Consider the following 107,695-nt stretch of genomic DNA (forward strand, 5'->3'; position numbering starts at 1 on the left):
ATACTACGCAAACAGCACCAATCCGTTATCTTTCCGGAAAGAAACGTTTCATTTCAACGTGTTATACAAATATGCTAAACCTTTAAATAGAAACGATCCAAAAAGGGGTTGAAATATAAAAATAAATTGTCTATAATGTCAGAGAGGGGATAGAATGAATGCTGAAAGGGTCGAAAAGGCAATCGAGAAAATAAGAGAAGGCCTCAATAAGGAAGGTGGAGACATTGAGGTTATAGAGATAAAGGATACAATTGTATATGTAAGGCTCAAGGGCCAGTGCAGCAGTTGCATAATGGCAGGGTTGACTATGAAAAACTGGGTGGAAAAGACACTGAAGGAAGAGGTTCCTGAAGTCACAGAGGTAAAAGCCCTCTGAATGTTTGAATGGATGCTAAAAAATGTTTAGGCAGCCTTTCAGAACTGGAATATTTACAGGCATTTACTTGCTGTTGACCTGTCTTGTCTCCTTACCCTCAATAGCAAGTGCCGGGGATATTGCCGAAGTCAGTGATATAAGGTACAATGTCAACGGCACGAACACCCGCATTGTTCTTGAATTTAACCGCCTTCCCGCTTATTCAGCTCACCGGCTCAAGGATCCTGACAGGATATATTTTGACCTTAAAAATGTAAAACTCTCACCTCAAACAATACCGCTTAAAAACCTGCAGAAGGGACTCCTGAAAAAAATCCGCATTGCCCAGTACAACAAGGATACGGTCAGGATTGTGCTTGAACTCAAGAAATTGAACGACTACAGGACCTTCACCCTTGAATCTCCGCCAAGGCTGGTTATTGATATCGGACAGGAGAGGAGCCCTTTTTACAGGGAAAAAAAGATAGTGGTGATAGACGCCGGGCATGGCGGTCACGACCCGGGGGCAACAGGTCCAAAAGGTTTGAAGGAAAAAGATGTAACCCTGGACACAGCCCGCAAACTCAAGAAGATACTTCAGGAGCGTTATAACCTTGAGGTCTACCTTACAAGGAACAGGGACGTATATATAGGGCTTGGGGAACGGACTGCTGTGGCTAACAAAAAGAAGGCAGACCTCTTTGTCTCCATCCATACCAATGCAAGTCTTAAAAGACGGGCAGGCGGGGTTGAGACCTATCTCCTGAACTGGACCAACGATACCGAGGCAATGAGGGTAGCTGCAAGGGAAAACGCCATCTCTCTGGAGAAGATGAAGAGGGCCAAAAGTGAACTGGGAACAATCCTTGCCTCCCTGGAAAGAGAGACCAAACGGGATGAATCACTGAGGCTGGCCCATTTTGTTCAGGACTCCCTGTTTAAAAGACTCACCAGGGGTTATCGCGGCATTGGAAACCTGGGGGTTAAACAGGCCCTCTTTTACGTGCTGGTGGATGCAGAGATGCCGTCTGTGCTTGTTGAGGTTGCATTCATAAGTAATCCCCGTGAAGAGCGTCTGCTTGGAAACGGGAAGTTCAGGAAGACCGCTGCCGAGGCAATTGCATCAGGAGTCTACAGATACATCCTCTCTCTCCCGGATGCACCAAAACTTGCAATGAAATAAGGCAATCTGCCACAATTGTAACTGATATTTCACTGCAGAACCCGCAAAGATACAAAGCAAACATTTCCGGGGGGTATGGCCACTTTGAGTGCATCAGCAAAGATATTACTGTATATCGCTTTCTCCATGTCTCTCTTTCTTGTGGAGGGCACTGCAACGGCCTTATGCCTGCTCTCATTGAGTCTTGTTATCCTCCTCTTTCCCGGCATGAGAGGAGGGATTGTACCGATAACCATCTTCCTGCTTACCACTTTTCTGGGCAATCTTTTCTTCTACCCAGGCAGGGTTTTAATGGAAATAGGGCCTTTAGACATAACGGCAGAGTCTTTAAGGATTGCACTGGTAAGGGCAGCAAGGGTTTCAGGTCTTATTGCAGGGGCTAAACTTCTGACATTAAAAACACCGATTGAAGAAATCCTCGGAGTCCTGAAGAGGTTTTTTATGCCCCTTGAACGGATACGGGTACCGGTAAACGAGTTTTTTGAAACAGCATCATTAACCCTGAGACTGCTTCCCGGTATCCGGGATAGAGCACTTGAGAGTTACAGGGAAGGCATGAACAATTCAACAAAAAATGGCTCTGTCCACAGAATCAGGCTTGTCGTAGCCTTAATGCTGCCCCTCATGATCAAAACAATACAGTCTCCTGCAGAACTTCTGCCCGATAAAGAAGAAACGCTGGACCCGGAGTTAAATGCGGTTAAGGGGGTCAGCCATGGGAACAAATAGGTTTTATGTCTTTACACTTATAACCCTGACATCTTTTCTCGGATACCTATGCTACCTGATCCTGAAGCCATTTCTGTCCTCTATTGCCTGGGCCATTGTGTTGAGTATCGTATTTTATCCTGTTTATGCATACCTGTGCAGACTTGTAAAATGGAAGGTACTTGCCTCAGTCATAACCATCTCAATCACCGTTATTATCATTCTGGGTCCCTTCTCATATCTGACAATAGCCCTTGCCAACGAATTAAGCAACTTTGCAGATTATATTAATAAAGAAGGAATCGGCAAGGTACAGGACTGGATAAACAGTCCACAGGCACTCTGGATACAGGAGAGGATAAAATCAACCCTTAACCTGGAAAAGATCGACCTTGCAGCCATTATCTCGGAAAATATCTCCAGGATGGGCAAGAACATCCTGGGGAATGTCACAAAGGGAGTCGCCAATATTGCCTCCGTCTTTATGAATTTCTTCTTAATGCTCTTTGCAATGTTCTTCATGCTTAGAGATGCCCCGGACTTTATAAAAAAATTCCACGACTACATGCCTTTTTCCGAACCGCAGAGGGACAGGCTTGAATCACAGATGAAAGATATGGTCATATCAACCATATATGGTGGAGTGGCTGTGGCCGTTGCCCAGGGGACCGTCGGCGGCATAACCTTCCTTATCCTGGGCATGAACTCCCCGATACTCCTGGGAACCGCTATCGGGCTTATGTCCTTTATACCCGGGGTCGGGACATTCTCCGTCTGGGGACCTGTGGTAATTTATTTCCTTATAAAAAAGGCATTTATAAAGGCCATTATTCTTTTATTTGTAGGCACCTTTATAATAAGCACCATTGATAATATATTGAAACCGATAATAATAAGCGGCAGGACAAGGATGCCGACACTGGTCATCTTCTTCAGCGTAATCGGCGGACTTAAGGTCTTCGGGCTGATAGGACTTGTGCTGGGGCCCCTGGTTATGGCAATGTTTATATCCGTATTTGAAATATTCAGAAATCTTGAAGGAGGTGTAAATGCTGAATCGTGAAGAGTTAAAGGATCTGTCGGAAATTCAGGGTAACGAAAACCATTATGTCAGTCTGTATCTGAATGTAAATCCCATCACAAACCCGAAGGGTGAATATGTCCTGCACCTCAAGAATATGATCAGGGAGGTCTCCGAAAATACCGAAAAGGGGATATACAGAAAGATAAAGACAGACCTTGAAAAGATCAGCGCCTATGTAACTTCCAACAAGCGGGAGTTCAGAAAGGGATTGGTGCTGCTGAGCTCTGAGGAGACGGGTTTCTGGAGGGAATACAATCTCCCGATCCCGGTTAAAAATCTTCTCATTGTCGACAATACACCTTACATAAAACCACTGCTTGATATTGTCGACAACAACCCCAGATACCTCATCCTGCTTGTTGAGAAGGATGAGGCAAGAATCTTTGTTGTCCACCTTGGCGAGATAGTGGAGTACGGAGAGATTAAGACCGAAGACGTGCCGGGAAAACATAAAAAAGGCGGCTGGTTTGCACTTGCCGAGCCCCACTATCAGCGTCACATAGATTATCATGTGGGGCTGCACCTTAAAGAAGTTATAAAAAAACTTGAATCATTTCTATCAGCAGAACGGATCGACCTGATTTTTATCGGAGGTTCGGAAGAAGCAGTTACCATGTTTAAGGATATGCTACCGGAAACTGTAAGGAACAGGATCAAGGGGCAGTTTACGGTTGAGATGTTTTTAAAGCCTGACGAGGTTCTGAAACGTGCAGAACCACTCCTTTCAGTCTATGAAGCCGCAAAGGAGAAAAAGATTGTGGATGAGCTGATAACACGTACCTTGAAGGGTAACCAGGCAGTGCTTGGCCTTGCAGATGTCATCGGCGCAGTAATGGAAGGCAGGGTCCATAAACTCGTATTTGTAAAGGACTATACAGATTCGGGCTTCAAGTGCGTAAACTGCGGCCTGCTCTCTGTCCAGAATATTTCCAAATGCCCGTACTGTGGCAGTGAAATGGAACCTATCGAATATATGGTTGAACTCGTTGTACAGAGGGCTGTTGAGCAGGGGGCAACGGTTGAGGTCCTGGCATATGAAACAGCCTCAATCAAAGAAAAAGGTAATATAGGGGCTATACTGCGATTTTAAACCTGCAGTAAAAACGGCAGTGTGTGCAGCCTGGCATAAAGAACTTTATAATTGTCTATCTACCCCTCCCTGCAAAGGGAGGGGTAAGGCTTATTAACACTTATGGCATACCGATTCCGTCGATTATGGAGTTACACTCAGGGCATTGACCATTTTTCATCGTTATTGCATTAAGTGAAAACCCGAACCGCTCTATAAGGAGCTTTCCACAGGAGGGGCAATATGTGCTCTCCCCTCCCTCTCCCGGCACATTCCCCTCATAGACGTATTTAAGCCCTGCCTCAAGCCCTATCTCCCTTGCCCTTCTCAATATACTCATGGGGGTCCTCGGCTGGTCAAGCAGTTTGTACGTCGGATAAAACTGGGTTACGTGCCAGGGAATAGCAGGGTCTACAGACCTTATAAAATCCGCCACCCATCTCAGAAACACTTCAGAATCGTTATATGCGGGGATAATAAGGGTTGTGACCTCAAGCCAGACTCCCAGTTCTTTCATGAGCTTTATGGTATCAAGGACGGGCTGCAGCCTTGCACCAACTACCTTTTTATAGAAATCGTCATCTCCCTTCAGATCGATATTATTTGCATCAAGATAAGGGGCAAACTCCCTTGCGGCCTCAGGGCTGGTATAGCCATTGCTAACAAAGACATTCTTTATGCCCCGCTCATGTGCAAGACGTGCACAATCATAGGCAAACTCCAGAAATATGGTCGGCTCTGTGTAAGTATAGGATATGCTCCTGCAGCCAGTCCTCTCAGCCTCATTCACCACATCCTCAGGCGTCATATCTTCACCCGCTATATCTGAATGGAGCTTCGGGTACTGTGATATCTCGTAGTTCTGACAATGAAGGCACCTGAAATTACACCCCACGGTAGCTATGGAATATGACCTTGAACCCGGATGGAAGTGAAAGAACGGTTTTTTCTCTATTGGATCTATATGCCGGGCAATTATCTTTCCATAAACGAGGCTGAAAAGGGTACCATCCCTGTTTTCCCTGACCGCACAGCGGCCGCGTTTACCGGGCTTAATTACACAGTAATGACAGCAGAGATGACATTTAACCTTTCCCTCATCCAGCCTTTCATAAAACATCGCCTCTTTCATAAAATAATGATACCACTTTATACGTCCTTCTGCAAGGGCCCTTTTGTCTATTCTCTTTTACAAATCAGCCTGCATAGGTTATTCTATAGCCATGGATGAAAAATGGGTCACATTACGCATTACATACGACCCGCTTGAAGCAGAGATGATCAAGGGTCTGCTTGAAAGCGGCGGTATATCCGTTGTCCTGAGGTCAGCAAAGGTCAGCCCCTACCCTGTAAATGTAGGACGAATGGGGGAGGTCACGATTCTGGTAAAGGAAGAGGATCAGGAGGCGGCGGAAAAGGCTCTAAACGAGGAATCTTATGAATAAAATACCATGGCTGAAATAAAACTGGAGAATGTAAATAAGGCATTTAAGGATACCGTTGTAATCAGGGATATGTATCTCACCATCGCCGAGGGAGAGTTTTTCACTTTTTTAGGGCCAAGCGGGTGCGGAAAATCAACGATACTCAATATGATTACAGGGCTTGAACCGGTAACCTCCGGCAGTATATATTTTGATAATACCCTCGTAAATGACCTTTCCCCCAAAGACAGGGATGTGGCAATGGTCTTTCAGAGCTATGCCCTCTATCCGCATATGACGGTATACGAAAACATTGCATTTCCGCTTAAAATGAAAAAAACAGATAAGAAGACAATCCGGAAAGAGGTAAAAAAGGTGGCCTCTATCCTCGGGCTTGAGGAGCTGCTGCACAGAAAGCCAAAAGAACTCTCAGGCGGCCAGAGGCAGAGGGTGGCCCTTGGAAGGGCGATTATAAGAAAGCCAAAGGTCTTTTTAATGGATGAACCCCTCTCAAACCTTGATGCAAGGCTGAGGATTGAGATGAGGGCAGAGCTCAAGAGGCTCCACCGGGAACTCAAGACAACGATAGTATATGTCACTCACGACCAGGCAGAGGCCATGGGTCTTTCCGAAAGGATAGCGGTCCTGCACATGGGAGAGATTCAGCAGTGTGCAACACCATTAGAGATATATACAAGACCGGCCAACACCTTTGTTGCCGGATTTATAGGAAGCCCGTCAATGAATTTCTTTGAGGCTGAGGTGCTCTCAAAAAAACCGCTGAGGGCGGGCTGTAACAACAGGGTTTTCGAACCTGAAGTCAGGACAATACCTGAGGCTGATACCATTTTACTCGGCATAAGGCCTGAGGATATAACTGTTTCTACTGAAGAGAAAACAGATACAGAGGCAATTGTCGAGCTTGTTGAACTTGAGAGTTCAATCGTCTGGATTGATATGAGATGGAAAGAGACAAGGCTGAAAGGAAAGGCATCAATTGATGAAAAAATCCCGGCAGGTGAAAGGGTTTATATAAAAATGCCTGTTGAAAAGATTCACGTCTTTGACATGGAGACAGGCAGGAGACTATAAGCCTGTTACCCCCCTCAATATTCTCCGCAATGACTGCAGCTCCGTAATCCCACCCTGTATGACTCTCCCTCCCTGTTAACCCATCTTACAACGCCATATTTTGGAACTTCAGGAGCTGAGCTTTTTATCCTGATCATATTTCCCTGCATTAAAGGATAATCTGTTATAAGCCCAACCCCCCCAGCAGATACATCTCTTACAATACCCGTAAGCTGTATGTTCTTTACAGCTGACTGTTTCTTCACGGTTATAGAGTATTCAACAGTAAGCTTCAGAGATACCCTGTCATGTCTTCGCTTGGTCAAAACATTCCCCCCAGCAGAAAAATACGAGTTGATACTAAATTACGATGGATTGTTAAAACCCTTGGAACCGATGGTTTTAACCAATAGTTTTAGCTGTAATATCGGTTGAGCTAATTGGAACATTAATTTACATTATAGCAGTAACTGAACAAAATATACAATGATTCTTCTGAAAAGGACAGGACGCGCCCTGTTTCCAGGACGTTACATCTCAGGCCAGCACTGAAAGAATCTCCTTTAAACTCTTCACCAACTCCGCTTTTGAACACCATGGTCCCTTTATAGAAAAACCTTCCTCATGAAGGTGCAATCTTCCCCTGCAGGCATTCTCGCAGCTCAGTATATCTTCAACCTTAACCGGTGTTTCGGGAGAGAACCGGACCTTTGCAGTCCCATCCGTAGAACTCACAGAGACAATTTTCAATCCCCTTGCCAGGACCTTAAGTTTTATCAGGTCAACCAGGGCAACTGCAGGCTCAGGAAGTACTCCAAACCGGTCCGTCATCTCTTCGCCGAGTGTATTGACTTCCTCATCTGAATGACAGATGCTGAGTCTTCGGTACATACTGAGTCTCAGACTTATATCTTTAATGTATTCCTCGGGAATGTAGGCACTCATGCCAAGGTCTATCGAAGGCTCAAACTCCTCCTCCACAGGCATGCCTTTAAGGGCTGCCACCTCCTGCTGAAGCATCTCCATGTACATCTCAAATCCCACGGCATGGATATGTCCTGACTGATCAGCGCCGAGGAGATTTCCCGCACCCCTTATTTCAAGGTCCTTCATGGCAAGCCTGAGCCCTGCTCCCAGATAGCTCAGTTCCTCTATTGCCTCAATTCTCCTCCTGGCATCTTCAGTGAGCCTGTCAGGCGGGGGCAGGAGGAAATATGCATAGGCCCTCTGATTACCCCTACCTACCCTGCCCTTCAGCTGGTAGAGGTCTGCAAGACCCATTCTGTCCGCCCTGTTGATGATTATCGTATTCGCCGACGGTATATCAATACCCGAACCGATTATGGCCGTTGCCAGCAAAAGGTCTATAGCCCCATCCATGAACCTTAGCATCACATCCTCCAGCTCCCGCCCGGCCATCTGTCCATGAGCAATGGCAAGCCTTGCCTGAGGAACAAGTCTTAAAAGATATTCTCCCATCCCGTAAATGTCCTTCACCCTGTTATGTACAAAAAAGACCTGCCCGCCTCTGTCAAGCTCACTCAGCACCGCCTTTTTTATCACGGATTCATTGAATGTGCTAATCATACTCTTAATCGCAAGTCTCTCCTCAGGAGGGGTCTCAATCATGCTCATCTCCCTGATACCTGAAAGTGACATCTCAAGGGTCCTTGGAATCGGGGTTGCACTCATTGAGAGACAATCAACACCTTTTTTCAGTTCCTTTATCCTCTCCTTATGGGTTACACCAAAGCGATGCTCCTCATCTATTATCAGGAGTCCGGGGTCATAGAACTGAACCTTTTTGCTCAAGAGCCCATGTGTGCCAATAATAATATCAATATCCCCGCGGCTCAAGGCCGCAAGGGTCTTCTTTGTCCCAGAGGCAGATTTAAAACGGCTCAGGAAATCAATCTTTAACGGGAATGCCGAGAACCTTGCCTGGAAATTCCTGAAATGCTGCTCACAGAGAATAGTGGTCGGGACAAGTACTGCAACCTGTTTTCCATCATAAACCGTCTTAAACGCTGCCCGCATTGCCATCTCTGTCTTACCATAGCCCACATCACCACACAGCAACCTGTCCATGGGCCGCGGGGATTCCATATCTCTCTTTATCTCTTCCCATGCCCTGATCTGATCCGCAGTCTCCTCAAAGGGGAAAAAGGCATCAAACTCCCTGTGGAGTTCCGTATCAGGGCTGAAGGAGTAGCCCTCGACTACCTCTCTCTGTGCATAAATGGATATGAGTTTACCGGCAAGCTCACGGACCTTTTTCCTCGCCCTCTCCTTTTTCTTCTTCCAGCGCCCCCCTCCAAGTCTGTCAAGATTGGGGATAACCCCTTCGGCAGCCCTGTACTTCTGAACAAGGCCGATATTCTGCAGGGGCAGATATAGCCTTGCACTATCTGCATACTCTATGACCATGGCCTCTCCCTTGTATGCAGAGGCATGAAGGGGTTCAAGTCCTGAAAACCTCCCCATACCGTGCTCACGGTGAACAACATAATCACCGGCCTTAAGGTCCTCTATAGTTTCAAGCAGTTTTTTAACTCTGGAAGCCTTGTGGGGTTTTAAGAGTGGTCTCCTTCCAAATATCTCTTTCTCTGTAAGGATTATCAGTCCTGGAATATGGAGTCCCCCGGAAAGCACACCAACAGTAATTGAATGCTTCCCGCTATAGCTTCCAATCTCCTCCACGGAAACCATCGGAGCAACCACTCCCCCATCCCCAAGCACCTCATTTATCCTCTTTGCCTGAGATTCAGAGGAGAGCACAAAGACAACCTTCTCCTCCAACCTCTTCAACATTCCGGCAAGCCCGTAGATATCCTTTCTCTCATTATGAAGGAGGCCAAGGCCGGAAAGAGAACTTGTCGATGCCTCTGTCTCACCCTCCATAGGCAGTGAATGGAGGGCAATAAAAGAGGGGTCAGGTCTCAACATTTGACACTTCTCCAAACTTGTGTTGAATGTTGAGACCTGACCCCTTACAGTCTCTGAAAAATAGCAAAAGGTCTCTCCATCAAAGGAGGAAATAAACGGACTCTCTTGTTTTTCAATTGCGGGCATAACTTCGGCCTCGTTAAGTTGGCTGTCGGAGCGCTGGGTATCGATCTCAAAGGTCTTTATATCATCCAGTTCATCTCCGAAGAATTCCAGCCTGATTGGTCTGTCCATATTTGATGGATAAAGATCGAAAACCCACCCCTTCTCACTGAACTCACCTTTTTCGGAAACAAGAGGCACCTGCCTGTAGCCAATTGATTGAAGCCTTTCAGCAAGCCCTTCCCTGCTGATTGTCATCCCTTTTTCAAGCTTTAAGATGGAGAGGGATAAGTCCTCAGGCCTCCACGTAGGAGAAAGGAATGCATCCATTGAACCAATAAACATCCTTCCCTTCTTAAGTCCCAGGATATTTCTAAGCCGTATACCTGTGGAATCGATATCTCCCTGCTCAGGCAGAAACACGGGGGTATCAGATGTGTCAGAACCATCAAGGATGTTTTGATAGAAAAACACGTCATCTCTCAGTGTCCCTGCCTCATTCTCTGTACCGGCAAACAAAATATGGTTGCAGTTCCTGTTTTGAAGGGCCATGAGGGCAACAAAAAGTGCCTTGGTTGAGTCCCTGAGATTGAAAACCTTAAAGGCAGGGGCAGATTGTGCTTCAGCCGTTTGCGGCAAAGCTTTAACAATATCTTTGAAGGAAGCAAGCAGAAGCGACTTCATGAAGCTTGACAGAACCTCTCAATAATCCGCTCAATTATACCCGTTGAGGAGATACCCTGTCTGTAAGGAAGGCTATGAACCTCTTTGACAAGGTCTGCACCAACAATATCCTCTACCTCCCAGTCCCCCCCCTTAACAAGCACATCGGGCATAATTAACTTTATAACCTCATACGGTGTATCCTCGGCAAATATGGTAACGTAACTCACCATCTCGAGGGCTGAGAGGACCTCGACCCGCTGCTCCTGAGGGACTATGGGCCTTTTGGTTTTTAATCTCCGGACGGAAGCATCAGAGTTCACACCGACTACAAGTACATCGCCCAGGGCTTTGGCCTCCCCAAGGTACTGAATATGGCCTGCATGGATCAGGTCAAAACAGCCATTTGTAAAGACAATCCTCTTGCCCTCTGACCGCAGCCTCTCCATCTCTTTTCCGACTTCACCTCTCTGGAGGACCTTTCTATTTTTCATCTATACGTAAAAGCCTCTCTTTTGCCCTTTCAAGTATCTCCCTGTCGCCTTTATATTTTACCATTTTCAATGCGTCGTCAAGAGGAAACCATGAAGCCTCATCAACCTCCCGGTCATGGTTATCCGTACTCCCGCCCATATACTCAATAAGATAATAATAGACTGTTTTATGATACTTTGTATTCTCATCCTTCAGGAAATACCAGTATGAGACAGTATCAAGGCTATCCACTATGCGTCCCCTCAGGCCTGTCTCTTCCTGCACCTCTCTCAGGGCAGTCACCTCCGGCTGTTCTCCCTTTTCAACCAGTCCTTTTGGAAGTGTCCATACCGAACCGTCCTTTACTGAAACAAGAACAACCTTTATTCCATCGCTGTCCCTTCTGAAAACAACCCCGCCGGCAGATACCTGTTTCTTTAGTAAGGCTGGCCTCATCTAAATGTTCCGGCAATCACAGGGTTGTTACGACCTTCTCACTGCCAAAACCTGAAGGACGGATTCAGGAAGTTTTATTGGCTTCATCTGCTCTGACACAGAGGCAAGTTTCACAAGACCGGAGACAAGCAGCTCACCTGTCTGCTTTCTCATTACCTGATGTGAAAATGTAATACTGGCCGCCCCCTTATCCGCTATATCAGTCTCGATCATTAGAATATCGCCGTATCTCCCCGGCTGACGGTAATGTGCCGAGGCATCAACAACAACAAAACAAATTCCCTTCTCCATCAGCTCCTTTAGAGAGACCCCTCTCTGCTCCAGGTATTCAGTCCTTGCACGTTCAAAGTATCTGAGGTAATTGGCATAATAAACTACCCCGCCACAATCCGTATCCTCATAATATACTTTAATCTCTATCCGGTCTTCTGTCACGGGGTACTGCTTCCCGTAAAGATTCTGACAAAGTCATTATAGAGTGCGAATGCCATAAGAAGCAGTAGAAGCGCAAGGCCTATCTTTTGAGTAACAGCAATTGTCCTTTCACTGAGGGGTTTTCCCTTAATCCCCTCTATCACAAACATGACGATGTGACCTCCATCAAGGATCGGAACCGGCAGGAGATTAAGGACACCAAGGTTTACACTCAACAATGCCATAAACATGAAATAGGTCAGGAGGCCTGCAGAGGCTGCCTTCCCCGATTCCTGCAAAATAGTCACAGGACCGCTTATGTTCTTTAGAGACACCTGTCTCGTTATCAACATTTTGATGGAGTCTACAACAAAAAATCCCATCTTATAAGTGGCTGTCACGCCCTTGACCGGAGCTTCAAGAACTGAATCACTCTGAATGGACTCAAAAAAACCTCCTCCGAGTTTTTTGACCCCGATTCTTCCTATAACTACCTTTTTCCCGCCAGGGTCTACTTCTTCAACAGACTGAGGAACAATTTTAAGGTCTAACAGTTTCCCATCCCTTTTTACAACAAAATCAAGTTTCTTCCCCGGGTTCTTGACAACAATATTCACCATATCAAACCAGGTATCAATCCTCTTGCTATCAATCTTCACTATTACATCCCCGGCTTTCAGGCCTGCCTCAGAAGCCGGATAACCCTCCTGCACCTCATCTATAACAGGCAGGATGTTGCTCAGTACAGGGACATTAACAGGAAGTCCTGTTGAAAGCACCGCGGTGAAGATTATATAGGTCAGGAATATATTAAACACAGGTCCGGCAAGAACGATCAGGATTCTTTTTGTAACACTTTGCTGATTAAAAGCCCTCGCCTTATCAGCCTCGTCAAGTTCCTCACCTGCTTCCTCGCCGAGCATCTTTACATAACCGCCGAGGGGAACGGCAGAGAGCATGTACTCTGTCTCACCTATCTGTTTGCCTATCACTTTTGGTCCAAAACCAAGTGAAAACTTCAGGACCTTTACACCTGAAAACTTGGCCACAAGAAAATGGCCGAGTTCATGCACAAAAATAAGAATTCCCAAAAGTATTATTGCTGATAGAATATTAGACCTCCTTTTATACGCTAATTGTTTAAGGAAACAAACAGAGACTGTTTATAAATTACGGTCATTTGTCATTCCGCAATCCTGAACGCATTCGGGAGTCGGGAATCCTTAGACTTGAAGCGTGATTCCTGACAAGACAAAATAACGGAAAAGACGACAAAGGTCCGAGTTTATCAACAGACACAAACTAATTCCCTGAACTTTCTTCTTGCCCATTCATCAGCCAACATAACTGTCTCTATATCCTTAAGCGATACCGGCTCGTGGGCATTGAGCACTTTTTCTATTATAACAGGTATCTGGTGGAAAGTTATACGACCTTCCATGAACGCCTCCACTGCCATTTCATTTGCTGCATTAAGAACCGCAGTGGTTGTACCTCCTGCATTCAAGGCCTCATAAGCATATCTGAGACAGGGAAATCTCTCAATGTCAGGTCTCTCAAAGGTAAGCGCCCCCAATTCATAGAGATGACAGGGTGCCAGAACCCCCTCAAGCCTCTCCGGATAAGAAAGGGCATAAGCGATCGGACCCTTCATATCAGGATGTGACATATGAGCAATAAGCGCTCCATCCAGAAACTCCACAAGTGAGTGCACAATGCTCTGAGGATGTATAATTACATCAATGTCATGTGAAGCAAAACCAAAGAGATAATGGGCCTCTATTACCTCAAGCCCCTTATTCATCAAAGTTGCAGAATCAATGGTAATCTTCTTTCCCATCTGCCAGGTGGGGTGATTAAGGGCTTCTTCGGGTTTTATCTCCCTGAGATCATCAGCCTTTCTTCCATGAAAGGGTCCACCGGAGGCCGTCAGAATCAGCCTCCTGATATCCGAACTGTTATACCCGTGCATGCATTGAAATATGGCACTATGTTCACTGTCAACCGGAATAAGCCTGGCCCCGTATTTTGCTACGGCCTCATTGACAAGTGGCCCGGCCATTACAAGGGTCTCCTTGTTGGCAAGGCCAACGGTCTTTCCCTCCATAATGGCTGATAATGTGGGTAACAGTCCTGCAGAACCCGAGATGGCTGAAAGCACAAAATCCGCCCCCGGATAAGCAGCAACTTCCTGTATCCCCTCGGGACCGGACAAAACCTCTCTAAATCCCGTATTTTCCCTTAGCCTGCCTGCCTCGGCATCATCCGCCACTGCCGCAACAAGAGGCCTGAATTCTTCGATCTGTCTTTGAAAGAGCTCAATATTGCGTCCTGCTGTAAGACCGACCACCCTGAACCTGTCCGGATATCTCCTTATAACCTCAAGGGTTGCAGTACCGATTGAACCTGTTGAACCAAGAATTGTTATATTTTTCATCTACCGGCTTTCAAGAATTAAAAGAGTAAGGAGTCATGGATTGATGGAGTATTGGGTCATGCATCACTCCATCAATCCATGACTCCGACACTCCGGTTTTAAATATCTTCTTATGAAACTACATATTTAACAACTAAATAAACCAGTGGGGTTACAAACAGCATCCCGTCTATCTTGTCAAGCACCCCACCATGTCCAGGAATTAAGGAGCTTGAATCCTTCACACCTGAATCACGCTTGAACATCGACTCCGTAAGGTCTCCAAGGACGGCAATACACCCTATGAGAAACCCTACTGCCAACACCTGATAGATAGTTATGCTGTCTATCAAGAGTATCTTTATCAGAACCCCTGCCAACACCCCTCCGGCCATTGAACCAACAGCGCCTTCAATAGTCTTCTTCGGACTTATAGATGGATAGAGTTTTCTCTTGCCAAAGTTTTTACCGATATAATAAGCAAAACTATCCGACGCCCATACTGTTGCGCCAATAAATATAATCCATTCAGGGCCTGCATCCCTCAGGGCAATCTGCAGACTGAGGATCAGGGGAATATAAGAAAACCCCACGACCACGGGTGCTATATCAGAAAGCGCCTGTTCCGGCCCAGCTTCCCTGTCAAATAGTCTGAAGAGGACCAGGACCAGGAAAGAAACTATCAACAGTAATCGAACCTCACCCCACCCGGTATAAACAGAATACAAAAAGAGTAGCCCCGCAAATATCCCCAAAAAGCTGAGCGATTTCTTTACTCTGTACATTGAATAAAACTCCAACTGTGCACCTGCTGAGATAAAGAACAGAAGACCAAGAAAAAAAACAGATGGCAGTTTCATTATATAAAGATATATTAAAGGCAGCAGAGCTAAGGCAACGATCTCTCTTTTTTTATTCATTATGATTCTGAAGGGGACATAATTCCCCCAAATCTCCTTTCTCTACGCTGATAATCCTGCATGGCACAAAGAAACTCCTCCCTGGTGAAATCAGGCCAGAGTGTCTCTGTAAAATATAATTCAGCGTAAGCGCCCTGCCACAGGAGAAAATTGCTGAGCCTTTTTTCTCCACTCGTTCTTATGATCAAATCAACTGCCGGCAACTCCGAGGTGTCAAGTAACGTCTCAAATTTTTCCTCGGTTATCTCCTCAGGCCTTACCCCCCCGGAAATAGCCTTTTTTACGGCCCTCAGTATTTCATCCCTTCCGCCATAGCTTAACGCAATAACAAGTGTCAAGCCTTTATTTGCAAATGTTCTTTCCTCTATCTCTGTAATGATTGCCTGTATCACGGCGGGCAGTTTTTCCCTGTCACCAATAACTCTGAATCTGATACCCTCCATTATTAAATCCTTCAACTCCTTGGTCAGATACAGCTGCAGCAACTCCATAAGTGTAGTCACCTCATCATCAGGTCTCTGCCAGTTCTCCAGAGAGAAAGCATAAAGGGTGAGCACATCTATCCCTACTTCCTGAGCAGCCTTGATTAACTCCTTTGTCCGCTCAGCCCCCTTTCTATGACCCTCCACTCTGGGCAGACCTCTCAACTGTGCCCACCTTCCGTTACCATCCATTATCACGCCTACATGTCCTGGGATATTTGTCTGCACAATCTACCTTCCCCTTATTGAATATATCTGAAGAATTGTCACCATCGGGTTTTTTCCTCTTAATATATTTCCGGCCTTTATCCCCAGCAGAGGTTTGCTCAAAACCGCCACCTTATCATCAAAAATTGAGTAGTCAAGTACTTTACCACTTATCTTGTCAACGAGTGTCGATCCATCCACAGTAGTACCGGAATATCTGTATCCACGCAACTGGGAGCTCTTATACCCCAGGGCCCTTCCTATCAGTGGATTTCGTTTTATCACTACAGCCTCGTTATTTCTTTTCACCATCCTGTCATTTAGATGCCAGACAACCCCGTCGGCATCTGTTAAAGGAGGCTCTGTTGTAAATTCTCTTACAAAACCTCCCATACTCTCAACACTACGCCAGACGGCATTGCCATTGCTATCTATCAGCTTAAGATGATTGTTATCATCCATTAACAGATAGACAGTCCTTCCTTCTTCATTCCTGAGTGTAACAAAATCGTAAATATTAAAACCTTCCAACCCCCTGTAAGCACCCTCCATCCTGAAACCATCCTGATGATTTATCAGGATTATGGGACCTGAATAACCTTCGGAGTTCGAATATTTCTGGTATAGAATTTTTCCATCCATTACCCTGATAAAGCCATCTGTTTTCCAAAGGGTTTCAAGTTTTTGATCATTCAGCTTATATATATAGGAGTTAACTGCTTCATGACCGGAAGATACCACGCTCAGGAAAATCTCGTCTTTTCCGTCTGTATCAATATCAAACACCTGCATCCGGATAACCGTCCCGGATGGATTCATTTTCAATCGATAGAGGACCTCCAGTTCGATGTCATAGTTGTAAACATATATTATTCCATCACCTGTGCTCACCACCAGATCAATCCTTCCGTCGCCATCAATGTCTCCGGCACTTATGATATCCGCTCCGTTGGGAAGGTCGTAACTTAAAAGCGGGGCATTCTGAACATCTGTAAGAAGCTCTGATCCAAACCTCAACTCACTAAAAAAAGCAGCGGGTATATATAGGGAGTCTTCCGAGAGAATCGCACCATCCGGCCATAACAGGGTTTGCTTCAGATTGATCTTCTCACCTGTGTTCGCGGAACCCAGGATGAGCACAAGGTCTGTCTTTTCTGAAGCAGCAACTTTGAGGAGTTTTTCGGCATCTAACTGTCCAACAGGAGCATCAACGATCTCGAACCTGCCGGTTGTCTTCAATCCCTTGTAGTATGCGTCACCAAGGTAATAATCAACAGATTCTTCCTGATAAAAAAGTAACTTCTTTTTTGAGGCCGATATTCTTGCAATGTCACCACTCTTTGCCTCTCCCTCTATTATTTTACAAGAGGCAACTGCTCCTTCCACCTGAAGGACCTCTATTGCCCCCACAGCTTCTTCAGCCCTCCCGATAGGCTCCTGAGTCACAGGATGATAAAAAAACCCTCCTCTTCTGAGCACCTTTAAGCGCATCCCTTCAGATAAACCGTCCTTGGTTCCCAGGCCAATCCTGACCACCCCGTCATCCACAGAGACAACCTCCCCTGACATGGGCTTAACAAACGAGACCGTCCTCTCTATAAGTGGAGTCAGGGGGGAATCTTCAGCATAGGCATTAAAAGAAACTGCCAATACAAAGAAGAAGCAACAGACAACATACATAATCGATGCTGTGCGTCCTGCATCAGTTATGCTTAAATTATCTATCCTTATATTAAATCTATCGATAGATATATACTTCCCCATCACCTCTCCATAGTTTTCTTGTTATTTTATTATTGAAGGATATATCCAATACATAAAACCCAGAGATTAAAGATATTAGACAATTGAATTATGAAATTGCATCACATGACACGATTATGCAGCAACTCAAAAATAAAGAACCTGTATCAATTAAAACCGGACATTTTCTGCCATAGTCGGCATCCAGCCAGATTTCTACACCGGATTAACTGAATGCTATTATAGCACACTTGACTAATATTGAGAGTATTTGTTAATCTTTATGCCAACAGCATTGGCTTAATATTGAGAAATGCAAGGAGCACAATATGCCTGAGAAAAAGAAACAAAACAAAAAAAATAAATCCGGTGCAACCACAACAGCAAAGAAAAAGAAATGCAAAAAGGCATCAACCGACAAGGAAGTCTCTGAAAGGCAAAGAAGGATTCTTGAGATAAAAAAGACATTGGTTCAACAAAAGGAGCTGTTGCTGCAGGAAGCGGGTTCTGCACTGAATGCACTCCCTGATGAGAATGCATTTCCTGATATGGGTGATCAGGCCACAGCAGAGATTGACAGAAATTTCATGCTCCGCCTCCGCGGACGTGAACAGAGGTTACTGAAAAAGATCGAGCTTGCCCTCGAAAGGATTGACAATGGCACCTACGGCGTCTGTGACATCTGCGGCTGCGAGATCGGGATAAGAAGGCTTGAGGTTCGGCCTGTAACAACAATGTGTATAGAATGCAAAACCGAACAGGAAGAAGAAGAGAAGGTTATAGAGCCCTGATTTTTAAATAAGCAAAGTTTCCTTCCTTAATAGTTCTATCTATTACTTACTATCCTAATGGTTTGGAGACTACTTACCTTTTACATATGTTACAAGAGACCTTATCTGAGACTCGGTCAGTGGACCACCAGCCTTCCAGGAAAATCCAGGCATCATTGTATCAGGAACCCCTTTTTCAATAGCTGCCAAAAGCCTCTTCTCCGGTAATTTCTTGAGTAAAGCAAGTGATGGAGCACTCTTACCTCGCATATGACACATTATACAGTCTGCCCTGAAAAGGTTTGCACCCAGTTGCCCTCTTCCTCTGTCAACATGGCACTTTCTGCAGGGAGAACGGAATATCTCCTTTATATCAAGGTTCTTTCCGTGAAAAGAGTCGATCACCTTTGCCTTCAGATTGAGTATAACAAGTGGCTTTACGGGATCATTCGTCCTGACCTGTACGGTCCTGGATATAAACCCCTTTTTCCTGTCAGTCCTTATGGTTACCTTTATCTCTCCCTGTTCACCAGGAGCGAGGCGGTCTGAACTGACCACCGTTGCAGTACACCCTCACGACGCTGTTACTTTCTCTATTACCAGTATATCCGTCCCGTCATTACTAAAGACAAAGGCATGCTCAAGAAGATCGCCCTGGCTCACATCTCCAAAGTCAAAGGTCTTGTCCTCAAACAATATGGAAGGCTCGGCAAAAACGCCCTGAACTGCTGAAAGCAAAGGGAAAAAAAGGATCAGGGAAACAAGAAAATATTTCATATATTAATCTTACTATAAAAAGACTGCTTTTTGCCATAGAATGCACTGGCCGCAAACAGAGAAAATCTGTAAGCGGTTCTTGACAAAAACAGCATATGATTGTAATATTAAATATGGAAAAAGATGATGATGTTGTAAATATCATTTCCAGGAAATTCTCTGACTTCTCCACCAAAATAGAACATCAAGGCAAACCATTTTATGTTATTACAGATTTACACGGAAGTGAACCTGTTACCATAAAAACCTCCATATATCTGGAAGGAGCCCACATAGAAACCTTAAAAATTACCACATCCGTAAAGGAAAAAAGTGAATTGTCTAATCTTATTGATAGTCAGCACCGCAGGGCAATAAAAAAGGTAACGGAAGAGGAAACAGCCAATAAGACACGAATAGCATATTTCAGGGAAATCAAACGGTTTGTTAAGAAGGGAGAGCTTTCCCGTGCAATGGATGCAACCAGGAAGGCCATTACAGAATTTCCCGAAGATCCCCTTTTGATCTCCTACCATGGATATCTGACTTCAACTGTTGATAATGACTACAATAAGGGTCTGGAAATCTGCAAGAAAGCGCTAAAAAGAGTGAAGGAATACGAAGACTCTGATACGGACTTTCCTTATCCTCTCTTTTATTTAAACCTTGGCAGGACATATGGCATGTCAAACCTGAAAAAAGATGCCATAGAAGCATTTCAGAAGGGCCTGTCCCATGATCCCAAAAACAAGGAACTTGCCTCCGAACTACAGTTTCTCGGAATGAGAAAGAAACCCATCTTCCCTACTCTTCCAAGGAGCAATCCCCTGAATAAATATCCGGGAATTATTCTCACAAAGCTGAAAATCAGGTAGCACCGAATAAAATCCTTGATAAAATACCTGCAATAATTTTAACTTAATCCTGTTATGTTAACACTTGCTATTGATACTTCCACTCCTGTAGGGGGGATTTCTCTCTTTGACGGTGACTCTGGTCTCAGGGGGGAGATACGTCTTGGAATAAAACGGACTCACTCCGAGCAGATCATGAAGAGCACTGACTTCCTGCTTAAACATTGCAGTACCGGATTCAATGAGATAGATTTTTATACAATCGCCATCGGGCCTGGCTCTTTCACAGGTCTGAGGGTTGGCCTCAGCACCGTCAAGGGCCTCTCATTTGCAACCAACAAACCCATTGTAGCCGTATCCACTCTTGAGGCCTTTACCGCCTCGTTTCCCTTTACAAAAAAATTGATCTGTCCCTTGCTTGATGCAAGGAGAAAGGAAGTCTACGGGGGACTGTTCAGATGGACCGAAACAGGGCTCTGGAAACTTGTACCCGAGGCTGCGCTTGACATAAAATCCATTTTAACCCTCATAAATGAAGAGACCGTCTTTACTGGGAGTGGCGCCGCACTTTATAAAGATGCTATTCTAAGTACCCTTGGAGAGAGGGCCCATTTCCCGGGGGAAAACCTTATGCACCCACTGCCGTCAGCCCTCTGTATTATCGGTCTGCAGAAGGCCGGGAAAGGAGAGTTCTCAGACCCTGTAAAACTGACTCCCACATACCTGAGGAAATCCGAGGTGGAAATTAAGATAAAGACCTGACTTCAGCCGCAGATAAACGCAGATATGCGCTGATTTTAGAAAATTATTTTATCCTGGTATCTTACAAGTAATCTGCAGTAATCTGCGGCTAAATTTTTTAATTAAACTCTGAAAAAAAGGAGAAGATAGATGAAGATAGGTATTATTGGACTTGCAAACTCGGGTAAGACTACGATCTTTAATGCACTTACCGGACAGAATATCCCCACCACGGTTTACCCGACTACAGAGGCACAACCCAATGTCGGTGTTGTGAAGGTGCCTGATGAGCGGGTGGAGAGACTAACAGAAATATACCAGCCAAAAAAGGTCACCCTTGCAACTGTTGAATACATAGATTACTTAGGAATAACAAAGGGATACCCTCAGCAGAACCGCAAGGTGCTGGACATGATAAAGGATGTGGATGCCGTGGTACACGTCATAAGGGCCTTTGAAGACGAATCAATAATCCATCCCACGGGAAATGTCGCCCCTTTGAGGGACGCCGAAACAGTTGAACTCGAACTGATATTTTCGGACCTCGAACTGGTGGAAAAACGGCTTGAGCGGATGGAGGAAGGTGCAAGAAAGGGAAAGAAGCAGGATGAAAATGAACGGGCCGTGCTCCTTAGATGCAAGGAAGTGCTTGAAGAAGAGATTCCCCTGAGGAGAGTTGCTTTTAACGAGGATGAACTCCTCTCTTTGAGGCACCTCCAGTTTATCTCCATAAAACCGGAAGTTATGCTTCTGAACCTGCATGAGGATGACATTGGCTCTGAAAAAGGCTCTGCCCTGGTGGAGCAGCTCCGGAAAAGGTTTGAGCTCCCTGTGGTAGCACTTTCAGGCAAAATAGAGATGGAGATAGCCCAGTTAGGTCAGGATGAGGCAAAAGAGTTCCTGAAAGACCTTGGAATAGAGGAACCCGCAATGGCCCGGCTTATCCGCATCTGTTATGACCACCTCGGCCTGATCTCATTTCATACTGTCGGCAAGGATGAGGTGAGGGCCTGGACAATCAAAAAAGGCACCACAGCCCAGAAGGCGGCAGGCAAAATCCATACTGATATTGAAAGGGGATTTATCAGGGCCGAAGTCATCTCTTTTAACGATTTCATCCAGTCAGGCTCAATGGCAGCTGCCAGAGAGAAGGGACTTGTAAGACTTGAAGGAAAGACCTATGAGGTCCAGGATGGGGATATTATTAATTTCAGGTTTAATGTATAAATGCACTCATCACCTCCTCCATTATCCTTTCAGGAAAGGCCTTGTATTTAGGTGACAGGTGCATGGGGATAACCTCTCTTACGCCTGCCCGGCTTGCTATCTCACCTGCCATCCGTGCAGTCAGATGGTTTCTCTGAAATGCCCGGTCTCTGTCCTCGTCCAGGAAATAGGCCTCAATATACAGGGTATGTGAGCCCTTGGCAAGCTCCACCACCCTCTCAATATTCTCCGCTGATGGCGAGATATCCATAACATAGGAGACCTTCTGCCCATCAGTGATCCTCACAATATCGCCAAGTTCATTCATTGAATATTTACGGCCTTCAATAACCGCAGAAAACCCTTTCTTCCCTTCCCTTATTGCAGCCTTGAAGTCGGAAAGCCACGGGCCAACCGGAAGCCCCCTTTCCAGGAGCACCGCCTTATCAATGTTTATGTGGACACTCTCCTCAATGCAGAAGCCAAGAACGGCAATGTCATGCCTGAGACAGATGGCTTTTACTGAAAAGAGCGGGTCGTTCAGTATGGTTTCAGAGCTTTCCGTAGTGCCTCTATCAAGTCTCTGAAAGCCACTTCTTGCGGAAAACTCTGTTACAGTAACCGAAGAGTCCGACACTTCATGGACAGAGAGACTGGCCGGATACTCTTCTATAAGGTTCCAGGTATAGCCCCTCAATTTACCCTCCACACACTCTGTTATTCCCTCCGGACCATACACCCTGAGGGGTCTCTCTCTCCTGAGTATTACCCTCAGTATCCGGTCAAACCCGGTAAAATGGTCGATATGGGTATGTGTCACAAAGACGTCTGTTATCTTGTGTATCTCCCCGGCTGACAGACGGCCTATATCTCCTGCATCAAACAATAATGCCCTCTTTTCCCTCAGTAGCCTGAGGTACACAACAGGGTCTTCAAAAGGGCCGTTAACCGTCCTGTGATGAAAGGTGGGCTTCATATGTATAATATAACTGATTCGTTCAACTTCAATCCCGTAAGCTCCAGCCCCATATATTGTCTTTATACAACCATTAGAGTTAAAATAATCAGATAAACCAAAAGATTTGCCGGAGACAAGATCATGAATGAAGGATATGAGAGGGAAATGTTTAATTTTAACAGGATAAAGAGGCTGCCTCCCTATGTCTTTGCCATTGTTAATGCCCTCAAGCATGAAGCAAGGTTACAGGGAGACGATATTATAGACCTTGGTATGGGAAATCCCGACCTGCCGGCTCCAAAACATATAGTTGACAAACTCTGTGAGGCATCAAGGAATCCCAAGAACCACAGGTATTCTGCATCAAAGGGGATAACCCAGCTGAGAATGGCAATATGTGAGTGGTACAAGAGGAGATTTGATGTAGATCTTGACCCTGAATCAGAGGCAGTCGTGACTATCGGGTCCAAGGAAGGCCTGAGCCACCTGGCCCTTGCCATAGTAGAGCCCGGGGATGTAGCACTCACACCAACCCCTGCCTATCCGATCCATCCATACAGTGTAATAATTGCAGGAGGAGAGGTAAGGAGTGTACCTATAGGGCCGGGAATAAATTTTCTTGAGGAACTTGAAAAGGCCTACAAGAATACGTGGCCAAGACCAAAACTCCTTATAATCAACTTCCCTCACAATCCGACCACAGAGGTGGTTGACATTGAATTCTTCAAATCCGTTGTTGATTTTGCAAAAGAGAACAAACTCATAGTGATCCATGACTTTGCCTATGCCGACCTTATCTTTGATAATTATAAGGCTTCAAGCTTTCTTCAGGTCCCCGGGGCCAGGGATGTTGGTGTCGAGTTTTTCTCCCTCACAAAGAGTTATTCCATGGCTGGCTGGAGGGTTGGTTTCTGTGTCGGCAACCGCAAACTTGTAGGCGCACTCATAAAGATGAAGAGCTACCTTGACTACGGGATGTTTCAACCTATTCAGATAGCAAGTATCGTTGCTCTGCGTGGCCCCCAGGACTGCGTGGAGGAGATAAGAAAGACCTATGAGAAGAGGAGAAACACTCTCTGCAGGGGACTGAACCGGATGGGCTGGGAAGTAAAGCCCCCGAAGGCCACAATGTTTGTCTGGACAAAGATACCGGAACCCTACGTCAAGATGGGCTCCCTTGAATTTTCAAAATTCGTACTTAAAGAGGCAAAGGTGGCCGTATCACCCGGCATAGGTTTTGGAGAGGGCGGGGATGAATACGTAAGGTTTGCCCTTGTTGAGAATGAACACCGTATAAGACAGGCTGTTAAAGGGATCAGGAGGTTATTCAAATAATGATAAATGTCGGGATTATCGGTTTTGGGACTGTGGGAACAGGCACAGCAAAAATACTGCTTGAAAACAAGGATGTCATAGAAGAGAAGACGGGCCTGCAGATAAACCTTCAGAGCATTGCCGACCTCGATATCAAAAGGGACCGGGGCGTAAAAATACCTGAAGGAATACTTACTCGTGAAATCTCCGATGTCATTGACAACCCTGATATCCATGTTGTGGTGGAACTTATCGGAGGAATTCAGCCTGCAAAGGATTTTATCCTCCGGGCATTGCGCAACGGCAAACACGTGGTGACTGCCAACAAGGCCCTCCTTGCTACAGAGGGGAGAGAAATATTTGAAGAGGCTGAAAAGAACTCTGTATCCGTAGGTCTTGAGGCGGCGGTTGCAGGCGGTATACCAATCATAAAGGTTCTTAAAGAAAGTCTTGTGGCCAACAGGATTCTTTCAATTTACGGCATCATAAACGGCACTTCCAACTATATACTCACAAAGATGACAGAGGATGGCATTGATTTTTCAGATGCACTCAAAGAGGCCCAGAGTCTGGGTTATGCAGAGACCGATCCAACCCTTGACATTGAAGGATTTGATACAGCTCACAAACTCACGATCATCTCCTCACTGGCCTTTGGCATTCCCCTCTCTTACGAGAAGATTCACATTGAAGGGATTACAAGACTCACGTTACAGGATATAGAGTTTGCCGGAGAATTAGGTTACAAGATAAAGCTTCTTGCGATTACAAAGTCTGTAAACGGAGAGGTTGAGCTCAGGGTGCATCCAACCATGATACCTGAAAAATACCTGATATCCAGGGTTGACGGCGTCCTGAATGCTGTTTACGTTATGGGAGATGCAGTTGGCGAAACCCTTTATTATGGCAGAGGGGCAGGAGATATGCCGACAGGCAGTGCTGTTGTGAGTGACATTGTGGACATAGCACGAGATATTAAGAACAAAGGTGTCTCCTCTCATGGTATTGAGTTTATCGGGAAAAGGAGTGACCTTAAAATAAAGGCTATAGGTGACATAGAATCCATGTACTATTTCAGGTTCACCGCCCTTGACCGTCCTGGTGTCCTCTCCAGGATATCCGGAATCCTCGGGGAGTATAATATAGGCATAGCTGCAGTTATACAGAAGGGCAGACGGGCCGGTGCAGCAGTTCCGCTTGTAGTGCTGACTCATAAGGCAAGGGAGCGTGATGTTCAGAAGGCCCTTCAGGAAATAGACAGGCTCGACGTCGTAGCCGACAGGACAGCCTTTATACGTGTTGAAGGCGAGGAAACAGAGGGATTAAACGATTGACGAAGGACGATTTAATCTGGTAATCTTCAATTCTTGAAGAGGAGGCAATTTATGGAAGAGATTAAGCCGGATAAGACCATTAACATAAAAGGCCTGGTCTGCCCTTATACCTTTGTAAAATCCAAACTCGCTATAGAGGATATGGAGGTTGGAGAGGTGCTTGAAATTATTCTCGACTATCCGGAGGCATCAAGAAGCATACCCAAGTCCATGGAAGACCACGGCCACAAGGTACTGAAGGTTGAAAAGATCAATGACACAGACTGGGTAATTGTTATAAGAAAGGAGAGGGAGTGATGGAACTTAACGACGAGCAGATACATCGTTACAGCAGACATATTATTTTACCTGAGGTTGGAGGCAAGGGACAGAAGAAACTGCTCTCGGCAAGGGTCATCCTGGTTGGCGCCGGGGGGCTCGGGTGTCCGGTGGGTTATTACCTTGCTGCAGCCGGTGTGGGGACTATAGGAATAATAGACAACGACACTATCGAACTGAGCAATCTGCAGCGCCAGATCGCCCACAATACAGAGCGTGTCGGCATGCATAAGACCGACTCGGCAAAGAAGACATTCGAGGCACTTAACCCGGACGTTAATGTGATTGCAATAAAGGAGAGAATTACAAAGGATAATATCCTTGACCTTATAAAGGATTATGATATTGTAGTAGACGGCAGTGACAACTTTCCCACAAGATACCTTGTAAACGACGCCTGTGTCCTCTCCGGCAAACCGTTGGTGAGTGGTGCAATCCTGAGATTTGAAGGCCAGGTAACTACAATCCTGCCTAAAGAGGGACACTGCTACAGGTGTCTGTTTGAGGAGCCACCTCCTCCGGGGCTTGTCCCGTCATGTCAGGAGGCAGGGGTTTTGGGGGCGCTTCCAGGTGTTATAGGCGGATTGCAGGCCATGGAGGTGCTGAAGCTGATACTCGGAAGGGGAGAGCCACTAAAAAACCGGCTACTCATCTACGATGCCTTAAAAACATCCTTCAGAAAGGTCAAGATACCCAAGAATCCTGCATGTCCTGTATGTGGAGAAAACCCTACAATTACAGAGCTTCATGATTATGAGGCTGAATACTGTCAGATGAGGTTTTAAAAAGGTCTGCTTTAGTCACAGAGGGGGAAACGGAGTGGACAGCATTGAAAGCGGTCCCGGAGTAGAGGGAGACAGAGTGCCTTCAAAAGTCTTTTTTGCACCTGCAAGGGTTACGAAGTGGAAATATGACGACAGTATGCCCGGAAAGCTTCAACGCCTCCTAAAAACCTTTAATCTGTCTGCAGTATTTGACAGAGACGAGTGGGTAGCAATAAAAACACACTTTGGTTCCCCGGGTGCTCACCGGATTGTCAGGCCTGTCTTTCTGAGCAGGGTCGTTGACGCAGTAAATGAAGTGGGGGCAAACCCCTTTGTCACAGACACGGTAAGGATCAGGGGACTTGAATACCTGAAGGTGGCAAATTCAAACGGAATAAACCATCTCTCGGTCGGAGCCCCTATAATACTTGCTGACGGACTCTTCGGCAATGACAATATCATATTGCCCGCAGGTGAAATTCTCGGCAGGATTGCCGTGGCCTCGGCAATACATGATGCAACGGCCATGGTGGTCTGCTCCCATGTAAAGGGACATATAAATGCCGGATATGCCGGGGCATTAAAGAATATGGCCATGGGTGGTGTAAGTTCCTCTCACAGAGAGTGCGGATGGAAATGCGGCAGGGGATCCATGCATACCATCGGAGAGGGAGAACTTACATGGGATATGGAACTCTGCAACTACTGCATGCAGTGTGTGGAGCTCTGTCCCCTTGAATTGATCGCATTCAAAGATAAAAAACTCAGGTGGGACAAGGAGCACTGCTGGAGATGCGGCCGTTGTGAAAGGGCTTGTCAGACAGGCGCCATCCACTTGCCGGGAGATGACGAAAGGTTCATGAAGTCCCTGGCAGAGGCTGCCATGGTTGTACTTAAAACCTTCAGGCCCGACAAGATAATCTACATAAACTTCCTCACAGAGATTCAGCCTGAATGTGACTGTATGCCGGCGGCTGATGTACCTGTTGTGCAGGATATCGGCATATTGTTAAGCAACGACATAGTTGCAATTGAACAGGCCTCCATTGACCTTGTTCTGAAAGAAAAACACCTGCCGTCCTCCATGGCTGAAGGAGTGGATGAAGAGGGCGATATATTTAAAGGGCTACACAGCAAGCCCTATGAGCTACAGGTATCGGAGGCTGAGCGTCTCGGCCTTGGCAGCAGACAATACGAGTTAGTCACTGTTTAATTAAGTAAGGCTCACCATCCTGTTAATCTGCAAAGAAAGGAAAAATACATGTTGATAGAAGAGCGGCTCAGGGAACTTGAAATCGAACTCCCTGAAGCACCCTCCCCCCTCGGCTCTTACACCCCTGCCCTGAAGACCGGAAATCTGCTCTTTCTCAGTGGAATATTACCCCTGAAAGACGGGACTCTGATTGCAGAGGGTATCGTTGGCAGGGATGTTGATATTGATACTGCCGGAGAGGCAGCACGCCGGATAGTGGTTAATGCCCTGTCAATCGTCAAGGAGACCTGCGGTCTCGAAAATATCAGCAGGTGCATCAGGCTGAACGGTTATGTTGCTTCAGGGACAGACTTCCATGAACAGCCCGCGGTACTGAATGCAGCCTCTGACCTTCTCAGGGAGATATTCGGGGAAAGGGGTATTCACACAAGAACAGCCGTAGGTGTTGCTGTCCTGCCGATGAATGCACCTGTAGAGATAGATTTTATTTTTGAGGTGAGACCAATAACAGACGGGCAAACAACAGACGGGCAATTACAAAAAAGGATAGGGCAACCACAGGGGGGTGCCCCTACCGGGATTGTGCAATGAAATACAATCCCGACATCCATCACCGCCGTTCCATTCGATTGAAAGGGTACGATTATTCACAGGCGGGATTATATTTCATAACCTTTTGCACACAAAACCGATTGTGTTTGTTCGGGGAGATTGAAAAAGGAGAAATGATTTTAAATGATGCGGGCATAATGATAAAAACCGTATGGCATGAAATACCGGAATATTATAATGAATTCAATGTTCATGAATTTATTGTTATGCCAAATCATGTTCATGGAATCATTCAAATCATATCCAATCCCGTAGGGGCTGGCCCCCGTGCCTGCCCTATCTGTTGCCACCCTATCTGTGCCTGTCCTACCCCTACCCGCCCTATCAATGAATTTCGACAAACAAACGGGCAATCAACAACGAATGGTCGACAGACAACGAATGGGCAACCACAGGGGGATGCCCCTACGATGTCGTTATCAGATATTATACATCGGGTTAAAACATTAACCACAAAACGGTATACGGACGGCGTTAAAAATAATGATTGGCCTCGGTTTAACAAAAAATTATGGCAACGCGATTATTACGAGCATATTATCCGTGATGAAAAATCATATTATCAGATATCAGAGTACATACAAACCAATTCTCTGAAGTGGCAGGATGACGAATATTATGCATAAAATCACGAAACCCGTAGGGGCCGGCCCCCGTGCCTGCCCTATGTCTTGCCCAACCCATGCCTGCCCTGACATTGATGAACATCAAGAACAGATGAACATCAAGAACAGCGGGCAACCACAGGGGGTTGCCCCTACATTATTATCCTGAATCATGCAAAAACCTTCGCCCATAGACAGTCAAACCTGATTTCTGCCATATCTGTTATAATATTGATTCCATGCCTAAACCTGTAATCGCAATAATCGGAAGGCCCAATGTGGGCAAATCCACACTATTTAACAGAATGACCCGCACACACAAGGCCATAGTTGAAGACATACCTGGTGTCACGAGGGACAGGATTTATGAGGAGGCCACTTATGACGAGAGGGAATTTATCGTCATAGATACCGGCGGCCTCTTCCCTGAGACAGATGAGGAAATTCTGATTCAGACCAGACAGCAGGCCATGTTTGCCGTAGAAGAGGCTGACCTTATAGTGTTACTCCTTGACGGCAAAGAAGGCCTTACAGAAGTGGACAGGCAGATTGTCAATATGATGAGACCTGTAAGAAAAAAGGTCCTCTATGTGGTCAACAAAATAGACGCACGCAACAGGGAGGACAGGCTATTTGACTTCTATTCCCTCGGGGTCGATGAACTGATTCCTTTATCAGCAGCTACTGGATACGGTTTTGCTGAATTCATGGAAAAAGTCCTTGAAAACCTGCCCGAAAAAGAGGCTACCGAAAAGGCCGCTGAGGGCCTGCCGGGAATTGCCATTGTGGGAAAACCGAATGTTGGAAAGTCCACCTTTGTTAACTCCATGCTTGGAAAGGAGCGAATGATTGTAAGTAGTGAACCAGGGACTACACGGGATTCCGTTGACAGTATCTGCAAATATTACGGAAAAGAATACGTCATCATTGATACAGCAGGACTACGCCGTAAATCAAAGATAGCAGACTACTCGCTGGAGAAATTCATGATTATCAGGGTGGTCAGGAGTATCGAAAGGGCTGATGTTGTACTCCTGCTCATAGACGCCCGCGAAGGTATATCAGAGCAGGACCAGAAGATAGCAGCATTGATCAGCAGATATGGAAAAGGACTTGTCCTGCTCTTTAACAAGTGGGACCTCATTGAAGACCCCGACAAGAGGTACAAGGAACTCCTGAGGGAGGTCCACTGGAAACTGCGCTTTGTTGAATATGCCCCTGTCCTGACAATATCCGGACTCTCACACAAGAGGATTACAAAGGTCTTTTCCATGGTTGATGAGATTATAAGCGAACGGAAAAAGCGTATATCCACCTCAGCCCTGAACAAATTCGTCTCGGAGATAGCCCAGTTACTCCCAACACATAAGGGTAAAAAGACAAAAATATTCTACATGACCCAGACAGACATCGAGCCACCGACTTTCGTCCTGTTTGTAAACTATCCCCAGGTCTTCAAACCGGAACATGTAAGGTTCATAGAAAGACTCATACGGCAGAAGTATACCTTTAAAGGTACCCCCGTAAGGGTCTTCATCCGTCAAAGGAGCAAATGAAATAAACCTTACCCTTTCCGCAGCAGTGAGATCTCAGAACAGCGCATAAATAAACGGTGCCATGGCTGAGCAAGGATTATATCCTTATACCTGGGTTCTCCATAAGAAGCCAGCCCCATTACCTTGTATTCACCGGAATTAATCTTGAAACCCGTGTAGTAAGTGAAGGCAGAATAAAAGAGGCCCGGCGACTATTGCTTGACATGGTCTCATATCAGGGGTTAACATAAAACATAGTCCATGATAGAACTTATAGGCAAAAACGTATTAGTAGAGGCAAACGGGATAACCTATACCGGCAAACTCGTAGAGATAAGCGAAACTGAGGTACACCTTGAGACAGAGCTTGGATGGGTGACACTTATGACGGAACATGTGGTTAATATCAGGGAGGCAGAAGAAGGGGAAGACTTGGAGGGAAAGGCTTGGAGTGATGGAGTTGCAGGCTTGGAGTGATGGAGTGGAGACCACTATCCCATGTTTTTTTCAATCGTCAATAATTCAATACTTCAATAGTCAACCTAAAGGTCCCCAAAAAGAAACTGCAAAAGTGCTGCTCCCACTATTGAGGCCGTCTCAGCCCTCAATATCCGTTTGCCAAGCCCCGCGCTGATAAATCCGGACTCTTTTGCTCCCTGAACCTCCTTATCAGTAAAACCACCCTCGGGCCCTACCATGTAATAGACAAAGGAGCTGGAAATTGAAGATGGCGGGTTGAAGCCTTTCTTCTCACTTTCAGAAAAGATAATCCTGAGTGATTCATCCTCCAGACTGTCAAACACATCCTTCATTTTGCAGACATCGTGAATCACCGGAACCAGCAGCCTTCCCGACTGTCTGGTCGCCTCTTCTGCCACTCTCTTCCAGTGTTCAAGCTTTCGGCTGAACCTGACCTGTGACCTCTCGGTCACCACAGGGAATATCTCTCTTACACCCAGCTCAGTCGCCTTCTGTATCACAAGGTCCATTCTGTCTCCTTTCAAAAGGCCCTGAATCAGCACAAGGTGCAACGGAGACTCTGTATCCATGGGGCATCTACCCAGGACCTCAAGCAGGATTTGTTTTTTTCCCATCTCCCGCACACAGGTCTTTAAAGCAAGCCCATGACCGTCCAGGACTATAACCTCATCATCCCTTGAGACCCTGAGTACATCCCTGAGGTATTTCAGGTTTTGATCTGTGACAGCCAAATCTCTGTCATCCGGGTTTATTGAAGGAAGGATTATACGAGGCATGACATACTATTTTGATTCGCGGCTAAGTGAAAAACTCCTTTAACTTCTCCATAAACCCACTCTGAACCTCATCACCGCTTAAACTTGCAAACTCTTCAAGGAGTTCCTTTTGTCTTTTGGTGAGTTTTTTCGGTACATCAATATAGATTCTGACTATCTGATTGCCCTTTGAGTAACCTCCGAGCTTTGGCACTCCACGCCCCTTAAGGACAAACTCCTTTCCCGAAGGTGTGTGCGGAGGGATTTTAATCTTCTCGTTACCATAAAGCGTTGGCACCTCAATCTCCGCCCCAAGGACTGCCTGTGTGAAACTAACGGGGACATCGCAATAAAGATTCAGCCCCTCCCGTTTAAAGAATTTATGAGGTTTAACGGTAATAACTATATAAAGATCACCTGATGGACCACCATTGGTGCCGGGTTCTCCTTCTCCTGACATCCTGAGCCGTGAACCTGTATCAACACCGGGAGGCACCTTGACAGACAAAACCCTGAACTTCCTGACCCTGCCGTCTCCACCGCATTCCGAACACGGAGTTGTGATGAACTGTCCAGTCCCTCCACACCTGCTGCACGTCCTTGTTACTGAAAAGAAACCCTGCTGAAACCTTCTCTGACCTGCTCCGTTACAATCAGGACATGTTACGGGACCATGCCCCGGCTTGGCACCGGAACCTCCGCAGACCCCGCAGATTTCCCAGCTCGGCAGCTTGAGTTCTTTTTCAACACCCCTGACAGCCTCCTCAAGGGCAAGAGTAAGGTCATATCTCAGGTCAGCGCCCTTGGTTGCCCTGGCCCTGCCCTGCCCTGCAAAAGTCCCGAAAAAATCCCCGAATATATCCTCAAATATATCCGAAAAATTTGAATTAAAGGGCCCAAAACCGGCACCACCGCCGCCCATTCCTTCAGCAGACCCAAAACGGTCATAATTAGAGCGCTTCTCGGGATCACTCAGGCAGGCATAGGCCTCATTGATCTCCTTAAACTTGTCTTCTGCATCCTTGTTTTCCGGATTCCTGTCAGGATGGTACTTCATTGCAAGCCTTCTAAAGGCCTTTTTCATCTCACCATCTGTAGCATCCCGGTTTACGCCCAGTATTCTGTAATAATCTTTCATATGTATTAATGTATGTTCAGGTATCGGGTTTTAGGTGACAGGTTCTAAACCTGCCACCTGTTATCCATTACCAGTACCTACGATTTGTCCTTATCAACGTCTTCAAACTCTGCCTCAACTACGTCTTCCTCAGCAGGCTTACTACCATCACTCTTTTCCTCAGAAGCGCCACCAGCCTCCTGCTGTGCCTGGGCACCCTTATAGAGGTGTTCTGCAAGCTTATAGGAAGACTGTGTCAGCCGCTCAATGGCCGCCTTTATCTCTGATGCATCAGTGCTTGTATCCTTGACTTTCCTGCAGTTTTCGAGGGCCTCTTCGATCTCCTTCCTCTCTTCCTCTGAAATCTTGTCCCCATAATCCTTCAAGGACTTTTCCACGCTGTAAACAAGATTATCCGCCTCATTTTTTGCCTCTGCAAGCGTTTTCTTCTTCCTGTCCTCCTCAGCATGTTCTTCAGCGTCACGGGCCATCTTTTTTATCTCTTCCTCAGTAAGACCACTTGATGCAGTTATCCTTATAGACTGCTCCTTGCCTGTACCAAGATCCTTGGCAGAGACATGAAGTATGCCGTTTGCATCAATGTCAAAGGTAACCTCGATTTGTGGCACCCCTCTTGGCGCTGGAGGAATTCCCACAAGCTCAAATACCCCAAGGACTTTATTATCTGCAGCCATCTCCCTTTCACCCTGGAAGATCTTTATGGTTACAGCCGGTTGATTATCGGTTGCAGTTGAAAATATCTGACTCTTCTTGGTGGGAATTGTGGTATTCCTCTCGATTATCTTTGTAAAAACCCCGCCAAGCGTCTCAATTCCAAGTGACAGGGGGATGACATCAAGGAGAAGTACTTCCTTGACCTCGCCTTTAAGTACAGCCGCCTGAATAGCCGCCCCTATTGCAACCGCCTCATCAGGGTTGATGGTCTTGTTCGGGTCCTTACCAAATATCTTTTTCACAACTTCCTGAACTTTTGGTGTTCTCGTCTGTCCACCAATGAGCAGGACCTCATCAATATCTTTCTCTGTCAGTTTTGCATCTTCAAGCGCCCTCTTGCATGGACCTGCCGTCCTTTCAATAAGATCTGAGACAAGCTGCTCGAATTTTGATTTGGTAAGCTTTATAACAAGGTGTTTGGGACCTGTTGCATCCGCGGTTATAAAGGGAAGGTTTATCTCTGTCTCCAAAGCAGTAGAGAGTTCTATCTTTGCCTTTTCAGCAGCCTCCTTCAGCCTCTGCAGTGCCATCCTGTCCTGCTTCAGGTCAATCCCCTGGTCCTTCCTGAACTCCTCTACCAGCCAGTCTATAATCCTGAGATCAAAATCGTCACCACCAAGAAATGTGTCCCCACTTGTAGAATGCACCTCAATAACACCCTCACCTATCTCAAGAATGGATATATCGAAAGTGCCTCCACCAAGGTCATATACAGCAACCTTTTCTTCTGCCTTTTTATCGAGCCCGTAAGCAAGGGCTGCTGCCGTAGGCTCGTTAATTATCCTCAGGACATTCAATCCTGCTATTTTCCCGGCATCCTTGGTCGCCTGTCTCTGACTGTCATCAAAGTAGGCAGGCACGGTTATAACGGCATCGTTAACAGGCTCGCCAAGATAGTCCTCTGCAGCCTGTTTCAGTTTTTGCAGGATCATTGCAGATATCTCCTGCGGAGAATATTTCTTGCCACGTGCCTCTACATGGGCATCCCCGTTAGAGGCCGGAACAATCTTATAAGGCAGCCTCTTCATGGCCTTCTTGACTATTTCGGAATCGTACTTCCTGCCCATAAGCCGCTTTATTGAGAATATCGTATTCTCGGGATTTGTAATGGACTGACGCTTTGCAATCTGACCAACCAGCCTTTCACCCTTTTCAGTAAAGGCAACTACCGAGGGTGTTGTACGGCTTCCCTCCTGGTTTGGTATCACTACAGGCTCACCACCCTGCATAACGGCCACAACTGAATTTGTTGTCCCAAGGTCTATTCCAATCGCTTTCCCCATAATATTTATTCCTCCTTCTTTATTTCTTCTGTTTATTCAGGTTGTTCATCGTAACGACTCTCATTCCCCGTAACATCATTACTCATCCTCGGGTTTGGTCTTCTTGGAGACTGCTACCAGAGCCGGTCTTATAGTCCTGTCCTTCAGCATATAGCCTTTCCTATACTCTTCGACTACAGTCTTGTCCTCAAGATCGCTTCTCTCTACCTGGCTCATCGCATGATGATAAGCCGGATCAAAAGGCTTTCCAACTGCCTCTATCTCGCTAATACCATACTTGTTCAATACCTTTCTGAACTCCTTTAGCGTCAGCTCAACACCCTGAATGAGACTTTCTGCAGAAACTTCCTTTTCAGCATGCTGTATGGCCATCTCAAGGTTGTCAAGCACTGTCAGCAGATCCTGAAGGAGTGGCTCAGTGCCGTATTTTAGCATTTCTTCCTTATCCTTCTGAACTCTCTTTTTATAGTTCTCAAATTCTGCGTAAAGTCTGAGGTATCTCTCCCTGCTTTCAGTCAACTCAGCCTCCAGCTCCTTTACCCTCTCTTCAGGCGGCTGCTCAACCGGCACCACCTCTTCAGGCCCCTCTTTTTTCTCCTCTACAGGGTGTTCTTCCTTTATTTCCAGATCCTTTATCTCTCTTTTTTCCATTCCTGATATCTCTCTTTTTTCCATTCCTGACCTCCTTCATCTAAAATTTCCGTTAGGAATCTTGCAGTTACATCCACAAGTGATATGGCGGAAGAGTAATCCATCCTTGTAGGCCCTATTATCCCAACGACTCCAGCAGGCTTATCCCCCTCTTTATATGTTGATGTAATGATGCTCAAGGTCTTCATCTCTTTAACTGTGTTTTCCGCACCGATTACAACCTGAACCCCCTCCGCATTGGCAAGACTGTCTATCAGTTTTATAACTGCATGTTTATCTTCTATCGTCCTTGATATCTCCTTTATCTTCTCTATGTCGGAAAACTCGGGCAGCTCCAATATCTCGGTGAGACCCGAGATAAAGACATTGGCCCCATAACAGGACATCACATCTCCGCAAAGGCTGAGGGCCTGCAATATAAGTGTATCGCATAGCTCCTTGTCCCTTACCATCTCTTCAAGGAGACGCTGCCGTATCTCTTTTATAGTATATCCCGAAAACTCTCTATTGAGATAACGGGCAATCTTGTTCAGGTCATTCCGTGAAAAAGAAAAGTTATTTTTAAGAATCTTATGTTTAATTATACCTTCATTGGTAAATAAAATTACAGCTATTCTGTCATCACTGTAAGAAATAAGTTCAATGCGCCTCAGGGTGCTGCCGTCCGGCCCTGGAGAGACTGCAATGCCAAGGTAGTGGGAGTGGATCGAGAGGGTCCTTGTTGTCTCGTCCAGCAGAGTATAAATATCTTCCCGTAAGTCTTCCAGCCTCCTGGTCAATGAGTCAATGAGGCCCTTGTGGCAACAGACATTTTCATCCATAAGATTCTCTACATAGAATCTGTAACCCTTGTCTGTAGGTACCCTGCCCGCTGATGTATGTGGCTGGCTCAGGAACCCCAGTTCCTCAAGGTCTGCCATTATATTTCTGATTGTGGCAGGAGAAAAATCAAATGCATACTTCCTGGTTACATACCTTGAACCAACAGGATCAGGGTTGTTTATATAACTATGTATAACAGCCCAGAGAACTTTTATGCTCCTCTCGTCAAGCATCCGGAGGACTCACCTCTATGAATGGAAATCTTATATTAAACATACGCAACCAGAGAAATTTCGTCTTGATGTAGGGATATGTATCTTTTAACCATAATCTGCTTCTTTGCAGCAATGCATCTCTTTAGCACTCATTAGCTTAGAGTGCTAATAATTTAACAATTATTTCGTATGCCTGTCAAGTGGGACAAAAATGAAGGAAAAAAGACAGATGCGGGTTTTTCTTTTTTCCTTTCGCTTGCCAACACCCCTGCCAAGCGGTTAAATTAAAACTGCATGATTGGCCGGAGATTAATCAAAAAAACAGAGGCACTGCTTGGAAAAGAAGAGGGAACTGTATATAAAGACCCCGGCGGCAGGGTTAATGTATGTCTTGTATATCCAAACACATACCACGTCGGCATGTCCAGCCTCGGGTTTCAGGGTATATACTCAATCCTTAACTCAAGGGATGACACAGTATGCGAAAGGGCATTTCTGCCTGATGAATCAGACCTGATAGAGTTTGAGCGTACAGGCTCCGAGCTCTTCTCACTCGAGTCAAAGAGGCCACTTAGCAGGTTTGATATCGTTGCCTTCTCTGTATCCTTTGAAAACGACTATCCATCCATCCCGCTGATGCTGAGACTTGCACGGATAGGAGCCTTCAGCTCAGGGCGCAAGGAGAGGGAGCCTTTACTCCTCCTTGGAGGGGTATGTGCGATGTTCAACCCGGAACCCCTTTCAGATTTTTTTGACCTCATATTCATAGGTGAGGCAGACGGCAGCCTTGACGAACTAATAGAGGAATATAAAGGATCTGAAGATAAAGGGTCATTTCTCAGGGCAATCTCTGAAAAAGAGGGTTTTTATGTCCCGGGAAGGTATGAGATCATATACTCTGATGACGGGAAGATAAAAGAAAGAAGAACTACAGGAGCCTTCCCCCGGACAATAAGGAAGAGGACGGAGAGGGTACTGAACGGCAGACTCAGGCCGGCCATCACCACACCGGAGACAGAGTTTTCAAACATGTATCTCATTGAGGCCATGAGGGGATGTGTCTGGAGTTGCAGGTTCTGCGTTGCCGGACATATATATAATCCTCCACGGCACAAGGACATAGGGATATTGAAACAGGAGATAGACCTTGCCATGGAGACTACAGGCAGGGTCGGGCTGATCGGGCCTTCACTAACCGACTATCGTTATGCAATAGAGGCCTTGCAGATAGAGGGGGTGGACTTCTCCATTACCTCCCTGCGGGCAACACCAAAGGCGGAAAAGCTCCTCTCCCTCATGAAAGGACACCGCAGCATATCAATAGCACCGGAAGCGGGCACCGAACGTTTAAGAAGAATAATCAACAAGAGGATCACTGAAGAGGATATCATGGAGACGGCAGAACTGATACTCCGGCATGATATTCAAACCCTCAGGCTCTATTTTATGATCGGTCTGCCATTTGAGACAGAGGAGGATATAAACGGGATAATCGATCTTGCCAAAAAGATCCGCTCACTAAACACGCGGGGCACCATAGTCCTGAGCACAAGCACCTTTGTTCCAAAACCTTTTACGCCCTTCCAATGGCATCCCATGACAGCGGAGAAGACGATCAAGGCCAGGCTGAAAATGATCAAGTCAGGCCTGAACATAAAGGGGATCAGGGTATTTCACGACGTTATAAAATACGCCTTTATGCAGGGTGTGTTTTCAAGGGGTGACCGGAGGCTCTCCAGGGTATTGCATGACATGAAAGAACACGGCAGGTGGAAAGAGTCGACCAGGAATGCCGGAGTGGACCCTGACTTTTATCTCTTCAGGGAGAGGATGTTTGAAGAGATACTGCCATGGGACTTTATTGATGCAGGCATTTCAAAGGAGGCACTGTGGGGGGAATATATGAAGGCACGGGAGTCAGCGGGCCTTCACTGAAGAGAGAATGGCCAGTCCCAGGATAAACAGGACAAGCACTGAAAGCACCGCAGGCCTCTGACTTCCTGCAGCAGATGAAATTATGCCAAAAAGCACCGGCCCGATTATCGCTGATGTCTTTCCTGCAAAGGCATAAACACCAAAATATTCCCCCTCCATACCCGGAGGTATGAACCCCGAAAAAAGGGCCCTTGACGCAGCCTGTACACTTCCAAGCCCCAGGCCGGCCATCGTGGCTATGCCCCAGAAGAATCGCTTGTCTTCCACAAGGTATGCACACACTGTAACTGCAATCCAGAGTAAAAGTGAGAGGACAACCACCTTCTTTGCCCCCCACCTGTCAGTGGGAGTTGAAAGGGCGATTGAGCCAATCATTGCAGTAACCTGCACAAGGAGATACAGAAAAACGAGTTCGGAACCAGTAAAGGCGAGTGTAACCGATGCATAAATACCTGAAAACACAATAATCGTATTAACTCCATCCTTATAGAGCCAGTAAGCAAGGAGGAATCTCCTCACTTTTTTAATTCGCAGAACATCTCTCAATAATCTCAGGGTCTTCCTTATCCCATCAAGTGCTGACTTTCGGGGTGACCCTGATGGCCTGTCCGGAGGCAGAAAATAAAATGCGGGCAAGGCAAAGAGGAGATAGAAAATCGATACCATTGGCCATGAAAAACGAATCACCCCACTTTTTATAAACAGCAGGGATATCAGGAGAGCAAGTACCGAACCCGCGTAACCAAGGCCAAACCCCCATCCCGAAACCCTTCCCTGGTGGTCTTTTGGCGCAATATCAGGCAGATAGGAGTTATAAAAGACGAGAGAACCTTCCATAGCAATATTTGCAATGATGATAAGCAAAAAGGCCTCAAAAACCATACCCTTTTCAATAAAGAACAAAAACGCAACAGCAATCACACAAACAAGGGAATAAGCCATTAGCAGACGTTTTCTCATGCCCGCATAATCAGATATACCACCAACAACAGGAGAAGTAAGAGCCACTATCAGCATACTGAGAGAGACCGCCCTTCCCCACCAGAGGTCACCCTCTGCCGGGGTTTCAGCAATCACCTTCACAAAATAGACCGGAAAGATTACTGCAGCAATCACCGCAGAATATGAGGAGTTGGCAAAGTCATAAAGACACCAGCTTAGTATCTGACGTTTGTTTTTCATGAACATGAAACTCAAGAAATTCTATCCACAGATTTCACGGATTTTCGCAGATTTTTCTTAAAACACTAATTTAAAGTACAATTCCCCGAGGCTTTCGGGGAATAACAGATAAAAAGTTAGATTTACGATAAATTAAAAGCCCTGAGAGCTGTCACCCTGAATTTATTTCAGGGTCTCGTTTTTGGAAGTTCTGAAATAATCTTGATCTTATTTTTAAATCTGTGAAAATCCGTGAAATCTGCGGATAAACAAGTCTTTGTTTATTTTCCGCTCAATTCATGAACAATATCAACAAGGGCCTTTGCCATATCAGGAGAGGTCTGGGGAAGTATGCCGTGTCCGAGATTGAATATATGCCCCCTTGCTGCACGGCCCTTCTTCAGTATATCCCCGGCCTTTGAACGCAGCACATCTTCTGAGGAAAATAAAGTACACGGGTCAATGTTGCCCTGAACAGAGACTTTTGAACCAAGACGCTTTATCGCCCTGCCTATATCAACCCTCCAGTCTATACCTATGACATCGGCACCGGATGTACGCGCCTGTTCAAGCAGCCCCCCGCAGTTATTGACAAAGTAGATTACAGGCACTCCAAGCGGTATGAGCGCCTTAATGGTTTCTTTCACATACGGTAATGAATATACTCTGTAATCATCCGGGGCAAGGGCACCTGCCCAGGAGTCAAAAACCTGCACTGCCTGTGCACCTGCCTTTATCTGTGACGAGAGATAGGCTATTGTAGTATCCGTTATCTTTTTCATCAGGGCATGGAAGGCCTCGGGCTCCCTGTACATCATGGTTTTGGTATTAATAAAGTTCTTTGATCCGCCGCCTTCGATCATGTATGTGGCAAGTGTGAAAGGGGCACCTGCAAAACCTATAAGAGGAACCTTCCTCCTCAATTCCTTCTTGAGTATCCTGATTGTCTCAAGGACAAAAGGGACACTCTCCTCAGGCACAGGCACCCTCAACCTCCCGACATCGTTCGCTTTTCTTACCGGATTACTCATGACAGGCCCCTTATTCTCATAAAACCTGAGCTTCATCCCCATGGCCTCAAGGGGAATCAGGATGTCGGAAAAGAGTATGGCAGCATCAACACCCAGCAGGTCCACGGGCTGAAGCGTCACCTCGGCAGCGAGTTCCGGGGTTTTGCAGAGTGTAAGAAAGTTCACCTTGGTCCTTACCCTCTGATACTGGGGCAGGTACCTGCCTGCCTGACGCATTATCCAGACAGGTGTATAATCCACATCTTCGCCACGACAGGCCCTGAGAAAAGTATCGTTCATAAAACCTCCATAAATTAATCAGCCGCAGATTTACGCAGATTAACACAGACACACAATTTCTATAAACAAAAAAACTGTTTTTTTGAATCCGTGAAGATCTGCGTAAATCTGCGGCTAAATCTTTATATTTATTTCTTTGTTACCCCCTCATTCTCTTAGGCATATAACCACAGAAGGGCTCTTCATCAAGGTAATCTCCGGAGACTGCGTACGCCCTTGCCCGGCATCCACCGCAGACATTTATATACTCACAGGAGCCGCAGCGGCCTTTATAGCTCTTAAAATCCCTCAGTTCCCTGAAGAGCTCGGAGTTCTCCCATACGTCCCTGAATGACTGTCTGAATATATTACCCGCCGGCAGGGGAAAGTAACTGCAGGGCAGTACATTGCCATCCACATCTATAAGGCATATAACCTGACCTGCAATGCAGCCCTTGGCACCACCGGTTGAAAACTTGAGGGACCTCCTCTCAAATCCTTCTCCATCCTCACGGGCCTTCTGCCGGACGATCCTGTAGTAATGGGGTGCACAGGTCGGACGTACGAGCATCTCCCGTTCATCCTTCTCCATCCGGTAATGCCACTGAAGTATCTCTTCGTAATCTTCTTTTGAGATGAGTTCCTTCATCATCTCTTCACCCCTTCCGGTAGGCACGATCATGAACATGTACCATGCCGTGGCACCAAGGCTTTTGGCAAGCCTGTATACATGGGGGATATCCTCCTGGTTACGTTTTGTGAAAGAGGAATTTATAATAAACTCTATCCCGTGCCTCCTGAACAGTTCTGCAGCCCTTAGCGCGCCCTCAAAGGCACCAGCCTGCCCGCGGAAGTTGTCATGCACCTCTGCAGTAGAACCATCAAGGCTCAGGGAAACTATCTTTATCCCTGCGGCCTTCATCTCTCTGCACTTCCCGTCATCTACCAGAACACCGTTTGTTGCAAGGCACATCCTTAAACCCTTTTCCGTCCCATACCTCGCTATATCAAAGACGTCTCTGCGCATGAGGGGGTCACCACCTGAAAGCACAATAACAGGTTTGCAATAACCCGAGATATCGTCCAGTACCCTGAAGGCAGCCTCTGTTGAGAAATCCGGGTGCTCCTGCACAACTGTCTCTGAGGCAGAGCGGCAATGCAGGCACCTGAGATTACACCTCCGTGTTATCTCCCAGGCAATCCACTTTGGATTGAATTCCATGTCCATAAATTTAATCTCTAACCCATGGCCTTTGCCAACTTATCACTCCACAGATACCCCTCAATTGACTCAAGGAGGGGCAGAAATGTTCTGTTGTCCATGGCTGAGACAGCTATTGCCCCATACCTGTTGCAAAGGTTGTTAATCTCCTCCACCGGAACTCTGTCAATCTTGTTAAAGACCAGCAACCTGTGCTTGCCGGAGAGTCCCAATTCATCCATCAGCCTCTCAACGGACTCTATGTGCTGCTCAAACCTGTCACTCGATGCATCAACAAGGTGGATAAGGAGGTCTGCATCCTCAAGCTCTTCAAGGGTCGACCTGAATGCAGTCATAAGGTCTTTGGGAAGGTCTCTTATGAACCCGACCGTATCTGTAATTATAACTTCCCGCTCCTTTGGAAACCTCAATCTCCGGCTTGCAGTGTCGAGCGTGGCAAACATCCTCTTTTCAGTGAATGTCCTGCTGTTGGTAAGGTTATTCAGCAGGGTGGACTTGCCGGCATTTGTATATCCGATAATAGAGACTATCGGAATGTCTCTCTCGATCCTGCGGTGTTTTCGCTGCTTTCTTGCCTCGGAGAGTTTTTTCAGCTCCCGCTCAAGCAGGTGTATCCTGTCACGCACCCTTCGTCTGTCTATCTCAAGCTTCATCTCACCAGGTCCTCTTCCGCCGATGCCACCTGTAAGACGGCTCATGGCAGTACCCTTACCGGAGAGTCTCGGCAACCTGTATTTCAGTTGTGCAAGCTCCACCTGCACCTTACCGTCACGGCTGTGGGCCCTTCTGGCAAAGATGTCGAGGATGAGCTGGGAACGGTCTATAACCTTCAGTTCCGTAAGTTCCGTTATCGCCTTCATCTGTGAGGGAGAAAGGTCCTGGTCAAATATCAGAAGCGTTGCACTTTTTGTAAGGGCATCGATTATCAGGTCTTTCAGCTTACCGGTCCCCATAAGGTAACGGGGGTTTATCTCCTTCAGTCTCTGGATGATTGAACCGAGGACCAGGACATCAGCAGATCCGGCTAATTCACTCAGCTCCTCAATGGATTCCTCCTGCTCATACCTTGGCCTTGCTGAAGCACTTATGAGGATCGCCCTTTCCCTCGGGTCATCCTGTGATATGAGATTGCGGCGCTCCATCTCCTCTTCAATCGCACGGACAGAGGGCAGGAAATCAAACCGGAAAGAGTGAAAACTCTGAGGGGCCAGTACTTCATAGGGTTTGCCATCTCCATCAGGTAGCAGATAAGCAACATAGACCCTGTCAGGAAGCGCACCCTTTATACTTATTGCAGCAATCATATCGAGCCTCAGGAGGGCAAGGTCTGTGAGATCGTCCTGGTTGAGTGGTTCATCCCTGAGGTGCGTATGGATGAGCCTCATCCCCCGCAGGGACTTTCTACCAAGGGGATAATCACTCAGGTCAGGGATATAAAGACCCCGTGCATCTCCAACAATGACATGCGTTACTACCCCCGACCTTGTAACAAGAATCCCTATCTGCCGCCCGATCCCCTCTGATAGCCCGGTTATAAACCTTGCAACCTCAGGGGTAACGATCTTCTCTGAAGGGATGCGTCTTCTGTATATCCGCTCAATGGCGTTTATATCCTGTTTCTTTAATCCTGATAAATTACCGTAAACCGTTGCTATATGCGTTCCTCCTTATTGTTACTGACTAAACTCATTTTTACTGCAGTAAATCCAAAAAACACCACAGTAATTATGGTTATTATATTTTAACACAAAATATCTCTCCATCTCCCAAGGTTACCGATTAAAAACCCGTCAACTCCTGGGAACAGACATGGATACAGAGTTTGAACGGGTTTAATTATCACTTTTGCATCACCCGGATGGTGATGCGTGATAATTACCTCGGAGACAGACAGGATGTCTGTCGAGAATGAGTGAAAATTCTGTGTCCATGTCTGTTCCCCATCTCTCCATCTCTCCCACATGCCGGTGTTCAGGAGAGTATCTGTTTCAATGCCCTTGCTATGGTCTTTCTGGTAAATGGTTTCTGCACAAAACCTTTCACACCGCTGTCAAGCAGCTCCTTAATGCCTGCCAGACCCTCATGACTGTAGCCGGAGCAGAGAATGACATTTACATCAGGGTCTATGGACTGCAGACTCTGGAAAACCTCGGAGCCGCTCATCCCCGGCATAATCATATCAAGGAGGACTATCACTATTTCCTCCTTTCTTTCCCTGAAAAGAGTAATTCCCTCCATACCCTTAGCCGCCGTAATAACCGTATAGCCAAGGGACGCCAGCAGATCCTTTCCAAGCTCTCGGATATTCTGATCATCATCTATCACGAGTATCGTTCCACTGCCGGTCAACTCCTCTTCCGCAAAGCTCTCGGAATCTTTAACCTCCCCCCTGCACACAGGGAAATACATATTGAATCTCGTCCCCCTGCCGGGCTCGGAATAAAGATTAATATAACCACCATGGTTTGTAACTATTGAATGGATTATATAGAGACCAAGCCCCGTCCCCTTTCCGGTATCCTTGGTTGTAAAAAAAGGATCAAATACCCTGCTCTGGAGATCATTATCCATTCCCGCTCCTGTATCGGATACAGCAAGCTTTACAAAACCGCCATCTGAATCTGAGGCAATTCCGTTTGCAGCCCCGTTTTCCCTGCCGACCCTGTCCGTTTCTATCCTTAATGTTCCACCATCAGGCATGGCGTCTTTGGCATTGATGGCAAGATTCATGATTACCTGCTGAATCTGCGTAGGGTCAGCTTTTATCGGTGGTATTCCGTCCCTGAGATTCAGTTCGATGTTAATCTCTTTGGGTATGCTCCTGTTTAATATGTCAAACGTCTCTCTAATAATTGCATTAATGTCCACTACCTTCAACTCAAGTTTTTCCTTCCTTGTTATACCCAGTATCCTGCCGGCAAGGGCTGCCCCCTGCTGTGCCGATTTTTCAATAATGTCAATCCCCTTATATATCTGGTCATCCTTGCTGATTTTGTGCTTGATAACCTCCGCATAACCAAGAACAGCAGTGAGTATGTTGTTAAAGTCATGGGCAATACCCCCGGCAAGTGTCCCTATTGCCTCCATTTTCTGAGCCCTGAGCAATTGCGCATACAGCTTCTTTTCCTCTGTTATATCCCTCTGAATGGAGACAAAGTTGATAGTTCTGCCACTGTCGGAGTGGATGGGAAAAATAACTGAAGAGACAATAAATTCCTCACCGTTTTTCTTTCTGTTAATCAGTTCACCCCTCCAGGGATTTCCGGACCTTATGCTGTTGAATATATCTGAATAAAAATTTTCATTGTATATTCCTTTATTCAGAGCGAACAACCCCTTCCCTGACATCTCGGACTTCATGTAACCCGTCAGCTCCTCAAATGCCCTGTTCACATAAATAATATGCCCCTCTTCATCAGTAAAGGTGATAATATCAAAGGCAGAGTCTATAATCTTTTTAAATCTCCTTAACTCCTCTGTTGCAGATACGCGCTGAATAGCAACGGCCGCATCAGAGGCAATTGCCATAAGAAACCTTTCGTCCTCTTCGGTAAAGGAACCCGTAGCCTTGTTTGCAAAATAAATAGAGCCAAGCGGGAAACCCTTACTTGAAAATATTGGATAACCAAGGAAATTTCTTATTGAAGGATGGCCGTCGGGCAGACGCCCTGAAAAGGCCCCGTGTTTCGTTACATCATCTATTCTGACCGGCGTAAGACTCAGTTGCATCATCCTTAAAATCCCCTTCCCCTCGGGATACATCCCAACCCTCTGTCGTATCTCCTCTGTATCAATGCCATTGGAAATGATCTTCGAGAATTCCCCCTTCTCATTAAAGAGGGCAATTGCAGCATAGTCGGCAAAAATCAATCCCCTTGCCGCATCAAGTATTGTCTTGAGTGTGTCATCAAGGGACATGGACTCATTAAGCGCTACAGCAGCCCTGTGAAGTATCTCTGTCTTTAAGCGTTGTTCCTTCTCTGAATCAAATGCCCCGTTTATCGCATCCACGAGAAAGTCAAACTCCTTCACTCCCGTATGCGTAAGGGGTTGACCTTTTCTCAGTTTCCGGATAAGTTTGTCAAGGGGCACCTTCAGGTTCCTGTTCACTACCGCCATTATCCCGATAATGAAGAGAACGGCGGCAAAACTTATACCTGATATCATTATATTATTGGCTGCCTCAACAGAACCCGGCATCACGGGTGAACTAAGCAGAACGATATCCCATCCCCACGGGAGATAAGCGAATCGGTAAGCATAACCTCTCGTACCTCCAACTCTGGTTTTCACAAGTTTATTTCTCTCCTTGATCTCCTTTGCTCCGGATATGTCGCCTTTACTTGAAATGGATATGCCATCCTGAAATATTGCATATGTGATACCTTCCTTATTTTGATGTTTTTTTATCAATTCTATGGCATCATCCATGCTTTTCGATGATTTGATAATTGACTCGATCTGCAATCGATGGAGTTCAAAGAAGGTGTTGAAATATTGCCTGGAGACCCGGTTGACTGTTGAAATTGAAACAGAGAGAATAAAGATAATGATTAGTAAGAGAAAAAAAAGGATGGGTATACGTATTCTGGAACTTATACTTCCATTTCTCATGACTTACACCCAATTGACTGAAAATTCATATAGTTCAACCTTTATTGCAAAAATGCACCGGTTTGTAAGTTAAGTCTATACTGGTAATTTGCCCCTGCTTCCATTTTACCATAACACCCACCTCTTTGAAGATACAGGCACAGACTACCTAAACGGAATAGAATGCATCCATCTCCTCTGTGTATAAACCATCCCTTTCATATACAAATAGAGGGTTTTCCACTTTTAGTTCTACCCCTCCGCCCTTGACTGCCTCAATGAGTACTATTGCAGCCTCTGAGGTATTGTCGGGATGGACAAACCTGACCCTCTTCGGCTCAAGGAAAAACTCTTTCATTGTATTTATTACTTCACTGAACCGGCACGGGTGATAGACCATAAAAAACCGCCCCCTGCCCTTTAAGAGCGCTGACGATGTCCTGATGAGGTCTGTCAGGGTCAACTTGATCTCGTGTCTCGCTATAGCCCTTTCACTGTAAGGACTTATCCTGCCCGTGCCGGGCTTTCTGAAGGGTGGATTTGATACAACGGCATCAAACCCCTCTATGAAATCAGGAGAGTTCTCGTGAAGGATAGATGATATATCAGCCCTCAGCACCTGAACCCTATGTCCGAGCTGATTGAGCTCTACATTCCTTTGTGCAAGAGCGGAAAGCCCCTCCTGAATCTCAATCAACAGCACCTCTGTCCACGGGTATCTCATTGCAAGAACAAGCCCCACCACACCGGAGCCGGCACCAAGGTCAGCCACCCTCCTGACTCCTCTGGAACATCCTGCAAAACCGGCAAGCAATACGGAATCAAGGGAGAACCTGTACCCCTCCATCCTCTGGTATAATCTGACTCCACAAATACTGTCAAGGGTAAGGTTATCCACTATAAAACCCTCTGCCTCCAAGGTAAAGGTGGACATAGCTGCCAAGGGTGTTCAGGTATCTGTAACCCCCTCTGGTCTCAATCCCCGGGGGATAGGCAACCCTGTATATACGCTCGATATTTTCAGGCATGGGATCTATATCCGAGTAGTGGAACTCGTGACCCCTCACCCGGGTACCCTTCTCCCCGGCAATGGAATCCTCCAAGAGAAGAATCTCCCTGTAACCAAGTCGCATCCGCTTCTTTCTCATCGTGGCCCTTGTTGGGAAGACCCCGGCCATTGGATAAAAATTATCCTCAAAATCACTGATACCCTCTGTAAGGTACATTAAACCTCCACACTCGGCATAGGTGCGCCCACCGGAAAGGCACCATTGCCTTATAGCCTCCCTCATCGAGGAATTTTCTGAAAGCCTGTCGGCATAAAGTTCAGGATACCCGCCTCCAAGACAGAGTATATTAATCCCCTCTGGAAGCACCTTGTCACTGAGTGGACTGAAGAAAACAAGCTCAGCCCCCTGAGCCCTGAGGGTCTCCAGAAAATCCTCGTAATAAAAAGAGAACGCCCTGTCTCTTGCAATGGCTATCCTCATCGCATCAAGTGATTTTTTTACCTCTGTGTTCCTCATGTCAGTTTCAGGTATTTTATAGTCAGTCAGGGTGAGGAGTTTATCCAGGTCCAGATTTGCTTCAATGAATGCAGCAAGCCTCTCTGTCCCTGATTTTTCCAGCGGAATCTCATCTGCAGTATAAAGCCCCAGGTGTCTCTGTGGAATTGCAACTGCTTCCTCAGAGGGGAGAAATCCAATTATCTCCACGCCTTCCACACTCTCCATCCCTTTCTTTATCAGTTCCCTGTGCCTCTGGCTTGATACCCTGTTAAAAATGACACCTGAAACCCTGAGACCCTGCTGATAATCCCGGAACCCTTTTACCACAGCCCCTGCAGACTCAGCCATTGAACGGGCATCTACGAGCAATATAACAGGGAGCCCGAGTACCACTGAAAGCGAGGCAGAAGAGCTTACGCCGCCATCATAAAGCCCCATTACCCCCTCAACAACGGCAACATCAGCGCCTGCGCATTTATCCGCAAAGAGGACCCTGACGTAATCACCTCCAGCCATCCAGATATCGAGGTTGTAGGATTTACTGCCGCTAACAAGGCCGTGCAGTCCCGGGTCTATAAAATCCGGCCCCACTTTAAAGGGCTGCACCCTCAGTCCCCGCTTCATCAGGGCGGCCATCACTCCGATAGATACCGTGGTCTTGCCTGCACCGCTGTGTACAGCACCAATCAGAAATCCCTTCATCATCCCCCATGCCCTCAGGCGGCTAAAATGCCCATATTGCACCAGTCATTCCTTTACTGCAAATGATTATAGCAAAACGCCGGTTCTAAACTCCCGGGACTATCCTGAAACTATCACCCTAAAATTACTACTTGACATATTCTGTTTTTTTTGTGTATATTTCAATCGTTAAAAGTGAAAGGAGGTTGTTTTTATGTGTGTTAATCTTTCCATATATCATAATGTGACCATAAAATTCACTTATAAGCATGGAGTCTTTCAGGTTTATCTCAATCTTTGCTAAAAATGTCCTGTCATTCTTTACTGATTGGCATAAATTTTGTATAACAAATTTATGCCGGTAGAAAATAATTCAATGAAAGGAGGTGAGATTAGGTGAAGAAACTACTTATTTTAGCGATCATTCTGACTGTTGCACTTGCCTTTATTGGAACTTCCCTGGCTGTCCCCCCTGGTAAGACGATCGAGTTTACCAAAAGTCCGATGGGCAAGGTTGTCTTCTCCGGCAAAATACATGCTGATGCCGGCAAGAAGTGCACTGACTGCCATCCGAAGATATTCAAAATGAAAAAGGGTGCGGACGAGATAACCATGAAAGACATTTATGCCGGTAAGTTCTGCGGAACCTGCCATAACGGCAAAATTGCATTTAATGCAAAAACCGGTTGTATGAAATGCCACAAAAAGTAGCAATAAGAACACACTATATTTAACAAAAAACAAAAGAGGGCTTCTGATTCAGAAGCCCTCTTTTGTTTTATCTTTAAAAACTCCATCGTCCCTAAATTACAGTTAACCACTCCCTGTATCTTTTATTCTCTCCCCTTACAATACTGAAAAATATATCCTGAAGTCTCCTTGTAATTCCTCCCGGCTTGCCGTCACCTACAGGCCTCCCATCAAGCTCCCTTATCGGGGTTACTTCTGCAGCCGTTCCTGTAAAAAAGGCTTCGTCGGAAACATAAACCTCATCCCTTGTAAAACGCTCTTCTACAATCCCGATACCCTCGTCTCCGGCAATGGTGATCATGCTGTTCCGTGTGATCCCCTCAAGAATGGAAGTAAGGGGTGTGGTCTTTAGATTGCCACCCCTTGCAATAAAGATATTTTCACCGCTGCCCTCAGAGACAAAGCCTTCGGTATCAAGCAAAAGTGCCTCGTCATAGCCACATGAGATAGCCTCTTTCTTGGCCAGCTGAGAATTGACGTAATAACCACATACCTTGCCGTGCGACATATTTGAATTAACATGGTTTCTTATAAAAGAAGATGTCTTCACCTTTATACCCTTTTCCAGACCTTCATCCCCGAGGTATGTACCCCATGGCCATACGGCAATAGAGACCCTGACAGGATTACCCTTTGGATAAAGCCCCATGGCCCCATAGCCGATATAAACAAGGGGTCTTATATAACACTCTTTTATTCCATTGACCTCCACGGTCTTTATAATGGCCTCCTCGATCTGCTCCTCGGTGTACGGAATATCAAGGAGAAAGATTTTCGCTGATTTAAAGAGTCTGTCAACGTGTTCCTTAAGCCTGAATATGGCAGGCCCCTCTGCAGTCTCATAGCACCTTATCCCCTCAAAAACACCAAGACCGTAGTGCATTGTATGTGTAAGGACATGAACCTTCGCATCATCCCATGCAACCAGTTCTCCATCCATCCATATCTTTTCAGTCTTGTCAATCATGTTGTATATTTAAGCAGTAACGGCTAAAAACTGTCAATATTATTTTCATGGACTCCAATAAGACGGTAACGTCAAAAACCCGAATAAGGTAATCCCGCAAAAATGCGGAAAAATCGGCATCGTTACCGTATAATGATACTATGAACGGGATTAAAGAGTGATGATTTTTAACAGAAAAAAGATAGAGTCAATCCTCAGGGAACGTTTTGTTGACGGCAATATGGTGCTGCTTCTGCACCGGGGTCCCGAGACGTTTGAGACTATTTTCAAGTACCTGGAGAGGGCAACTGATATCATATGCCTTGAGTTCTATATCTACCGCAATGATGAAACCGGGGAGAGGCTTGCTGAAATACTCAGGAGAAAGGCATCAGAGGGTGTTGATGTTTACGTCCTCTATGACCACTTCGGCTCATTCGGCACACCACGTGCCTTCTGGAAAGGACTGGCAGGGGCAGGCATAAAGGTCAAGGCCTCTCATCCCTTTACCTGGAAGGCACCTGGAACCTATCTCAGGCGGGACCATAAAAAACTCATTGTAATAGATGGAGAGGTTGCCTTTACAGGCGGACTCAACATAGCAAACGAATACAGTGGATTCCACCTCCTTCACCATCCCATTAAACTAAAAGACCGGAAACTCCATGCATGGAGAGATACCGGCGTCATCTTGAAAGGTCCGGCTGCAATGGTACTCCTTGATTACTTCAGAAAGGCATGGCGTTTATGGTCTGGAGAAGAGATTACCTTCAGAAAAGATCCCCCATTTTATCCAGACGGCTTCCCCGTAATACCCATATTCGCCTCCTCGGCCCGCGGCCGGAGACGTATGAGAAAACTGCTGTACTGGAGCATAGAGAATTCACAGACAGGCATTAACCTTACAACAGCATATTTCACACCAAGCCTGCGAATGCTGAGCACTCTCAGAAAGGCCGTTGCCAGAGGGGTAAGGGTAAGACTTCTTCTGCCCGGAAGGAGTGATGTCCCGGCGGCACATTATGCCGCCAGGGCCTCGTTTACAAAACTCCTCAGGCATGGGATTGAGATATACACCTATTCAGGAACGATCCTGCACTCAAAAACCTATCTCTTTGACAGTGTATGGTCCATAATCGGATCTGCCAACCTTGATTTTCAGTCCCTGAGGAAAAATGATGAGGGAAATGTGGGAATACTTGACGAAAGGTTCGGTAAGGAAATGCTGAGTATTTTTGAAAAGGACATCGAGATGTCTGAAAGGATAGAGCTGGATGAGTGGCTCAGGCGTCCATTTTGTGAAAAGATTAAAGAAAGGTTTTTTGCCACCTTCAGAAAACGGCTTTAATTTTAAAACTATTTCCAGCACCCCGCTTGCCTCCCAGGACTGTGCATTTTAAAGCCAAGGAAGTTTATAATATAAGTTGTCCTGTATTTGAATCAGTTAATGAACTGTATCTATAACAGGTTAAAAATAAATAACGGAGCAACTAATATTGATTAGTTTTCCCCTCTTGAGAGGGGATTAAGGGGTGTGTTTCTTTTGATACTGAGAACTTCTGTTCTATTGCTGATTCTTTTAGCATTTCCACATGTTTCCATTGCTGAACAGGGCAAGGTTACCCTGCGTTACAGCCTGCAGGATGAGATGGTACGGATAGTTCTGCAGTCAGAAAAAAAAGATATGATCCGGAAAGCAAAAGTGCATTCCTCCTATACACTTGTAAGGGTTGAGTTTCCCGAGGATTTCAAGCTCTCTGCACCCCGGGCAACAGGGAATTTCGAATATACAAGAAGGGGCAAAAACCTCTTTCTCAATATCAGGGGATTGAAATGGATTAAACTCCTCAGACTGAAATCTCCCCCACGGCTCGTAATAGATGCCTACCTGAAGAGCGGTATTGTCAAGGAACTTCCTGACCGGAAGACTCCCCCTGAAATCAAGGACCTGCCACCGGTTCTCCCTGAGAACAAGCCGGAGGAAACAATAGAAAAGCTGATCTCAACAATCGTGCTGGATCCCGGACATGGTGGTTATGACCTCGGAATCTATACCCGGAACTCCAGTGAAAAATCCCTTGTTCTTAAAGTTTCGAAATCTCTCAGGTATAAGCTGCAAAAGAAACGGAAAAAGGTCTTCCTGACAAGGAGAGACGACAGATATAAATCATTAATGGAGCGAATCCTTTATGCACGGAAAAAATCCCCTGACCTCATCCTGTCGCTCCACATGACCTCATCCAACCATGTAGCAATATATACCACTCCCCTGAAGCAGATACATGGTGAAGAACGTTACTTGCTCAGCAACTCTCAGGCTGACCATATTGATGACAGCAGGCTTATTGCAAGAAAAATCGGTTCCACCATCATGCAGGACCTGAACGTCGGCGTCTTCTTCAGGGAACTGGACATTCCGATACTTTCCTATGCCGACTCACCTGCCATCCTGATCGAGTTGCCAGGCGCTGATTTTTTTGATTATAGCAGAAAAAACATTGAACTGCTCGTTAACTCAATAATGGAGGGACTTCTTGCATATGAAAAAGGGTAATCTCCTGATAATACTGCTCGTCCTCGTCTCCCTGGCCGGAATTGGCTTTGGCGTCTTCTATTTCTATTTTTACGAACCCCGGTCAGAACCTGTTCCTGTCAGAGAGGACATTAACGAGAGCATTTTAAAAGACTATACAACCCTGAAGGTCTACTATCCCATGGGTAACAGGCTTGAACTGAGAGAGAAAAAGGTGCCGGGAATTCTTTCACCAATAAAGATGGCGGATATTCTGATAAGGGAGTATCTGAATCTCTCCGGTGAATCCGAGACCGCTATCCTGCCCGAGGGCACCAGGTTGAATAATATCTTTATTAGCAGTGACGGCATTGTCTACCTGGACTTTAACCAGGAATTTACAAGAAATTTTCAGGGTGATGTGCTGGATGAATATATGCTCCTGAAGAGCATTTTCAATACAATGCTGAGTAACCTCGACATAAGAGACGTCATGATACTCATTAACGGTAAGGAGGCAGAAACTATTGGCGGACACTTTATGATAAACCAGCCCCTGAAGAGAATCGTGGCCCAGGAGATAAGAGTTGAAGAATAATCAGTCAGGAAATTGTGAAAGGACTCAAAACAACGGGTCTGCAGAACAGCCTATCGGCATATTTGATTCAGGCATAGGCGGGCTCACAGTCCTGAGGGAAATATTGAACCTGATGCCCCGGGAGAATATGATTTATTTAGGTGACACTGCAAGGGTACCTTACGGCATACGTTCTTCTGAAACGGTGACGAAATACGCCATGGAGAACACGGAATTCCTCCTTGGCAAAAAGATTAAACTCATTGTGGTGGCCTGCAACACGGTCTCAGCCATAAGTCTCGATATGCTAAAAAAAAAGACAGAAGTCCCGGTTATCGGGGTGCTGCTTCCAGGCGCTGAAGCAGCCATAAGGAGCACAAGGAACAAGAGGGTCGGTGTCATAGGGACCGAGACAACTATACAGAGCAGCGCATACCACAGGGCCATTATATCGCTTGACCCTGAAGCAGAAGTCCTCGGAGTTCCGTGTCCACTCTTTGTACCCCTTGTAGAGGAGGGATGGACTGATGAAGAAGTTACCCTCAAGGTAGCAACCAGATATCTTAACGGGCTTAAAGAGAGCAACATAGACACGCTTGTTCTTGGGTGCACTCACTATCCCCTCTTGAAGGGAATTATAAATGAGGTGATGGGAGACGGGATAACACTTATAGATTCCGCTGTTGAGACAGCAAGGGTTGTAGGTGGGATTTTAAAAGGAGAAAGACTATTAAGGAAAAACGATGCCCCGCCTGAAAGGAGATTCTTTGTAACCGATTCTCCTGACAGATTCCGGAAGGTGGGAGAGAGATTTCTCGGACACAGGATAGAATATATTGAAAAGGTGGAGATACCGGTGATTTAAAGAATGGAGACTTGGAGTGCTGGAGGATTGGAGGATCGGAGGCTTGATTAGATCAAAAGGAGGAAGAATGAGGAAGGACGGACGCAGGAAGGACGAACTGAGACCCGTAAAGGTTACAAGACATTTTATCAAACATGCTGAGGGTTCGGTTTTAATTGAGGTTGGACAAACAAGGGTAATATGTACTGCATCCATAGAGGAGAGGGTCCCATCGTTCCTGAGAGATCAGGGCAGGGGATGGTTAACAGCGGAATACGCAATGATTCCAAGGTCAACTTCCACAAGGATTACAAGGGAGGCAGCAACAGGTAAGATTGGTGGCAGGACTCATGAGATTCAAAGGCTCATAGGCAGGAGTCTGCGGGCCGTGGTAGACCTTGAATCCCTTGGTGAAAGGACTGTATGGATTGATTGTGATGTCATCCAGGCCGACGGCGGTACAAGGACGGCCTCAATCACCGGTGCATATATCGCCCTCGTAAATGCCATGCGGTATGCAGTAAGGAACGGTATTATCGAAAAAAATCCGGTAAAGGATTACCTCGCTGCCGTCAGTGTCGGTGTAGTGGATGGGGAGCCGATGCTGGATCTCTGTTATGAAGAGGATTTTAAGGCAGAGGTCGATATGAATATCGTCATGACGGGCAGCGGCAAGTATGTCGAGGTTCAGGGTACTGCCGAGGGTGAACCCTTCGAAAGAGAGACCCTCGACAGGCTCCTCACCCTTGCAGAGACAGGGATTAAAGAGCTTATCGGAATACAGAAAGGTGCACTTGATGAAGATTCTTTTAGCTACTAAAAATCCCGGGAAAATCAGGGAGATGAACCGGATATTCAGCAACATTGGTGTAGAATTTATTGGGCTGGATACATTGGAAGATGTCCCTGAAGTCGTAGAGGATGGCCGGACATATCACGAAAATGCCATGAAAAAGGCAATGACCTTCTATAATCTGGCATCCATGCCGACACTTGCCGAGGATTCCGGGCTTGAGGTGGATGCACTCAACGGAGCGCCGGGCATATTTTCGGCAAGGTTCGCCGGTGAAAAGGCCACTGACAAGGAAAACTATGAGAAACTCCTTACCCTTTTAAAAGAAATGCCTGAGGAGAAGAGAACGACCAGGTTTGTCTCTGTTCTCTGTCTCGTAGTTGATGGAACCCCTTACTTCTTTGAAGGAGAGGTGTGGGGACGCATACTTGAACACCCAAGAGGCGAATCAGGATTTGGCTATGACCCGATATTCGTGCCGGTGGAATACAACATGAGTTTTGCTGAACTCGGAGCCGATATCAAGAACCGGATAAGTCACAGGGCAAGGGCCATGAAAAAACTAAAAGATTTTCTGAAAGAACAATTTGGCAAGCAGTGAAAAAAATCCTCAAACTATTAAAATCGGTGCTCTCATCCATGCGGCCCGGCAAACACTCCTCCCTTATTGCCATGGCAATACTGGTCGGTGTTCTGAGTGGAGGGGCAAACATGCTCTTCCGCTTTACACTGGAATGGACAAGGAACACGATTTTCCATGGCGGCTCAGAGCTTCTCGGCATCAATAAGGGCGGCTTTTACAGGATACTGCTTCCGCTGCTGCCCATAACAGGCGCGCTCCTGCTCATACCGCTATCGTACAAGTTTCCCGGTATGGTAAATGGTTATGGCTTCCCGGCATTTCTTGAAAAGGTAAACATCAAGGACGGCATAATCAAGCTCAAGACCATATTCCTGAAGATTATTGCCCCTGCACTCACAATAGGCTCAGGTGGCTCGGCAGGCGTGGAAGGCCCAATAGCACAGATAGGCGGCGGGCTTGGTTCTCTCACGGGTCAGTTCTTCAAGGTCTCCGGCAACCGCATGAAACTCCTGATTGCTGCCGGGGCTGCCGGAGGAATAGCCGCCACATTCAATGCACCTATTGCCGGAGTTATGTTTGCCACAGAGATTGTGCTGCTTGGAAATTTCGAACTCACCTCTTTTGGGGTGATCGTAATCTCATCCGGAATAGCAACGGTTATATCCAGAATATACTACGGCTCAAACCCGGCATTCATTGTCCCGCAGTATGAACTGGAAGGACTACTCGAAACCCCTCTTTATCTCATTATGGGACTTTTTATAGGCCCTGTGGCCGTACTCTATACAAAGTTCTTCTACAAGGTAAAGGACAGGTTTGAGAGTGCAAACATAAACCCGTATCTGAAACCTGTTGTAGGCGCTCTTATGGTCGGGACAATAGGCATATTCTTACCACAGACAATGGGTGACGGTTATGAATACATTGAAGAGGCCCTCAAGGGGAACATGGTCTTCTCATTAATGTTCCTCCTCATCTTCCTGAAGATACTGGCTACATCCATTACCCTTGGCTCTGGTGGCGCAGGCGGGGTATTTGCACCTGCACTTTTTATTGGTGCCATGACAGGTGGGGCCTTCGGCATAGTTGTCAACTACCTGTTCCCCGGTTACACATCATCCCCCGGTGCCTATGCCATGGTTGGTGTGGGGTCCTTTCTTGCTGCTGTTACACATGCCCCTCTTACGGGAATGTTCCTTTTATTTGAGATGACTGGAAACTACAAGATTATTATCCCCACGATGTTTGCCACAACCATAGGAACCTTTGTTGCACACAGGTTATTCAGCGAATCAATTGATACATTCGAACTCTCAAAACGGGGAATCAATATCCATGCGGGCAGGGAAGTAACCCTTTTAAGCTCTATAAAGGTCAAGGATGTGATGAGGCGGGATTTTACCCCTGTGAGAGACAAGGTAAACCTGAAGGAATTTTTAGAACTTGTAATAAACGGCAGCGGCGGATTCTATTATCCTGTTGTGGATTCAAATGGGGATATGTTGGGAATCATCTCTCTTCAGGATATGAGGAGGGTATTGTTTGAGGATTATATCAAGGAAATAGTCACGGTCGGTGAACTTGCAACAGAAGACGTCCTTGTCCTTACCCCTGAGGATAATCTGACCACAGCCATGAAAAATTTTGCCCTCATGGATATAGAGGAAATACCGGTAGTTGCGCCTGACAACAATAAAAAGGTTGTAGGTATGCTCAGAAGAGGTGATGTCATAGCCATATACAATAGAGAGATACTGAGGAAACACTCAGTTTAACCCTGACAACCGTTTTATCTCTATTTTTTCACTAATGCGCAACGACACTCTAATGTGGCCTGATGTAAAAACCCCCTGAGATATGGTAAAATTGTAGTAACACTTTACGGCTTTGGGGTCCGCTGCTCTTATGCTCTCCGGCCCTGGGTCATGTCATCGATCATGGACGGGTCTTACCTGTCTTAAAACAACGGAGGTTAATTTGAATATTTATAGAAGTATTTTCATATGGTTACTCATAGGTGCGCTTATGATCCTCCTATTTGACCTTATCAGCACACCAAGGAAAACATACAAGGAACTAACCTTTTCAGACTTTATATCCAGTGTGGACTCAGGCCAGGTAGATGAGATATCCATAAAAGAGAATGAGGTAACCGGAACTCTCAAGGATGGAACAAAGTTTAGAACCTATGTGGAAAAGTACCCTGATTTCATCAATGAGCTAAGAAACAAAAATGTAAATATAGTGGTCAAACCACCGGCACAGAATCCATGGTATATAACATTCTTCTTCTCCTGGGGTCCTATAATATTTTTGGCCCTCATCTGGATATTCTTTATGCGGCAGATGCAGATGGGAGGAAACAAGGCCCTGTCTTTTGGAAAGGCCAAGGCCAAACTCGTCTCTGACAAGTCAGGAAAGGTCACGTTTCAGGATATTGCCGGAATAGAAGAGGCAAAGACGGAAGTACAGGAGATTATCGAGTATCTGAAGGACCCCCAGAAAATGACAAGGCTTGGAGGAAAGATTCCCAAGGGGGTATTGCTTGTCGGATCACCAGGCACAGGCAAGACCCTTCTTGCAAAGGCCATTGCAGGAGAGGCAAATGTGCCCTTCTACTCCATATCGGGCTCGGAATTTGTTGAAATGTTCGTGGGGGTCGGCGCTTCAAGGGTCAGGGACCTCTTTGAGCAGGCAAAAAAGACTGCACCCTGTATTATATTCATAGATGAAATAGACGCAGTCGGACGTCATAGAGGCGCAGGTCTTGGCGGTGGACACGATGAGAGAGAGCAGACACTCAATCAGCTCCTTGTAGAGATGGACGGCTTTGAGGGCAAGGAGGGGATTATAGTAGTAGCCGCTACAAACAGGCCCGACGTCCTGGACCCGGCCCTTATGCGGCCTGGAAGGTTTGACCGCCAGGTTGTGGTCTCCACACCGGATGTAAAGGGTAGGCTTGAGATCCTGAAGGTACATGTCAAGAAGATACCTTTGGCTGAAAACGTCGAGCTTGAGGTTATTGCAAGGTCTACTCCGGGATTTACAGGTGCAGACCTTGCCAACCTCGTAAATGAGGCTGCCCTGCTTGCTGCAAGGAGGTCAAAAGATGTGGTTGAAATGGAAGACTTTGACGAGGCCAAGGACAAGGTCCTTATGGGTGTTGAACGGAGGAGCATGATTATCAGTGATGAAGAAAAGAAAAATACTGCTTACCACGAGGCAGGTCATACACTTGTTGCAAAGCTTATACCCGGAACAGACCCTATTCACAAGGTCAGCATAATCCCGAGGGGAAGGGCGCTTGGGATAACACAGCAATTACCCCTTGATGACAGGTATACCTATTCCAGGGAGTATCTCCTGAAGACACTCAGGGTCCTGCTTGGCGGCCGGGCAGCTGAAGAGGTCGCACTGAAACATCTGACTACCGGGGCAGGTAACGACCTGGAGAGGGCAACCGAACTCGTCAGGAAGATGGTATGCGAATGGGGTATGAGCGAAAAACTTGGCCCCCTCACCTTTGGAAAAAAAGAAGAGCACATCTTCCTCGGTAAAGAGATATCCAAGAGCAAAGATTACAGCGAAAAGACCGCTGAAGAGATTGATGAGGAGATAAAGAGCATTGTCAAGGAGGCGTACCGCAATGCCAAGAATCTCCTTACGGAAAACTCGGATCTTCTTGAGGCCCTTGCCAAGTTACTCCTTGAAAAAGAGACCCTTGATTCCAAGGAAATAGATGCCCTCATAGAAGAGGTGAAACGGGAGAGGACAGTAGAGGCTTGAGGTTATCCTTCCGCAACTTCTCCCTTGATTTCTCCCAAAAGACTTATGTGATGGGAATACTGAACGTCACTCCCGATTCCTTCTCTGATGGCGGTCAGTTCCTGGATGGAAGCAGCGCCATAGAGAGGGCGCTCCGTATGGAGGCTGAAGGGGCGGATATAATCGATATCGGCGGCGAATCCACAAGACCTGGTTCCGAGCCGGTATCTCTTGAGCAAGAATTACGAAGAACAGTACCTGTTATTGAAGCGATAGCAGGAAGACTCAGGATACCCGTATCAATTGACACATACAAGTCGGAGGTTGCAAGGAGGGCTATTGAGGCCGGGGCTGCCATGGTTAATGATATAAGCGGCCTGAGGTTTGACCCTGAAATGGCCCCTACCCTTTCACAATATGATGTTGCCCTTGTGCTGATGCACATAAAGGGGACTCCGCGGAACATGCAGAAAAACCCGGTATATACTGACCTCTTTCCCGAGATTACGGATTACCTGAAAGAGGGCATCAATATAGCCACAGAGTGTGGCATTGCAAAAGAGAGGATTGTCATAGACCCGGGCATAGGCTTCGGCAAGACCCTTGAACATAACCTGCAGATTATAAATAACCTCGACAGACTATCGCCCCTTTGCCGGCCTGTCCTTATTGGGGCATCGAGGAAATCATTTATCGGCAGGATTCTCAACAATGCACCGGCTTCAGAACGGCTGGAAGGCACTGCGTCGGCTGTTGCCATATCAGTAATGAAGGGAGCCAATATAGTGAGGGTTCACGATGTTAGAGAGATGGCACGTGTAGTAAAGGTTGCTGATGCCATCAGGAGAGAGGAAATTTGACAATAAGGAGATTCCATGCTTTTACCTGTTGAATGGTTAAAGGATTTTATTGAAATCAAAGAGGGCATCAAAGAGATCTCTGATATGCTTACAATGATAGGACTTGAAGTCGAGGGAGAAGAGACATCAGACGGCACTGCCATATTTGAGGTCAATATAACACCCAACAGACCTGATTGTCTGAGTGTTATCGGCATTGCCAGAGAACTGAGGGCGGCAACCGGAAGGACACTGAAATTTCCGGACTATCATGTAGAGGATGAACTCGAAGAAGATTTTCAGGTTACCATTGATTCTCCTTTCTGCAACCGCTACACAGGAAGGATAATAAGGGGCATCAGGACAGGGGAGTCTCCTGACTGGATAAAGAAGAGGCTTGAGCTCTCAGGCATACGCCCTGTAAATAATATAGTGGATATTACAAATTACGTCCTCATGGAACTCGGCCATCCCCTGCATGCCTTTGATCTTGACAAACTCCGTGGAAAGACCATCAGGGTCAATAACGCAGGAAAAACACTTCAGTTCAAAACTCTCGACAATACTGAAAGGACCATACATCGGGAAGGACTGCTGATCTGGGATGCTGAAAGGCCGGTTGCCATAGCAGGTATTATGGGTGGGCTGGAGACAGAGGTGTCTGAGGAGACCACAAATATTTTTCTTGAAAGTGCATACTTTAAACCTGAATCCATCAGACGGACATCAAGGCTGCTTGGATTAAAGACAGAGGCATCATACAGATTCGAAAGGGGTACTGACGTTGAAGGGCTCTCTGTTGCCCTGGACAGGGCTGCCTACCTTATAAAAAACCTTTGTGAAGGCGTTGTATCGAAAAAGATCGATATCTATCCGGCAAAACTGAAAAAGACGGAAATAAGGCTTCGATACAGGAGGATATCCCGGGTTTTAGGGATTAACATTCTCAAAAGGGATGTCCTGAATATCCTTGAGCTGCTCGGCTTCTCCATTAGTTCCACAAGTGAGAGCGACGTCCTGCTGACCGTTCCATCTTACCGGGTCGATATTAAGGATGAAACAGACCTCATAGAGGAAGTTGGAAGGCATTATGGGTATGAAAAGATACCGGAACAAATACCTCTGGCACCGATTGGACAGGTTTCTCCTGATTCCCTGGTTAAGCGGACTGAACAAAAAAGCAGACTAAACAAAATAAAAACAATCGTAAGGACATCAGGATTTAATGAGGCAATCAATTTCAGCTTTATGAACCCCCGATTGCTTGATATATTAAATATCTCCGGGACCGATGAGAGAAGAAAGACCGTGACCCTGATAAACCCCCTCAGGAAAGAAAACCCTTCCATGAGGACATTTCTTCTGCCTTCCCTTGTTGAAAATCTCATCCACAACCTGAATCAGGGAATCCGTGATATAAAGCTCTTTGAGGTCTCAAGGGTCTTCATAAACAAGGGAGAAAAACTGCCCTGTGAAAAACCCGTCCTTGGAGCAATCTATCTTTACCAGCACGGTCAGAAACTCTGGGAGGATAGAGTTGAAGTCTACTATATACTAAAGGGCATTATCGAGAAGGCCTTCCAGTCAAATCTGATCAGTTCCTGCACCTTTTCCGTAACAACAGAACCTTTTCTGCATCCAGGCAAGTCAGCGGATATTTATGCAGGAGCCAAAAGGGCCGGTTATGTGGGCTGCCTCTCACCCGAGATAAAAAATGCTCTTGACATCAAACATATAAAATCTGAAATAGGGGTATTTGAACTGGACCTCGTGAGTCTTGTTGAACACACCGGAAGAGAGATTACATACACTGCCCTACCCCGTTTTCCTTATATACAGCGGGACATATCACTCCTTGTCGACAGCACAATAGCCTCAGAAGAGATACTTGAACTTGTCAGGTCGTTCCCCTCTGAACTGATAGAGGACTCATGGCTCTTTGACCTCTACCAAGGGAAAAATATTCCAGCAGGGAAGAGGTCTCTCGGCTTTACCATCCAATACAGGGCAAAGGATAGAACTCTTACTGATGATGAAGTTGACCGCCTCCATCAGGAGATAATCACTTATATCATAAAAAAGACAGGGGGTCAGCTCAGGAGTTTATAGGGAGACGTCCCCTTTGTTTACCGATTACCGCACACTCCTTACTTTATAGCCTGCATCCTGCACTGCCTTCTCTATGATATCCCTGTCCGTCTTCGACTCATCATAAACAACTCTTGCAGAACCGGTGGAAACATCCGAAGAGCTTACACCATCAATCCCGTCAATCGCCTTCTTCACCCTCATAACACAGTGTTGACAAGTCATGCCTTCAATCTCCAATGTTATCTCAGCCATACCTCAACCTCCTATTTTTGTAATAGCTCATCCCCTTTTGCCAAAGGGGGGAACTTTTTTATTTCTCTTCTCAAGGCTTGCCAGATAATCCTTTAAAACCCTGGCCTGAGACTTGTCCATATTGATAAACTTAAATCCGTACAAGTAACCTTTATCTTCCCTGGAAAGCCACGCAACTGCTACAGTTACAAAAAAGCTGATTTCCTTTTCTTCTTCCTGCAAATAGATAACCACTTCCAGCTTCTCTCTCAAGAGAATTAAATCTTTCAGGCTGGCTGAAAAGCCACAGGTGCCGATATTTATTACTGTACCGAAAAAAGTCTCTTCCCCATTGATGCGGGAGCATGAAAAAGGCAGTTTTACACTGTATCTGTTTGTCCTCTTTATAGCCCTTAAGGCTTCCTTAAGTTTAATTAAAACTATCAAAACCTTCCACATCTTTCTGCCTGTCCGTCTCCTCTTTCTTATAAACCTCAACCGGAGTATCAGGAGCTTTCTGATAAAGAATGATGTGGCAAAATATAAACCAAAATAAGCTGAGAATATTAGGAACAAGCGGTAGTCGGGTATATCCAGTGTTACCCCGATAATACCGATAGCAGCGAACATGCAAGATACCAAAAGGATGATCCTGACGGTAGTCCTTTTCCTGTAGCCGTATTTCATGGTAATATGGTGCAGATGGTACTTATCAGCCTTGAAAGGGCTCCTGCCTCTCAACAACCGCTTTATCATAACAGTTATAGTATCTACAATAGGCACAGCAAGAACTAACATAGGGACGACAGGTGAGACAAGGCTGTTTTCCTTCTGACTTATTGATATCGAAAGAAAAACCAGGGAAAATCCAAGAGCAAGACTTCCTGCATCCCCCATAAATAACTTTGACGGGGGCCAGTTATATTTGAGAAAACCAAGCACAGCCCCGGTTAGGGCAACGCTCAATAAGACCAGCTCCGTCTGTCTATTTATGTATGCAAGTACGGCAAATGCAATAAATGCTATAAGAGAAATGCCCCCGGCAAGGCCATCCAGTCCATCAATCATGTTGATTGCATTAATAACACCCACGGTGAAAAAGATCGTTAAGGGAACAGCTAAAATGCCATTAACCTCTATAGGACCTATTGCAAAAATGTCTCCTAATGTCAGGACAATATTATTGCTGAAATATATCATAAAAATTGATGCTACTATCTGTGCTACAAATTTCCATCGGTGATTCAGTTCTCTGAAATCATCCAGAAAACCGACAATTGCAAGCATGGCTATCCCGGCATAAAATCCTCTAAGGTTTGAGAAAGGAACAAACAAAAGACAGGTAACGGAAAGGGCCATCATCATTCCCAGACCACCAACCAGAGGCCTTGGATTGCTATGCATCTTCCTCTGTCCCGGAAAATCGAGCAGACCAATTTTTAAGGCAATATTAGACAGTCTGGGCAGTATAAGGACGGTTATTATCAGTGAAGTAAAAAAAGCAAGGAATAATGTTAGAGAATATGCCATTATCGGTTTAGTGGTTGTTTTTCTCCTAATAAGGTTTAGCTTGCAGTTGCATAAAAAAACTGCACACAACAGGCAAGCAGAACTACTTGTATTCCAGCAACATTAAGGTCTATCTGTACCAGGGGAGAATTCTTCAGGTCTTAAATTCTTTATTAAAGCAACAGCCATTATTTGATGGGGAATTATTAGTTCACCCCGAGGTTTTCTAATTATCAACGTATCATTATCATTTATAATAGCAGAATTTAACTTTATAATGGTAGGCTACCCGGAAGACTGACAAAAACATAAAGGGGCCTGGACTTTTGCGAGGGAATCCTCAGGTCCTGCTTATAAAGAAATTTCCCATCACCAGCACATCCATTTTTGTCTTCAAAAAGCAATCCAGTGCCTCTTCAGGCTGGCGGACGATTGGCTCATTCTCATTAAACGATGCATTAAGAACCACAGGCACATCTGTGATTTTTCTAAATTCCTCGATTAGTTGCCAATACAGGGGGTTATCTTCCTGCTTCACTGTCTGGAGCCTGCCGGAGCCATCCACATGAGTAACAGCAGGAATGATATCCCTCTTTTCCGGTCTGATCTTATAAACCTTGAGCATAAATGGATCCGGATAATCTGTTTCAAAGTATTCACCTGTTGTCTCAAGTTGAATTGAGGGCGCAAAAGCCCTGAAAGACTCCCGACTCCTGATCTTTGAGTTCAGGATATCTTTCATGTCGTGCCTGCGGGGGTCACAGACTATACTCCTGTTTCCGAGAGCCCGTGGTCCCCACTCCATTCTTCCCTGAAACCAGCCTACAACATTACCATCCGCTATAGCTCCGGCTGTATCCCGGCAAAGATCAATTGTTTCTTCCATCTTTCTTATATGACAATTTCCCTTCTCTATTTCAGATGCATGGCTGTCAAGAACCTGTTTTATTTTATAGTCACTATATCCCGGTCCAAGGTAAGGCTTATCAAGCACAAATGATCGGGGCATACCCAGGAGCTGATTCCAGACATAAAAAGCCGCTCCAATGGCTCCGCCTGCATCTCCTGCAGCCGGCTGTATATAGACTTCCCTGAAAGGAGTACTATCAAATATCTTGCCGTTTGCCATACTGTTCATCGCACAGCCACCGGATAGAACCAGGTTAGGACACCTGGTTTCTTTATAGACCATGTTCAGGATGTGAAAAAAGACCTCCTCATATCTCTTCTGAAGAGAGGCAGCAATGTTCTTGTGCCTTTCGTTAATCTCTGCTCCTCTCTTCCGTGCCGGCCCTAACAAGTCTTCAAGTTTCCTGGAAAAAACAGCTCCCATGCTTGGTTCCTTGTCATCCCAGGTCATGGCAACACCTTGAGAATGGTGTGTAAAGAAGTCCAGATTAAGATTGAAACCACCATTTTTATCAACTTTGAGAATCTCTCTCATTTCTTTCATGAATTCAGGGTCACCATGTGCAGCCAACCCCATAACCTTATGCTCGTCACCATATCTGAAAAATCCTAAATACTGAGTGACGGACAGATAAAAAAGCCCCAGCGAATGCGGAAAAAACACCCTGTCTCCAACCTCCAGCATATTATCCACACCTTTCCCCCACATCGTCCCCACAAAATCACCAAAGCAATCCACTGAAACGAGTGCGGCCTCCCTAAATGGGGAAACAAAAAAAGAACTCGACAAATGGGCCACATGATGTTCCACATTATGAACCTCAGCCTTTATCTTTTGACACATAAAACTCAACTCACGGTTCAAGACTTCACCAATGTCTCTGATTCTATTAGCATTTTTAAGACGGTAAGCAACCGATTTCAGAGAAGGCCGTTTCGAAAAGGCAAATAACGCTTTCTTTAAAAGATTAGCATTGGGTTTCCTGTTAACGGCTATATGATCTATATCCTTAAACTCGATTCCAGCCTCATTAAGGCAGTATATTATCGCCTCAGACGGAAAGCCTGCCCAGTGTTTTATCCTTGTAAACCGTTCCTCCTCAGCAGCGGCAATTAACTCTCCATCCGCCACAATACAGGCCGAGGAATCGCCATAATAGGCATTTAAACCAAGAATAATCATTTAGCCTCCGTATTCCCAAAAAATCGATATCTTCATACTTGTCACACCCTGGGAGCAACCAACTTTTCACCAACTCCCCAATTTTTAAACCTCACAATCCTTCTGTAGAGATAAAGATAACTAACTGAAAAGAGAAAGAATATGAAGAGTAACACAGGGGTGTTTGAATGAAATGGAAAGGCCATAACATTAAATATTGCAACCAACACCCAGATATAGACGGAGGTCTTCGGGTTACTCCTTGCTATTCGCCTGTAAATAAGCATATGAAAGTGCACTCCGTCGGGCTTGAATGCTGAAAGGCCCCGCTTGAATTTCTTCCTGTAAACCGAGAAAAAAAGCTCAAATATCGGATAGGCAAGTATAACCAGGGGAAACCAGGGCGATATACCGGGATTCCTCTTTACAAGGAGTATGGATATCTCGGCAAGTATAAAGCCGATAAAATAGGCACCGCCGTCTCCAAGAAATATTCTGCCCCTGGGGAAATTCCATACAAAAAAACCTGCTATTGCAACAATAAGTACAGTGCATACTCCCAACATCAATTGATCTCCGTAAAGATAAGATGCCGCAGCAAACGATAACAGGATAATAATCGATACCCCGGAGGCAAGGCCGTTAAACCCGTCTATTATATTAATGGCATTGGATAACCCTGCAACGGCAATTATGGTAAAAGGAATTGCCATCCATAACGGCATTCTCAGCAGCCCTAAATCATAAACTATACTATCCATCAGAACCATAGCCAGTACGGCACCCACCATTATTATTGAGAGCCTCAACCTCGGACTGATGTTTGACGTTACATCCTCATAAAACCCAATTACAAATGCAGGCAGTGCTGACAGAGCAAGATACTCCCCTTCTTTCCCAAACATACTCAACCCGACTATTACAGCAATAACTATTCCCAGCCCTCCAGCCCTCGGGGTTGGCACATCATGGAATCTCTGAGGCTTATCAGTATCTGCATGGTCAATACAGAATGACCGGATGTGGAAATTCCTTATTACTATAAACTGGATTACAAAGGATGCAAAAAATGGCAAGGTAGTTAGCAGTAGGATATGGTTCATAACTTTCTATTTTATAGGGAATGCCCTTATTTGTCCTGTATTTGCTGTAATCCCGGACACACCACCATTTGGTATATCCAATGCCCTGCATGAGAATATCAATACGGGAAGACCTTTGTCTACACCTAATCGTAAAAAATTGGTTCGATTTTGTAAAAAAATGACCTGAGCTATCCAGGCTCAATCTTCATTTCATAATTAGTCATTCTGGTTCAAGGCATAAGGGGGGTTAATCGTGGAATAACTTCTTTGACAGATTCTGATAATCTCCCCCAAGTACCCGAATACCCTACCTCGGCAATTTAAGTTATCTCAATTCAGCAACATAAGTCAAGTGTCAGAGATGCCTATGTCAAAGAGATGCTTAGGGCTGATTAGAACCTGGGGCTATCTTCTTGATTTCAGGGACTACATCATCAACTGAATTGCTCATAACGATATCGCCACATCCTGAAATGTATTTGCCAGGCTCATTCATATGAAGGAACACTTTGAGGATGAGATAGCAATCCCTGCATATCTTCATCCATCACCCATAAAACTCTCTTATTTTCTGCACAACATATAAGACCTGATCATCCCCCAGTTCCGGATACAATGGAAGCAGCAATGCCTTCTTAAAAAACTCTTCAGTCCGCGGAAGACTAAAATTACCCAGACCAAGGGCCTTGAATTGATGAACTGCCTTTCCACCCCACTGGACTACCACCTCGACACCGTTTTCCCTGAGATATGACATCAATTCGTCCCTTGTTTCAGCCTCGATTTCATAGTTCTGAAAGACGTCATAATGCTCGTCATCCTCTACCGGCGGAGGGGGCAGCCTTAATTCCTTAAGACCGGAAAGCCCTTCATGATAACTCGCAGCAAGCTCCCGGCGTCTCTTTATCCTGTCGCCCAATCCAGGCAGTTTGAAATCAAGAATGGCTGCATGGAGGTTATCCATACGGCAGTTAAGTCCCCAGAAGTTTATATCCGTCCCCTTTCCCCTCCCGTGATTCCTGAGCATTCTTATCTTTCCGGCAAATGCCTCGTCATCGGTAACAACTGCACCGGCATCTCCAAATGTTCCCAAAAGCTTAGCAGGATAAAAACTGAAACACCCGGTCAGTCCGAAAGTCCCTGCCCCCCTACCCTTATAAGTGGCACCAAGGGCCTGGGCAGCGTCTTCAATAACTGCAAGGTTATATCTTTCGGCAAGGGCTACCAGTTTATCCATCTTGCTGCAGATCCTGCCATTGAGATGAACAGGGATTATGGCCTTTGTTTTTGGTGTAATGGCAGACTCTACGAGGTCCACATCCATATTATGGTCATCGGCAATATCCACAAAAACGGTTTTTGCTCCCAGGAATTTAATAACTTCAATTGTTGCCACAAAAGTATGGGAGACGGATATAACCTCATCACCGGGCCCTACACCGGCAGCATAAAGGGACAGGAGCATGGCATCCGTACAGCAACTGACTCCGACTGCAAAATTACTCCCAATGAATTCCGCAAAGTTCTCTTCAAACCTTGAAAGGTCCTCACCAAGAATGAATGCCCCCCGGGAAAGCACACCTCTTATTATTTCAATATACTCTGCCTCGTGGGCATTAAACTGCAGTGGATAATCAAAAAATTTCACCTTCCACTGCATTGTCATACCCCCTTTATTAAATCTGAAATTTTTTCATAAATCTTTTGCGGAGTGAGTCCGTGATGTTCTTTGAGAAAATCCGCCTTACCAACCAGATGCCGGGCCAAACCTTCTCTGATGCCAAATCTTTTAAAGACCCCGCTGTATCCACTCTCTGCAAGCACTTCGGAGACTGCTGAGCCAAGTCCTCCACTGATATTGTGTTCCTCGATGGAGAAGATGGCATGATGTGTTGATGCAATCTGAAGGATAGTCTCTGTATCCAGGGGCTTAAGTGTATGAACATTAACCATTGAAGCGCTGATTCCTCCTTCGGTCAGCATATCAACAACCTGCACTCCTGTATGGACCATATCACCTGTTGCAAATACAGCAACATCCCTTCCCTCTCTCAATATCATTGCCTGGCCGATCTTCAGGTCAGGAGTTTTATCATGGATTACGGGCCCGCCCGTGCTTCCCAACCTGATATACATTGGACTGTCATACTCCAGAGAAATCTCTGCAATGGCTTTGGCCTCAAGAGGGTCGGCAGGGACGACTACCGTCATATTCGGCAGGGAAGTCATCAAAGAGAGGTCTTCCAGGCCAAAATGTGTAAACCCTTCAAAACCATAGGTGAATCCCCCACCTACACCAACGAGTTTTACATTTAAATTATGATAAGCAATGTCAACCCTTATCTGTTCAAATGCCCTCATTACCAGAAACGGAATAATCGAATAGCAATAAACATTCTTGCCGCATAAAGAGAGCCCGGCAGCTATACCAACCATGTTGGCCTCAGCAACTCCTGCATTATAAAACCTGTCAGGGCATCCTGCCTTAAAATCATCAAAAAGTTTAAACCCCAGGTCAGCGGTAAGAACTAAAAGATCCTTCTCCTTTTGAGACAATTCCTCAAGTGTCTTCACAAATGTCTTTTTCACTGAAGCAATTCCTTCAAGGCTCCTTCATACTCCTCATCATCCGGCGAACGATAATGCCAAAGCACCTGGTTTTCCATAAATGATACACCCTTCCCCTTCACTGTATTCAGGATCAGGACATTTGGTTTTTCAGATGACAGAGAGCTCAGGGCATTGAAAATCTGCCTGAAATCGTGCCCGTCTATTTCCTGTACGTGCCATCCAAACGCCCTCCATTTTTCTCCAAGGGGTTCCAGTCCCAGTATATCCTCTGTGCCTCCCAGGGCCTGCATCCTGTTATAATCCACAAGGGCCGTCAGATTATCAAGCTTATGGTGCCCGGCAAACATAACGGCCTCCCAGACCGAGCCTTCATTTAATTCACCATCACTCAGCAACACATGGACTCTATATTGTTTACTGTCAACCCTGCCTGCAAGGGCCATCCCTGCTGCAACAGAAAGCCCATGTCCCAGGGAACCGGTAGAGACCTCTATCCCCCGGCTTAAATCCCGCGCCGGGTGTTGCTCCAAAGTCCCACCGTTGACGGCAAATCCTTTCAGGTCTTCCCTGCTCATGAAACCCCGTTCAGACAGGACAGCATACAGGGCTGGACAGGCATGACCCTTACTCAGAATGAATCTGTCCCTGTCAGGGTCAACCGTGGTCTCAGGCGAAGCATTTAGAGACTTAAAGTAGAGGGCTACAAGGATTTCGACAATCGAAAAACAAGGGCCGATATGAGGACTCCCGGTTTTATGGATCATATTCAGTACAGAGAGCCGGACATTCCTGGAGATTTCTTCATACTTCAAAAAGTCATCCTCAATTTCCATGCAGGTTCCTTTCACGCCCGTGTCTTTACAAGTGTCAGAATAGTTTCAAGTATTATCTTTATATCAGTCAGAAACGAGCGCTCATCAATATATTTTAAGGCAAGCCTCATCTTTTCCGGCTTGATCTTCTCCCTGTATGCCTGGTGGGGATCAGGGCTTCCCCTCAAAATCTCCCCTTCGTTATGAAAGGTAAGCGAGGCCCAGTCAGTAATACCCGGCCGGACCTCCAGTATCCTTCTCTCCTCATTCGTATAAGTCTCTACTTCCATCAGGACTTCCGGCCTCGGGCCCACAATGCTCATCTCCCCTTTTAAGACATTAACAAGCTGCGGCAGTTCATCAAGCTTGTATTTCCTGAGAAACTTACCAACCCTTGTAATTCTTGGGTCATCAGAGGCAGTTGAAGGACCACCAAACTTCTCGGCATCAACCACCATCGTCCTGAACTTGAAAATCCTGAAAGTCTTCCCAAATCTGCCAACCCTCTCTCCACGGTAAAAGGCAGGTCCCGGAGAGTCAAGTTTAATGAATATAATTAAAAAAAATATCAAGGGACCAAAAAGCACAAGCCCCAGCAGAGAGGTTATTATATCAAAAGTCCTTTTCAGAAAACCGTCCAATCTCTTATTCACTCATCTCTCCTGAATTATCCTGAAATACCCCGGAAGCCTGAACCCGAATCTTTTCACCCTCTCCCCTTCTCCGACCTTAACAAAACCTGCCTTCTCGATTACCCTGATTGATGACAGATTACCGCGCTTGACAACATACCAGAAAGTACGGCCGGCCCTGCCCTCTGATAAAAGAATCTGCTGTATTGCAAACGAGGCAATACCCCGTCTCAGATGATCAGGATGAGTCCATATATCTCCGATCTGGAGGTCATCCCCGGACATAAAAGGGAACCTGAAGTAACCGGGGAATATGCCTGACCGGTGCACCAAAACTCCTCCCTGATAGACGAGAAAAAGCCCGTAGTCTCTATTTCTGAAGACATGCAAATAATGCATTACCCACCAGGCTGCAAATGGTGTCAGGGGTATTCCCGAAGGAACAATACCCGACATCCCGGGGTGCCAGAGATTAAAGGTATATTGACTCTCCAAAGCCAAATCCACCTGATTTATATCTTGTGACTCCTTGCGATAAAATAAATATTTCATAAAAAATCTGCCCTCTGCCGGATCCAGAAATAAAAAGCCTCAAACAACGGAAGGAAGCGATATGATAGACTCTGAACGGTTTTCAGGTTTATCCGCATTTATTGCAGGATAAAACTGCCTCGGAGCCCCGGCCGGATGCCGGAACGAGAATGAGTTCAGAGTCTGTCATATCGCTTTCAACAACCATTCATCTCCGGATTCAGGCTTTCCCGGCAATCCTCTCCAGATAATCAATCATACCTGTATACACACGCCCTGCCGAGAAACGCTCCTCAAACAGCCTTCGGGCATTCTCACCCATCTGCCGTCTCTGCCGGGGATTATGATATAAGTTTAAAACAGCACTTGCAAGACTCTCCTCATCGCCTGCCTCATAAGCAGATCCACAATAATTTTCCGAAATAATTGACTCCAACTCTCCGCGAAGACTTGAGATAACAGGTAAACCACCACAGAAGTATTCAAATACCTTATTGGGCAAGCCCTGGGGAGCGTTCCTGACATATGCCGCCAACCCGGCATCCGACATTTCCATTAATACTTTAATTGTTGCAGGAGAAACCCAGCCAGTTAAGATTACATTCTTTAATCCCCTGGCGCGATATCTTAAAGAAGACATCTTTTTGCCATCGCCACACAGAACGAACTGGATTTTCCCGCCATCTGGCTGTGCCAGTAATCTTGCAGCATCTATCACCGTCTCAATATCATAAGAGGCTTCAAACTGACCAAAAAAGCAACATATAAAACTCTCAGGGTCAACACCACTGTCAAGAAGAAATTGCCTTTCCGATTTTATCCGGTCTTCACTTAAGGATTTTTCCAGGGATGCCAGCGGGAATACCGCATCTGTCTCAGAACGTTCACGGCCTGCGTAAGCCAGTCCCCAATCCAGGTAACCGGAAGATACTGCTGTTACTGCATCTGCTTTCCTGAAGATACGCCGGTTGGCATTAAATGCCGGCCATAATACAAGCTGACCGAGCCAACGTAATCCCCGGGGAATGACACTCAAGAAAATATCCGGCCATAAATCACGGACATCAATTACAACCGGTATATTATGACATCCGGCATATTCTATTGCAACCCTGCACATCCCCGGAGCCGGCAGTGCGCTGAGAATAATATCAGGAGGTTTTTCATCTCTGATGCGCCGTCTGAACACACGGGCGATCTGATGATTAAACCAGAGCCTGCTAAAGCTGATATTTTTTCTATAACCTTTTGCATACAGCAGTTCAATCCTGTATCGGTCATTGACTTTAACCGCGCTGTCCTTCTCAGCCCGCTGTCTTTTGTAAGCATGAACAAACGTTGGTGCCCACCTGACAACACTGTGACCGCGTTCTGCCAGCATATCCGCCAGAATCCCGTAGCGGAACAACCTTGTCTGCCCATCAACAGGAAGCAGTTCTCCAATATGTATAAGCCATATCTCCATGTTTATTAAGTTGAATCCCGCTTCGGTGATAAAAAACCACAAACACAGAAAGGAAGGGATATGATTGACTCTGAACGGTTTTCAGGATTATCCGCATTTATTGCAGGATAAAACTGCCTCGGAGCCCCGGCAGAGCCGGGACGAGAATGAGTGAAGAGTCTGTCATATCCCTTCCAACAACCGTTTATCACTGAATGCCGGTTGAAAACAACTCCAGCAATCTCTTTGAAATCAGGGATACATTAAAATCACTTTCCACCTTTTTCCTTCCACGCATGCCTGTCAACGCATAATAATCCGGATCACTGACAAGTCTTTCAATCGCCTCGGCAAGAGACTCCGCATCCTGTTCCCTGACCATTATCCCACTGCCGTCTCCGAGCAATTCCGGGATACCCCCGGTGCGGGTTGATATAACGGGAATACCGTATGACATGGCCTCCATCAAAGCAACAGGGATTCCCTCCCTTACGTCATCTCCGGTTACAATACTTGGCAATACAACAGCATCAACCCTGCCTTCAGCATATAAACCGAGGAGTTGCTCATGGGGCAGTCTTCCCAAAAACTCTATATTACAGCCAATGGGAAGCCCTTCAACCATCTCCTTCAACTCATCTTCTAACGGCCCGTCTCCTGATATGAGGCATTCGAAACTTATACCCCTGTCCGAGAGTATTCTGCAGGACTCAAATAAATATCTGTGTCCTTTTTTAGGCACAAAATTAGCAGGACACAAAATTGTAAAAACTTCCTGCGATATTACAGGAGTTTTAGCGTTCTCCGGAATTTCCACTCCCATGTGAAGTGTCAATATTTTCCCTTGAAGTGCACTATCAGCAGCAATCTCCAACATATCCTTACAACCTTCTTCATCTATGGCCCTTACAAACAATGCTGAAGCACATTTTTTGTTGATGATATTATTCTCTGCAATATCCCCTCTGTGGGCAGTAAAACTCCAGGGAATGCCTGTGATCCTGGAAATAATATAAGCCATTGTCGAGGGTGTTGAAGCCCAGTGAGCATGAATGTGTGAAATGGATGCCTTTTTGATATCCTCTGACAGGGATACGGCCTTTGGAAATACTATCAGGTTCTTGAGCGCTATCCTTATATTCCTTGCCTTAAAGGCAATATTATACATTATTTTAATAAAAGAACCCGGCTTTCTGCAAATAAAGCTGATTAAATCTTTTGCAATATCAACGTCAAACCATGGAGTGCTCAAAGTATCCTTAATCAGGGGGGCAGCCTCCTTGTGAAATAAGTCACCTGATCTGTCTCTCGGCAGAATCAGAATATCTGCACCCCTGCCTTTGAGGGCAAGCATTTCCGTCAGGATAAAAGTCTCCTGTGTACCAAAGGGGGCTTTTACAGTAATGTAGGCAATTCGTTTCATTTATTCACAAACACGGCAAACTGATAAACCATCCTGTTGCCGGGTTACCGGCCTAAAAACACCCTATAAATTTCTTCTGTCTCCCTGACCATCTTTTCAACGCTAAATTCCCTTACAACCCTCTTCCTCCCCTTCTCTCCCATTTCCATGGCAACACGTTCGTTACCGAGAAGAGCGGCAACCCTCTCTGCAAGGGAGGAAGCATCATTTAACGGACAAAGAAACCCATTCTCCCCATCAATAACCAATTCGCTGTTACCACCAGCGTCAGTGGCAACAACAGGGAGCCCTGCCAGCATTGCCTCCATAATTGCGTTAGAAAAACCCTCATAGTGTGAAGTCATAACAAAAACATCCATGGCTTGCAACATGGCAGGAACATCGATCCTTTCACCGGTAAATACTACATTGTCTGCAATACCCGATTGTTGTGAATATCTCTCTAATTCATCCCTCAGCTCTCCATCTCCGATTATCATAAATTTCAGGTTACGGGACCCGTAATTTTCAAGGAGAATCCTTGCCATATCCAGAAATAACCTGTAGTTTTTCGAGGAATGCAATCTGCCGACTGTCCCGACTACCTTTCGGGCTATCTTCCCTTGAGTGTCAAGGCCGGTTTCTCTTAAGAAATCAACTGTATTTATACCATTGTGTACAGTAAAGACTTTTTTGACATCAAAAGAGTATTTTTCAACAAGCGTCTCAGAGGCTTTGAGTGAATTACATATGATCCCGTGCGAAAAAAAAACAAGTATTTTATCAAGAAAAACCTGATACCCATTCTTATCTTTTCCAGTCTCCGGCAGACTACGCTCAGAAGCAATAATAACAGGCACCCCGGCAATAATTGCCGCAATCCTTCCATACGAATTTGCAGAAAACAGATATGTATGCACTATATCAGGTTTTATTGTCCTGAAGAGCCTGATAAGCCTGAAGAGTCTGGTAAACTCCCTGTTTTTTCTTCTCTGAAGTTCTATCACCTGAATGTTCAGCTTCCGGAACTCCCCTGTCCAGAAACCACCGCTGCTAAGACTGATCACAACAGGAGAGAACCTTTCCCTGTTAATTCCTTTAACAAGTTCATATAGCTGCTTCTCTGCCCCTCCCCTGCTAAGCTGTCCTATTACATAGCAAATTTTGACCATTATTGTTTTCTGTTGAAATCAGCGAAATCTGTGTAATCTGCGGATAGAATTCCTGGCATTATCCTGTCCATTCTGTCATTCCGGCAGTCCTTAAGCCGGAATCTATTCTCTTTAAATGCTTTCCGGACACCCCGAACTCAAACAGTTATCGCCTCCAGCAAATCGATCAAGATAGCATCTTCCGGCCACACATGCCCTACATGCCAGTTCATCTCCCTGTCCCAGTAGCCAGGACAGCCATAAATAGCCTTACTTTGATAACAGTAACTTACCTCAACAATCCCCGGTCTGTTTTCCCGGTCAAAAATAAAATCAAAAGCCAGGCTTTGTGTTTTAAGTTTTCCCGCAGTCTCAAATGCAATCTCAATACACCTTGTATTAATTCTTTTCAGGTCATACTCTATGTCACCGCTCCCGGACGCCCGGAAATCATTTGGCCTTGTATTTCTTGTAAATCCAAAAGCCCTGTTTCCTATTATCGTTATCCTTGTGTCAAAATCGTTATCCGGCAGAAAATCCTGGAAATATATATACCCTCTTTGAGCAGGGATAAAACTCCCCTCTCTCCTGGCAGCATAAAGTATTTTTGGCATACGTATTATTTTATTTATCAATTGTCCAGGGCTGCCTGTCTTTCTCAATTTTGTCCCAACATCACTGAAATATCCACTGACGGATGGAAACCCCACAGAAAATGCCTTTTTACACAGTTTTTCAGCTTCTTTTTTGGTCCTGACCAACCTCACATTTTCAGAAGAAGCACCGCAACGTAACTTGAATACCTTGGGAAAATCGGTTTTATCTATCCATCTCATTGCTTTATCTTCATCAAAAAAAACATAGGATGGCACAAGCGGAGCTCCAATGGATTCCAGCAGGTATTTCTGTCCAATCTTGTCATCATAATGCCAGCAGGTTGCTATATCCGGGAAGACTTTTATACCCAACCTTTCTGCAGAAATTATTATCTGCCTGGTTGCAAGTTGGGCCTTTGGATCAGAGTGGTACCAGTGCCACAGCAGGCCGTCAACTCCCTTGAGTTGCTCCATTATGCCGGAATCAAAACAGTCAACAATCCTGTAATCCATTCCGTGTTCAGAACAATACTGAATCCAACGGTCGGAAAAACTGCCGGGACTGCTGTGTATTGCAAGCTGTATTGTCATAGACTCCTTTCAAACTGTTATCTCTTTGTTTGTACCCTTTGCGAACTTGGCGCCTTTGCGAGAAAAAGAGGTAGTGTAAAGAAACTTCTTTCAAGGTTTTTGCGAACCTGGCGCCTTTGCGAGAAATCTGCATAGCCATAGACTCCTTACACGGTTTCCTGAAGAGCCCCTTTTTCTGCCAGAAAGAATGCCGTGTTTTCAAGTATATGATCCGAATTCATAACCCTCAGATACGTCCTCATAATGGGCAATATCAGGTGATATGCTACCATTGCCTTTACACTCCCTGCCCGGCTGGAAACAGGTTTGCTGTAGATTTCCTTAACCTCAAACCCTCCCCACTTCAACTGTTCCATAACCTGCCCAACGGAATATTCCGTTACATGATGGGGCGACATGAGATTTATCCTTCTTCCCCTGAGCACCCTTAATATATTTGAAAAACGGTAACGGCTGGGGGTTGAGACAATCAGGAAACCACTGCTTTTTAAAATTCCTCTTATGGCTTTTAGTAACAATAGCGGGTCAGGCACGTGCTCCCACAGATTATTACATACCACAACATCAAAGTATTCCCTGCAGTAAGGTGGATTACAGGCATCTGCAACACAAAAATCAATCCCCGAGAATTTGTTTGCTGCGTAACTGATTGCTGATACTGAATAATCAAGACCGGAAATCTCTGCATCAGGAAAGTTTTTCTTAATCTCAGCGGTTATATGTCCCTGGCCACAACCGATATCCAGTATTTTAGGCGCTGATATCTTTTCATCCAACGCTGCTTTCAATAAATATAGCGTTGAGTCAATCCTTTGCCTGTGAAACTCATCTTCAATATTGCCTTCAAGTGCATACGGGTCACCCTCTGAATACTCATCGCTATCGTATAATTCCTGGGGAGAGAGGAATATCGGGAACCCTTCAGGATGTATCGCAAATGGAAAATCGTCTGATTTGTTCTCCCAATCCTCGTACCTGCATCCGTCTGCTTCATTCAGTACCCGCTGGCAGGACCAATCATAATACTTATCAGAATGCATATGCTCTCCGGCAACCTTGATTACTCATATTATGTAGAACGATTTTGTACGACGCCATCAAATATGGTTTCCAGGACTTCCCTGTGTGCCTCACAGGAAATAACATTCCGGAGGCAAGTCAGTGAGCTTGTCGTATAAAAATACTTCACAATAAAGCCCTGTGAATTCAACTTACTCAGCACCCTGTTATGAGCCAGAACCTTACTGAGATACTCATGTTTTATCCCTTCGCAAAACTGAACCCATTGGGCCTGAACAAATGCATCGTCCCTGATGGAAAGGGATCGCTCTTCGAGGGACTTACGGAATAACTGCTCTGTCTCTTTGTCCATTCTCCAGGCCCCGGGTTGCAAATCCGACTGCAAATACGGGATTATTTCCATTGTCGAACCGAGGTCTTCTGCGATCGTCAGTTTTACAAAAAACCCTTCATGGAAGGCCTTATCCTGATCCGGCCAATCAAAAATCAGGTTCCCCTGACCATAAACAATATGAGCACCCTGATACTCTTCATAACAACCAGGACAGTGCGTGTGTTGAACTATCACTGCATTCGCCCCCATCTCCACCATAAAGCGACAGGTCTCCCGTAAGCGCGGACTCGGGTAGGGATAGTTTTCATTTCCTCCATGAAGCAACACGATAAGGTAATCAAAATTATCCCTCTGACTTCTGACGTTCCTTACATAATCGATTATATCAAGCGGGTTTGCCCCGCAAGAATTGGCTGATGCTATTGAAAACTCATGCTCTGCAACAGCAAGGATGCCAATCCTGACCCTGCCGATTCTCCTGATAAGTATCTGCCTTGCCTTTTCAAGATTCTCACCTGCCCCAACAGTTGAAATCCCGGCCCCTGCACAGACATTCAGGGTATTTTTCAACCCGGCTGAGCCATGATCCATGATGTGGTTGTTTGCTATATTGATAACATCTATTTCTGCCTGCCTCAGACCATTGATGCAATCACTTTCAGCACCTAATCCCGGTCCGCATTTCAGAATTGGCGAATTCCTGGTTATCAGAGGGCTTTCAAGGGACACAATAGATAGGTCAGCCCTCTCAAACTCTTCAAGCAGGTCATTAAAGACGGCCGCAGCGTCTCCCTTCCTGAAAAAAGGCTCATTCCGACCCACTGGACAGACATCCCCGCCTATCAATACATCAATCACCGGTAAAAACCCCCCTTATTTTCCCATCCCTTAAGTAGAAAGGGATGGTGAGCAAGGGCTAAAAGCTTTTTTATCACAGATATTACTCCTTTAACTTTAGTAACCCCGGATTCAACTGCAAGAAGCCTCTATCAAGGTACGGAAGAGATATGATAGAATCTGAACGGTTTTCAGGTTTATCCGCATTTATTGCAGGGTAAAACTGCCTCGGAGACCCGAAGTATTTCGGGACGAGAATGAGTGAAGAGTCTATCATATCTCTTCCAACAACCTTTTATCTCCGGGACCGGTTTAAAATCTGCGGCTAACCTACGTCCTCGTCTTATCTCTCAGAAACATACCCAAGGCTTCAACTCCACCCTTGACTGCAACACTTGCAAGCGCAAAATAAACTGCAACCCTTCCGAACTCACGATAATTGCTGAGATAATAACTCAAACTCCTCAGGCTCTCAGCTATAGCCCTGTAGTTTTTCTTCCCAACAGAGGAATGCCCCTTATGCACTATCCTGCTTGAAGGAACAATTACAGTAGAAAATCCTGTTTTACGAATCTTTTCATGCAAGATAAATTCTTCCAGAAAGAGAAAAGTATTTTCATCAAGAAGCCCAATTTCCCGCAGCAGTTTACAGCGAATAAGCATGCAGGAACCGGATATTATATCCACTTCCCTGGCCTCCTGAAAATCATACTCATCCATATAATAATGCCTCTTAATCCACCTGTTCTCCAGAAGCAGCCATTTCCCTGGGCCAACCCTCCAGAAATAGTCCTGCAATAAGGGCCTGCGGCGGGCACAGCTAATATCCAACTCTCCTGACCCGGCAACTATTTTAGGCCCCAGAACCCCGACCTCCGGATTAGACTCTGCATAATCAACAAGTTTTTCAAGAAAATCCGGCTCCACCCTTGTGTCATTGTTAAGGATCAAGACGTAATCAGCCCCTGCATCAAGGGCATACGCTATGCCGGCATTATTCCCTGCAGCATAACCCCTGTTCTGTCCTGTTTGAATAAAGACATGCTTATGGAATTTTTCTCTGAGTATCTCTTCAGAGGCATTATCAGAACCGTTGTCTATTATTATAATACGATAATTACGATACTTAACAGCCTCAACCGAATGAACACATTCGATTGTATCCGTATAGTTCCTGTAATTCAGTATTACAATATATACAAGAGGACTATTCATTGCTATTAACCCCGACAATCATCTACAATCCGGATTGAGCGATAAGCAGTACCGGATAGAGCGACTTTAGATATTTTTCGGTAACAGTTCTTAGCGAAATGAAGCGTCCACATCCGTGACTGTTTGAAGCCTGAACTTGTTTCAGGCTGAGTTTCACGGATGTAGCGTAATGAGATTAGAACTGTCGAAAAATATCTTCTTTAGCGAAAGCCGGTACTGCTTATCGCTCAATATTTTAATAACCTTGAGCACTCAGGCGATCCCCCACTTTCTCAGCAAATGCCTGCAGTTCCGGATTCTCCTTATATGCATACGCACGGTCTTTGTTCACCACCACAGACACCCGCTGAATGTCCCTATCACTTACTTCCAAATTACAGAAACTGGAGAGCTTCCGTAATAACTCAAACGGCTCAGAAACAAGGTTTTCATATTTCAGCTCAAGGGCACCGGAGCCCAGGGCTGTAACGTGTTTTTTAGCTTCCTTCAAATATTCCTCCCAGAGCGAAAAAGCGCCTTCCAAAGAGGCACACCGTATTGAATCAGTGAAACCACCCCGCTTTGGCCGGACCCTGTAAAACGCCCTCCTTGCAAGATATCTTGACTTCTTGTTCTCAAACGCTCTTTGTTCCCGCTTAACCAGGCTGTTTGCCACATCAATACCATTGCGGTGGATATGTATCACCCTTGCATCGGGAAATATTTCCTGCCAAAGAGGGAGCGTATAGGTATTACGTGGGTCTTTCCATCCCCAGGGAAAGTTCAGGTTGAAAAGGCTGCGGTAACTCAGGCATTTCCTCCAGCCAAGAAATGAGGCAACAGCCGGTGTCTTAACCATGGAACGCATGTAATCAGTAGCCAGGGTCCTGATTTCCTTATTTTCGAGCAGGAAATGAAATGGTTCAGGATAATCCCAGGAAGCACAGCTTTGATGCAGGAGCCAATCATTAATGTTCATGAAAAAGAGGGTTTCATGGTTGTGCTGTTTTTTCCTGCCGGTAAACAAGCCCAAATTCTCCAGTATCTGAGCGATCATTCCTGTACCGGAGCGGTGCATACCAATAATTATAAAAGGAGACGGACTACGGTCTCTCATTTTCTGCCCCTCTCTTCGCCGGTCTTCCCCGCGGCCTGAGCGTAGATTCCAATCCAAGTTCCCTTCCCATCTGCATCTGCCACATCGTATCTCCATATGGAGATTGACGATTTACACTCTGACGAAGCCTGTCCAGTTCATGTGCCGTTAAAGGCTCATCCACATATCTATCCCAGTTCCGGGGTAGTTCTACCGGTATTTCATCAAGCAATAAACGCGAACTATTACCAATCAACACACTGTGAGATGACCACAACCAATCTTTTGCTGATCTGACCAGACCAGCCCTTACCGGATTTCCTTCAACATACCTTAATCCCGTTAACAAATGCTCATCTCTCTGTATAACAAAGCTCTTAAACCGTCCCTGCCATACATGACCACTGGTTCCATTATCGCGATGGTAACGGCGGACGTGACACGTCATCAACCACTGCATCCATCTGCTTAAATCCTCGGCTCTGGTTGGCATCAGGATCATATGAAAATGATTCGGCATCAAACAGAATGCCAGTATCCTGACGGAATACCGGGTCTTTGCGTCTCTCATTAAATTAATAAAAACCTCATAATCCCGGCTTTTATGAAAGACACGCTGTCTCCCATTTCCACGGTTAATTACATGGTAAACAAAACCATCGACCAGTCCTCTCGGAATTCTCGGCATCGTTATAAACCTTCAATCAAAAAGTAGCCTGTCCCTATTTTTATTTTCATTTTTTAAACCTCACAATCCTTCTGTAGAGATAAAGATACGTGGCTGAAAAGAGAAAGAATATGAAGATTAACACGGGGGTGTTTGAATGAAATGGAAAGGCCATAATATTAAATGCTGCAACCAGCACCCAGATATAGACAGAGGTCTTTGGATTATTCCTTGCTATCCGGCTGTGAACAAGCATATGAAAGTGCACCCTGTCAGGCTTGAAGGCTGAAAGGCCCCGCTTGAATTTCTTCCTGTAGAGTGAAAAGAAGACCTCAAATACCGGATAGGCAAGTACCACCAGCGGAAACCAGGGAGATATGCCGGGATTCCTCTTTACAAGCAGTATGGATATCTCGGCAAGTATAAAACCGATAAAGTAGGCCCCGCCGTCTCCAAGAAAGATTCTGCCCCTCGGGAAATTCCATGCAAAAAACCCGGCTATCGCAACTATCAGTACCGTGCTTACCCCCAATATCAACTGATCTCCATAAATATACGATACAGCTGCAAACGACAACAGGAGTATAACCGACACCCCGGCTGCAAGGCCGTTGAATCCGTCTATTATGTTAATGGCATTGGATAACCCTGTAACGGCAATCAAGGTGAATGGTATCGCCATCCATAACGGCATCCTCATCAGACCTATGTCATAAACAATGCTGTCCATCAACACCATTGCCACTACAGCTCCTGCCATTATTACCGAGAGCCTCAACTTCGGACTGATGTTTGACGTCAGATCCTCATAAAAACCTATTACAAATGCCGGCAGCGCAGACAAAACAAGATACTCCCCCTCTTTCCCAAACATCCATAGCCCGACAACTAATGCAATAACTATCCCCAAACCTCCGGCCCTCGGCGTTGGTACATAGTGGAATCTCTGGGGCTTGTCAGTATCTGCCCGGTCAATGCAGAATGACCGGATACGGGAGTTCTTTATTACTATAAACTGGATTACAAAAGAGACTAAAAATGGCAGGGTAATTTGTAGCAGGATATGGTTCATAAGTTTCAATTTTCAGGGAAGACATTATTTGTACTGTACTTACATGACGCTAACCCTCTAAACTTCTCCACGAACTCAGTTTATCACTTGAAAACATTTAAAGTCAATTTATTTACCTGAGCCACATTTATTGAGTTTTTACCCATTTCAGCTCAAGGCTGAAATGGGTAAAAACAGACTCCATCTATTATGCCTTTGTTTGTACGTACTGCAATAACTTTGACAAAGGTTTCAGAACAAATGTTATCGGATTCGGATTAAGATCGTTCACTTTCCATGCCTTGTAATTTTCTGCAACCGCCCTGACAGTATATAACCCCGGGGTGCTTGTGCCACCTGTCCTCATCTTCACAAGGACCCTCGGAATATAGGTTGTGCTTACTTCATGTTTATACAAAAACCGTAACATCAATTCATAATCTGCAGCAAGAGGAAATCCTATATTCAGAAAACCATATTTTCTGTAAACATCCCTTTTAACAAAAAACGTCGGATGCGGCGGCATCCAACCGTTCCTGAATCTATGTTTTAAAAACTCTCCCGACTTCCAGTGCCTGACCGGGACATTCGTATTATGCCTGTCAACATAAACCAGGTCTCCGTAGCAGGAATCCACATTCTTTTCTGAAAAATACTCTACTACATTCTCAATTACCGTTCTGTCAGCATAAAGATCATCGGAATTCAATATCCCTACAACATCACCTGAAGCAACCTCAAGCCCCTTGTTCATGGCATCATATATGCCGTTATCCGGCTCTGATATGACCTTAGCTATATTCTGTTCGTACCTCTTAATAATATCAAGCGTTCCGTCCGTTGACCCCCCGTCAATGATTACATATTCAATATCATCATGCGTCTGACCAATAACACTTCTGATAGAATCCTCAATGTTTTCAGCCCCATTGTATACTACTGTAATAATTGAAACTCTCATAGCCCCCTCCTTTGTCTCACCCCCGAAAACGTTAATAATACCCTTCAACCTAAAAACAGTCTACACCCTTTGTTAACTTTAATGCTACCCCTTGTTGTATATTTCTCCATAATCCTCAAATTCTTTTTACCCAAAACAGCCTTGAGCTGAAATGGGTAAGCTGAAATGGGTAAGGGATTTTAATATTTTACCCTGTAATAAACCAATCCCAGATACTCTCTGAAAACCAGTTTTCGGCCAATGTAGCTGTTCCACCATCTGTCCATTTGAAAGGCTTTATTCCTGGAGACATAGAACATCAGATTGATATCTTTACCTTTAAAGACTTTATGGAAGATAAAACTGGATCGCCGGAGATGATAAGGTGAAGTCACAATGATAACCGATCGGAAGTTGTTTTCCTCTGTGGCTTTGAGCACTACAAGGGCATCATCATAAGTGGTGTACGAAGCCCTTGGTAGCGGAAGCACTTCCTCTTCAGATATCCCCTCACATTGATAGTCCTTGTTTTCCACGTCAAAGCCTGTAAACATAATCCTGGAGGCAAGCCCCTTCCTCAAAAGATCAACCGCATCTCTTCGCCGTTCTTTATCTCCACCAAGAGCTACAATAAGGTCTGCCTTCTCTAAAGGTGTGGTAACTATCAGGTACTTTCCCATATCAATCAATATAGGAATACGAAACCAATAGAGACTCCCGACAAGTGTAACGGCAACAACAGTCAAAACAATCAGTATATGTTTTCGCTTCATTTAGATAGATTTTTAACCTGATAATACTGGAGTTTATAAACCTTACAAATCTTTTTTTAAACGACATCTTCCCTATTACCCATTTCTGCCTTGAGCAGAAATGGGTAATAGGGAAAGCCCACCCCCCTTATGGAACTGAAACATTCGGCATTAAATCTTCCCGGATAAAAGTACTTCTCTTCTGCACATTCTCCATATCGCTAACAGCATAGCAATTCCTGCAAAATTCTTCATACTTACCCCTTAATAACCGGGAACGGCTATTTACAACTAACTCCGATGTCAGCATCTCCCTAAAGGTATTTTGAGCAAAACTCCCGATTGAACCAATATAGCAGAGATTGACGTCTCCATTGCTTGAGATAATAAAATTAAACCATGGATAGGCGCAAACAGACTTACCAATCCTCTTGGGTTTCCTGCTTGAGAACAAAGGCGGATGTATTATTGTTATTTTTTTATCCCTGTTAAACTGTTTTTTTACCTTTTCAATGATGGAATCGGACAACTCCTGGTGAAAAAATAGTGATTCATCAAACAAATCCGCGAAAGGTCTTGTCAGTTTAGCATGCCTCAATTGAACAATGTCAATGTCATATTCTCTGGCAAAATCATATATGCCTGACAGTTCTTCAACGTTTTTTCTTAACATTGTATAGTTTATCCTGATAATAGGATTTTTTTTCTTCCTGTTATGATTCCTGACTGATTTCAGGAGTGACAAAACATTCAGCAATGTAGCAAAGTCCCCATTTGTTCTTATTGAGTTGTAAGTCGACTCTGTAATCCCATCGATGCTGATGTTTATTTCGTCCAATAATTCTTCATTGATAATATTATAGATTATCTCTTCCTTCATTAAGAGTGCGTTGGTACATATCCCTATATACCCGTTAAAATATTTCCTCGCAACCCTTACATACTCCAAAAAATTCCTTGTCATAAACGGCTCAAAACTGCAGGAGAGATCAAGCATTTTCGTTTTATGAAATATCTGCCTCGCTATCGATTCAAACATCTCCATTGACATGATATTTATTTTATCCCTGTAACCATCCAGGGACATATAGCACATCACACACCGTAGATTGCAAGTGTTATTGGTATCAATTGCAATCCGGTAAGTCGGCAATCTAAACACTTCCAGTGTTTTTAACGCGGCTACCTTCGAACTCCTGGAACCTAACAGGTTATATAAAAATCGCATTGTATATTTATTCATATCGTCAACTTCTTACCCAATAACCAATAAAACCAATTAGAGTAACAGAACAATAGAACCAACCCAAATAATAACCAAGTTTATAATCCCTACCCCTTAATCACCTTTTCTTGAGCAAGTATCTCTTCATAGGCAGTAATCATCTGATCTGCTATTTTATCCCAGGTGTATTTTCCCATCACCAGTCTTTTACCTCTATCCCCCATCTCTTTACATAATTTTGGATTGTCCAATAGTTCACTAACAGCCTTTGACAGGTGATTAGCATCTGTATCAATAATCTTACCACACCCCATCTCCTCAACCTCAGGAAAGCTACACTGTTTTGTTATCACTACTGCAAGCCCGCATGCCATTGCCTCCAAAATGCTTATACTAAAACCTTCAGAATAAGACGGTAAAACAAAAATATCTGCTCTGCTTAAAGCTGCAAGTTTCTTTTCTCCTGTCAGCATTCCTGTAAATATGGTATTATCTATGGCATTCTCAGCCTTAAGTATCTCAACTATTTGGTTTTTATAATCATCTTTATCAGGCCCTGCTATTACCAGCTGAATATCATCTCTATTCTTTAATATATTTCCAAAAGCTCTTGCAAGTATATCAAGCCCCTTTATAGGATGAATGCGTGCTAAGAATAAGATTACCTTTTTCCCTCTCAATAGAGGGTATAAGCCTTCAAACTCTTCCTTAGATGGAAGATTTTTAAACTCCATTAGATTTAAACCGTTTGGGATAAGAAACACATTTTTGTTGTTAACAAAATTACAGATGCTTTTAACTTCATCTTCAGTAATGGCATGAATGCCTGAGGCTTCTTTAAGAAGCTTTTTTTGGATCAGGAATGAGAAAATCTTCTTCTTAAACGACTTATGATCTAAACACCAAGGTTCAAGCTCTCCATGAATAGTTATAACGAAAGGTTTTCTTGCAAACTTTGCTGCTTGACAAGCAGCAAAGTGAGGATGATGCCAGATTTCGTGAATATGAACTAAGTCAAAATTAGCGACTTTTCTCATCAAAGCTTTACCCAAAGGTGAAGAATAAGATGTCCAGAATTTTGAAAGGAAACTTTTCGGAAAAAGTTTTAGATCAACCTCTCCAAGATTGGTTATACATACATCCTTATCATTTTCTGATGGAGCAAAAATGGACACCTCAACCCCTTTTTTGGCTAAGGCTTCGGTTAGCTCAGTAACGACCTTTGTTGGGCCCCCCCACTCAGCAAATAAACTCGCTACTACATGTAGCACCTTCATCCTCTTAAGGCCAGCTCAAAGTCTCCGCTGGACAATCCATGCAGATACAGCTCCGGTAATACTTCTCCAAGCTCTTTAGTCCTCCTCTTGAAATATGGCAGTATCTTACTCTCAAATCGCTCCTCTGTATTCCATACCCTCTGCCTCCTGATCCTTACCGTCCCTTTCATCAAGGCCAACTTTCGTGACTTGCCATATCCGTTGCAATACCCTTTCCCTATATCTATCCCAGCCTTTATTCGTTCCGATTTACCCCTTCCTAAAAATTCGTTTACTTCCTCTTTAAATATCTCCTGAATGTATTCCTGCGTCTTTGTCCGTATACATTCTTCCAGCATCTCGTATTCTTCTATTGACCTCTTCTTCCCTTTTGCTTTATCCTTCCTCATGGTAGCGTTCTCCTTTCTTTCAATTAGATTTTCTAATTGTTTCTTTTTTCCTATGAAAGGTTACACCACCTTTAGGCGGCGCAAATAAATAAAGGTAGCAACTTAAGTGTTCTTTGCTTTAGGCTTGATCATGTAATTCCATTCGCCATGAAACCTATTGCGTTTAATATGAGGAGTATCTCTAACAACAAATTGCTACCTTTATTTGTTTACTCCGCCTTAATCCCTTTTTCCACTCTTTTTTATTGTACTCAAAAATGAACAGCCTTAAGTTCTCTTTGTCATAGTTGTAAGGCTATGTCGTGGCACAACTGCACGATATAACCCTCTGAACATCGTAATTATGATTACTAACGGAAGGAGCTTAATACCTATATCATAACCACTATTCAAAAAGTCTCCTCTGATAATAAAGGGTACACTTCCAATAGCAAGGCTGTAAAGAGCAACTGCATACGTAGAAGAAGACCGCGACCAAATAATTAGATCTATACGACTAGCAATAATACCCAACGCTACAAAACACAATATAACTGAAAGCCAACCGCCGTTTGCCCAAGCCTCACCCACTAGCCCAGGTCCGAAATTTGTTGGCAAATTATTAACTGTTACACCAAGCACCAAAGTAGCTAATTCGACACCAAAAGCTATTGGTTTATCAGGCCAATAAACACGAGGAATTGGGTTAACCAGCAACCCAAATAGACTCTTGCCGTAAAGGTAGGGTTCGATATTCGGATAGATCTCCACGGATTGAACGGTCCGCAAGAATGTATCAAATCCAGCACCGCTAAATAGGCTTGCAGTTCCAACTGAAAACGCGTCCGCGGTAGAAAGTTGTTCCCCAACAAGTCTTTGCCTGTAACCTGTCACAAAGACAATGGCAAACATAAAAACCACAATAAACAAAAACTTGATTTTCCTTAACTCAAAAACATTCTTAAACCACGAATAATTGATCGAGGGGCGAAAATAGAAGAGATAACATCCAATGGCAAGCAGAAAAGACCCTACCAGTCGACGGGAATAGGCATTTAGTGTGTTTACTATAACAAACACCACAATAAATAACCCAAAAAATCGTATGGCCGGAGATCTTGATGATATCATCGCAACAAAAGCTGCAAGGCCTGCAGGCACAATCAGACGGTTCGTATGGTAAGCAACCATGCCACCCGGGAATAGATACGGCAACAATTGGCTTAGGCAAAATAAAATAAATGCTGCTATAATCCAATGTTGCGACGTTAGCCATCTCTTTTTATTCAGCTTTGGCACTACCTTGCGGTATCGAGCTTTCCATACCAAATGATAGCTTATTCGGTAAAGACCGTATGCCATAATTAAGAGGAGATATGCCGTCATAAATTTCGCCGGGTGGGACGTAGACTTCAAATTAAAAAAAAGAGAGAATCCGTAAAAAAAGATAAAGCCGATATCAATAAATAGTCCCATTGAGAATAGGCTCTCGCGCCACCTCCTCAGATGGACCAGAATTGAGATTGAAACAATGGACAGGAAAATAAATAAGAAACACCAATTCTCAATCACGCTTTTTTGACCCTCATCACTACCAAATCAAGAATCTTGGCTAATTGTTCAGTAAGATATGACCGTTCGTAACGGTACAGATCCCTTGCAAGGGCCTGTCGCTTTTCAATGTGTTCCTGCATCAGTGCGGATAGTCTTAATACCTCTATCCTGCAACCATTGGTATCTGCCGGATCACTAATTGTGTGAATCCCCAAACTATGTAATACCTGTGCGTTAGCCCCATTGGGATGAATTATAGATAGGATGGGAAGTCCTGTCCGAACATATTCAAACACCTTTAAGTTGAGGCGCTGAGCTGCATGTGACCCAAAAAGAAGCAAAGCATCAGCATGGTAAGCATACTGTTGTGCTTCGAAGTGCGATAGTGTTTCAATGTGTTCTACCTGGTCTTCTAATCCATATTTCTTCGACATCTCTTCCACATTTTCACTATCGACCGGCCCGACAAAGATCAATTGAATACGCTTAACCCACTCCTGACCTTCATCCCGCAAGGTTGCCAAAGCTGTAAAGAGAGGTATACTCGACATAAACTGATCCAGTCGACCAACATGGACCCACACCCATCTGCCTTTCTGTTTATGTTCCATAATACGTTTGGGGGGATTAGTTTGCTCGATGACACGGAAGTCTTCTTCATCAAATCCATTATAGATAACCTTGCTATGCTCGGAAGGTAAGTTCTGACACAGTTTTAGGAGGTCTTCCTTCATATGCTCTGAAACGCAGATAACTGCTCCTGACCTCCGACACAAAAATGGTTCAGAGAGCCGGCCAATGATCCAAGAAAGTTTGGATTTCCACCCTGGAAAGACATATGGAGTGGTACTCCATGAGTCCCGATAGTCCAGTATATACGGTATCTTGTATATTAGCCAAAGAATATAACCGATCCAGAATGTCACAAATGGGTCGCCAGTCAGGTAAACTACATCAAAACGGTTCGCCCGCACCATCATATTTGCTTTTCTCAGTAGAAAAGGGAACCACTTCACGCCAAGATCGTTGATTGGAAACTTTTTGAGAATTCTAGTCCGATAGACTCGGACGTTCAAGGGAATTTGAGACAGTAGCCCGGACGCTGCTTCATCGACCTGGTGGTTAACGGTCAAAACCACCGGATCCCAACCAAACTTTGGAAGATATTTAACAAACTTCACTGACCGTATAGCTCCCGTGGCCACTTCTGGTGGAAAGTGGCCGCAGATCATCAAAACTTTACGACGAGACTGATTCTCAAAGTTTGTTCTGTTTATAAACATAGTTTTCTACGATACTTAGAGACAGTGACTCTTCTTTTACATTTCGTCCAACAACAATTCTTCGTAATGACGAACTACCTCATAGATGTTGAAATCTGCGCAAACCACTTCTCTACCCCGTATCCCGAATTGCTTTCGTAAGCTCGGATTTTTAGCCATAAATACTATTGCCTCTGCAAGCTTTTGCGGGTCTCTCTCGGGTACCAGCAGCCCTGTTTCTCCATCCCTCACAACTTCAGGACATGCGCCGGTATTTGTAGCAATGACTGGAAGTTCGCAGGCCATAGCCTCTACCATAGCATTCCCTAATCCCTCCGCATCTGACGTGGAAAAGACAAATATATCCATCCCATGTAGCAGATCAGGCACGTCATCGCGGGTTCCCATGAAATCCACTATATCTCTGACTCCTATCTCATGCGCCAGCACTTCCAATTCCTTTCGTCGTGGACCATCACCAATCAACTGCAATGCAATCTTTCCCAGGAAATTACGGGATGCAATCCCTATTGCCCGGATCAGGGTATCATGATCCTTGATCCTGTCCAGCCTGGCTACCATGCCAACTGTTACCTGAGTCTCACCCCTTCTGCGTATAGAAGCTTTGGGTGAAAATAGGGTGACATCAATCCCGTTCCGGATGACTGGAACCTTATCAACGTTTAAGCAATATTGCTCTCTGATTGATAGCTTCACCCGTTCTGAGGCAGCCACCTCTGTCTTGATCCATCGTCGACTCCCTCTGGCCAAAAAGGCATTTTTGAACTTCTGAACGCCAGTTACAGTCTGAGTGTTTTGTACCCCAACTATAAACGTCTTGATGCCAACACGCTTTGCCACTCGAGATAGAAAGTAGTGAAATGGAAAAAACCAACAGACGATAGCATTTGGTTGAGTAGAACAGAGATACCTTTCAAATTCTTTGAGAAAACTCTTTCTGGCTGGTGGGCTGTAAATACATCGATCGAGGGGAACGTCCTTAATGTCCTCAAAACGGCTGATTGCCCCCCCCCCTTCTGTGAGTATAAGGACTCTCAGTTCAAACTTTCCTCTATCGTGGTTCCGAAGTAACCCTTCTACCAAAGTCTCGATTCCACCCACATTCATTGCACGCAAAATATATAGAACTTTTATCCTCTCTTTATCAGCCATTTCTCAATAATATAGTATAGTTGACCAGTGTTTCAAAACTATATGTGCGAAACATCCGTGAAAGTGCGCCAGATCACTGCCCCAACCTACTTTAATGCTCCACTTTTCAAGCCCTTTATGGCAAAAAAGAATATAGTCCAAAAATAGGGAAATAGACAATTTCCAAGCCTTTCGTCTCTACGACTTCCCCTAAAGGCACATCCAACATGCATCCTCCGTCAGCGTTACTTGCTAAAATGATTATTTCATACACTTGTCTTTCAAAATAAATGGATAGTTTAAAGCAACTGGAATAGGGTCACCATAACTCCTTGCCAAGGCAAAATATGGAGCAAGTTGAAGGAAACGCATATTACATTCGTTTCTATTTAATCAGCACAGTATTACGGAAAGCCCTGATAAATCCCTCTGCTTGCCTCTCCGGAGTGAAGGCTGACACGTGCTTCTGAACTTCTTGACGCCAGACTTCAGGGGAAATCTTTCCCGAGCACATTATATCCATATGCTCCGATAAAACCGTAATTGCCCCCGCAGGATAGAAAAAACCAGTCCGCCCTTCAACCACAAGGTCATAAGCTGCCCCAACCCTGTCAGAAGTAATAACCGGCAAGCCAGAAGCCATTGCTTCATTCAGAACAAGTCCCCAAGGCTCAGAACATGAGGGCAAAACAAGCACATCTGATATTGCGTAATAGAAAGGTAGCTCTTCAAGTTGACGAGATCCTGCAAAACACACATCTTTTTGGAGTCCATTATTCTTACAATATTTTTCATATGCAGGCTGCTCTGGGCCTGAACCTACAAGAACCAAGTAAGCATCTCGGCCTATCCCCCGAATTCTTTTAAATGCCTCTATCAAGTCCGTTACATGTTTCTCAGGGGCCATTCTTCCCACAAAGAGAAACACCGTCCCACGAACACCAAAACGGTTTCGAAGCTCATCCCGTTTCGGATTCAATTCATTTGCTTTTTTTAGAAAAAAGTGGTGATCTACCGAGTTCGGGGCTGTAAATATCCTGTTATCGTTCTCCCCAAAGGACCTCAGGTATTCCCGAGAAGCGCGACCTGGAACAATAAAACCCTTACAACTACTCAAAAATAGAGATTTCAACTTTCTTCTAAGACTACTGGACATACGTTCTTCATACAACGTTGATTCACAGAATAAAAACAGGGGAATCCGCAGAATCCTTGCCCAAAACAAAACAACCCAATATGTCATATAATCGTAGCCCCCAACAACAATCAAATTTGCACCTATGAGATTCTTAAGGATATTGTAATTCAGAATGTTGTCGGCCGTTGGTCGACCACGAGCTGCTCCCAAATTTATACTCGGCAATATTGTATAATCAAACATTATATTTGACTCTCTAACGTTCCACTCTCTGCGACTCTCAGTATTAGACATAAAGATAAAATCCATTTTAAATCCCTCACTCTCGACCAATTGGCTTAATCGATTGTACAGAGGTATCCGATATGGAGGAAGAATGTTCGTTATGAATAGAAGTCTATGTTTCATCTATAGTTAAGTAAGCTGATTCTTTGGAGAGGCCTCATTCTTTTGTGCAACAGCAATTAAACCTGGAGAAAAAGAGGCACACATATCAGCCATAATGCTGTTGAGCTTATAAAACATATGAAAACGTGCCATCCACATGATTGGAATAAGGTTTAACCCATATATTCCTACGTCAATAAATCCGTGTTCATGCAACTGACTACGCAACACCGTTGCATTAAAAAAACGAATATGGCCAATATCCTTAGGGTTATCTGGATATGGCTGGCGATGACTCATGTGGAGTGGGTATAGCCCAAATGGAATACGCAGGCGATTATGGATTGTATTAATATTCGGAGTAGTTAGCATAAGATAACCACCGGGTTTCATTACACGGTATAAATTATCCAGAAATGCATCGGTGTCTGGTATGTGCTCAATAATCTCGGATGCAATCACAACGTCAAAATAATTTTCCTTATACGGAAGTGGTGCCCGTAAGTTGCATAGAGTTGTCTTAGCATCATACCGATTTCGCGCAACTTTAAGTGCATTCGCATTTACATCCAGACCATGTAATTCAGAAGCAATATCCTTCAGAAAAAAGAACATGTCACCAGTATGGCATCCAACATCAAGAACTTTGAGACATGTCTTATTCTTGTAGCTACCAAGTTTTCTTTGAAGCACGTCATACTTCCTTCTGAAACGACACATTGCTGCCTTACGTTTTTTTCCTATTATCGGTTCAAAAAAGTTTTCTCGAGACAAATCAGTACCAACTTCTCCTTTTATCCCCCGGCATACTCCCCTAAGCATAAGACGAATCCTCCAATATTCATGTCATCATAAATAACAATTCCTAACGTTATTAACCTGGCAAACAAATACAGAGTCCTTTGGCTGGCTGAGTGGTTAGTTTTGCTAACAAATATGTCTCTATTAAGAGTTACCAGGTTAATAATGATAAAAAATGACGTTCACTGTTTCCACCCACCATACTAAAGTGCCCTTTCTCTAAACCAAACTCTAATGGAACGCAAAACGGAGACTACAGAGTAGGGGAGTATATCAAATCTTATTCCAAAGCGCCAAATTACAACCATTGATAGCTTTACTTTCTGCCAGTAAGTGAGTAGCGAGCGAGCCACTACCCCCAAATGTTCGCAGGTTAGATTCCTGTATAAACGACCAATATTCTGCTGCTTTTTATTCGCATTTACAGGATCTAAAGCCTTGAGCATTCTTATGAGACGTGCTTCTCCGCTAACATCATCTTCTGGATTCATGCGACGAAAGTATAGAGGTTCGGCTACTTGTATGAACGTCCCTGCAAGACTTAACTCAGCTATTAAAACAGTATCGGGTCCTATTACATTTCTAAATAGACCAGTCTGCCTAAGAACATCCGACCTAATGACTCCATAAATCATGTTGCACCAGTAAAGCTTCTGCAAAACATATTTAAGCCGTTCTGCTGCTGATTCTAAAAAACGTGTATCTATGCGATCAGGCATGATATACAGTGGGTTATCTTCTAAATCCATATAGATAGTTTGGGAATAGCACAGTACAGCTTGAGGATCGTTCTCCAAGTCCACGACACAGCTAGATATAAATGTTGGAGCCCAGCCATCGTGACCGCCTGCCCACATAAAGTATTTACCTGAGGACAGGTCAAAGACACGATTGAAGTTTTCTACACTTCCGAGGTTGTATTCATTACGATAATACCGGATACGTGTATCTATAGATACATAATCAAGACATATCTCCTCTGTAGCGTCTGTCGACGCATTGTCAGATATAATTAACTCAAAGTTCTCATAATCCTGATCGAGCAAAGAGTCCAGAGCTTTACGAATAAACCGCTCTCCATTATAAACAGGCATCCCGATACTGACCAAAACAGAGTTTTCCATTATTCACCTTCTAACAAAATATTTCTTGAAATTTTTGTAAATTATAAAAAACAACACTCTATACTGAACATTCATGACTCTAACGAGTCACTAAAAAGCATAAAAATCCTATTTTCACAGTAAATTCACTGTAGATTGCATAGAAAAAACTATTTTTCTGTGCTTCCTTCCAGAAATCGAAAGCTCCTTATTATTTTCAAATATTTAACAATTACTTCCCGGAGTTCATCACCAATTAGCAGAAAGGCTCCTATTAGAAAAAGAATTGTTGCAATTAAGTAAGCTATTGCAAGATTGATAATAGTATGAGCACTGACAAAATCAAGAGCAATCCATGCCAGCCCATAAGTAAGTCCTGTCAGTACAAAGATTTTTAGTACATGTCTATACCACTGCCATACTGGGATTTCTATACATTCCCGGCATATCCTTGGGACCCCGTAAGAATAGGTAAAGATATGATAAAACACCCAGGATAGACCAGCCCCTGTCAGACCCCAAAAGTAAATTAAAAGTGCCGTTACTGGTAAAGTAACGAACAATCCATAGAAGTTCTGACGTGCGATAATCCCAGGCTTGCCCACGGCAAGGGAGAGAACATAGGGAACATTTACTGTTCCATTCATGAAAAATCCCACACAGAGTAATGTTGTGGGTACAAGCAGTAATGTCGCTATATCAGCGTTTAATATATAGGAAAACAATGGTAATAAGGCAAAAGGAATAGCTGCAAAGAGCGGCACAATCCCAAAACAGAGAAGGTCCTGCAATTTTCGGTATTGAGAAATAAGCTTAGATCTGTCTCCCTTTCTAAATAGTTCAGATAAGGATGGATAAGCTGCTTGTGAGACAGCACCAGTAAGCAATGCTCCTTTAGAGGCTGTGCCATAAGCAACGCTATAAAATCCAAGCACACCAACAGGCATCAGTTTGCTAATAATAAGCTTATCAGCCTGTGTACGAATAACGGAAACAATAGAAATAAACATCATCCTTGAAGCAAAACCGAAATTTCTTTTGACCACAACAGAAGAAAATCCCGGGATAATCGCTTTTAGAGAAAAGAAGCGGACAGAAACAGCAAGATAGATAAGTATTCTTAGAGCATAACAAGAGGCAAACCAGTATACCACATGAAACAAATTACCCCCAAAGGCAAGAATCAGGACAGTGCCGAACTGTTGAAGCCCGATAGTAACAACATCAATGAAGTTGTTAAACTCCATCCGCTGCAAGCCACGAAACAGGCTGGCATAAAAAGACCTTGGCAAGGCTACAAGTGAGGCAATGCCCAGAATACGCAGGATATATATCGCGGTTTCCGAATCCATTGTTTTCAGGTTAATCCACTTTTCTACCAGAACAGGCGCCAGGAAATAAATTGCCAACCCAAGCAAGGCATATGCACCCCAGTAAAAAACAGAAGCTGTGCGGATTAAATCCCGAATGTAGTCAGGTTCGGATTTGAAATGGGCAGAAACTTCACGTACCGTGGTGGAGCAGATTCCCATTTCAAGCACTGCACAGAGCAGAGCATTCATCATGGTGCTAAAGTAGATAATGCCAAGCGCATCCTCTCCTAACTGCTTGAAGATATATTTGATAGAAACAAAGCCAAGAACAAGAAGAAGTCCCTGACCGATTAGGTTATAAATAATATTTTTAGAGAGTCTGGACATTCTATTTAACCACCGATTGCACAGACTGAGTTAATCCTATTATTTGCATCTCTTTTTTGTCCACTTTCCATACACTAGCAAGATTAAGAATCTCTTCTTTATGCCTTTCCGGTAAGTTGGCACCTCTGCCTTTAATCCCTACGTTTAATCGTGTATTCTTGCTTTTCATTTCCAATATAGCGGATTGAATCTGATTATGGTTTACATGTATGTCATAAAAGCTAAGAATTCGTGAAACGGTATCAATTTGGTTTGAAAACAATTCTTCATAAGAAGTCCAGAGCACATCCATTTCTTTTGACGCTTCTCGCCATGACATATAAAAATTGAAATACCAAGGCAACATTACACGTATCACATATAGCAGCTTTTCCTCCTTGCTCATACCAAAATATTCTTTATGGACGTAGCCTAATAGAATACGATGGTCTTCTCTTTCGATATGATTATGAAGTGATAATACAACATCAAAGATGTTCCTTACTAATATTACAGGTTTAATATTGTACTTTTTCAAAAGCTTAACATTATTATTCGTACCTTTAACATGCTGCTGCGTTATTGAATTTCTAAGACTTAAGTAACGTAATGGGGTTTCAAATATGTCCTGTTCGTTATGCCCACAAAACTGAACTGCCATCCTACTTTGAAATCCGGTAATCTCGGATAGTAAAGTTGTTAAATAGGTAGAACCAGATTTAGGAAAACAGGCAATGAATACATTAGCACTCGAACTTGTCCGTGCTATCTTTTCAATAATCTTTATCAATGGTTTATTTTCGATAATACCTTTCAATATTCTTTTAAACATAGCTCACATCCTAAACTCTAATTCTATTTCTATGCACTGCTCCAAAACAAAAAAGACATTGCAATTTTCGGTATTGAAAAATAAACTTAGATACGCCTCCCATTTAAAGTTCTACACTGAGCAGAGCATTCATCATGGTGCTAAAGTAGATAATGCCGAGGACATCCTCACTTAATTGCTTGAAGATATATCTGACAGCAACAAACCCAATAATAAGGTGAAGTCCCTGACCGATTAGGTTGTAAATAATGTTTTTGGAGAGTCTGGACATGCTCTTAGCTGGTAGTTTTGGAAAAATTTGATTTCACATAGCCTTGCAATTATTAAATGTCTCATAATTGAATTGACATCAAAGAACCACTACACATGGCCATAATATCATACTCACGGTCTTTCCCTCTTGAAGGGAAGGGCTGTTGTCTTGACTATTTTGAGACAATTAATACTTCCTCACAGATGGTCAACCGCTTTGTTTTAAGAACAGATTAATTTTAACTTTTTCCTTGCCCCTGCATCTTCCTTGTTCCCTAACGACGACTCCTCTACCTCTTACTTACCATCTACGAGCTACCAGTTACTTCACACACCTTAAATATCCATCCGGCGCAACGGTAATAAGTAATTTATTTTCGATCTCCTTATCGATTTCAAATCTGTCCGTTGTTTTCAGGAACTCCCACACTGCTGTTTTTGGATTATTACCCTTACCCCAAGGTCTATCGGAAAAGAAATCTTCGGGAATGTCTTCAATTATGGTATCAAAAACAACAAGATAACTTCCCTTTGTTACCAATGGAGAATAGAGGTTCAATTCTTTGAGCACATGGTCGTGGGTATGCATGGAATCAAGGATAACAATGATCTGTTTTTTGCCCTTTGCAAAATCATAAACCTGCTCGACAGTCCCCTTGTCAATTGAAGAACCCTCAATCATGGATATCTTCCGGAACATGGGATGCGCCTCAATGGCCTTGCGATTGTGTGGGCGGACCTCAATATCTATGCCCAACACTTGCGCGTCTTCAGGTCCGCCACAGATCGCATTCAGTTCCAGCATGGATGCATGGAAAATCAACGATCCACCATGGGCAATACCTGTTTCAATAATCAAATCCGGTTTGACTTCCCAGATGATCTCCTGCATGGCAATAATGTCTTGGGGATATTGAATAATCGGGCGACCGAGCCAGGAAAAATTATATGAATACTTTGGCCGTGTGCTGGTTTGCATAAATGTATCAGCAGCCTTTTGTAGGTCGCTGCCAGCATATGAACGCACTCGCTGCCGGCGTCCTTCAATGAAGAGTTGTATTGGATCGTTCGCCATTTTTAATTCTACCTCCGAAATTAATTACAGAAAGTTGCCTTCAGATGTTTCGATTCGCCATTGTGTTTCAGACCGTTTTTTTGATCCACCGTGTGATATATGAACCTGGAGCCCGCCTGTAGACGGATTTCTTCGAGATAATTTGAGTTCATGACAAAAATCGAATCACCGGAACTCAAGCAAGGTAATCCGTTCTCCGGCGCCAGCACTGGAAGGCCAGTGGCGGGCATGAACCTGCCCTGTTTCGCTGGGCTGATGTCGATAGCAAACTCCGGAACCACCGCACCTCGACGCAAAAGGTGCAGCACAAAAATGACACCCTTCGAAGCCGCTCCCCAAACAATATGCTTCTTGCTCTTTGAATATTGAATCTTGTCAATCGCAAGGTCAATACTTGAAAAGAAATCGTCGGGAAATGAGAAATCTCCTGCCCTTCCCTCAGAACTCAAGCCTATTGTCGTCAAGTCAGCCACCACATAAAGATATTGGCCGCCGAAACACCATCCTGATTCGATAATCCTCCCAAACATCCTGGAGAAATCCGACAACCGAAAATAGTTGACGTGCTCATAAAAAATATCAAACCAAGCTCTGTGATCACATATCCAGTCAAGGCAAGGAACTTCTATATAAATCAAACCCTTCCCATCGTTAGCTGCAGCAATGGATTCGAGAAAACGCAATGGATTTGGAACATGCTCAAGAACATGACGAAGAATGATGGCTTCGCCAGTCATCCCGAGAGACGGAGAAAACGGCTCCTTGACAACATACGATTCTTCACCTTCATAGGCTGGATCCAATCCCACGGCCTTAAACCCCATCGACCGTAAGATTTCGAGAAAGGTCCCCTTACCACAACCCACTTCGAGTATGGATTTTTTGCCGAAATGCCGCTGAACAATGCGAGCGACTTCGTACATATGTTGTTGGAAGATACGGGAACAACCTTGTTCATTCTGATAATTCTGGTCATAGATCACCAGATCTGGGCTGAAGGCCGAATTATGGACGATGCCTGTTCCTTGATCTTGTACAAGCAAAACATTACCTTTTGGGCAGTCCAAAGCTTCTTGAGCCGTACTATACACACGGTTCTGTTGTACGGGAAGATCGTCCACCTGCAAAAGGATGTTGTCACTCATGCCCTTTCCAAGAGAGGTTTGAGTCTTGAGGCGTCGCCCCAGAAGGCCATCGGTTCATAATCAGGGTAAGGATAATAACCCAAATTTAGCCTGATGCTTGATTGCCTTTCCTTGACTCTCGTTTCAACCAGTCTGCGAACGGAAATGGGCTTTCCGCTGCAACAGTTAATGATTCCATTGATGTCCGGGTTCTCTGCAAGAACAGCCAAACGTCCGGCAACTTCTTTCACGGGTAGATAGTCACGCAACTGCTCGCCACCAGACATATTGAAACTCTCATGGCCTTGATCAATGGCACAATCTAATTGCGCCAACAGGCTACCTGGATTTTGCCCCTCACCGTACATGTAGAACAGACGAACCCACTGTAAAGTATATGGATGATGTTTTTGCAGTTCCTGAAGGAACCTGCGTAGAGTGTCTTTTGCTAATCCGTATGGGTTTTCCGGCAATGTCGGCAAATCCTCGGATAACGGTCCATTTTGCATCCCGTATTCAAAACAGGTTCCCGTAACCAGAACACGTTGGACCCCGGCCTCAACCATCTTCTTGATAAAACGGTAAGCTGCCAGCAGGTTCTGCTCAAAATGAAAAAGGTCCTTGTAGTTGGGCAACCCCGGCCAGGCGAGATAAACAAGAACATCCGGAACTCCCAAAGAAGTCTTTGGATCAAGCGATGGATCATGTACATCCATTGAAACAAACTCGACCTGATCGAACCATGGCATTGACTTCCCTCGTTCCATATTTCTGGCCACTGCCAATACGCTATGTCCACGTGCCATCAATTCAGGAACAAGGTGTCGGCCGACAAATCCTGTTGCTCCAGTAATAACGATTCTCATTATATTACTCTCAAACTCGGCACTGCCGTCACAAACTTCCCATCCCATTCACGGATGAAGGCATTCTCCTGCATTACCTCTTGGGCTATATTCCAGGGCAGGATGAGCAGGACATCCGGTTTCCGCTCTTTTAGTACTGGAGGATGCAGGATTGGAATATGGCTCCCGGGAAGAAACTTTCCCTGCTTAGAGAGTGCAGCATCGCAGACGTAGGGAAGCAGATCCTTCTTAACGCCTGCATAATTGAGCAGGGTATTGCCCTTGGCAGCAGCGCCATAAGCGGCTACCTTTTTCCTCTTCTTTTTTTGATCAATCAAAAAACCAAGCAAATTATCCTTAACCCTATCGGCCTTTGCCTGAAACCCCCTGTAGGTCAATAGGTTCTGCATCCCCTGGCTCTGTTCTTCAGCAAGCAAGGCCGAGACGGCCTCCTCACAGGGTCTTGTATCGTCTGCATGGCAGCCGTACACCCTCAGGCTGCCTCCGTGCGTGAGCAGCTCTTCTACATCAAATATCCGCAGCCCTGCGGCTGCAAATATCCGGTCCACAGTGGAAAGGGACAGGTAGGAATAATGCTCGTGATAGACAGTATCAAATTGAACATCTTCAATGAGACGCATCAGATGGGGAAACTCCAGGGTGATCGTACCACCTGGTTTTAGGGCTGCTTTCAGTCCGGCTGTGAAGTCATTAATGTCCGGCACATGGGCATAGACATTGTTCCCGATTATAAGATCGGCCTGTTTTCCCTCATCAGCCAACTCCAGGGCAAGCTGTTTTCCGAAAAAACGGCGCAGAACCGGCACACCGATCTTCTCCGCAGCCTCAGCAGTGCTTGTGGTTGGCTCAATCCCCAGACAATGGATGTCTCGGGCAACAAAGTTCTTCAACAGGTATCCGTCATTCGAAGCAATCTCAATAACAAAACTCTCCTGTCCGAGAGACAGGCGTTCTGTAATCATTTCCACGTACCGTGTGGCATGATCACACCAAATCTGTGACACGGAGGAGAAATAGGCATAATCGCTGCTAAAAAGCTCATCGGCATGGACGTAATCCTCTGTCTGAACAAGCCAGCAGTGATCACAGACATAGAGCTTGAGCGGAAAGTAAAGTTCAGGTTTAGTCAAATCCTCCTCCTTCCGATAGGCATTGGATGGTGGAGCAAATCCCAGGTCCAGAAAAACGTGTTCCAGGGGAGTGCGACAGTGACGGCAATTCATAAGGCAATACCCTCAAAATCCGACCGGAGAAAGGCATGACCACGATCCCGATCAGAGATATCTGTCACTGAAACCGGCCATAACACACTGATCCGGGGGTCGTTAACGTTGAGCGCTCCTTCGGCCTGGGCACAATATGGAGCTGAATGGAGATAGATCAATTCGCAGCCTTCGGTCAACGTCTGAAAACCATGGGCAAATCCTTCGGGGATCAGAAGACTTCTTTGATTCACAGCAGACAGGATTTCACCATGCCACTGCAAAAATGTGGGCGAACCTTTTCTGATATCCACGGCCACATCAAAGACCTCACCCTGGAGGCAACCAACAATCTTGGCTTCAGCATATGGGGGATACTGGAAGTGCAGACCACGGACAGCGCCCTTCTTGATGGTATAACTATGGTTGATCTGGGCAATACTCTTAGTAAATCCGGCATCCTTAAATTCCTCTGCGCAAAAAAAACGGCAGAAAAAACCCCTCTGGTCTTTGATGGGCCTACGTTCCACAACGTAGAGGCCCTCAAGAGGTGTAGGGTGGAAGTGAAAACGGTTATTTCTCTTTGCCCTATTCTCAAATTGCATACGACTGTTAGTCATCCGAAATCTCAAGGAAGGTCACTTTCGACATTTTTGCATCCTAATGTCACACCTTATAGTGTATTATATAGTTTACGCTTATCTTTTACTGCGTAAAGTTGAGTATTTTCCAATTTACCGGAAGTAGATATTCCTGAAATTTTCTGTATTCTCCTATATGCCAGCTTAATTCTTTAAAGAGAATTTTACTATTTCCATCTGAGGTCTTTATCTATTTTCTCATTTTCCATTAATTCATTGATTTTCCTTACTCTAAAATACTTAGAAGTTTGTAAATCCTCCAAAGTTAATCCCAAGTCTTTAAATGTATTATAAAGCTCACCAATCCCTTTCCTTAAATTCCAGGATGGCTTAAAATTAATTTTACTTATCTTAGAGAAATCCACGCAATATGTCCTCTCATCTGAGCCTGTTTTATTTAAAACCTCCACATGACAATCAGGGACTATTTCTGCAACCGTAGTTGCAATATCAATAACTTGGTAATTTTCTTCATTTATTCCCACATTAAAAGCCTGATTATGTATCTTTTCAAAAGGGGCTTCTAATACTGCAATGAAAGCTCTACAGAAATCCTCAACATGAATAATAGGCCTCCAAGGGGTCCCATCGCTTAAAACAGTCACTTTGCCTGTAAGATAAGCGCCTGCCACTAGATTATTTACTACTAAATCCAACCTCAAATTAGGAGACAAACCATATACAGTTGAATTACGCATAAAAACAGGGTGGAAGTTATCATCAGCTAATTTCGACACTTCTTCTTCTACCATAGCTTTTGCTTTGGCATAAGCAGTGATCGGATTAAGTTTCCCTTCCTCTGTCAAAGGCTTATTATTCGATGCAATGCCATATAAACTACAGGAAGAAGCAAAAATAAACCTCTTTATTCCAATTTTTTTAGCTAACTTAGCTAAGTTAATGGATGCGACATAATTTATTTCAGGTGTAAGAGTCGGATTTATTTCTCCTAAGGGATCGTTGGACAATCCTGCTAAATGAATGATAGAAGTGATACCTTTTAAATCTTGCTCATTAACATCTCTGATATCCTTTATTATTTGCTTTGTAGGTAAGTTTTCAGGAGGGAAAAAATCACATCCTTCAAAATACTTAGTATCTAAACCCTCAACCTCATATGAATGCTGTTTTAATAATTTTGTCATAACCGGGCCTATATATCCAGTATTTCCTGTAACTAAAATCATTTTACCTCCCACATTAAGTAAGTATTTTTTCAGTCAAGTCTCGTACATATTTTGCTATTGCTGGAGATGCTGTAAGTCCAGGAGATTCAATTCCTATCAAATTTATAAGTCCTGGTAATCCTTTATCTGTTTCCTCACTAATAATAAAATCCCTCGTTTCCTCGATAGTACCATACAATTTCGGACGAATTCCTGCCATATCAGGAACAAACGCTACTTTTTCAAGTCCGGATATGATCTTCGATGCATCCTCATAGAAAATATTCTTTTTATTACTATCAACATTATAATCAATTGTATCCACATACTCTGTATCAGGACCAAAACGAAGGCGACCTCCTAAATCCAATGTAGCATGAACACCCAAACCCATCAGTTCCTTCTGTGGCACTGGATAAATAAGCATTTTGACTGGTGATTTCTTTGCGTAAAAAAAGTATGAACCTTTACAGTACTTAAGTCTGTAGTCAGCATCGTCAATATCAATACCTGCTAATCCTGCAATATAATCTGCTGAAAGTCCTGCACAATTTATTACTATCTGAGATTTAAAATAATAGTTTTCCTGTTTGATGCCAACTATAAACTCTTTATTTTGTTTATTTATCAATATCACTTCGCTATCATAAGCAAAAAGAACTCCCCTATCTTTAGCCATATTGTAAAAATGTTTCATTAAAGAATGTGAATCAATGATACCTGTATTTGGAGAATAAATAGCTGCTACTGCGTTAGTATTTGGTTCGATTTTATTAACATCTTGTTTATCGAAAAGTTTAAGATCTTTTACATTATTATTCTTACCTTTTTCTAAAAATTCCTCAATTGTCTTTATTTCTGCCTGGTCTGTGGCAGTAATTAGCTTGCCCAACTTCTTGTAAGGTATGGAGTATCTTTCACAAAGTTTATATAAATCTTCAGCACCCTCTATACATAATCGTGCTTTTAATGAAGCTTCAGGATAATATATCCCGGCATGTATTACCTCGCTATTGCGACTACTTATTTCCTGTCCAAAGCTATTATGTTTTTCCAACACAACGATGTTATCATATTTTGCTGATAGTTCTGCTGCAATTGCCAAACCAATTACGCCAGCGCCAATAATTGTTATTTCAACTTTGTCCATTTTAAAAATCTATGAATCCCATACTTTCCAGTCTGCTTTTCCCGTATTCCACAAGCTTTCCAACTCCGTCTTATCCCTTAATGTATCCATCGGCTTCCAGAACCCATGATGTTTATATGCTGCCAACTGCCCGGATTCTGCGAGATTTTCCAGGGGATCGAGTTCCCAGTAAGTTTCATCTCCGTGGATATAATCAAACACTTCAGGCTCTAACACAAAAAAACCACCATTTATCCAGGAACCGTCCCCTCTTGGCTTCTCCTGAAAAGTCAGAACACTGTTTTTGTCATCCAGATTTATTGCACCAAATCTCCCCAATGGCTGGACTGCTGTTACGGTTGCAGCTTTCCCGTGTCTTCTATGAAAACTCAACAGATCACCAATATTAATATCTCCCACACCATCGCCATAAGTAAGCATGAAGCTTTCGTTACCGATAAACTTTTGGACCCGTTTTATTCTTCCACCTGTCATTGTGTTCAACCCGGTGTCCACAAGTGTAATCTTCCATGCTTCGGCCTTGGAGTCATGAACCTCCATATTGTTTTCTTTCAGGTCTATTGTTACGTCGGATTGATGAAGAAAATAGTTGGCAAAATACTCCTTGATTATGTACCCCTTGTATCCCAGACAAATAACAAACTCCTTAAAACCATAGTGGGAATAAATCTTCATGATATGCCACAAGATGGGCTTGCCGCCGATCTCTACCATTGGTTTCGGCTTAATAACGGTTTCTTCGCTTAAACGTGTACCGAGGCCACCGGCTAATATTACTACTTTCATGGGTCGGATCCTTTTTGTTGGGATAAGTAAGCTGACAAGCTGGCAAGCACAAAAACTGGCAAAAAAAGACATGCTACCGCCACCCCCAACGCACCTGTTGGGTTTGGATTTTAATGAGTTCTTTCAGGGGGTTACATAATTGTAGGAATTGTGACATGCCCCCCTCATGTACGTTAAAAGTATATGATATTTGCTGTGGTGTGGTCAAGCCTTTTAACACCAGGCGGGCAGGATAACTGATTTTCTTTTCTTTAGACAGGATGGACAGGATAACTGATTAAAAAAACAGAGTTGATTCTTAAATTAACTCTGGTTATACGCAATGAAATCAATTTCTTTCACTGATACAAAATCAGTATCTGCACTCATAAGGGGAATACCAAGATAAGCAGAGGTTGCGGCTATGATCCCATCGGGAATTTTCAGTTTATACCTTTTCAGAAATTCTATGGTATAATTCTTGATACGTTTATTTATATCAATAATCACACAGTCCTCAAGAAAATCAAGAATTAATTTCTTTTCTTTCCTGTTTAGCCCTGGATATCCTAAAAGTTCTAATTCGGTAACAAACGATATATGAATTATCTGGCCATCTAATAACTCTGCAATACGGGAATCACCTCCAAACAGATAAAGTGCAATATTTGTATCAATCAGTATATTCATTCCACTCTTTTCTGATCCGCCTCTGGTAAGATAATGGTTCTTCTTTTAATTTTAGCTTGCCGATATACTTAGAGGTGTTAAGTGTTCTTACACTTTTAAGATCTCTCTGTATTTTTCGCCTTATTTTTGTAATGTCGTCACTCTTTTTAATTGAGATGGTGCCCATTGAATGCCTCCAGATACTGTAATGTTGTTTTGAACGATAGGATTCCTTGTTGTTGCTTAATTATAACATAAAGTCTTTAGTCCGGCTGGTTGATCCTGTTGATATTTATCCTTCCATTATCCTGTTAATCCTGTCTGAATAGTATTTTCTGTTCAAGTTTGAATATTCAAAAAATTATCGTCTTCTTTTAGCCTTTTTATATATACCCTCTCTTGTACCTATCAGAGTGACTGTGATCAACTTTTCCTCAATGAAATAAACTATTCTGTACTCGGGTTTTCTTCCAAAATGATAGGAACGCTCCTTGTACAGAGCGCCAACTAATCCTTAAAGAAGCGCGATAAAACAAAAAACAAACAGTAAGAGGTAGAAATGCCCCGAATCTATTGGTTAAAATAAGAAGCGTGGGAAGCGCAATAACCAAAGAAAGGGGCATTTCAAGTGAGCAAAATATCTAAA

At 44.7% G+C, this 107,695-nt stretch carries 99 protein-coding genes and 2 pseudogenes; 32 read left to right on the top strand and 69 right to left on the bottom strand.

Annotation, left to right across the window (positions count from 1 at the left end; translation table 11 throughout):
- Positions 1-154: 154 nt before the first annotated feature.
- From VST71_02175 to VST71_02195, 5 genes are all read left to right on the top strand, one after another.
- Positions 155-376, top strand: coding sequence for a NifU family protein (locus tag VST71_02175; protein MEC4684526.1), 222 nt, complete (start codon positions 155-157; stop codon positions 374-376).
- Positions 377-398: 22 nt separating this feature from the next.
- Positions 399-1,538, top strand: coding sequence for an N-acetylmuramoyl-L-alanine amidase (locus VST71_02180; protein ID MEC4684527.1), 1,140 nt, complete (start codon positions 399-401; stop codon positions 1,536-1,538).
- Between the two features lie 75 nt (positions 1,539-1,613).
- Positions 1,614-2,267: an energy-coupling factor transporter transmembrane component T gene (locus tag VST71_02185; protein ID MEC4684528.1), complete on the top strand. Its 654-nt coding sequence runs from the start codon at positions 1,614-1,616 to the stop codon at positions 2,265-2,267.
- Positions 2,254-3,309 (top strand): AI-2E family transporter, encoded by a 1,056-nt coding sequence (locus tag VST71_02190; protein MEC4684529.1) that lies wholly within the window; start codon positions 2,254-2,256, stop codon positions 3,307-3,309. Before VST71_02185 ends, VST71_02190 begins: the two co-directional genes overlap by 14 nt.
- Entirely contained in the window at positions 3,296-4,420 is a 1,125-nt protein-coding gene (locus VST71_02195) for a hypothetical protein (GenBank protein MEC4684530.1), read from the top strand. Before VST71_02190 ends, VST71_02195 begins: the two co-directional genes overlap by 14 nt.
- 100 nt (positions 4,421-4,520) lie before the next feature.
- On the opposite strand, the gene amrS is transcribed toward VST71_02195, so the two are convergent.
- Complete coding sequence (gene amrS, locus VST71_02200; protein MEC4684531.1) at positions 4,521-5,531, bottom strand: AmmeMemoRadiSam system radical SAM enzyme; 1,011 nt, start codon at positions 5,529-5,531, stop codon at positions 4,521-4,523.
- Between the two features lie 91 nt (positions 5,532-5,622).
- Between amrS and VST71_02205 the strand changes: the two genes are divergently transcribed.
- Together VST71_02205 and VST71_02210 are read left to right on the top strand one after the other, a co-directional pair.
- Positions 5,623-5,844, top strand: coding sequence for a DUF2007 domain-containing protein (locus VST71_02205; GenBank protein ID MEC4684532.1), 222 nt, complete (start codon positions 5,623-5,625; stop codon positions 5,842-5,844).
- 6 nt (positions 5,845-5,850) lie between these two features.
- A complete protein-coding gene (locus VST71_02210) occupies positions 5,851-6,915 on the top strand; it encodes an ABC transporter ATP-binding protein (protein ID MEC4684533.1) in 1,065 nt (354 codons plus the stop codon).
- A 14-nt stretch (positions 6,916-6,929) separates the two neighbouring features.
- On the opposite strand, the gene VST71_02215 is transcribed toward VST71_02210, so the two are convergent.
- The 10 genes from VST71_02215 to VST71_02260 all read right to left on the bottom strand — a co-directional run bounded on the left by VST71_02215 (position 6,930) and on the right by VST71_02260 (position 17,738).
- The gene (locus VST71_02215; GenBank protein MEC4684534.1) at positions 6,930-7,220 is read right to left on the bottom strand and encodes a PilZ domain-containing protein; all 291 of its coding nucleotides are present in this window, start codon (positions 7,218-7,220) and stop codon (positions 6,930-6,932) included.
- Positions 7,221-7,431: 211 nt separating this feature from the next.
- Positions 7,432-10,626: a transcription-repair coupling factor gene (gene mfd, locus VST71_02220; protein ID MEC4684535.1), complete on the bottom strand. Its 3,195-nt coding sequence runs from the start codon at positions 10,624-10,626 to the stop codon at positions 7,432-7,434.
- Positions 10,623-11,099 (bottom strand): D-glycero-beta-D-manno-heptose 1-phosphate adenylyltransferase, encoded by a 477-nt coding sequence (rfaE2, locus tag VST71_02225; protein MEC4684536.1) that lies wholly within the window; start codon positions 11,097-11,099, stop codon positions 10,623-10,625. The genes mfd and rfaE2 overlap by 4 nt, the downstream gene beginning before the upstream one ends.
- Entirely contained in the window at positions 11,089-11,535 is a 447-nt protein-coding gene (locus tag VST71_02230; protein MEC4684537.1) for an NUDIX hydrolase, read from the bottom strand. Before VST71_02230 ends, rfaE2 begins: the two co-directional genes overlap by 11 nt.
- A gap of 27 nt (positions 11,536-11,562) precedes the next feature.
- Positions 11,563-11,970, bottom strand: coding sequence for a YbgC/FadM family acyl-CoA thioesterase (locus VST71_02235; GenBank protein MEC4684538.1), 408 nt, complete (start codon positions 11,968-11,970; stop codon positions 11,563-11,565).
- Positions 11,967-13,040 carry an RIP metalloprotease RseP gene (gene rseP / locus VST71_02240; GenBank protein ID MEC4684539.1) on the bottom strand — a complete coding sequence of 358 codons (1,074 nt, stop codon included), beginning with the start codon at positions 13,038-13,040 and terminating at the stop codon, positions 11,967-11,969. Before rseP ends, VST71_02235 begins: the two co-directional genes overlap by 4 nt.
- A gap of 197 nt (positions 13,041-13,237) precedes the next feature.
- Positions 13,238-14,386: a 1-deoxy-D-xylulose-5-phosphate reductoisomerase gene (locus tag VST71_02245; GenBank protein MEC4684540.1), complete on the bottom strand. Its 1,149-nt coding sequence runs from the start codon at positions 14,384-14,386 to the stop codon at positions 13,238-13,240.
- Between the two features lie 110 nt (positions 14,387-14,496).
- Positions 14,497-15,285, bottom strand: a complete 789-nt coding sequence (locus tag VST71_02250; protein ID MEC4684541.1) for a phosphatidate cytidylyltransferase — start codon at positions 15,283-15,285, stop codon at positions 14,497-14,499.
- Entirely contained in the window at positions 15,285-15,998 is a 714-nt protein-coding gene (locus VST71_02255; GenBank protein MEC4684542.1) for an isoprenyl transferase, read from the bottom strand. Before VST71_02255 ends, VST71_02250 begins: the two co-directional genes overlap by 1 nt.
- Complete coding sequence (locus tag VST71_02260) at positions 15,999-17,738, bottom strand: VCBS repeat-containing protein (protein MEC4684543.1); 1,740 nt, start codon at positions 17,736-17,738, stop codon at positions 15,999-16,001.
- Positions 17,739-18,046: 308 nt separating this feature from the next.
- On the opposite strand from VST71_02260, the gene dksA reads away from it, so the two are divergent.
- Entirely contained in the window at positions 18,047-18,508 is a 462-nt protein-coding gene (dksA, locus tag VST71_02265; GenBank protein MEC4684544.1) for an RNA polymerase-binding protein DksA, read from the top strand.
- A 69-nt stretch (positions 18,509-18,577) separates the two neighbouring features.
- Here the strand turns inward: dksA and VST71_02270 are convergent, their stop codons facing one another.
- On the bottom strand, positions 18,578-19,264 hold the full coding sequence (locus VST71_02270; protein MEC4684545.1) for a DUF1573 domain-containing protein: 687 nt from the start codon (positions 19,262-19,264) through the stop codon (positions 18,578-18,580).
- Positions 19,265-19,359: 95 nt separating this feature from the next.
- Here VST71_02270 and VST71_02275 point away from each other — a divergent pair, with 95 nt between their 5' ends.
- From VST71_02275 to ychF, 3 genes are all read left to right on the top strand, one after another.
- Positions 19,360-20,118: a hypothetical protein gene (locus VST71_02275; GenBank protein ID MEC4684546.1), complete on the top strand. Its 759-nt coding sequence runs from the start codon at positions 19,360-19,362 to the stop codon at positions 20,116-20,118.
- A gap of 54 nt (positions 20,119-20,172) precedes the next feature.
- The gene (gene tsaB / locus VST71_02280; GenBank protein ID MEC4684547.1) at positions 20,173-20,859 is read left to right on the top strand and encodes a tRNA (adenosine(37)-N6)-threonylcarbamoyltransferase complex dimerization subunit type 1 TsaB; all 687 of its coding nucleotides are present in this window, start codon (positions 20,173-20,175) and stop codon (positions 20,857-20,859) included.
- Between the two features lie 129 nt (positions 20,860-20,988).
- Entirely contained in the window at positions 20,989-22,065 is a 1,077-nt protein-coding gene (gene ychF / locus VST71_02285; protein MEC4684548.1) for a redox-regulated ATPase YchF, read from the top strand.
- Here the strand turns inward: ychF and VST71_02290 are convergent.
- Positions 22,055-23,020, bottom strand: coding sequence for an MBL fold metallo-hydrolase (locus VST71_02290; GenBank protein MEC4684549.1), 966 nt, complete (start codon positions 23,018-23,020; stop codon positions 22,055-22,057). The genes ychF and VST71_02290 overlap by 11 nt on opposite strands.
- A 147-nt stretch (positions 23,021-23,167) precedes the next feature.
- On the opposite strand from VST71_02290, the gene alaC reads away from it, so the two are divergent.
- From alaC to der, 8 genes are all read left to right on the top strand, one after another.
- A complete protein-coding gene (gene alaC / locus VST71_02295; protein MEC4684550.1) occupies positions 23,168-24,337 on the top strand; it encodes an alanine transaminase in 1,170 nt (389 codons plus the stop codon).
- Entirely contained in the window at positions 24,337-25,650 is a 1,314-nt protein-coding gene (locus VST71_02300; GenBank protein MEC4684551.1) for a homoserine dehydrogenase, read from the top strand. Before alaC ends, VST71_02300 begins: the two co-directional genes overlap by 1 nt.
- Positions 25,651-25,701: 51 nt before the next feature.
- Positions 25,702-25,947: a sulfurtransferase TusA family protein gene (locus VST71_02305; GenBank protein MEC4684552.1), complete on the top strand. Its 246-nt coding sequence runs from the start codon at positions 25,702-25,704 to the stop codon at positions 25,945-25,947.
- Positions 25,947-26,753 carry a molybdopterin-synthase adenylyltransferase MoeB gene (gene moeB / locus VST71_02310; GenBank protein MEC4684553.1) on the top strand — a complete coding sequence of 269 codons (807 nt, stop codon included), beginning with the start codon at positions 25,947-25,949 and terminating at the stop codon, positions 26,751-26,753. The genes VST71_02305 and moeB overlap by 1 nt, the downstream gene beginning before the upstream one ends.
- Positions 26,754-26,787: 34 nt before the next feature.
- Entirely contained in the window at positions 26,788-27,945 is a 1,158-nt protein-coding gene (locus tag VST71_02315) for a DUF362 domain-containing protein (GenBank protein ID MEC4684554.1), read from the top strand.
- Positions 27,946-27,993: 48 nt separating this feature from the next.
- The gene (locus tag VST71_02320) at positions 27,994-28,536 is read left to right on the top strand and encodes a RidA family protein (GenBank protein MEC4684555.1); all 543 of its coding nucleotides are present in this window, start codon (positions 27,994-27,996) and stop codon (positions 28,534-28,536) included.
- Positions 28,533-29,183, top strand: a complete 651-nt coding sequence (locus VST71_02325; protein MEC4684556.1) for a transposase — start codon at positions 28,533-28,535, stop codon at positions 29,181-29,183. Before VST71_02320 ends, VST71_02325 begins: the two co-directional genes overlap by 4 nt.
- A gap of 218 nt (positions 29,184-29,401) precedes the next feature.
- Positions 29,402-30,718, top strand: coding sequence for a ribosome biogenesis GTPase Der (gene der / locus VST71_02330; protein ID MEC4684557.1), 1,317 nt, complete (start codon positions 29,402-29,404; stop codon positions 30,716-30,718).
- Between the two features lie 71 nt (positions 30,719-30,789).
- On the opposite strand, the pseudogene VST71_02335 reads toward der, so the two are convergent.
- Positions 30,790-30,909 (bottom strand): annotated as a pseudogene (locus tag VST71_02335) (carbamoyltransferase N-terminal domain-containing protein).
- Positions 30,910-30,958: 49 nt separating this feature from the next.
- Between VST71_02335 and VST71_02340 the strand changes: the two are divergent.
- Positions 30,959-31,174, top strand: a complete 216-nt coding sequence (locus VST71_02340; GenBank protein MEC4684558.1) for a hypothetical protein — start codon at positions 30,959-30,961, stop codon at positions 31,172-31,174.
- 65 nt (positions 31,175-31,239) lie between these two features.
- On the opposite strand, the gene VST71_02345 is transcribed toward VST71_02340, so the two are convergent.
- The 5 genes from VST71_02345 to hrcA all read right to left on the bottom strand — a co-directional run bounded on the left by VST71_02345 (position 31,240) and on the right by hrcA (position 36,773).
- Positions 31,240-31,953 (bottom strand): 16S rRNA (uracil(1498)-N(3))-methyltransferase, encoded by a 714-nt coding sequence (locus tag VST71_02345; protein MEC4684559.1) that lies wholly within the window; start codon positions 31,951-31,953, stop codon positions 31,240-31,242.
- A gap of 22 nt (positions 31,954-31,975) precedes the next feature.
- The gene (dnaJ, locus tag VST71_02350) at positions 31,976-33,070 is read right to left on the bottom strand and encodes a molecular chaperone DnaJ (GenBank protein ID MEC4684560.1); all 1,095 of its coding nucleotides are present in this window, start codon (positions 33,068-33,070) and stop codon (positions 31,976-31,978) included.
- Between the two features lie 77 nt (positions 33,071-33,147).
- The gene (dnaK, locus tag VST71_02355; GenBank protein ID MEC4684561.1) at positions 33,148-35,067 is read right to left on the bottom strand and encodes a molecular chaperone DnaK; all 1,920 of its coding nucleotides are present in this window, start codon (positions 35,065-35,067) and stop codon (positions 33,148-33,150) included.
- Between the two features lie 78 nt (positions 35,068-35,145).
- Positions 35,146-35,742 (bottom strand): nucleotide exchange factor GrpE, encoded by a 597-nt coding sequence (gene grpE, locus VST71_02360; GenBank protein ID MEC4684562.1) that lies wholly within the window; start codon positions 35,740-35,742, stop codon positions 35,146-35,148.
- A complete protein-coding gene (hrcA, locus tag VST71_02365; GenBank protein ID MEC4684563.1) occupies positions 35,700-36,773 on the bottom strand; it encodes a heat-inducible transcriptional repressor HrcA in 1,074 nt (357 codons plus the stop codon). The genes grpE and hrcA overlap by 43 nt, the downstream gene beginning before the upstream one ends.
- 276 nt (positions 36,774-37,049) lie before the next feature.
- On the opposite strand from hrcA, the gene VST71_02370 reads away from it, so the two are divergent.
- Positions 37,050-38,690: a radical SAM protein gene (locus tag VST71_02370; protein MEC4684564.1), complete on the top strand. Its 1,641-nt coding sequence runs from the start codon at positions 37,050-37,052 to the stop codon at positions 38,688-38,690.
- Here the strand turns inward: VST71_02370 and VST71_02375 are convergent.
- The 7 genes from VST71_02375 to VST71_02405 form a co-directional block, all read right to left on the bottom strand.
- Entirely contained in the window at positions 38,673-39,872 is a 1,200-nt protein-coding gene (locus VST71_02375) for an MFS transporter (protein ID MEC4684565.1), read from the bottom strand. The two genes, VST71_02370 and VST71_02375, sit on opposite strands and share 18 nt — an antisense overlap.
- 260 nt (positions 39,873-40,132) lie before the next feature.
- Positions 40,133-41,161 carry a uroporphyrinogen decarboxylase gene (gene hemE / locus VST71_02380; GenBank protein ID MEC4684566.1) on the bottom strand — a complete coding sequence of 343 codons (1,029 nt, stop codon included), beginning with the start codon at positions 41,159-41,161 and terminating at the stop codon, positions 40,133-40,135.
- A 139-nt stretch (positions 41,162-41,300) separates the two neighbouring features.
- Positions 41,301-42,362 (bottom strand): radical SAM protein, encoded by a 1,062-nt coding sequence (locus VST71_02385; protein MEC4684567.1) that lies wholly within the window; start codon positions 42,360-42,362, stop codon positions 41,301-41,303.
- A 17-nt stretch (positions 42,363-42,379) separates the two neighbouring features.
- Positions 42,380-43,747 carry a GTPase HflX gene (gene hflX / locus VST71_02390; GenBank protein MEC4684568.1) on the bottom strand — a complete coding sequence of 456 codons (1,368 nt, stop codon included), beginning with the start codon at positions 43,745-43,747 and terminating at the stop codon, positions 42,380-42,382.
- A gap of 586 nt (positions 43,748-44,333) precedes the next feature.
- Positions 44,334-46,829 carry an ATP-binding protein gene (locus tag VST71_02395; protein MEC4684569.1) on the bottom strand — a complete coding sequence of 832 codons (2,496 nt, stop codon included), beginning with the start codon at positions 46,827-46,829 and terminating at the stop codon, positions 44,334-44,336.
- A gap of 295 nt (positions 46,830-47,124) precedes the next feature.
- The gene (locus VST71_02400) at positions 47,125-47,853 is read right to left on the bottom strand and encodes a tRNA1(Val) (adenine(37)-N6)-methyltransferase (GenBank protein ID MEC4684570.1); all 729 of its coding nucleotides are present in this window, start codon (positions 47,851-47,853) and stop codon (positions 47,125-47,127) included.
- Complete coding sequence (locus VST71_02405; GenBank protein MEC4684571.1) at positions 47,846-49,168, bottom strand: cobyrinate a,c-diamide synthase; 1,323 nt, start codon at positions 49,166-49,168, stop codon at positions 47,846-47,848. The genes VST71_02400 and VST71_02405 overlap by 8 nt, the downstream gene beginning before the upstream one ends.
- A gap of 372 nt (positions 49,169-49,540) precedes the next feature.
- Between VST71_02405 and VST71_02410 the strand changes: the two genes are divergently transcribed.
- The gene (locus VST71_02410; GenBank protein MEC4684572.1) at positions 49,541-49,855 is read left to right on the top strand and encodes a cytochrome c3 family protein; all 315 of its coding nucleotides are present in this window, start codon (positions 49,541-49,543) and stop codon (positions 49,853-49,855) included.
- Positions 49,856-49,946: 91 nt separating this feature from the next.
- Here VST71_02410 and VST71_02415 read toward each other — a convergent pair whose 3' ends face one another.
- Positions 49,947-50,861, bottom strand: a complete 915-nt coding sequence (locus VST71_02415) for a branched-chain amino acid transaminase (protein MEC4684573.1) — start codon at positions 50,859-50,861, stop codon at positions 49,947-49,949.
- Between the two features lie 160 nt (positions 50,862-51,021).
- Between VST71_02415 and VST71_02420 the strand changes: the two genes are divergently transcribed.
- The 10 genes from VST71_02420 (at position 51,022) to pheT (ending at position 62,862) form a co-directional block, all read left to right on the top strand.
- Entirely contained in the window at positions 51,022-52,188 is a 1,167-nt protein-coding gene (locus VST71_02420) for a phospholipase D-like domain-containing protein (protein MEC4684574.1), read from the top strand.
- Between the two features lie 300 nt (positions 52,189-52,488).
- Entirely contained in the window at positions 52,489-53,394 is a 906-nt protein-coding gene (locus VST71_02425) for an N-acetylmuramoyl-L-alanine amidase (GenBank protein ID MEC4684575.1), read from the top strand.
- On the top strand, positions 53,381-53,950 hold the full coding sequence (locus VST71_02430) for a GerMN domain-containing protein (GenBank protein MEC4684576.1): 570 nt from the start codon (positions 53,381-53,383) through the stop codon (positions 53,948-53,950). The genes VST71_02425 and VST71_02430 overlap by 14 nt, the downstream gene beginning before the upstream one ends.
- Positions 53,940-54,794, top strand: a complete 855-nt coding sequence (gene murI / locus VST71_02435; GenBank protein MEC4684577.1) for a glutamate racemase — start codon at positions 53,940-53,942, stop codon at positions 54,792-54,794. The genes VST71_02430 and murI overlap by 11 nt, the downstream gene beginning before the upstream one ends.
- Before the next feature lie 67 nt (positions 54,795-54,861).
- Positions 54,862-55,593 carry a ribonuclease PH gene (gene rph / locus VST71_02440; GenBank protein ID MEC4684578.1) on the top strand — a complete coding sequence of 244 codons (732 nt, stop codon included), beginning with the start codon at positions 54,862-54,864 and terminating at the stop codon, positions 55,591-55,593.
- Positions 55,571-56,167 (top strand): RdgB/HAM1 family non-canonical purine NTP pyrophosphatase, encoded by a 597-nt coding sequence (gene rdgB, locus VST71_02445; GenBank protein MEC4684579.1) that lies wholly within the window; start codon positions 55,571-55,573, stop codon positions 56,165-56,167. The genes rph and rdgB overlap by 23 nt, the downstream gene beginning before the upstream one ends.
- Before the next feature lie 38 nt (positions 56,168-56,205).
- Entirely contained in the window at positions 56,206-57,924 is a 1,719-nt protein-coding gene (locus VST71_02450) for a chloride channel protein (GenBank protein MEC4684580.1), read from the top strand.
- 202 nt (positions 57,925-58,126) lie between these two features.
- On the top strand, positions 58,127-59,935 hold the full coding sequence (gene ftsH, locus VST71_02455) for an ATP-dependent zinc metalloprotease FtsH (protein ID MEC4684581.1): 1,809 nt from the start codon (positions 58,127-58,129) through the stop codon (positions 59,933-59,935).
- Positions 59,932-60,774, top strand: a complete 843-nt coding sequence (gene folP, locus VST71_02460) for a dihydropteroate synthase (protein ID MEC4684582.1) — start codon at positions 59,932-59,934, stop codon at positions 60,772-60,774. The genes ftsH and folP overlap by 4 nt, the downstream gene beginning before the upstream one ends.
- Before the next feature lie 15 nt (positions 60,775-60,789).
- A complete protein-coding gene (gene pheT / locus VST71_02465; GenBank protein MEC4684583.1) occupies positions 60,790-62,862 on the top strand; it encodes a phenylalanine--tRNA ligase subunit beta in 2,073 nt (690 codons plus the stop codon).
- 24 nt (positions 62,863-62,886) lie between these two features.
- On the opposite strand, the gene VST71_02470 is transcribed toward pheT, so the two are convergent.
- From VST71_02470 to VST71_02675, 42 genes and pseudogenes are all read right to left on the bottom strand, one after another.
- Positions 62,887-63,096, bottom strand: a complete 210-nt coding sequence (locus VST71_02470) for a heavy-metal-associated domain-containing protein (GenBank protein MEC4684584.1) — start codon at positions 63,094-63,096, stop codon at positions 62,887-62,889.
- Between the two features lie 27 nt (positions 63,097-63,123).
- Positions 63,124-64,479, bottom strand: a complete 1,356-nt coding sequence (locus VST71_02475) for a PilZ domain-containing protein (GenBank protein MEC4684585.1) — start codon at positions 64,477-64,479, stop codon at positions 63,124-63,126.
- Positions 64,480-64,924: 445 nt separating this feature from the next.
- A complete protein-coding gene (locus VST71_02480) occupies positions 64,925-66,676 on the bottom strand; it encodes a carbamoyltransferase C-terminal domain-containing protein (protein ID MEC4684586.1) in 1,752 nt (583 codons plus the stop codon).
- Positions 66,677-66,717: 41 nt separating this feature from the next.
- The gene (locus tag VST71_02485) at positions 66,718-67,758 is read right to left on the bottom strand and encodes a glycosyltransferase (GenBank protein ID MEC4684587.1); all 1,041 of its coding nucleotides are present in this window, start codon (positions 67,756-67,758) and stop codon (positions 66,718-66,720) included.
- Positions 67,759-68,287: 529 nt separating this feature from the next.
- On the bottom strand, positions 68,288-69,400 hold the full coding sequence (locus tag VST71_02490; GenBank protein MEC4684588.1) for a DegT/DnrJ/EryC1/StrS family aminotransferase: 1,113 nt from the start codon (positions 69,398-69,400) through the stop codon (positions 68,288-68,290).
- 2 nt (positions 69,401-69,402) lie between these two features.
- Entirely contained in the window at positions 69,403-70,329 is a 927-nt protein-coding gene (locus VST71_02495; protein ID MEC4684589.1) for a transketolase C-terminal domain-containing protein, read from the bottom strand.
- Positions 70,326-71,144 (bottom strand): transketolase, encoded by an 819-nt coding sequence (locus tag VST71_02500; protein ID MEC4684590.1) that lies wholly within the window; start codon positions 71,142-71,144, stop codon positions 70,326-70,328. Before VST71_02500 ends, VST71_02495 begins: the two co-directional genes overlap by 4 nt.
- A gap of 11 nt (positions 71,145-71,155) precedes the next feature.
- Positions 71,156-71,776, bottom strand: a complete 621-nt coding sequence (locus VST71_02505; GenBank protein ID MEC4684591.1) for a sugar transferase — start codon at positions 71,774-71,776, stop codon at positions 71,156-71,158.
- Positions 71,777-72,307 (bottom strand): GNAT family protein, encoded by a 531-nt coding sequence (locus tag VST71_02510; GenBank protein ID MEC4684592.1) that lies wholly within the window; start codon positions 72,305-72,307, stop codon positions 71,777-71,779.
- Between the two features lie 199 nt (positions 72,308-72,506).
- On the bottom strand, positions 72,507-73,751 hold the full coding sequence (locus VST71_02515) for a glycosyltransferase family 4 protein (GenBank protein ID MEC4684593.1): 1,245 nt from the start codon (positions 73,749-73,751) through the stop codon (positions 72,507-72,509).
- 187 nt (positions 73,752-73,938) lie between these two features.
- Positions 73,939-75,153 carry a glycosyltransferase gene (locus tag VST71_02520; protein ID MEC4684594.1) on the bottom strand — a complete coding sequence of 405 codons (1,215 nt, stop codon included), beginning with the start codon at positions 75,151-75,153 and terminating at the stop codon, positions 73,939-73,941.
- 44 nt (positions 75,154-75,197) lie between these two features.
- Positions 75,198-76,304, bottom strand: coding sequence for a glycosyltransferase (locus VST71_02525; protein MEC4684595.1), 1,107 nt, complete (start codon positions 76,302-76,304; stop codon positions 75,198-75,200).
- 137 nt (positions 76,305-76,441) lie between these two features.
- Positions 76,442-77,470: a hypothetical protein gene (locus VST71_02530; protein MEC4684596.1), complete on the bottom strand. Its 1,029-nt coding sequence runs from the start codon at positions 77,468-77,470 to the stop codon at positions 76,442-76,444.
- 146 nt (positions 77,471-77,616) lie between these two features.
- On the bottom strand, positions 77,617-78,510 hold the full coding sequence (locus VST71_02535) for a class I SAM-dependent methyltransferase (GenBank protein ID MEC4684597.1): 894 nt from the start codon (positions 78,508-78,510) through the stop codon (positions 77,617-77,619).
- A gap of 29 nt (positions 78,511-78,539) precedes the next feature.
- Complete coding sequence (locus tag VST71_02540) at positions 78,540-79,682, bottom strand: CapA family protein (GenBank protein ID MEC4684598.1); 1,143 nt, start codon at positions 79,680-79,682, stop codon at positions 78,540-78,542.
- A 309-nt stretch (positions 79,683-79,991) separates the two neighbouring features.
- Positions 79,992-80,876, bottom strand: a complete 885-nt coding sequence (locus VST71_02545) for a glycosyltransferase family 2 protein (protein ID MEC4684599.1) — start codon at positions 80,874-80,876, stop codon at positions 79,992-79,994.
- Positions 80,877-81,111: 235 nt separating this feature from the next.
- Entirely contained in the window at positions 81,112-81,972 is an 861-nt protein-coding gene (locus VST71_02550) for a sulfotransferase (protein ID MEC4684600.1), read from the bottom strand.
- The gene (locus tag VST71_02555) at positions 81,959-82,639 is read right to left on the bottom strand and encodes a transposase (protein MEC4684601.1); all 681 of its coding nucleotides are present in this window, start codon (positions 82,637-82,639) and stop codon (positions 81,959-81,961) included. The genes VST71_02550 and VST71_02555 overlap by 14 nt, the downstream gene beginning before the upstream one ends.
- Positions 82,640-82,685: 46 nt before the next feature.
- Positions 82,686-83,690 carry a glycosyltransferase gene (locus tag VST71_02560; GenBank protein ID MEC4684602.1) on the bottom strand — a complete coding sequence of 335 codons (1,005 nt, stop codon included), beginning with the start codon at positions 83,688-83,690 and terminating at the stop codon, positions 82,686-82,688.
- A 187-nt stretch (positions 83,691-83,877) separates the two neighbouring features.
- On the bottom strand, positions 83,878-84,630 hold the full coding sequence (locus tag VST71_02565; GenBank protein ID MEC4684603.1) for a glycosyltransferase family 2 protein: 753 nt from the start codon (positions 84,628-84,630) through the stop codon (positions 83,878-83,880).
- Positions 84,631-84,809: 179 nt separating this feature from the next.
- On the bottom strand, positions 84,810-85,382 hold the full coding sequence (locus VST71_02570) for a YdcF family protein (GenBank protein ID MEC4684604.1): 573 nt from the start codon (positions 85,380-85,382) through the stop codon (positions 84,810-84,812).
- A 127-nt stretch (positions 85,383-85,509) separates the two neighbouring features.
- Positions 85,510-86,604: a radical SAM protein gene (locus tag VST71_02575; protein ID MEC4684605.1), complete on the bottom strand. Its 1,095-nt coding sequence runs from the start codon at positions 86,602-86,604 to the stop codon at positions 85,510-85,512.
- Positions 86,605-86,693: 89 nt separating this feature from the next.
- Positions 86,694-87,857 (bottom strand): glycosyltransferase, encoded by a 1,164-nt coding sequence (locus VST71_02580; GenBank protein MEC4684606.1) that lies wholly within the window; start codon positions 87,855-87,857, stop codon positions 86,694-86,696.
- A gap of 11 nt (positions 87,858-87,868) precedes the next feature.
- Positions 87,869-88,252, bottom strand: a pseudogene (locus VST71_02585) (transposase).
- 267 nt (positions 88,253-88,519) lie between these two features.
- Complete coding sequence (locus VST71_02590) at positions 88,520-89,707, bottom strand: hypothetical protein (GenBank protein ID MEC4684607.1); 1,188 nt, start codon at positions 89,705-89,707, stop codon at positions 88,520-88,522.
- A 92-nt stretch (positions 89,708-89,799) separates the two neighbouring features.
- Positions 89,800-90,966 carry a glycosyltransferase gene (locus tag VST71_02595; GenBank protein MEC4684608.1) on the bottom strand — a complete coding sequence of 389 codons (1,167 nt, stop codon included), beginning with the start codon at positions 90,964-90,966 and terminating at the stop codon, positions 89,800-89,802.
- 138 nt (positions 90,967-91,104) lie between these two features.
- Positions 91,105-92,220 carry a glycosyltransferase gene (locus VST71_02600; protein MEC4684609.1) on the bottom strand — a complete coding sequence of 372 codons (1,116 nt, stop codon included), beginning with the start codon at positions 92,218-92,220 and terminating at the stop codon, positions 91,105-91,107.
- A gap of 364 nt (positions 92,221-92,584) precedes the next feature.
- Positions 92,585-93,646, bottom strand: a complete 1,062-nt coding sequence (locus tag VST71_02605) for a glycosyltransferase (GenBank protein MEC4684610.1) — start codon at positions 93,644-93,646, stop codon at positions 92,585-92,587.
- Between the two features lie 105 nt (positions 93,647-93,751).
- Entirely contained in the window at positions 93,752-94,546 is a 795-nt protein-coding gene (locus VST71_02610; GenBank protein MEC4684611.1) for a class I SAM-dependent methyltransferase, read from the bottom strand.
- Positions 94,547-94,728: 182 nt separating this feature from the next.
- Positions 94,729-95,649 (bottom strand): glycosyltransferase, encoded by a 921-nt coding sequence (locus VST71_02615; GenBank protein MEC4684612.1) that lies wholly within the window; start codon positions 95,647-95,649, stop codon positions 94,729-94,731.
- Between the two features lie 149 nt (positions 95,650-95,798).
- On the bottom strand, positions 95,799-97,328 hold the full coding sequence (locus VST71_02620; protein MEC4684613.1) for an oligosaccharide flippase family protein: 1,530 nt from the start codon (positions 97,326-97,328) through the stop codon (positions 95,799-95,801).
- A gap of 1 nt (position 97,329) precedes the next feature.
- Positions 97,330-98,139 (bottom strand): sulfotransferase domain-containing protein, encoded by an 810-nt coding sequence (locus tag VST71_02625; GenBank protein ID MEC4684614.1) that lies wholly within the window; start codon positions 98,137-98,139, stop codon positions 97,330-97,332.
- A 574-nt stretch (positions 98,140-98,713) separates the two neighbouring features.
- On the bottom strand, positions 98,714-99,370 hold the full coding sequence (locus tag VST71_02630; protein MEC4684615.1) for a cephalosporin hydroxylase family protein: 657 nt from the start codon (positions 99,368-99,370) through the stop codon (positions 98,714-98,716).
- Positions 99,371-99,486: 116 nt separating this feature from the next.
- Positions 99,487-100,611, bottom strand: a complete 1,125-nt coding sequence (locus VST71_02635; GenBank protein MEC4684616.1) for a class I SAM-dependent methyltransferase — start codon at positions 100,609-100,611, stop codon at positions 99,487-99,489.
- On the bottom strand, positions 100,608-101,456 hold the full coding sequence (locus VST71_02640; GenBank protein ID MEC4684617.1) for an NAD(P)-dependent oxidoreductase: 849 nt from the start codon (positions 101,454-101,456) through the stop codon (positions 100,608-100,610). Before VST71_02640 ends, VST71_02635 begins: the two co-directional genes overlap by 4 nt.
- Entirely contained in the window at positions 101,456-102,679 is a 1,224-nt protein-coding gene (locus tag VST71_02645) for a class I SAM-dependent methyltransferase (GenBank protein MEC4684618.1), read from the bottom strand. Before VST71_02645 ends, VST71_02640 begins: the two co-directional genes overlap by 1 nt.
- Positions 102,676-103,263, bottom strand: coding sequence for a dTDP-4-dehydrorhamnose 3,5-epimerase (gene rfbC / locus VST71_02650; protein ID MEC4684619.1), 588 nt, complete (start codon positions 103,261-103,263; stop codon positions 102,676-102,678). The genes VST71_02645 and rfbC overlap by 4 nt, the downstream gene beginning before the upstream one ends.
- Before the next feature lie 203 nt (positions 103,264-103,466).
- Positions 103,467-104,486: an NAD(P)-dependent oxidoreductase gene (locus VST71_02655; protein MEC4684620.1), complete on the bottom strand. Its 1,020-nt coding sequence runs from the start codon at positions 104,484-104,486 to the stop codon at positions 103,467-103,469.
- Positions 104,487-104,499: 13 nt separating this feature from the next.
- Complete coding sequence (locus tag VST71_02660) at positions 104,500-105,615, bottom strand: NAD(P)/FAD-dependent oxidoreductase (GenBank protein ID MEC4684621.1); 1,116 nt, start codon at positions 105,613-105,615, stop codon at positions 104,500-104,502.
- Positions 105,616-105,624: 9 nt separating this feature from the next.
- Positions 105,625-106,401, bottom strand: coding sequence for a glucose-1-phosphate cytidylyltransferase (gene rfbF / locus VST71_02665; protein ID MEC4684622.1), 777 nt, complete (start codon positions 106,399-106,401; stop codon positions 105,625-105,627).
- Positions 106,402-106,704: 303 nt separating this feature from the next.
- Positions 106,705-107,070, bottom strand: a complete 366-nt coding sequence (locus tag VST71_02670; protein ID MEC4684623.1) for a type II toxin-antitoxin system VapC family toxin — start codon at positions 107,068-107,070, stop codon at positions 106,705-106,707.
- Complete coding sequence (locus tag VST71_02675; GenBank protein ID MEC4684624.1) at positions 107,054-107,236, bottom strand: hypothetical protein; 183 nt, start codon at positions 107,234-107,236, stop codon at positions 107,054-107,056. The genes VST71_02670 and VST71_02675 overlap by 17 nt, the downstream gene beginning before the upstream one ends.
- Between the last annotated feature and the right edge of the window lie 459 nt (positions 107,237-107,695).

The sequence above is a fragment of the Nitrospirota bacterium genome, assembly GCA_035873375.1.
Lineage (GTDB): Bacteria > Nitrospirota > Thermodesulfovibrionia > Thermodesulfovibrionales > JdFR-85 > BMS3Bbin07.

Coding starts and splice junctions, on each gene's coding strand:
- VST71_02175 (MEC4684526.1), top strand. CDS start 155: ATGAATGCTGAAAGGGTCGAAAAGGCAATCGAGAAAATAAGAGAAGGC.
- VST71_02180 (MEC4684527.1), top strand. CDS start 399: ATGTTTAGGCAGCCTTTCAGAACTGGAATATTTACAGGCATTTACTTG.
- VST71_02185 (MEC4684528.1), top strand. CDS start 1,614: ATGGCCACTTTGAGTGCATCAGCAAAGATATTACTGTATATCGCTTTC.
- VST71_02190 (MEC4684529.1), top strand. CDS start 2,254: ATGGGAACAAATAGGTTTTATGTCTTTACACTTATAACCCTGACATCT.
- VST71_02195 (MEC4684530.1), top strand. CDS start 3,296: ATGCTGAATCGTGAAGAGTTAAAGGATCTGTCGGAAATTCAGGGTAAC.
- amrS (MEC4684531.1), bottom strand. CDS start 5,531: ATGAAAGAGGCGATGTTTTATGAAAGGCTGGATGAGGGAAAGGTTAAA.
- VST71_02205 (MEC4684532.1), top strand. CDS start 5,623: ATGGATGAAAAATGGGTCACATTACGCATTACATACGACCCGCTTGAA.
- VST71_02210 (MEC4684533.1), top strand. CDS start 5,851: ATGGCTGAAATAAAACTGGAGAATGTAAATAAGGCATTTAAGGATACC.
- mfd (MEC4684535.1), bottom strand. CDS start 10,626: ATGAAGTCGCTTCTGCTTGCTTCCTTCAAAGATATTGTTAAAGCTTTG.
- rfaE2 (MEC4684536.1), bottom strand. CDS start 11,099: ATGAAAAATAGAAAGGTCCTCCAGAGAGGTGAAGTCGGAAAAGAGATG.
- VST71_02230 (MEC4684537.1), bottom strand. CDS start 11,535: ATGAGGCCAGCCTTACTAAAGAAACAGGTATCTGCCGGCGGGGTTGTT.
- VST71_02245 (MEC4684540.1), bottom strand. CDS start 14,386: ATGAAAAATATAACAATTCTTGGTTCAACAGGTTCAATCGGTACTGCA.
- VST71_02250 (MEC4684541.1), bottom strand. CDS start 15,285: ATGAATAAAAAAAGAGAGATCGTTGCCTTAGCTCTGCTGCCTTTAATA.
- VST71_02260 (MEC4684543.1), bottom strand. CDS start 17,738: ATGGGGAAGTATATATCTATCGATAGATTTAATATAAGGATAGATAAT.
- dksA (MEC4684544.1), top strand. CDS start 18,047: ATGCCTGAGAAAAAGAAACAAAACAAAAAAAATAAATCCGGTGCAACC.
- VST71_02275 (MEC4684546.1), top strand. CDS start 19,360: ATGATTGTAATATTAAATATGGAAAAAGATGATGATGTTGTAAATATC.
- tsaB (MEC4684547.1), top strand. CDS start 20,173: ATGTTAACACTTGCTATTGATACTTCCACTCCTGTAGGGGGGATTTCT.
- ychF (MEC4684548.1), top strand. CDS start 20,989: ATGAAGATAGGTATTATTGGACTTGCAAACTCGGGTAAGACTACGATC.
- VST71_02290 (MEC4684549.1), bottom strand. CDS start 23,020: ATGAAGCCCACCTTTCATCACAGGACGGTTAACGGCCCTTTTGAAGAC.
- alaC (MEC4684550.1), top strand. CDS start 23,168: ATGTTTAATTTTAACAGGATAAAGAGGCTGCCTCCCTATGTCTTTGCC.
- VST71_02300 (MEC4684551.1), top strand. CDS start 24,337: ATGATAAATGTCGGGATTATCGGTTTTGGGACTGTGGGAACAGGCACA.
- VST71_02305 (MEC4684552.1), top strand. CDS start 25,702: ATGGAAGAGATTAAGCCGGATAAGACCATTAACATAAAAGGCCTGGTC.
- moeB (MEC4684553.1), top strand. CDS start 25,947: ATGGAACTTAACGACGAGCAGATACATCGTTACAGCAGACATATTATT.
- VST71_02320 (MEC4684555.1), top strand. CDS start 27,994: ATGTTGATAGAAGAGCGGCTCAGGGAACTTGAAATCGAACTCCCTGAA.
- VST71_02325 (MEC4684556.1), top strand. CDS start 28,533: ATGAAATACAATCCCGACATCCATCACCGCCGTTCCATTCGATTGAAA.
- der (MEC4684557.1), top strand. CDS start 29,402: ATGCCTAAACCTGTAATCGCAATAATCGGAAGGCCCAATGTGGGCAAA.
- VST71_02340 (MEC4684558.1), top strand. CDS start 30,959: ATGATAGAACTTATAGGCAAAAACGTATTAGTAGAGGCAAACGGGATA.
- VST71_02345 (MEC4684559.1), bottom strand. CDS start 31,953: ATGCCTCGTATAATCCTTCCTTCAATAAACCCGGATGACAGAGATTTG.
- dnaJ (MEC4684560.1), bottom strand. CDS start 33,070: ATGAAAGATTATTACAGAATACTGGGCGTAAACCGGGATGCTACAGAT.
- dnaK (MEC4684561.1), bottom strand. CDS start 35,067: ATGGGGAAAGCGATTGGAATAGACCTTGGGACAACAAATTCAGTTGTG.
- grpE (MEC4684562.1), bottom strand. CDS start 35,742: ATGGAAAAAAGAGAGATATCAGGAATGGAAAAAAGAGAGATAAAGGAT.
- hrcA (MEC4684563.1), bottom strand. CDS start 36,773: ATGCTTGACGAGAGGAGCATAAAAGTTCTCTGGGCTGTTATACATAGT.
- VST71_02370 (MEC4684564.1), top strand. CDS start 37,050: ATGATTGGCCGGAGATTAATCAAAAAAACAGAGGCACTGCTTGGAAAA.
- VST71_02375 (MEC4684565.1), bottom strand. CDS start 39,872: ATGAAAAACAAACGTCAGATACTAAGCTGGTGTCTTTATGACTTTGCC.
- hemE (MEC4684566.1), bottom strand. CDS start 41,161: ATGAACGATACTTTTCTCAGGGCCTGTCGTGGCGAAGATGTGGATTAT.
- VST71_02385 (MEC4684567.1), bottom strand. CDS start 42,362: ATGGAATTCAATCCAAAGTGGATTGCCTGGGAGATAACACGGAGGTGT.
- hflX (MEC4684568.1), bottom strand. CDS start 43,747: ATGAGGCTCATCCATACGCACCTCAGGGATGAACCACTCAACCAGGAC.
- VST71_02405 (MEC4684571.1), bottom strand. CDS start 49,168: ATGATGAAGGGATTTCTGATTGGTGCTGTACACAGCGGTGCAGGCAAG.
- VST71_02415 (MEC4684573.1), bottom strand. CDS start 50,861: ATGATTGACAAGACTGAAAAGATATGGATGGATGGAGAACTGGTTGCA.
- VST71_02420 (MEC4684574.1), top strand. CDS start 51,022: ATGATTTTTAACAGAAAAAAGATAGAGTCAATCCTCAGGGAACGTTTT.
- VST71_02425 (MEC4684575.1), top strand. CDS start 52,489: ATGGTACGGATAGTTCTGCAGTCAGAAAAAAAAGATATGATCCGGAAA.
- VST71_02430 (MEC4684576.1), top strand. CDS start 53,381: ATGAAAAAGGGTAATCTCCTGATAATACTGCTCGTCCTCGTCTCCCTG.
- rph (MEC4684578.1), top strand. CDS start 54,862: ATGAGGAAGGACGGACGCAGGAAGGACGAACTGAGACCCGTAAAGGTT.
- rdgB (MEC4684579.1), top strand. CDS start 55,571: ATGAAGATTCTTTTAGCTACTAAAAATCCCGGGAAAATCAGGGAGATG.
- VST71_02450 (MEC4684580.1), top strand. CDS start 56,206: ATGCGGCCCGGCAAACACTCCTCCCTTATTGCCATGGCAATACTGGTC.
- pheT (MEC4684583.1), top strand. CDS start 60,790: ATGCTTTTACCTGTTGAATGGTTAAAGGATTTTATTGAAATCAAAGAG.
- VST71_02470 (MEC4684584.1), bottom strand. CDS start 63,096: ATGGCTGAGATAACATTGGAGATTGAAGGCATGACTTGTCAACACTGT.
- VST71_02475 (MEC4684585.1), bottom strand. CDS start 64,479: ATGCATAGCAATCCAAGGCCTCTGGTTGGTGGTCTGGGAATGATGATG.
- VST71_02480 (MEC4684586.1), bottom strand. CDS start 66,676: ATGATTATTCTTGGTTTAAATGCCTATTATGGCGATTCCTCGGCCTGT.
- VST71_02485 (MEC4684587.1), bottom strand. CDS start 67,758: ATGAACCATATCCTACTGCTAACTACCTTGCCATTTTTTGCATCCTTT.
- VST71_02490 (MEC4684588.1), bottom strand. CDS start 69,400: ATGCAGTGGAAGGTGAAATTTTTTGATTATCCACTGCAGTTTAATGCC.
- VST71_02500 (MEC4684590.1), bottom strand. CDS start 71,144: ATGGAAATTGAGGATGACTTTTTGAAGTATGAAGAAATCTCCAGGAAT.
- VST71_02510 (MEC4684592.1), bottom strand. CDS start 72,307: ATGAAATATTTATTTTATCGCAAGGAGTCACAAGATATAAATCAGGTG.
- VST71_02515 (MEC4684593.1), bottom strand. CDS start 73,751: ATGGAGATATGGCTTATACATATTGGAGAACTGCTTCCTGTTGATGGG.
- VST71_02520 (MEC4684594.1), bottom strand. CDS start 75,153: ATGAAACGAATTGCCTACATTACTGTAAAAGCCCCCTTTGGTACACAG.
- VST71_02525 (MEC4684595.1), bottom strand. CDS start 76,304: ATGGTCAAAATTTGCTATGTAATAGGACAGCTTAGCAGGGGAGGGGCA.
- VST71_02530 (MEC4684596.1), bottom strand. CDS start 77,470: ATGACAATACAGCTTGCAATACACAGCAGTCCCGGCAGTTTTTCCGAC.
- VST71_02535 (MEC4684597.1), bottom strand. CDS start 78,510: ATGCATTCTGATAAGTATTATGATTGGTCCTGCCAGCGGGTACTGAAT.
- VST71_02545 (MEC4684599.1), bottom strand. CDS start 80,876: ATGAATAGTCCTCTTGTATATATTGTAATACTGAATTACAGGAACTAT.
- VST71_02550 (MEC4684600.1), bottom strand. CDS start 81,972: ATGAGAGACCGTAGTCCGTCTCCTTTTATAATTATTGGTATGCACCGC.
- VST71_02555 (MEC4684601.1), bottom strand. CDS start 82,639: ATGCCGAGAATTCCGAGAGGACTGGTCGATGGTTTTGTTTACCATGTA.
- VST71_02560 (MEC4684602.1), bottom strand. CDS start 83,690: ATGAACCATATCCTGCTACAAATTACCCTGCCATTTTTAGTCTCTTTT.
- VST71_02565 (MEC4684603.1), bottom strand. CDS start 84,630: ATGAGAGTTTCAATTATTACAGTAGTATACAATGGGGCTGAAAACATT.
- VST71_02570 (MEC4684604.1), bottom strand. CDS start 85,382: ATGAAGCGAAAACATATACTGATTGTTTTGACTGTTGTTGCCGTTACA.
- VST71_02575 (MEC4684605.1), bottom strand. CDS start 86,604: ATGAATAAATATACAATGCGATTTTTATATAACCTGTTAGGTTCCAGG.
- VST71_02590 (MEC4684607.1), bottom strand. CDS start 89,707: ATGGGACTATTTATTGATATCGGCTTTATCTTTTTTTACGGATTCTCT.
- VST71_02600 (MEC4684609.1), bottom strand. CDS start 92,220: ATGGCTGATAAAGAGAGGATAAAAGTTCTATATATTTTGCGTGCAATG.
- VST71_02605 (MEC4684610.1), bottom strand. CDS start 93,646: ATGGATTTTATCTTTATGTCTAATACTGAGAGTCGCAGAGAGTGGAAC.
- VST71_02610 (MEC4684611.1), bottom strand. CDS start 94,546: ATGCTTAGGGGAGTATGCCGGGGGATAAAAGGAGAAGTTGGTACTGAT.
- VST71_02615 (MEC4684612.1), bottom strand. CDS start 95,649: ATGGAAAACTCTGTTTTGGTCAGTATCGGGATGCCTGTTTATAATGGA.
- VST71_02620 (MEC4684613.1), bottom strand. CDS start 97,328: ATGTCCAGACTCTCTAAAAATATTATTTATAACCTAATCGGTCAGGGA.
- VST71_02625 (MEC4684614.1), bottom strand. CDS start 98,139: ATGTTTAAAAGAATATTGAAAGGTATTATCGAAAATAAACCATTGATA.
- VST71_02630 (MEC4684615.1), bottom strand. CDS start 99,370: ATGCAAACCAGCACACGGCCAAAGTATTCATATAATTTTTCCTGGCTC.
- VST71_02635 (MEC4684616.1), bottom strand. CDS start 100,611: ATGAGTGACAACATCCTTTTGCAGGTGGACGATCTTCCCGTACAACAG.
- VST71_02640 (MEC4684617.1), bottom strand. CDS start 101,456: ATGAGAATCGTTATTACTGGAGCAACAGGATTTGTCGGCCGACACCTT.
- VST71_02645 (MEC4684618.1), bottom strand. CDS start 102,679: ATGAATTGCCGTCACTGTCGCACTCCCCTGGAACACGTTTTTCTGGAC.
- rfbC (MEC4684619.1), bottom strand. CDS start 103,263: ATGCAATTTGAGAATAGGGCAAAGAGAAATAACCGTTTTCACTTCCAC.
- VST71_02655 (MEC4684620.1), bottom strand. CDS start 104,486: ATGATTTTAGTTACAGGAAATACTGGATATATAGGCCCGGTTATGACA.
- VST71_02660 (MEC4684621.1), bottom strand. CDS start 105,615: ATGGACAAAGTTGAAATAACAATTATTGGCGCTGGCGTAATTGGTTTG.
- rfbF (MEC4684622.1), bottom strand. CDS start 106,401: ATGAAAGTAGTAATATTAGCCGGTGGCCTCGGTACACGTTTAAGCGAA.
- VST71_02670 (MEC4684623.1), bottom strand. CDS start 107,070: ATGAATATACTGATTGATACAAATATTGCACTTTATCTGTTTGGAGGT.
- VST71_02675 (MEC4684624.1), bottom strand. CDS start 107,236: ATGGGCACCATCTCAATTAAAAAGAGTGACGACATTACAAAAATAAGG.